Annotated in this window: 106 protein-coding genes and 6 tRNA genes (2 of these 112 only partly in view); 74 read left to right on the top strand and 38 right to left on the bottom strand. The window is 63.3% G+C overall.

The genetic code is table 11. The annotated features are described in order from the left end of the window. From gspK to gspC, 9 genes are all read right to left on the bottom strand, one after another. Positions 1 to 291, bottom strand: partial view of a type II secretion system minor pseudopilin GspK gene (gene gspK, locus ACFOSU_RS11690; RefSeq protein ID WP_380689788.1) — the 5' portion only. 714 nt of this gene lie to the left of the window's left edge; the window shows 291 of its 1005 coding nt (coding positions 1-291); its start codon is at positions 289 to 291; the stop codon falls past the left edge of the window. Then, the gene (gene gspJ / locus ACFOSU_RS11685) at positions 288 to 947 is read right to left on the bottom strand and encodes a type II secretion system minor pseudopilin GspJ (RefSeq protein ID WP_380689786.1); all 660 of its coding nucleotides are present in this window, start codon (positions 945 to 947) and stop codon (positions 288 to 290) included. The genes gspK and gspJ overlap by 4 nt, the downstream gene beginning before the upstream one ends. Next, positions 944 to 1402: a type II secretion system minor pseudopilin GspI gene (gspI, locus tag ACFOSU_RS11680; RefSeq protein WP_380689784.1), complete on the bottom strand. Its 459-nt coding sequence runs from the start codon at positions 1400 to 1402 to the stop codon at positions 944 to 946. The genes gspJ and gspI overlap by 4 nt, the downstream gene beginning before the upstream one ends. Beyond that, entirely contained in the window at positions 1399 to 1941 is a 543-nt protein-coding gene (gspH, locus tag ACFOSU_RS11675; protein ID WP_380689782.1) for a type II secretion system minor pseudopilin GspH, read from the bottom strand. The genes gspI and gspH overlap by 4 nt, the downstream gene beginning before the upstream one ends. A 23-nt stretch (positions 1942 to 1964) precedes the next feature. Then, entirely contained in the window at positions 1965 to 2426 is a 462-nt protein-coding gene (gspG, locus tag ACFOSU_RS11670; protein WP_380689780.1) for a type II secretion system major pseudopilin GspG, read from the bottom strand. Positions 2427 to 2482: 56 nt separating this feature from the next. Beyond that, the gene (gene gspF / locus ACFOSU_RS11665) at positions 2483 to 3697 is read right to left on the bottom strand and encodes a type II secretion system inner membrane protein GspF (RefSeq protein WP_380689778.1); all 1215 of its coding nucleotides are present in this window, start codon (positions 3695 to 3697) and stop codon (positions 2483 to 2485) included. Positions 3698 to 3706: 9 nt separating this feature from the next. After that, positions 3707 to 5257, bottom strand: a complete 1551-nt coding sequence (gspE, locus tag ACFOSU_RS11660; protein WP_380689776.1) for a type II secretion system ATPase GspE — start codon at positions 5255 to 5257, stop codon at positions 3707 to 3709. Positions 5258 to 5490: 233 nt separating this feature from the next. Continuing rightward, positions 5491 to 7569, bottom strand: coding sequence for a type II secretion system secretin GspD (gene gspD, locus ACFOSU_RS11655; protein WP_380689774.1), 2079 nt, complete (start codon positions 7567 to 7569; stop codon positions 5491 to 5493). Then, positions 7569 to 8423, bottom strand: a complete 855-nt coding sequence (gene gspC / locus ACFOSU_RS11650; protein ID WP_380689772.1) for a type II secretion system protein GspC — start codon at positions 8421 to 8423, stop codon at positions 7569 to 7571. The genes gspD and gspC overlap by 1 nt, the downstream gene beginning before the upstream one ends. 123 nt (positions 8424 to 8546) lie before the next feature. Between gspC and ACFOSU_RS11645 the strand changes: the two genes are divergently transcribed. From ACFOSU_RS11645 to ACFOSU_RS11635, 3 genes are all read left to right on the top strand, one after another. Further along, positions 8547 to 10271 carry an ExeA family protein gene (locus ACFOSU_RS11645; RefSeq protein WP_380689770.1) on the top strand — a complete coding sequence of 575 codons (1725 nt, stop codon included), beginning with the start codon at positions 8547 to 8549 and terminating at the stop codon, positions 10269 to 10271. Further along, a complete protein-coding gene (locus tag ACFOSU_RS11640; protein WP_380689768.1) occupies positions 10272 to 10976 on the top strand; it encodes a general secretion pathway protein GspB in 705 nt (234 codons plus the stop codon). Between the two features lie 71 nt (positions 10977 to 11047). Next, positions 11048 to 11629 (top strand): DUF2845 domain-containing protein, encoded by a 582-nt coding sequence (locus ACFOSU_RS11635; protein WP_380689766.1) that lies wholly within the window; start codon positions 11048 to 11050, stop codon positions 11627 to 11629. Positions 11630 to 11797: 168 nt separating this feature from the next. On the opposite strand, the gene thpD is transcribed toward ACFOSU_RS11635, so the two are convergent. Next, complete coding sequence (thpD, locus tag ACFOSU_RS11630; RefSeq protein ID WP_380689764.1) at positions 11798 to 12745, bottom strand: ectoine hydroxylase; 948 nt, start codon at positions 12743 to 12745, stop codon at positions 11798 to 11800. 157 nt (positions 12746 to 12902) lie between these two features. Continuing rightward, on the bottom strand, positions 12903 to 13118 hold the full coding sequence (locus ACFOSU_RS11625) for a hypothetical protein (protein WP_380689762.1): 216 nt from the start codon (positions 13116 to 13118) through the stop codon (positions 12903 to 12905). Between the two features lie 473 nt (positions 13119 to 13591). Between ACFOSU_RS11625 and ACFOSU_RS11620 the strand changes: the two genes are divergently transcribed. After that, entirely contained in the window at positions 13592 to 15043 is a 1452-nt protein-coding gene (locus ACFOSU_RS11620) for an NAD-dependent succinate-semialdehyde dehydrogenase (protein WP_380689760.1), read from the top strand. Positions 15044 to 15085: 42 nt separating this feature from the next. Here ACFOSU_RS11620 and ACFOSU_RS11615 read toward each other — a convergent pair whose 3' ends face one another. Both ACFOSU_RS11615 and ACFOSU_RS11610 read right to left on the bottom strand, forming a co-directional pair. After that, positions 15086 to 15472, bottom strand: a complete 387-nt coding sequence (locus ACFOSU_RS11615) for a DUF2267 domain-containing protein (protein ID WP_380689758.1) — start codon at positions 15470 to 15472, stop codon at positions 15086 to 15088. A gap of 115 nt (positions 15473 to 15587) precedes the next feature. Further along, positions 15588 to 16001: a response regulator gene (locus tag ACFOSU_RS11610; protein ID WP_380689756.1), complete on the bottom strand. Its 414-nt coding sequence runs from the start codon at positions 15999 to 16001 to the stop codon at positions 15588 to 15590. 189 nt (positions 16002 to 16190) lie between these two features. Between ACFOSU_RS11610 and ACFOSU_RS11605 the strand changes: the two genes are divergently transcribed. After that, positions 16191 to 16844 (top strand): response regulator transcription factor, encoded by a 654-nt coding sequence (locus ACFOSU_RS11605; protein ID WP_380689754.1) that lies wholly within the window; start codon positions 16191 to 16193, stop codon positions 16842 to 16844. A gap of 140 nt (positions 16845 to 16984) precedes the next feature. On the opposite strand, the gene ACFOSU_RS11600 is transcribed toward ACFOSU_RS11605, so the two are convergent. The 3 genes from ACFOSU_RS11600 to ACFOSU_RS11590 form a co-directional block, all read right to left on the bottom strand. Beyond that, a complete protein-coding gene (locus tag ACFOSU_RS11600; protein WP_380689752.1) occupies positions 16985 to 21049 on the bottom strand; it encodes a CheR family methyltransferase in 4065 nt (1354 codons plus the stop codon). A 189-nt stretch (positions 21050 to 21238) separates the two neighbouring features. Continuing rightward, positions 21239 to 21979: a hypothetical protein gene (locus tag ACFOSU_RS11595; protein WP_380689750.1), complete on the bottom strand. Its 741-nt coding sequence runs from the start codon at positions 21977 to 21979 to the stop codon at positions 21239 to 21241. Positions 21980 to 22478: 499 nt separating this feature from the next. Continuing rightward, a tRNA-Asn gene (locus ACFOSU_RS11590) sits at positions 22479 to 22554 on the bottom strand. 216 nt (positions 22555 to 22770) lie between these two features. Between ACFOSU_RS11590 and uvrB the strand changes: the two genes are divergently transcribed. The 12 genes from uvrB (at position 22771) to gluQRS (ending at position 34684) form a co-directional block, all read left to right on the top strand. Continuing rightward, positions 22771 to 24789: an excinuclease ABC subunit UvrB gene (gene uvrB, locus ACFOSU_RS11585; RefSeq protein ID WP_380689748.1), complete on the top strand. Its 2019-nt coding sequence runs from the start codon at positions 22771 to 22773 to the stop codon at positions 24787 to 24789. Between the two features lie 384 nt (positions 24790 to 25173). Next, positions 25174 to 25250, top strand: a tRNA-Val gene (locus ACFOSU_RS11580). 291 nt (positions 25251 to 25541) lie between these two features. Beyond that, the gene (gene thrS, locus ACFOSU_RS11575) at positions 25542 to 27449 is read left to right on the top strand and encodes a threonine--tRNA ligase (protein ID WP_380689746.1); all 1908 of its coding nucleotides are present in this window, start codon (positions 25542 to 25544) and stop codon (positions 27447 to 27449) included. A 109-nt stretch (positions 27450 to 27558) separates the two neighbouring features. Beyond that, entirely contained in the window at positions 27559 to 28098 is a 540-nt protein-coding gene (gene infC / locus ACFOSU_RS11570) for a translation initiation factor IF-3 (protein WP_380690021.1), read from the top strand. Between the two features lie 40 nt (positions 28099 to 28138). After that, the gene (gene rpmI / locus ACFOSU_RS11565; RefSeq protein ID WP_380689744.1) at positions 28139 to 28336 is read left to right on the top strand and encodes a 50S ribosomal protein L35; all 198 of its coding nucleotides are present in this window, start codon (positions 28139 to 28141) and stop codon (positions 28334 to 28336) included. 80 nt (positions 28337 to 28416) lie between these two features. After that, a complete protein-coding gene (rplT, locus tag ACFOSU_RS11560; RefSeq protein WP_380689742.1) occupies positions 28417 to 28773 on the top strand; it encodes a 50S ribosomal protein L20 in 357 nt (118 codons plus the stop codon). Positions 28774 to 28888: 115 nt separating this feature from the next. Beyond that, complete coding sequence (gene pheS / locus ACFOSU_RS11555) at positions 28889 to 29890, top strand: phenylalanine--tRNA ligase subunit alpha (protein WP_380689740.1); 1002 nt, start codon at positions 28889 to 28891, stop codon at positions 29888 to 29890. A gap of 19 nt (positions 29891 to 29909) precedes the next feature. Beyond that, positions 29910 to 32297, top strand: coding sequence for a phenylalanine--tRNA ligase subunit beta (gene pheT, locus ACFOSU_RS11550; protein WP_380689738.1), 2388 nt, complete (start codon positions 29910 to 29912; stop codon positions 32295 to 32297). A gap of 2 nt (positions 32298 to 32299) precedes the next feature. Then, positions 32300 to 32599 carry an integration host factor subunit alpha gene (locus ACFOSU_RS11545; RefSeq protein ID WP_380689736.1) on the top strand — a complete coding sequence of 100 codons (300 nt, stop codon included), beginning with the start codon at positions 32300 to 32302 and terminating at the stop codon, positions 32597 to 32599. Beyond that, a complete protein-coding gene (locus ACFOSU_RS11540) occupies positions 32562 to 32939 on the top strand; it encodes a MerR family transcriptional regulator (RefSeq protein ID WP_380689734.1) in 378 nt (125 codons plus the stop codon). The genes ACFOSU_RS11545 and ACFOSU_RS11540 overlap by 38 nt, the downstream gene beginning before the upstream one ends. 54 nt (positions 32940 to 32993) lie before the next feature. Further along, positions 32994 to 33070, top strand: a tRNA-Pro gene (locus ACFOSU_RS11535). A gap of 618 nt (positions 33071 to 33688) precedes the next feature. Then, positions 33689 to 34684 carry a tRNA glutamyl-Q(34) synthetase GluQRS gene (gluQRS, locus tag ACFOSU_RS11530; protein ID WP_380689732.1) on the top strand — a complete coding sequence of 332 codons (996 nt, stop codon included), beginning with the start codon at positions 33689 to 33691 and terminating at the stop codon, positions 34682 to 34684. Here the strand turns inward: gluQRS and ACFOSU_RS11525 are convergent. After that, positions 34642 to 35142, bottom strand: coding sequence for a DUF6231 family protein (locus ACFOSU_RS11525; protein ID WP_380689730.1), 501 nt, complete (start codon positions 35140 to 35142; stop codon positions 34642 to 34644). The two genes, gluQRS and ACFOSU_RS11525, sit on opposite strands and share 43 nt — an antisense overlap. A 142-nt stretch (positions 35143 to 35284) precedes the next feature. Next, positions 35285 to 36427: an OmpA family protein gene (locus ACFOSU_RS11520; protein WP_380689728.1), complete on the bottom strand. Its 1143-nt coding sequence runs from the start codon at positions 36425 to 36427 to the stop codon at positions 35285 to 35287. 205 nt (positions 36428 to 36632) lie between these two features. On the opposite strand from ACFOSU_RS11520, the gene prfB reads away from it, so the two are divergent. Further along, positions 36633 to 37731, top strand: a protein-coding gene (prfB, locus tag ACFOSU_RS11515; RefSeq protein WP_380689726.1) for a peptide chain release factor 2 whose coding sequence is annotated in 2 segments (ribosomal slippage) — positions 36633 to 36704 and positions 36706 to 37731 — 1098 coding nt in all. Because the reading frame shifts where the segments join, the coding sequence is not laid out codon by codon here. A 16-nt stretch (positions 37732 to 37747) separates the two neighbouring features. Beyond that, positions 37748 to 39262: a lysine--tRNA ligase gene (lysS, locus tag ACFOSU_RS11510; protein WP_380689724.1), complete on the top strand. Its 1515-nt coding sequence runs from the start codon at positions 37748 to 37750 to the stop codon at positions 39260 to 39262. Between the two features lie 26 nt (positions 39263 to 39288). Here the strand turns inward: lysS and ygfZ are convergent, their stop codons facing one another. After that, entirely contained in the window at positions 39289 to 40158 is an 870-nt protein-coding gene (gene ygfZ / locus ACFOSU_RS11505; protein WP_380689722.1) for a CAF17-like 4Fe-4S cluster assembly/insertion protein YgfZ, read from the bottom strand. A 129-nt stretch (positions 40159 to 40287) separates the two neighbouring features. Here ygfZ and ACFOSU_RS11500 point away from each other — a divergent pair, with 129 nt between their 5' ends. The 8 genes from ACFOSU_RS11500 to ACFOSU_RS11465 all read left to right on the top strand — a co-directional run bounded on the left by ACFOSU_RS11500 (position 40288) and on the right by ACFOSU_RS11465 (position 46226). Continuing rightward, entirely contained in the window at positions 40288 to 40500 is a 213-nt protein-coding gene (locus tag ACFOSU_RS11500; protein ID WP_380689720.1) for a DUF1674 domain-containing protein, read from the top strand. 44 nt (positions 40501 to 40544) lie between these two features. Further along, a complete protein-coding gene (sdhC, locus tag ACFOSU_RS11495; protein WP_380689718.1) occupies positions 40545 to 40934 on the top strand; it encodes a succinate dehydrogenase, cytochrome b556 subunit in 390 nt (129 codons plus the stop codon). Between the two features lie 33 nt (positions 40935 to 40967). Then, positions 40968 to 41354 (top strand): succinate dehydrogenase, hydrophobic membrane anchor protein, encoded by a 387-nt coding sequence (gene sdhD, locus ACFOSU_RS11490; RefSeq protein WP_380689716.1) that lies wholly within the window; start codon positions 40968 to 40970, stop codon positions 41352 to 41354. Further along, positions 41354 to 43147, top strand: a complete 1794-nt coding sequence (sdhA, locus tag ACFOSU_RS11485; protein WP_380689714.1) for a succinate dehydrogenase flavoprotein subunit — start codon at positions 41354 to 41356, stop codon at positions 43145 to 43147. Before sdhD ends, sdhA begins: the two co-directional genes overlap by 1 nt. A 64-nt stretch (positions 43148 to 43211) precedes the next feature. After that, positions 43212 to 43991 carry a succinate dehydrogenase iron-sulfur subunit gene (locus ACFOSU_RS11480; RefSeq protein ID WP_380689712.1) on the top strand — a complete coding sequence of 260 codons (780 nt, stop codon included), beginning with the start codon at positions 43212 to 43214 and terminating at the stop codon, positions 43989 to 43991. Between the two features lie 59 nt (positions 43992 to 44050). Continuing rightward, positions 44051 to 44305 carry an FAD assembly factor SdhE gene (locus ACFOSU_RS11475; protein WP_380689710.1) on the top strand — a complete coding sequence of 85 codons (255 nt, stop codon included), beginning with the start codon at positions 44051 to 44053 and terminating at the stop codon, positions 44303 to 44305. Between the two features lie 3 nt (positions 44306 to 44308). Beyond that, the gene (locus tag ACFOSU_RS11470; protein ID WP_380689708.1) at positions 44309 to 44770 is read left to right on the top strand and encodes a protein YgfX; all 462 of its coding nucleotides are present in this window, start codon (positions 44309 to 44311) and stop codon (positions 44768 to 44770) included. After that, positions 44763 to 46226: an alpha/beta hydrolase gene (locus ACFOSU_RS11465; protein ID WP_380689706.1), complete on the top strand. Its 1464-nt coding sequence runs from the start codon at positions 44763 to 44765 to the stop codon at positions 46224 to 46226. The genes ACFOSU_RS11470 and ACFOSU_RS11465 overlap by 8 nt, the downstream gene beginning before the upstream one ends. Here ACFOSU_RS11465 and nadB read toward each other — a convergent pair. After that, positions 46211 to 47869: an L-aspartate oxidase gene (nadB, locus tag ACFOSU_RS11460; protein WP_380689704.1), complete on the bottom strand. Its 1659-nt coding sequence runs from the start codon at positions 47867 to 47869 to the stop codon at positions 46211 to 46213. The two genes, ACFOSU_RS11465 and nadB, sit on opposite strands and share 16 nt — an antisense overlap. 222 nt (positions 47870 to 48091) lie before the next feature. On the opposite strand from nadB, the gene rpoE reads away from it, so the two are divergent. The 20 genes from rpoE (at position 48092) to ACFOSU_RS11360 (ending at position 66130) form a co-directional block, all read left to right on the top strand. Beyond that, complete coding sequence (gene rpoE / locus ACFOSU_RS11455; RefSeq protein WP_380689702.1) at positions 48092 to 48667, top strand: RNA polymerase sigma factor RpoE; 576 nt, start codon at positions 48092 to 48094, stop codon at positions 48665 to 48667. A 7-nt stretch (positions 48668 to 48674) separates the two neighbouring features. Beyond that, positions 48675 to 49400, top strand: coding sequence for a sigma-E factor negative regulatory protein (locus tag ACFOSU_RS11450; RefSeq protein WP_380689700.1), 726 nt, complete (start codon positions 48675 to 48677; stop codon positions 49398 to 49400). After that, the gene (locus ACFOSU_RS11445; protein ID WP_380689698.1) at positions 49397 to 50416 is read left to right on the top strand and encodes a MucB/RseB C-terminal domain-containing protein; all 1020 of its coding nucleotides are present in this window, start codon (positions 49397 to 49399) and stop codon (positions 50414 to 50416) included. Before ACFOSU_RS11450 ends, ACFOSU_RS11445 begins: the two co-directional genes overlap by 4 nt. A 162-nt stretch (positions 50417 to 50578) precedes the next feature. Then, positions 50579 to 52072, top strand: coding sequence for a DegQ family serine endoprotease (locus ACFOSU_RS11440; RefSeq protein WP_380689696.1), 1494 nt, complete (start codon positions 50579 to 50581; stop codon positions 52070 to 52072). 132 nt (positions 52073 to 52204) lie between these two features. Beyond that, positions 52205 to 54004 (top strand): translation elongation factor 4, encoded by a 1800-nt coding sequence (gene lepA / locus ACFOSU_RS11435; protein ID WP_380689694.1) that lies wholly within the window; start codon positions 52205 to 52207, stop codon positions 54002 to 54004. A 37-nt stretch (positions 54005 to 54041) separates the two neighbouring features. Beyond that, positions 54042 to 54821 carry a signal peptidase I gene (lepB, locus tag ACFOSU_RS11430; RefSeq protein ID WP_380689692.1) on the top strand — a complete coding sequence of 260 codons (780 nt, stop codon included), beginning with the start codon at positions 54042 to 54044 and terminating at the stop codon, positions 54819 to 54821. A 7-nt stretch (positions 54822 to 54828) separates the two neighbouring features. Beyond that, complete coding sequence (locus tag ACFOSU_RS11425) at positions 54829 to 55257, top strand: DUF4845 domain-containing protein (protein WP_380689690.1); 429 nt, start codon at positions 54829 to 54831, stop codon at positions 55255 to 55257. Beyond that, positions 55247 to 55960, top strand: coding sequence for a ribonuclease III (rnc, locus tag ACFOSU_RS11420; protein ID WP_380689688.1), 714 nt, complete (start codon positions 55247 to 55249; stop codon positions 55958 to 55960). The genes ACFOSU_RS11425 and rnc overlap by 11 nt, the downstream gene beginning before the upstream one ends. Further along, positions 55957 to 56850 carry a GTPase Era gene (gene era / locus ACFOSU_RS11415; protein WP_380689686.1) on the top strand — a complete coding sequence of 298 codons (894 nt, stop codon included), beginning with the start codon at positions 55957 to 55959 and terminating at the stop codon, positions 56848 to 56850. The genes rnc and era overlap by 4 nt, the downstream gene beginning before the upstream one ends. A gap of 186 nt (positions 56851 to 57036) precedes the next feature. Continuing rightward, positions 57037 to 57801: a DNA repair protein RecO gene (gene recO, locus ACFOSU_RS11410; protein ID WP_380689684.1), complete on the top strand. Its 765-nt coding sequence runs from the start codon at positions 57037 to 57039 to the stop codon at positions 57799 to 57801. Then, complete coding sequence (locus ACFOSU_RS11405; protein ID WP_380689682.1) at positions 57798 to 58550, top strand: pyridoxine 5'-phosphate synthase; 753 nt, start codon at positions 57798 to 57800, stop codon at positions 58548 to 58550. The genes recO and ACFOSU_RS11405 overlap by 4 nt, the downstream gene beginning before the upstream one ends. Before the next feature lie 73 nt (positions 58551 to 58623). Next, positions 58624 to 59532, top strand: a complete 909-nt coding sequence (gene cysM / locus ACFOSU_RS11400) for a cysteine synthase CysM (RefSeq protein ID WP_380689680.1) — start codon at positions 58624 to 58626, stop codon at positions 59530 to 59532. Beyond that, positions 59529 to 60170, top strand: a complete 642-nt coding sequence (locus ACFOSU_RS11395; protein WP_380689679.1) for a hypothetical protein — start codon at positions 59529 to 59531, stop codon at positions 60168 to 60170. Before cysM ends, ACFOSU_RS11395 begins: the two co-directional genes overlap by 4 nt. After that, entirely contained in the window at positions 60167 to 61501 is a 1335-nt protein-coding gene (rlmD, locus tag ACFOSU_RS11390; protein ID WP_380689677.1) for a 23S rRNA (uracil(1939)-C(5))-methyltransferase RlmD, read from the top strand. The genes ACFOSU_RS11395 and rlmD overlap by 4 nt, the downstream gene beginning before the upstream one ends. A gap of 5 nt (positions 61502 to 61506) precedes the next feature. Then, entirely contained in the window at positions 61507 to 61980 is a 474-nt protein-coding gene (locus ACFOSU_RS11385; protein ID WP_380689675.1) for a CYTH domain-containing protein, read from the top strand. Further along, on the top strand, positions 61977 to 62471 hold the full coding sequence (locus ACFOSU_RS11380; protein WP_380689673.1) for a L,D-transpeptidase family protein: 495 nt from the start codon (positions 61977 to 61979) through the stop codon (positions 62469 to 62471). Before ACFOSU_RS11385 ends, ACFOSU_RS11380 begins: the two co-directional genes overlap by 4 nt. Further along, on the top strand, positions 62464 to 63522 hold the full coding sequence (nagZ, locus tag ACFOSU_RS11375; RefSeq protein ID WP_380689671.1) for a beta-N-acetylhexosaminidase: 1059 nt from the start codon (positions 62464 to 62466) through the stop codon (positions 63520 to 63522). Before ACFOSU_RS11380 ends, nagZ begins: the two co-directional genes overlap by 8 nt. Next, complete coding sequence (locus tag ACFOSU_RS11370; protein ID WP_380689669.1) at positions 63523 to 64779, top strand: mechanosensitive ion channel family protein; 1257 nt, start codon at positions 63523 to 63525, stop codon at positions 64777 to 64779. It begins immediately after the preceding gene. Continuing rightward, positions 64776 to 65360 (top strand): hypoxanthine-guanine phosphoribosyltransferase, encoded by a 585-nt coding sequence (locus tag ACFOSU_RS11365; protein ID WP_380689667.1) that lies wholly within the window; start codon positions 64776 to 64778, stop codon positions 65358 to 65360. Before ACFOSU_RS11370 ends, ACFOSU_RS11365 begins: the two co-directional genes overlap by 4 nt. An 8-nt stretch (positions 65361 to 65368) precedes the next feature. Further along, positions 65369 to 66130, top strand: coding sequence for an S-methyl-5'-thioinosine phosphorylase (locus tag ACFOSU_RS11360; protein WP_380689665.1), 762 nt, complete (start codon positions 65369 to 65371; stop codon positions 66128 to 66130). A 52-nt stretch (positions 66131 to 66182) separates the two neighbouring features. On the opposite strand, the gene mfd is transcribed toward ACFOSU_RS11360, so the two are convergent. Genes mfd through ACFOSU_RS11340 form a run of 4 tightly spaced genes read right to left on the bottom strand, consistent with a single transcriptional unit; the run spans position 66183 to position 72066 of the window. Next, positions 66183 to 69674, bottom strand: coding sequence for a transcription-repair coupling factor (gene mfd, locus ACFOSU_RS11355; protein WP_380689663.1), 3492 nt, complete (start codon positions 69672 to 69674; stop codon positions 66183 to 66185). Between the two features lie 60 nt (positions 69675 to 69734). Further along, positions 69735 to 70619 (bottom strand): carbon-nitrogen hydrolase, encoded by an 885-nt coding sequence (locus ACFOSU_RS11350; RefSeq protein WP_380689661.1) that lies wholly within the window; start codon positions 70617 to 70619, stop codon positions 69735 to 69737. Continuing rightward, positions 70616 to 71659, bottom strand: a complete 1044-nt coding sequence (locus tag ACFOSU_RS11345; protein ID WP_380689659.1) for an agmatine deiminase family protein — start codon at positions 71657 to 71659, stop codon at positions 70616 to 70618. The genes ACFOSU_RS11350 and ACFOSU_RS11345 overlap by 4 nt, the downstream gene beginning before the upstream one ends. Beyond that, complete coding sequence (locus ACFOSU_RS11340; RefSeq protein ID WP_380689657.1) at positions 71656 to 72066, bottom strand: hypothetical protein; 411 nt, start codon at positions 72064 to 72066, stop codon at positions 71656 to 71658. Before ACFOSU_RS11340 ends, ACFOSU_RS11345 begins: the two co-directional genes overlap by 4 nt. 79 nt (positions 72067 to 72145) lie before the next feature. On the opposite strand from ACFOSU_RS11340, the gene ACFOSU_RS11335 reads away from it, so the two are divergent. The 9 genes from ACFOSU_RS11335 to ACFOSU_RS11295 all read left to right on the top strand — a co-directional run bounded on the left by ACFOSU_RS11335 (position 72146) and on the right by ACFOSU_RS11295 (position 81728). After that, positions 72146 to 73396, top strand: a complete 1251-nt coding sequence (locus ACFOSU_RS11335; RefSeq protein WP_380689655.1) for a lipoprotein-releasing ABC transporter permease subunit — start codon at positions 72146 to 72148, stop codon at positions 73394 to 73396. After that, complete coding sequence (gene lolD, locus ACFOSU_RS11330) at positions 73389 to 74111, top strand: lipoprotein-releasing ABC transporter ATP-binding protein LolD (RefSeq protein WP_380689653.1); 723 nt, start codon at positions 73389 to 73391, stop codon at positions 74109 to 74111. Before ACFOSU_RS11335 ends, lolD begins: the two co-directional genes overlap by 8 nt. 166 nt (positions 74112 to 74277) lie before the next feature. Then, complete coding sequence (locus ACFOSU_RS11325; protein WP_380689651.1) at positions 74278 to 76581, top strand: DNA internalization-related competence protein ComEC/Rec2; 2304 nt, start codon at positions 74278 to 74280, stop codon at positions 76579 to 76581. 93 nt (positions 76582 to 76674) lie between these two features. Beyond that, positions 76675 to 77286, top strand: coding sequence for a MotA/TolQ/ExbB proton channel family protein (locus tag ACFOSU_RS11320; RefSeq protein WP_380689649.1), 612 nt, complete (start codon positions 76675 to 76677; stop codon positions 77284 to 77286). Beyond that, positions 77283 to 77684, top strand: coding sequence for an ExbD/TolR family protein (locus ACFOSU_RS11315; protein ID WP_380689647.1), 402 nt, complete (start codon positions 77283 to 77285; stop codon positions 77682 to 77684). The genes ACFOSU_RS11320 and ACFOSU_RS11315 overlap by 4 nt, the downstream gene beginning before the upstream one ends. 41 nt (positions 77685 to 77725) lie before the next feature. Continuing rightward, positions 77726 to 79462, top strand: a complete 1737-nt coding sequence (msbA, locus tag ACFOSU_RS11310) for a lipid A export permease/ATP-binding protein MsbA (protein ID WP_380689645.1) — start codon at positions 77726 to 77728, stop codon at positions 79460 to 79462. Positions 79463 to 79469: 7 nt separating this feature from the next. Next, on the top strand, positions 79470 to 80468 hold the full coding sequence (gene lpxK / locus ACFOSU_RS11305; protein WP_380689643.1) for a tetraacyldisaccharide 4'-kinase: 999 nt from the start codon (positions 79470 to 79472) through the stop codon (positions 80466 to 80468). Then, entirely contained in the window at positions 80465 to 81220 is a 756-nt protein-coding gene (gene kdsB, locus ACFOSU_RS11300; RefSeq protein WP_380689641.1) for a 3-deoxy-manno-octulosonate cytidylyltransferase, read from the top strand. Before lpxK ends, kdsB begins: the two co-directional genes overlap by 4 nt. Further along, the gene (locus ACFOSU_RS11295; RefSeq protein WP_380689639.1) at positions 81213 to 81728 is read left to right on the top strand and encodes a low molecular weight protein-tyrosine-phosphatase; all 516 of its coding nucleotides are present in this window, start codon (positions 81213 to 81215) and stop codon (positions 81726 to 81728) included. Before kdsB ends, ACFOSU_RS11295 begins: the two co-directional genes overlap by 8 nt. A 134-nt stretch (positions 81729 to 81862) precedes the next feature. On the opposite strand, the gene ACFOSU_RS11290 is transcribed toward ACFOSU_RS11295, so the two are convergent. Beyond that, the gene (locus ACFOSU_RS11290) at positions 81863 to 85213 is read right to left on the bottom strand and encodes an Rne/Rng family ribonuclease (protein WP_380689637.1); all 3351 of its coding nucleotides are present in this window, start codon (positions 85211 to 85213) and stop codon (positions 81863 to 81865) included. Positions 85214 to 85587: 374 nt separating this feature from the next. Between ACFOSU_RS11290 and ACFOSU_RS11285 the strand changes: the two genes are divergently transcribed. Further along, on the top strand, positions 85588 to 86475 hold the full coding sequence (locus ACFOSU_RS11285) for an RluA family pseudouridine synthase (RefSeq protein WP_380689635.1): 888 nt from the start codon (positions 85588 to 85590) through the stop codon (positions 86473 to 86475). After that, positions 86472 to 87122 (top strand): HAD family hydrolase, encoded by a 651-nt coding sequence (locus ACFOSU_RS11280; protein ID WP_380689633.1) that lies wholly within the window; start codon positions 86472 to 86474, stop codon positions 87120 to 87122. The genes ACFOSU_RS11285 and ACFOSU_RS11280 overlap by 4 nt, the downstream gene beginning before the upstream one ends. A gap of 12 nt (positions 87123 to 87134) precedes the next feature. Here the strand turns inward: ACFOSU_RS11280 and ACFOSU_RS11275 are convergent, their stop codons facing one another. After that, positions 87135 to 87728 carry a Maf family protein gene (locus ACFOSU_RS11275; protein ID WP_380689631.1) on the bottom strand — a complete coding sequence of 198 codons (594 nt, stop codon included), beginning with the start codon at positions 87726 to 87728 and terminating at the stop codon, positions 87135 to 87137. 144 nt (positions 87729 to 87872) lie between these two features. On the opposite strand from ACFOSU_RS11275, the gene ACFOSU_RS11270 reads away from it, so the two are divergent. The 5 genes from ACFOSU_RS11270 (at position 87873) to clpA (ending at position 92674) form a co-directional block, all read left to right on the top strand. After that, entirely contained in the window at positions 87873 to 88409 is a 537-nt protein-coding gene (locus tag ACFOSU_RS11270) for a YceD family protein (RefSeq protein ID WP_380689629.1), read from the top strand. Between the two features lie 37 nt (positions 88410 to 88446). After that, entirely contained in the window at positions 88447 to 88629 is a 183-nt protein-coding gene (gene rpmF, locus ACFOSU_RS11265) for a 50S ribosomal protein L32 (RefSeq protein ID WP_380689627.1), read from the top strand. A gap of 56 nt (positions 88630 to 88685) precedes the next feature. Then, entirely contained in the window at positions 88686 to 89696 is a 1011-nt protein-coding gene (plsX, locus tag ACFOSU_RS11260; RefSeq protein ID WP_380689625.1) for a phosphate acyltransferase PlsX, read from the top strand. 326 nt (positions 89697 to 90022) lie between these two features. Continuing rightward, the gene (gene clpS / locus ACFOSU_RS11255; protein WP_380689623.1) at positions 90023 to 90355 is read left to right on the top strand and encodes an ATP-dependent Clp protease adapter ClpS; all 333 of its coding nucleotides are present in this window, start codon (positions 90023 to 90025) and stop codon (positions 90353 to 90355) included. Between the two features lie 60 nt (positions 90356 to 90415). Next, the gene (clpA, locus tag ACFOSU_RS11250; protein WP_380689621.1) at positions 90416 to 92674 is read left to right on the top strand and encodes an ATP-dependent Clp protease ATP-binding subunit ClpA; all 2259 of its coding nucleotides are present in this window, start codon (positions 90416 to 90418) and stop codon (positions 92672 to 92674) included. 82 nt (positions 92675 to 92756) lie between these two features. Here the strand turns inward: clpA and pilB are convergent, their stop codons facing one another. Then, positions 92757 to 94484, bottom strand: a complete 1728-nt coding sequence (pilB, locus tag ACFOSU_RS11245; protein WP_380689619.1) for a type IV-A pilus assembly ATPase PilB — start codon at positions 94482 to 94484, stop codon at positions 92757 to 92759. A 200-nt stretch (positions 94485 to 94684) separates the two neighbouring features. On the opposite strand from pilB, the gene ACFOSU_RS11240 reads away from it, so the two are divergent. Further along, on the top strand, positions 94685 to 95128 hold the full coding sequence (locus ACFOSU_RS11240) for a hemerythrin domain-containing protein (protein ID WP_380689617.1): 444 nt from the start codon (positions 94685 to 94687) through the stop codon (positions 95126 to 95128). 462 nt (positions 95129 to 95590) lie between these two features. Next, positions 95591 to 95878, top strand: a complete 288-nt coding sequence (locus ACFOSU_RS11235) for a hypothetical protein (RefSeq protein ID WP_380689615.1) — start codon at positions 95591 to 95593, stop codon at positions 95876 to 95878. Between the two features lie 308 nt (positions 95879 to 96186). Here the strand turns inward: ACFOSU_RS11235 and ACFOSU_RS11230 are convergent. Together ACFOSU_RS11230 and ACFOSU_RS11225 are read right to left on the bottom strand one after the other, a co-directional pair. Next, positions 96187 to 96263: transfer RNA gene (locus ACFOSU_RS11230), tRNA-Pro, on the bottom strand. Positions 96264 to 96265: 2 nt separating this feature from the next. Beyond that, a complete protein-coding gene (locus tag ACFOSU_RS11225; protein WP_380689613.1) occupies positions 96266 to 97234 on the bottom strand; it encodes a polyprenyl synthetase family protein in 969 nt (322 codons plus the stop codon). A gap of 164 nt (positions 97235 to 97398) precedes the next feature. Between ACFOSU_RS11225 and rplU the strand changes: the two genes are divergently transcribed. The 4 genes from rplU (at position 97399) to proB (ending at position 100328) form a co-directional block, all read left to right on the top strand. Further along, positions 97399 to 97713, top strand: coding sequence for a 50S ribosomal protein L21 (rplU, locus tag ACFOSU_RS11220; protein WP_380689611.1), 315 nt, complete (start codon positions 97399 to 97401; stop codon positions 97711 to 97713). Positions 97714 to 97758: 45 nt separating this feature from the next. Further along, positions 97759 to 98019 carry a 50S ribosomal protein L27 gene (gene rpmA, locus ACFOSU_RS11215; protein ID WP_380689609.1) on the top strand — a complete coding sequence of 87 codons (261 nt, stop codon included), beginning with the start codon at positions 97759 to 97761 and terminating at the stop codon, positions 98017 to 98019. A gap of 115 nt (positions 98020 to 98134) precedes the next feature. After that, the gene (gene cgtA / locus ACFOSU_RS11210) at positions 98135 to 99205 is read left to right on the top strand and encodes an Obg family GTPase CgtA (RefSeq protein ID WP_380689607.1); all 1071 of its coding nucleotides are present in this window, start codon (positions 98135 to 98137) and stop codon (positions 99203 to 99205) included. Beyond that, positions 99189 to 100328, top strand: coding sequence for a glutamate 5-kinase (gene proB / locus ACFOSU_RS11205; protein ID WP_380689605.1), 1140 nt, complete (start codon positions 99189 to 99191; stop codon positions 100326 to 100328). Before cgtA ends, proB begins: the two co-directional genes overlap by 17 nt. Positions 100329 to 100448: 120 nt before the next feature. Here proB and rpsT read toward each other — a convergent pair whose 3' ends face one another. Next, positions 100449 to 100721: a 30S ribosomal protein S20 gene (gene rpsT / locus ACFOSU_RS11200; RefSeq protein ID WP_380689603.1), complete on the bottom strand. Its 273-nt coding sequence runs from the start codon at positions 100719 to 100721 to the stop codon at positions 100449 to 100451. Positions 100722 to 100932: 211 nt separating this feature from the next. On the opposite strand from rpsT, the gene murJ reads away from it, so the two are divergent. The 3 genes from murJ to lspA are packed head-to-tail and all read left to right on the top strand — an operon-like array spanning position 100933 to position 103954. Further along, positions 100933 to 102495, top strand: a complete 1563-nt coding sequence (gene murJ / locus ACFOSU_RS11195) for a murein biosynthesis integral membrane protein MurJ (protein ID WP_380689601.1) — start codon at positions 100933 to 100935, stop codon at positions 102493 to 102495. After that, positions 102495 to 103433, top strand: coding sequence for a bifunctional riboflavin kinase/FAD synthetase (locus ACFOSU_RS11190; RefSeq protein WP_380689599.1), 939 nt, complete (start codon positions 102495 to 102497; stop codon positions 103431 to 103433). Before murJ ends, ACFOSU_RS11190 begins: the two co-directional genes overlap by 1 nt. After that, a complete protein-coding gene (gene lspA / locus ACFOSU_RS11185) occupies positions 103430 to 103954 on the top strand; it encodes a signal peptidase II (protein ID WP_380689597.1) in 525 nt (174 codons plus the stop codon). The genes ACFOSU_RS11190 and lspA overlap by 4 nt, the downstream gene beginning before the upstream one ends. A gap of 45 nt (positions 103955 to 103999) precedes the next feature. Here the strand turns inward: lspA and ACFOSU_RS11180 are convergent, their stop codons facing one another. The 8 genes from ACFOSU_RS11180 to ACFOSU_RS11145 form a co-directional block, all read right to left on the bottom strand. After that, complete coding sequence (locus tag ACFOSU_RS11180; protein ID WP_380689595.1) at positions 104000 to 104422, bottom strand: type IV pilin protein; 423 nt, start codon at positions 104420 to 104422, stop codon at positions 104000 to 104002. 2 nt (positions 104423 to 104424) lie between these two features. Next, the gene (locus ACFOSU_RS11175; RefSeq protein WP_380689593.1) at positions 104425 to 108414 is read right to left on the bottom strand and encodes a pilus assembly protein; all 3990 of its coding nucleotides are present in this window, start codon (positions 108412 to 108414) and stop codon (positions 104425 to 104427) included. 22 nt (positions 108415 to 108436) lie between these two features. Continuing rightward, positions 108437 to 109036 carry a pilus assembly PilX family protein gene (locus ACFOSU_RS11170; protein WP_380689591.1) on the bottom strand — a complete coding sequence of 200 codons (600 nt, stop codon included), beginning with the start codon at positions 109034 to 109036 and terminating at the stop codon, positions 108437 to 108439. Next, positions 109033 to 109824, bottom strand: coding sequence for a PilW family protein (locus tag ACFOSU_RS11165; RefSeq protein ID WP_380689589.1), 792 nt, complete (start codon positions 109822 to 109824; stop codon positions 109033 to 109035). The genes ACFOSU_RS11170 and ACFOSU_RS11165 overlap by 4 nt, the downstream gene beginning before the upstream one ends. Continuing rightward, a complete protein-coding gene (gene pilV / locus ACFOSU_RS11160) occupies positions 109797 to 110393 on the bottom strand; it encodes a type IV pilus modification protein PilV (protein WP_380689587.1) in 597 nt (198 codons plus the stop codon). Before pilV ends, ACFOSU_RS11165 begins: the two co-directional genes overlap by 28 nt. Beyond that, complete coding sequence (locus ACFOSU_RS11155) at positions 110390 to 110935, bottom strand: GspH/FimT family pseudopilin (protein ID WP_380689585.1); 546 nt, start codon at positions 110933 to 110935, stop codon at positions 110390 to 110392. Before ACFOSU_RS11155 ends, pilV begins: the two co-directional genes overlap by 4 nt. A 125-nt stretch (positions 110936 to 111060) precedes the next feature. Continuing rightward, a tRNA-Thr gene (locus ACFOSU_RS11150) sits at positions 111061 to 111136 on the bottom strand. A 166-nt stretch (positions 111137 to 111302) separates the two neighbouring features. Next, positions 111303 to 113066, bottom strand: coding sequence for an amidase (locus tag ACFOSU_RS11145; protein WP_380689583.1), 1764 nt, complete (start codon positions 113064 to 113066; stop codon positions 111303 to 111305). A 257-nt stretch (positions 113067 to 113323) separates the two neighbouring features. Between ACFOSU_RS11145 and ACFOSU_RS11140 the strand changes: the two genes are divergently transcribed. Both ACFOSU_RS11140 and ACFOSU_RS11135 read left to right on the top strand, forming a co-directional pair. Continuing rightward, positions 113324 to 113413, top strand: a tRNA-Ser gene (locus ACFOSU_RS11140). A gap of 84 nt (positions 113414 to 113497) precedes the next feature. After that, positions 113498 to 113975, top strand: partial view of a class I fructose-bisphosphate aldolase gene (locus tag ACFOSU_RS11135; protein ID WP_380689581.1) — the 5' portion only. The gene runs 542 nt beyond the window's last position; 478 of the gene's 1020 nt are visible here — the first part of the coding sequence; the start codon lies at positions 113498 to 113500; its stop codon lies off the right edge, out of view.

Genomic DNA, 113975 nt, shown 5'->3' with positions numbered 1-113975 from the left:
CAGGCGGCCCTTGAGCGCGCCGCCGTCGAGCGGCAGGTAATCCACCGGTTCGGCCCACGGCTCCTCGAGGCTGTCGATATCGGTCAACTGGGCATCCTGGCGCAGCAGCTTGCCGAGCCAGTTCTCGATGCCCACGGCATACCACCAGGCCTGTTCCGACTGCCAGATATTGCCGCTGCGGTGCAGGGCAAGATTCATCTGCGAGAGCATGCCGGAGCCGATGATCGCCACCAGCGCCACGATCAGCATGGCGGTGAGCAGGGCGACGCCGCGTTGCGCGCGCGCTCTCACTTGTCGGCTCCCGGGACCATGTAGAGCAGACGGACATCGCCCCAGGCCGGCGCGGTGAAGCGCAGTTCGATCGCCAGCGGCGGGTCGTACTGTGCGCTGGCGACGTCACTGGGCAGGCCGCTTGTGGCCGCGCCGGCGGCGCCGAGCCCACCGTTGGGCGGCCAGCGATCCTGCCACTGCCGGTCACTGTCCAGGAACCGCCATTCGACGTTGGAGACTTCTTCGACCAGCGTCGATTCCACCGGTACGCTGTCCTGGGCCTGATCGAGCACGCGCCAGTAGTCGCGCACCAGATTGTCGTCTTCGTCGACCCGGTAGGCGACCCGCTGCAGGCTGCTGCGGATCTCGCCGAGCGGATTGCGCCAGCCGTTGCGGGTGAATTGAATGCCGACATCGGGGCTGCCGGCGAGGGCCGGCTGGCTGTCGCCGAAGCTGTCGCGAATCGGCCGGTTGACGATCTGTTCGAGATCGTTGCCGATGCGCCAGACCGCCATTTGCATGGTCTTGCTGCGATCGAGCGCGGCGGTCACCGTTTCCCGGCTGCTGATCACCGCCGACAGGCCGCCATAGGCCATCGCCGCCATCACCACGAAGATGGCGATCGCGATCAGTAGCTCCACCAGCGTGAACCCCTGTTGCCGGTTGCGTGGGTTCACGAGCGGTCGCCTGCGGAGCGCGGATCGGCGTCCGGATCGGCATTGTTGCCGGTGGCCGGGTTGTTGACCGCATCCACGTGCTGGGTCACGAAGCCGCTGACCAGGGTGACCGACTCGTCCTGCGGTTTGCCGGTGTCCTCGTCGATACGGAATACGCGCATGTCGATACGACGCACGTCCGGGTCCGGCGATTCCTGGACATCGGCGACCCAGTGCCAGCCGATATCGGCCATGTCGACGTCGCCGTCCTGGGTGCCGGTGTCGGGCCATTGTTCGGCGATCTGGAACTCGACCAGCTGGTTGCGCGCCACCCATTGGGCGATATTGCGATCGTGGATATAACGCGCGTAGTCGGCGTAGTGCGCGCTGCTGGTGATGAAGGCGCCGAGCGCGAGGGCAAGAATCGCGGTGGCGATCAGGACCTCGATGAGGGTGAAACCGCGCTGCCGGCTCACCGGTCGACCTCGAGCCGGTCGAGGGTCAGCGTGCCGCCGGCTTCACCGGACAGATGATAGAGATGATCGACGCCATTCGCCGACAGTTCAAGCACGAACGGCACTGTCTCGCCGCTGGAGAGGAACAGCGCCTCGGGCCGGATCGCATCCTCGTCGTCGCCACCGCTGGCCAGGCGCGGGGTGTCGTCGTCCTGCTCGATCAGCGCGATCACCACCCCTTCGCTCAGCTTGCGCGCACGCAGCGGCGAGTCCGGCACGTTGATCGGCTTCCAGCCGTCATCGCCCAGGCGCAGGAAACGATAGCCGTCGCGGGTGATATCGAGCCCGATCTCGCGTCCGTAGAGGATGGCGTCGTCGGCGGCGGCACAGGTCAATGCATCAAGTCGTTTGGCTTCCGTGTCCAGTTGATCCGCCGGGCCGGTCGGGTTGAGCGACAGCGACACGAACGACATCACCACGCCGATGATGAGCACCACCACCAGCATCTCGATGAGGGTGAACCCCGCATCGCGATACCGGCGCGGATGGCGAATGCTCATTCCATGACCGGCGAGCGCCCAGATCAATTCTGGTCGAGCGTCCAGTTGCCGATATCGGCATCGGTATCTTCACCGCCCGGGCGGCCGTCGCGGCCCAGCGTATACACGTCGATCTCGCCGTGTTCGCCGGGGCTGCGGTAATGATAGACATCGCCCCAGGGATCCTTGGGGATGCGATCGAGATAACCGCCGGATTTCCAGTTGCGTGGTTCCGGCTGAGTCGTGGGTTTGTTCACGAGCGCGGCCAGGCCCTGTTCGGTGGTCGGATAACGGAAGTTGTCCAGGCGATAGAGCTTGAGGGCGCTTTCGACGGCACGGATATCCTGGCGTGCCTTGGCCACGCGGGCGGCATCCGGTCGATCGATGATATTGGGTACGACGATGGCCGCAAGGATGCCCAGGATGACCACGACGACCATGATCTCAATCAGGGTGAAGCCCCGCTGCCCGGCGCGGCGCGGGAGCGAAAGTCGCTGTAATGGCATTGGTTGTATCTCCTGGTCTGAAAGTAGTGGCGCCATCCGGATGATATCCCGGCGCATCATTTTACAAGCTGATTGAGATTGAATACCGGCAGCAGGATCGCCAGCACGATGACGAGTACGAGCCCGCCCATGATCAGGATCACCATCGGGCCGAGAATGCCCATCACGCCCTGACGCAGGGTCTCGACCTCGCGCTCCTGATGTTCGGCGGCGCGGCCCAGCATCATGTCCAGTTCGCCCGAAATCTCGCCGTTGGCGATCATGTGCAGGGTGATGGGGGGGAACAGCCGCTCACGCCCCAGCGCCCGATGAATCGCGTCGCCTTCGCGCACTCTCGTTGCAGCGCGTTTGATGGCATCGCGCATCGGCAGATTGGACACCACCTGGGCGCCGATGGTCATGGCATCGAGCGCGGGTACGCCGCTGCGTGTGAGAATCGACAGGGTCCGCGTGAAGCGGGCCGTATTGACGCCGCGCACGAAGCGTCCGATCACCGGCATCGCGAGTATGCGCCCCTGTACCGCGCGCTTGAACCCGGGGCGGCGCATGCCGTAGATGAAGGCGGTGATGCCGGCGACGAGGACGATGGCCAGCAGCCAGCCCCAGGCGATCAGGAAGTCGCTCACCGCGATCAGCCCGGTGGTCAGCGCCGGCAGATCGGCGTCCACGCTGTTGAACACCTGAACCAGGTTGGGCACGACGGTCGCCAGCAGGGCGATGACGATACCGATCGCCACCACCGACAGAAACGCCGGATAGATCATGGCCGCAAGCACCTTCTGGCGCATCGACTGCTGGTCCTCGACGTAATCGGCCAGGCCGTTGAGGACCTCGTCGATACGCCCGGACTGTTCGCCCGCGGCGGTGGTTGCACGGTAGAGCTCGTCGAAGCTGTTGGGGAAGGTGCCCAGCGCGTCGGCCAGGGTATGGCCTTCGACCACCTGTGAACGCACGCCGACGATGATCTTCTGTACCCGGTCGGAGTCGGTCTGTTCGGCGACGGCCTTGAGGGCTTCCTCCATTGGCAGGCCGGCGTGACAGAGCGTGGCCAGCTGTCGGGTGAACAGGGCGAGCTCGGTGACGCTGATGCCGCGTCCGAAGCTGAAGCCGCGTTTCTGGCCGTTGCGGCGGTCGGCAACTTCGCTGACCTCGATCGGGGTGAGGCCGCGATCGCGCAGCTGGGCGCGTATCGCGCGCGGCGCGTCGCCCTCGAGCACGCCTTTCTTTTCCCGGCCGCGTGCGTCGAGCGCGGTGTATTCGAATGCAGCCATGGAGTCGGTCTAGCCCTCTCGGGTTACGCGAAGCACTTCTTCGAGGGTGGTGTTGCCGGCCAGCACGTTTTCGCGGCCATCGGCGCGGATGCTGGGCGTGGTCTTGCGCGCATGTTTCTCCAGTGCCTGTTCCGAGACCTGCTCGTGGATGAGATTGCGCATCTCGTCGTCGACGACGACCAGTTCGTAGATGCCGGTACGGCCACGAAAACCGGACTGGTTGCAGTCTTCGCAACCGCCGGGCTTGTGCAGAGTGGGTGGATCGGCCGGGTCCATCTGCAGCAGTTCGCATTCGCGCCGATCGGCCGTATAGGGCGTTCGACAGCTCTTGCACAACGTGCGCACCAGCCGCTGGGCCATGATGCCGATGAGGCTCGAGGCAAGCAGGAACGGCTCCACGCCCATGTCGCGCAGGCGCGCGATCGCGCCCACCGCGGTGTTGGTATGCAGGGTCGAGAGCACAAGATGGCCGGTCAGCGAAGCCTGAACCGCGATCTCGGCGGTTTCGAGATCGCGAATCTCGCCGATCATGACCACATCGGGATCCTGGCGCAGAATGGCGCGCAGGCCGCGCGCGAAGGTCATGTCGACCTTGGCGTTGACCTGGGTCTGGCCGATGCCGTCGAGGTAGTACTCGATCGGATCCTCGACGGTCATGATATTACGGGTACGGTCGTTGATCCGGGTCAGGCCCGCATACAGGGTCGTGGTCTTGCCGGAGCCGGTCGGGCCGGTTACCAGCAGAATACCGTGCGGCTTGTGGATGATCTCGTCGATGCCGACCAGCGTGTCCTTGGGCATGCCCAGCTGCGGCAGATCCAGGCGGCCGGCCTGCTTGTCGAGCAGTCGCAGCACCACGCGCTCGCCGTTACCCGAGGGGATGGTCGAGACACGCACGTCCACCGGGCGCCCGGCCACGCGCACGGAGATACGGCCATCCTGTGGAATGCGCTTCTCGGCGATATCGAGCTTGGCCATGACTTTCACGCGCGAAATCAGGCGCGATGCCAGCTGACGGGGCGGGTTGAGCACTTCCCGGAGCACGCCGTCGACGCGAAAGCGTACCGTGAGGCGCGACTCGAACGGCTCGATATGAATATCGGAGGCGTTCTCCTTGATCGATTCGGTCAGCAGGGCGTTGATCAGCCGGATGATCGGGGCGTCGTCCGATGACTCGAGCAGATCCGCCGGCTCGGACAGGGCGCGGGCCGCATCGGACAGGTCCATGTCGTCGTCCATGCCCTCGACGATCTGCATGGATTCCGCGGCCTTGCCCTCGTAGTCGTTCTGCAGCAACGAATCGAACTGGATTGCCTCGACGCGCGTGACGCTCAGGGGCCGGTTGCAGTGGCGTCGAACTTCGGACAACGCGGTCTGGCTGATCGGTGTACGGCAGGTGACTTCGATCACCCCGTCACGCTCGCCGACGAGCATGATGCCGTGGCGCTTGGCGAAGGCAAAAGGCAGGCGCTCGATGCCGTTGGCGTTGAGCGGGCTGACCGTCGGCGGCGGGCTGTCCGCGACCGGTTCGAGGCTGAGTTCTTCCAGGGTTTCACTCATCATGCTCTCCTGCGGCTTTGGGCCGCCGCCCGCGATCCGATCGGCAGAAACGGTCACGACACAAGGCTATCGACTGCAGCCGCCCGATATTCAGGGCTGCCGAGGAATCATGTCCGTGACGTGCTCAGTGTCCGGCAACCCGAAGCGCTGTTCAATGGGCGCGCAGGGCCTGTTCCGGCATGTTCGCCGACCCCGATGGCGTGGGCATGACGCATCGGAGTCCTCGCTGGACGCTAGAACTGATCCCCGCGCCGCTTGCCGCTATCGCCCTGCGGCTGGTCGGCGTTATTCGGCAGGCTCTTGCCGCCGACACTGGAATCCTTGGAAAACGAATCGCTGTCCTTGTAGCGCTCGATCGGCGGCAGCTGCGGGCGCTGTTCCTCGCCCATGAGCGGGATGCCGGTCTCCGCCTGATGCTGTTGCAGGGACCGAATATAGTTGTATTTCTTGCGCGTGTAGTAGTCGGCTTCGCCGCCGCCGCGCAGAATCGTCGGTCGGATGAAGTTCAACAGGTTGCGCTTGTTCTTCTGCACCGAACGATTGGTGAACAGGGCGCCGAGGATCGGTATATCGCCCAGCAGCGGCACCTTGCTCTGGCTCTCGGTGACCTGGTCATCGATGAGGCCGCCCAGCACCAGAATCTGGCCGTCCTCGACCTCGACCGATGTGGTCAGGGTGCGGTTGTTGGTGATCAGGTCCACCGCACCGCTGGTGCTCGAGTTCTGGGCGATGCTGGATATTTCCTGGTCGATGGTCAGCTGAATCGTGTTGCCGGCGCTGATCTGCGGGGTGAAGCCGAGGGTCAGACCGACATCCTTGCGCTCGACCGTGTTGAACGGGTTGACCACGCCGTTCACGCCGCCGCCGGAGTTATTGTTGGTATAGCTGCCGGTGACGAACGGGACTTCCTGGCCGACCTTGATCTCGGCTTCCTCGTTGTCGCGCGTGATCAGCGAGGGCGTGGACAGCACATTGGTGTTGGTGTTGCTCGACAGCGCATTCACCAGGATCGCGAAACTGGTGCCGCCGTCGCTGATCTTGCCGAGCGCCACGTTCAGGCCGTTCTGGATCAGGCTGAGCGGGGTGCCGTCCAGGGCGAGCGAGGGAATCGCGTTGAGCGTCTGGTCATCGAGGATGCTCGCTGCCGCCGGGCCGTTGTCGTCGAAGGCGGCGACGTTGACGCCCAGTGCGCGCGAACGGGTCAGGCTGATCTCGGCGATGATCGCTTCCACCAGTACCTGACCACGCCGGATATCGAGTTGATCGATGACCTTGCGGATCTGCTGCATGACGTCGGCCGGCGCGGTGACCACCAGCGCATTGGCCGCGGGCTCGGCGATCACGCTCACACCGTCGCTGCGGCCGCCGGCGCGCGCGGCCGCGGTGCCGCCGCTTGCTGCCGCGCCTGAACCGCCGGTACTGGAACTGCTGGATGACGCGCCCCGGCCGTCGGCGTAGTTCTGCAGCACGGGTGCCAGCGATTCGGCGTCGGCGTAATCCAGATAAATCACCTGGGTGCCGCCGGTCTGCTCGGTTTCGGTATCCAGATCGGCGATGATCGCGCGCAGGCGCAGTCGTTCCTGCTTGCCGCCGCTGATGATCACGCTGTTGGTGCGCTCATCTGGAATGACGGTGAAATTGCCGGCCGCGGCATTACCGCTGGCGCCTGCCTTGAGCTGATCGACGACCCGCGCCACTTCCTGGGCGTTGGCGTACTGCAGACGGATACTTTCCACGTTCTGCACGCCGTTGCGGTCTATCTTGGCCACGATCTCGGCCAGACGCTGGGCGTTGGCCTCACGATCCGAGACGATCAACGTATTCGAGGCCGAGTAGGCAGCCAGGTGGCCGTACTGAGGCACCAGCGGCCGCAGTATCGGCACCAGCTGGTCGGCCGGCACATTATTGACCGCGATCACGCGGGTGACGATATCTTCGCGCGTGCTCGCGCCACGACGCCCGAAGCCGCCGTCCTGCTTGGCATTGATCTGCGGGATGATCTTGGTGACCTCGCCCGACGGCACCGCGGCAAAGCCGTGCACTTCGAGTACCGAGAGGAAGGTTTCATAAAGCTGATTGGGCGTCATCGGCTCGTTGGAGAGCACGGTCACGTCGCCCTTGACGCGCGGATCGACCACGAAATTTCGGCCGGTGACTTCGCTGACCGTGGCGATCAGGGTGGTGATGTCGGCGTCCTTGAGATTCAGCGTGAACGAGTCGCCGTCATTGGTCGGCGCCTGGGCCATCGCAGTGGTAGCAAACACAAGTGCCCAGACAAGGCAGCAGAACCGGCGCAGGGCGATAGCTGTCATTAGAAGTTCACGGTTACGGTACGTTGTTGGCCGTCGCGCTCGAGCGTGACCGAGGCGCTGCTGGCCTGTGCCAGATTACCCAGGAGCTTGAGCGACGCGGCCGGATTGTTCAGCGGCTGGCCGTTGACGGCCGTCACCAGTTCACCCGGTTTGAGGCCGGCCTTCTCGAAAAGCCCCCGGTCGGCCCCAGGATAGATCCGGTAGCCCACGAGGTTGCCGTTTTGTCGTTCGGGCTGCAAGCGGATATATCGGGACGCGGTGGCCGGATTGGCGAGAATCTTCTGGCGGACATCGCCCAGATCCTCGGCGATCTCGCTCGATACTGCCTGGGTACGCTTGACGCCGCTCAGCGCCTTGGCCTGTTTGACGCTCTCGAGCGTGAGCGTCTCGAAACGCCCGCTGCGGTCGAGAATGACCCGATTGGCGTAGATGGCATGCAGTTTCACGCCATTGGTGACGTCGTCGTCGACGGAGAAACTGTCCTGTTTCTTGCGGCCGGTTTCTATCAAGGCTCGCGAGCGGCGTCCGTTGGACTCCGACACGATGCCGGTGAGGGTCAGATTCAACCGTGTTTCCGGGGCATTGATGATTTCGCGCTGCTGGGCGTCCGCATCGGTGACCGTCTGTTCACCGAACAGATGCGCGCTGGCTATGGTGTCGACATTGATGCTCTGATCGGCGGTATCGCTGCTGGCGCCGGTCGTCGCGGGTACCAGTTCGGTATCGCTGACCGGCCAGACCAGCCAGAAAAGCCGGGCGGCGGACAACGCAATGAGAACCACCAACACGAGGTTGGCGATTTCGGGCAGGCGGGCGAGCCAGCGCTGCGCATCGCGTGAGAGTTCAACGGCCATGGGGCGGAGTCTACCCCAGACAAGCCGGCTTGCGGTCAACGGTTGGCGACGCGAAGGCAGCGTGGTTTGCCGCATGCCGGGTGCGAGTTAGACTTGCAGGGTTATTGCCCCCTTCGTGTCTGCATGTACCTGCGCTACTACGGTTTCAAAGATTACCCGTTTTCGGTCACTCCGGATCCGGCATTCCTGTATCTGAGCGCCAGCCACCGCGAGGCCCTCGGGCACCTGCTCTACGGTACCGGCGAGCACGGCGGCTTCGTGGCTTTGATCGGCGAGGTCGGCACCGGCAAGACCACGTTGATAAGGGCGCTTGTCGACAACGACACGCCGGATCTCGATATCGCCCTGTGCTGGAATCCGCATCTGGAGGTCAAGGAGTTCGTGGCCACGATCTGCGATGAACTGGGGGCAAGCTATGATCCGCAGGCCGGGAACTCGCTGAAGAATCTGGTCGATTGTCTCAACCGTCATCTGCTGGCGACCCATGCCGACAACCGGCGTACCGTACTGATCATCGACGAGGCCCAGAACCTGAGCAGCGGCGTGCTCGAACAGCTGCGGCTGCTGACCAATCTGGAAACGCACAAACACAAGCTGATGCGCATCATCCTGGTGGGGCAGCCGGAACTCGACGACCTGCTTTCACGGCATGATCTGCGCCAGCTGGCCCAGCGGATCACCGCCCGTTTCTGGCTCAAGCCGCTGGATACGCCGGAAACACGGGCCTACGTACAGCATCGCCTGAAACTTGCCGGTGGCTCCCAGCATCTGTTCACGCCACTGTCGCTGCTGTGGTTGCGTTTATGCACGAAAGGTATTCCGCGACTGATCAACATGGTCTGCGAACGCGCGCTGATGGGCGGCTATGCGCATGCGAAGTCGCGTATCGGCCTCGGCATGCTGCTGCGCGCGTCCAGTGAAACATTGCCGCGCCGCCGCAAGCGCCGTTGGGTACGGGTTGCGGTGCCGGCGCTGGCGCTCGTGCTGGTGGCGGCGGTCGGCGTGCTCGTCTGGTATCCGGGCATACAGCTGAGCCGTGCCGCGGAGTGGATCCATCGCGACAACGACACGCCGGTGGATACAGATGTAGCCGCCTCGCCGGACGCTGAAAACCAGTCGCCGAGCGGAGAGGGCACGCCGGCCGAGGTCGATATCGCGGACGCCGACGGTGCCATCGATTCGGCGAGCCCGGATACCGACGTGGTCAGCGACGGCGCCGGCACTGCGACAGCGGACGCGACCGCGCCCGCCGGCGGTATTCCCCCGGGCGATGCGGATATCAGCCAGTTGTTGCGCCTGTGGGGGGTGTTCGGGTCGCAGGTGCAGACCAATTGTGGCGCCTTGAGGGTGGGCGATCTGCGCTGCCTGTCCGACCGGGGCAGCTTCGCCATGGTCGAGCGCTACAATCGGCCGGCTTTGTTCACCATCCAGCGCGACGGCAAGCGTCAGAAAGTCCTGTTGAGTTCGCTCGACAAGGACAGTGCCACGCTGGTGGGCGGAGACGGCACCCGGCGTGTGCCACGCGCGGAGTTGGCGCGCCTGTGGACCGGCCAGTTCGAGGTCGTCTGGCGCTCGGATTCCGGGGTCAGCCTGATCCAGCCGGGCGCCGTGGGTGACGCCGTGGTCTGGCTTCGTCGGCGCCTGGCCCGGGCGGACGGCAAGAATCCGAATACCGACCTGGGCCCGCCTTCACCCGTGTATGACGACCGGCTGGAAGCCGAGCTCAAGCATTTTCAGCTCGTTCACGGACTCGAGCCCGATGGCATGGCGGGCCCGCGCACGCAGATGATGCTCAACGGAGCAGTCGCGACACCGGGGTCGCCCGCGCTCAAAACAGTGGAAGAGTAGATGTCCTATCTCGTCGACGCGCTGAAGAAAGCCGAACGCGAGCGCCACGAACAGCGTGGCGCCGATATGCGGACCCTGTCGGCGGGCGATCCGGAGGGCGGGGCGGGCACGGCGGGAAGCCTGCTTCGCTGGGTGGTGATTGCGCTGGTGGCATGCAATCTGGGTCTGCTGCTTTATTTCACCCTGCCCGGCGAGGGCAGGTCGGTAGATGAAACGCGCGCCGACGTGACGACTGCTGCCGCCGACGATATGGCCCCGGTCGCAGCCAGCACGGCGCGCAACCCGGCGCCCGCGCCCGCTGCGGCGCCGGCTCAGACTGCGGTGCAGCCGCGGCCGAGCACACCGCCGCCGGTGGCAGATCGCAATGATCGTGGGTTCGGCAGCCTGCGACTGTCGGACGATCCCCTGCCATCGCGTGGCCGCGTCACCTATTCGCAGTCGCCGCTTGACGACAGCTCCACCTTCTCGGCCTCCAATCAGGAAAATGCGCCGGCAATGGAGGACATGGGCGGCGCCGTGCCGCAGGTGACGATCAACGGTCATCTCTACAGCAGCGTGCCCGGCCGCAGTTTCATCCTGGTCAACGGGCGGCGTTATCACGAAGGTGAACGGCTGGCCGCCGGGCCTGCCGTCGAAAGCATCGACGCCAAGGGCGCGACACTCAACTATCGCGGCCAGCGTTACCAGGTGAGAGGGCCGGGCTGATGCACGGAGTGCGCCGTCGACTCTCCGCACTCGCAACCCGGACAGCGTATTTTCCTCGGCGCCGGTGGCTATTGATTGCGGTATGGCTGATCGGTGCATCGTTCGGTGCACCGCAGGCTTCGGCAGACAGCGTACGCTGCGGCGGCAAGCTCGTTCAGAACGGCGACCCGGCGATCGTTGTGCGCAATGCCTGTGGCGCGCCGAATTTCGTCGATCCCTGGATCGGGGGCGCGGGTGCGGGCTACGGCGCGGCCTTTTCGATGGAAGAGTGGACCTACAACCGGGGTCCGGGCCGCCTGTTGCAGATCATGATCTTTCGCAACGGCGAACTCTACCGTATCCGCGACGGCGGTTATGGCTTCGCGGAAGGCGGGCCCACGTCCTGTCGGCCCAGCGATATTGCCCGCGGTATCAGCAAATACCGGCTGCTCGCCGCCTGCGGCGAGCCGGCACAGCGCACCGTCGTTGGTTTCATCTACAGCAACCGAGGACGCACCGCCAACGGCGATTACTATCTGCGTCGTGGCGTGGTGCCGGTCTATCGGGAACGCTGGATCTACAACTTCGGCGGCAACAGGTTGCTGCGCGAGGTGACGCTGGAAAACGCGGTCGTGGTGGAGACCGATACGCTGGACCGGGGTTTCGACGAATAGCCAGTGGGCGCCACGCCTGTGTCCGGCGTTGGAGGCGCACGATCCTGCAGCTTGCCTGCGAGTGATTCGCGAATCCCGAAAACGGCACCTCGCGTTTAACAAAGCCCCCGACGCCGTAACGCTGGGGCTTTGACCGTCTTCCGCCGAAATCGGCCGAGTGCTACGTGGCTAGCGCGCGTTCTCCAGCGGCTGGAACGCGGCGTCGTTCATGTCCAGCGGCTCGACGCCTTCGCGCGTGGCGAGAAATTCCGGCCGCGGCTTATGGCCGCAATAGGGCTCGTTGAGCGTGTTGTCTATGCTGTTGTAGACAAAGAACAGGTTGGAACGCGGCCAGGGCGACATGTTCTTGTTCGAGGCATGCAGGGTGTTGCATTCGAACAGCAGCAACGAGCCGGGCCGGCCCTTGGGCGCGACGATGCCGCCACGCTCGGCCAGCCACGCGAGGTCATCCTGCTCGGGTACGCCCACGCGCTGGGCCTTGAGCGAATCCTTCCAGTTGGCGTCGGGCGTGGGCTCGATCGCCGGCACGAAATAATGATGCGAGCCGGGGATGAGCATCAGCGGGCCGTTGAACTCGTTATTGTCGGTGAGCATGAGCGAGGCGCTGATCGCGCGCATACGCGGCATGCCGTCCTCGGCGTGCCAGGTTTCGAAATCCGAGTGCCAGTTGAAGCCGCTGCCCTGGAAACCGAACTTGTCATTGATCCGCGACTGATGGATGTACACATCGCCGCCGAGCAGCTGGCGCACCATGCCGAGTATGCGCGGATCGCGCGTCAGTTCCGAAAAGCGTTTCGAAATCTTGTGCATCGCGAACACCGAACGCAGTTCGTCGGCTTCGGGGTCCTTGATTACCTGCTTCGAGTTCATCAGCGACGTGTCCTGGGCCATGTCGCGCAGTTCATCGAAGAACGGCTGGACCCGTTCCTGGGAGAAGAAGCCGTCGAACCACAGAAAGCCGTCCCGCTCATAACGCGAGAGCGCTTCTTCGCCGAGCGGCCCGTCCCAGCGGTTCTGATTGCGGTTATGCACGACCGGATCCAGCCGCGGGAACATGGTCTTCTTCTCGCCGCTGCGGGTCGGATAGGAATCGCTCGATTGTCTTGCTTTCGTCATCACAAAAGTTCCTTCACAGTTCTGATGTAAAGATGTCGGCGACCGCGGCAGTCATACGGCGCGGTCAATTCGCAGCGAAGCTAACATTGCGCTCCATCCTCGTGACCCCGAAAAACTACGGATCACAGGGTTGGCGATTGCGCAGGCGGGCGCGCGCTCAGGCCATGACCCCCGCCTGCGCACAATGGCCGCAGCAGTAGTAGCGGTTCTTGTCCTCGGTTCCGTGCCCCAGGATGCGACAACCGCAAGTGGCACAGGTAGGGGCGAGCGTGTGGGCGGCACATTCGAAGGAATCGAACGTATAGCGTTGGCCGCCCATTTCGACGATGAAAGCCTTGTCGTAGTCGTTTCCGCAGCAATCACATTGAGCCATCTGTTCCTCCATCCGTGGTCATGACAGGTCGGTTTGCCGCCGTGACCTGTCTGTCGCAGCGATTCGCTGGGCAGTCGTTGTATTCCATCGCGCGTCATCAACGCCTGCCGGCAATGGTTTCGCCGGGCCCGAAGGTGGCGGGCGATGAAAGAAGAGGCGTTCAACCCCCAGTTTCATGTCTATTCGTGAGGTGTGATTCACCAGCTCCTTCGCCGCATTGGTTCAACCTCTTGTCCAGCCTAATGGTTGATTCCAGGCGGATAAACAGGGCGCTACGCCAGTCGGTTCAGGATATTCCCTAGCCGTTGCGTGTTCGCCGGATCGCCCGCGGGCCCCGGCCACACCGGCTTTGCAATCACGGCCGCCGAGCGCAGCGGGCCGCCATCGCGGGATCTACGTGCTCTCACTTATTTCATGGCCCGGTCGTGGCTCTTAGCATCGGCCGCGATGTTTTTCGAGGAGCGGCTGTGGTGATGAACGACGAAAACGCATTGATCCGCGAGCAGGCTTTCATCGGTGGTCGCTGGATCGGCGGTCAGGCGTGGCGCGACGTCGTCGATCCGGCGACCGCAGACCGCATCGGTCGGGTGCCGGATCTGGATGACGCCACAATCGACGCGTCGGTGGACACCGCGTTCGCGGCCTTCGGCCGTTGGCGCGACACATCCGCGATCGAGCGCGCCAATCGGCTGATGGCCTGGTACGAGGGCATGTGCCGTCGCCGTGAAGCGCTGGCCCGGTTGATGACCTACGAGCAGGGCAAACCGTTGGCCGAGGCCCGCGGCGAGGTGGATTATGCGGCCAGTTTCCTGCGCTGGTTCGCTGAAGAGGCGCGGCGAGCGAGCGGCACCACGATACCGTCGGAAGATCCGCACGTGGCGCTGGGAACCGTACGAGAGCCGGTCGGTGTGGCCGCGATCATCACACCCTGGAATTTCCCGATGGCGATGATCACCCGCAAGGTGGCCGCGGCACTGGCGGCCGGCTGCACAACCGTGGTCAAGCCCGCCAACGAGACGCCGTTCTGCGCGCTGGCATTGGCCGCACTGGCCGAAGAGGTCGACCTGAACAACGGCGAGTTCAACGTGGTCACCACCACCGGCAAGCGTTTTTCGGAACGTGTCTGTGCCGACACGCGCGTGCGGGCACTCTCGTTCACCGGGTCGACCCCAGTAGGGCGGCAGCTGTTGCGCGACAGTGCCGATACGGTAAAACGCGTGGCCATGGAACTGGGCGGGAACGCGCCCCTGATCGTATGCGAAGACGCCGATCTGGGCACCGTCGTCGAGGCGGCCGTCGCGGCCAAGTTCCAGACCAGCGGCCAGGACTGCGTCGCCGCCAACCGGCTGTTCGTCCACCGCTCGATCTACGAGCCGTTCGTCGAACGCTTCAGTGAGCGCATGAACGCGATGGCCGTGGGCAGCGGTTTTGACGAAGCCAATGAAATCGGGCCCTTGATCCATGCGGACGCGGTGCAAAAAGCGCAGTCGCTGATCGAGGACGCCCGCGACAAGGGCGCGCGTATCATCGGCAGGGATCAGACGGACGCGCCGGGCGCGCATTTCTTCATGCCCACCGTCGTAGCCGATTTCACGGATACGATGCGGGTATCGACAGAAGAGTCCTTTGCGCCGGTCGCGCCGATCCGTGCGTTCGATGACGACGACGAGGTCATTGCCGCGGCGAATGCGACCGAACACGGCCTGGCCAGCTATTTATTCACCCACGCCGATGCGCGTATTCGCAAGTTCATGCGATCGCTGGAATACGGCATGGTGGGCGTCAACACCATGGATATCACCGGCCCGCATGTGCCGTTCGGCGGCATCAAGCAATCCGGCCTGGGTCGCGAAGGCGCCCATGTCGGCATGGACGAATATCTGGAGACCAAGTACTACTGCATCGGCGGTGTACCGCCCCGGTGATCGCTGTCGCAGTCGCAACAGCGGGTGCGCGATCGCTCCGCGCTAGGCGGTGAACAGGGTGCTCAGGTCGTCCGGCAGTTCGAACGTGACGTTCTCGATCTCATTCTCGCGTACGGCCTGTTGCAGTGTCTGGGCAACCGCCCTTGCCAACTGCCGGGCCGTGTCGTGATCTATTTCGGTGCGGGCCACCAGTTGTTCGAGGAAATCGTCGAGCGCAATCGTCTTGCCGCGCATATGATTTTCCGTGCCGCCGGCGGCGGCCGCGTCGCCGAGCGCGTCCGGCAGTTGAGCGGAGAGACGCTCGGTTTCCGCCTGCGAAAGATGCTCGCACAGCGCACGCACGGTGATCAGGCACACATCGTGCGCGGCCACGGGATCAAGCTCGGGGCATCGCGCGCTCACGCGTGCGACGAAGGTGTCAGTTTGCATAAGCCGAATGGTCTCGAGGATTGTGGCCCCGCTCGTTTAACTTCGAGATATTGCCCCGGCGCTCAGGTTGGCGTCGATAAGTGAAAGTCCTGAGCCACGGCAAGAGTGCGGCCTGCTATTCGTCGCGAACGGGGCTGCCCGCGACCCCGCGTGCCACGTAGTCGAGCAGAAGATCCGGGCACACCGGTTTGCGCAGCATGGCTAGCACGCCCTCGGCCTTCGCCATTCGGGTCTCTTCCGCCGAGGCGTCGCCGCTTAGCATGACGATGGCCGTGTGCCGGATACGTCGGCAGAGGATTTTTTGCAGTTCAAGGCCGCTGCACCCGGGCAGGTGGATATCCACCAGGAAACAAAGAGGCTCGGGCGGAAGCGGCGCGTCGAGCATGGCCTCGGCGCTGGCATAGCATAGCGGGCTGTAGCCGGCGCTTCTCATCAGCAACTCGGCGGCGTACCGCTGCTCGCCGTCGTCCTCGACGATGACGACGCTGGGCGTCGCACGATGTTCGCTATCCGTCGAGTAACCGCGCATAAGTCCGGTACCTGTCGTGGAGAAATTGGCGCTGCGAACCCCTTTTTTCTTGCTACGACGAATACTTACAATTGTCACGCGCGCAGACTGAAACCGGGATACGTATTATTACGGAGTAGCCCGCCTGAAACGCGCTGTTACCGTTACTAAGCCTAGAACTATTACTAGATCGGCGGACAGGGGTCTGACATGAGAGCACTGATTCACGTAATCGACGACGATCCGGATATTCGAGATTCGATTGGTTGCTTGCTGTCGTCAATCGATCTCGACTTTGTTTGCTACGCCAACGCCAACGCATTTCTCGACGCGCCCAACACCGGCCAGCCCGGCTGTATTCTCATGGACCTGCGCATGCCGGACATGAGCGGCCTGGAATTACAGCGCCTGTGCGCGACGCGGCCACAGCACAAGCCGGTAATCTTTCTGACCGGCCATGCCGATGTGGATGCGTCGGTGTGTGCAATGCAGCAGGGGGCCATAGAGTTCTTGACCAAACCGGTGAACGACGAGTTGTTGCTGCAGAAGGTTCGCGAGGCGGTTGCGCTCAACCGTGAACAACAGGTCGAGGCCAATCGGCACGCCTCGATCATCGCTCGTATCGTGCTGCTCAGCCCGCGCGAGCGCGATGTGCTCAACGGAATATTCGACGGCTGCTCGAACAAGCGCATCGCACAACGGCTGGGGATCAGTCCCAAGACCGTCGAACTGCACCGCGCCAATGTGATGCGCAAGATGCACGCCGACTCGCTCGCGTCGCTGGTGCGCATGTGCATGGAAGTCCGCGATGCGTTCGACTTCGACGCAGGCGATCGACTCGATGAGCAGGCGAAGGCGTCCTAGCTTGCGAGGAAAGGGTTGCGACGACTGCGCGATCGATGGGCTAGCCGAGACGCCCCGCATTGTCTGTCGAGTGGCGCCGACGAAGATGATCGCCCTGTGCTCGGCTGCGTAGACGATTACCGATTGGATCGTCGATTCGTTTACCTGGGCGCACTTTGATCGCTCCCGGTGTGCTCGTCATCGACGTGCTCGCCGTCGATTGTCGGCAGTTCCAGGAAAAAAGTGGCGCCGTTGCCGTCGCTCGACTCGGCCCACAGCGAGCCACCGTGGTTTTCGGCGATGCTGCGGCCGAGGGCAAGGCCCAGCCCCATGCCTTCGAGCTTGGACGTATAGAAGGTGTCGAAGATGCGGCCGATCTTGTCGGCCGGTATCCCGTCGCCTGAATCGGTCACCGATATCCGCACACGGCCATCATCCCCCGAGATAGCGGTACCGATGGTCATGATCCGCGCATCGCGAGGCACGGCATCCATCGCTTCATAGCCGTTGATCAACAGGTTCACGATGACTTGCTCGAGCTGTACCGAGTGGCAATGCGTGCGCGGCAGTGGCGTATGCAGGTTCAAACGGCGATCGATATTACGTTCGCGCGCCATGCCTTCGGTGAGGGATAGCGCACTATGCACCAGCGTGTTGAGATCGGTATCCGCCGCGCCTTCATCGCTGCGGCCGACGAAAGTCCGGGTGACATCGACGATATTATTAGCACGCGATACCTGATCGGCGATCTTGCGCAGCACCGGCACGATCTGGTCGGTGGGCTTGTCCGCGTGCAGCATTCGCATGAGCGCACCCGCAAAGTTATTGATGGCCGACAGCGGCTGTCGCATGTCGTGGGCCAGCGTGCTCGACATCTCGCCTATGGTGGCCATGCGTTGCAACATGACCAGGCCGGATTGACGCGCCATGCGGTCCGTATCACGGCGCGCAGCATGGGTAACGTCTACCATCAATGCGTAGTAGCCGAGCACGTTACCATCGACTGCATGTGGCACGTAACTGATATCGATGGTGCGTGTGTCGCCGGCAGGGTGGTCGAGGACCAGGTTGCCGCTCACCAGATTGCCCGATAGCGCCGAGCGGGTGGCGTGCTCCTGACTGGCGGCGGCCTGTGGGCCTATGAAGTCACTCAGGTTGCGGCCGACGACGTTTTCGGCGTCCAGTTTGAACCAGTCGTTGAACATGCGGTTGCTGAAGCGGATCTCGTGCTCGCTATCGACATAGACCAGCATCTGCGGCAGCGCGTCGGCCAACAACTGCAGTTGGGCGCGCGCGCGCCGACTGCGCAGCTCGATTTGCTTGGCTTCGGTGATGTCGTAGTCGATACCGATCCAGCGCACCGGCCGGCCCTCGCCGTCGCTGATCACCCGGCTCTGGCTGGAAAACCAGCGGATGCCGCCGTTCCGGTGGCGCGCGCGATATTCGATAACGGGCTGTTCTCCGATTTTCAGTGTCCGCACCTGTTGAAACAGGACGCGGTCCTCGGCAGCGATACGTTCGTGCCAGCTCGCCAGTGAATTGGGCAGCTGCTTGTCGTCGAAGCCGAGCAGTCCTTTCAGGCGCGCGGAGATATAGACGTGATCGGTCGCGGTGGCGGAGTGCGGATCGACGGTCATGTCCCAGATTCCGCCGTTGATGGTGCCCAGCGCCAGGTCCAGCCGTTGTTCGCTGTCCTGGGTGGCCTGCGCGGCCTGTTTGAGCGCATTGATATCGGTAAACGTGATCACCACGCCTTCTATGCTGTTCACGCGTGTGCGGTAGGGCAGCACACGGCGCAGATACCAGCTGCCATCGGTGGCCTCGATCTCGCGTTCGCGGATCGACAGCTCCTCGAGTACCCGGTCGGCGTCATCGAGCAGCTCGGCATCGTCGAACTTGAAGGTGATATCACTCAACGGCCGCCCGACATCGGAGTCGATCACGCTCAACAGTGCCTTGACGGTCGGTGTGAAGCGTTTGATACAAAGGGAGCGATCCAGAAACAGGGTGGCCATCTGGGTGCCGGAAAACAGGTTGTGCAGGTCGTTGTGGGCGGTTTCCAGTTCCTCGAGCTTGTTCTCCAGTTCGCCGTTGACGGTGGTGAGTTCCTCGTTGACCGACTGCAGTTCTTCCTTGGAGGTTTCCAACTCCTCGTTGGAGGACTGCAGTTCCTCGTTCATCGACAGTATTTCTTCGTTGGAGCTTTTCAGGTCTTCATTGGAGGCTTCCAGAGCCTGAATCGTACTGTTGAGATCGTGTCGAGTGGCGTCGAGCTCGTCCGAAAGCTGGCGCTCGAGGGTGTTTTCGCCAGTCGAGCGGTCGAGCGCCGGAACGTGTGCGACCACGGGTTCGAATATGACCAGCATCAGGCCGTGGGCGCAATCGGGCCGGTGCAGGGGGCGCGCGGTGATCGTGAGTGATCCCGCGTCGTCGGTCTTGAGCGCCGCATTCACCTTGACCATCCGGTCGTCGCGAAAGGCGCGGTGGGTCGCGGCCCGGACCGCGCTGCGATACGCGCTGTGCACCATCTCCATGAGCGCTAGCGAGGACTGGCCGAAGGGCAGCGACAGGTAATCGCCGGTCGGGCCGTAGCCGCACAGTATCTCGAGCTTTCGGTTGATCAGCACGGCTGCCGGCACATGGTCCTGCAGCAACACATCGCGCGCAATACCCTCGACATCGTCGTCCGGCGGCGGGTGCTGGGCCGGGCGTGGCTCCAACGACCCGCGGCGGGGCGACCGGGTCGGGAACGCCGAATCCAGACGGTTGCGCTGCTTGGGCCCGATACGTCGGAACAGCCTTTGTTCCTTGACCACGGTTTCGAACAGGTCGACCTGCCCGCCGACGGTTTCCGCATTGCCCAGCAACAGAAAGCCGTCGTTCTTCAGCGCGAAATGGAAACTGCCGAGCACGCGCCGCTGCATGCTGGGTTGCATGTACATCAGAAGATTGCGGCAGCTGACCAGATCGAGCGATGAATAGGGCGGATCTTCAGTGACGTTCTGGATCGCGAATACGACACGCTCACGCAGACTTGGCTTGATCTGGTAGTGATGATCCATTCTGTCGAAAAATGTACGCAGCCGCTGTTCGGAGACCACAGTGGCAATCGCTTCCGGATAGACGCCGGCCCGGGCGAATTCGAGCGCGCGCCGGTCGATATCGCTGGCGAATACCGTGAACTGATGGTTGGTGCCGATAGCGGCGATTGCCTCCGCTACGCAGATGGCCACGGAATAGGCTTCCTCGCCGGTGGCGCAGCCCGGTATCCAGATGCGCAGCGGGTCGTTCGTCTTGTGCTCGTCCAGCAGCGGTTCGATCACCGTCTTTTTCAGCGTTTCGTAGGTGGCCGGGTCGCGGAAGAACTCGGTGACGCTGATCAAAAAATCCTGGCCCAGGCGCTCGCATTCAGCGGAATCGGCGTTCAGCAGTTCCAGGTATTGTGGGAGGCGGCGAATCCCGTTCATGCCCATGCGCCGGCGGATACGGCGCTTGAGCATGGCCGGCTTGTAGTGCGCAAAATTATGGTTGCGCTCGCGCGACTGTAGTACTGCCAGTACCTGATCGAGGGCATCGTCGGCCACGGCGCCGGCATCGTCGTCGGCACTGTCGGCGCCGAAATTCAGCCGCAGGTGATTCTCGAGCGGGGCCACGAGTTCGACGGTGTCGAGCACGTAATCCGGCAATGCGGCTTCGATGGCCGTACGCGGCATGCCGTCGTGCAATGCATTGATCGGTTCCTGGACCATGGTCAGGCCGCCCATGGCTTTGATCGCCTTGAGGCCGAGGGCGCCATCGCTGCCGCTGCCCGAGAGGATGATGCCGACCGCCGACGTCCCTTTTTCGCGCGCCACGTTCTGCAGGAATTCGTCGATCAACCCGGTCATCGCGCTGTGGCGTTCGTCCGAATAAAGCCGCAGGGTGTCACCGTCGAGCGTGAGCCGTTGGCCGGACGGTATGACGTGCACGCGGTCGGCCTCGAGCGTCATGCCGTCCTCGATCGCGACGACATCCAGTTTTGTCGCGTTGCCCAGGATCTCGTCCAGGTGGGAGCGCTGCTTGGGCGCCAGATGCAGCAGGACCACGAACGCCGCACCGGTATCCGGCGAGAGCGCGCGAAACAGCGTCTGCAACTGCTTGAGACCGCCAGCCGACGCGCCGACGATCACGACGGGTAGCGATGCGCCGGGCGGCTCGTGGGCGGAAGGTAATTCGATTCGGCTCATGAGTGTGCAGCAGGTGGGAAAATCGCGGGTCGACGTGGACCAGCCGACACTCAAGCATAGACCAAAAAAACTCCGCCGGAGCGGGGGCCGAATCATCTCTTCGAGATGGGAAGAAACAAGGAGCAGGCACAAGCGGCTGTCGGGTTGGGCTGGAGGGCATCGGCGGCCGATAGCCAAGCGGTTTATCCGTTACCTGCCCCTGATTAAGATCTGTGCGCCTGATCGAGAGGTGAACCAAGCTGTCGAGAAACGCTGCACGAAAGGTCTGAGTTGATGCATGGCGAATTTGCCCGGCGCGTCCTCGAGCGCTGTCACCGTCCGGCATGCGTAGGCAACGGGAAGATAGCTACGCAGGCATGGTTTCGCGAGAGGCCTGCGGTGTGACGGGCTGTCGTCGGGGTGGCTGCTTGCGTCACGGTCGCCCGCGATCAGCACAAGCGGCTGGGAGGGTGCCCGGCAGGGTGTCGCTCGAAACCGTTCCACGACCGCGGCGGCCGGCGCGGCCGACACCGGAGACATATACATATGCGCGCCGCCATCGGCGTTTGCGGCGAACCACAGGGTCATGCCGGGCGGCCGCGCGGCGTGCATGTAAGCGCTTTCGAACATCAGCCGGATGCGCTTGTCATCGTGACGAGCCAGCGCGTCGGCGCTCAACGCCAGCTCGAACCAGGGCGTCTGTTCATGTCGGTGCACGCTGATGTCGGCAAGTTCCCGCGCGCCGCGACCGAACATGTCCGTGTCCGTCCAGAAATATACGCCGTTGCGTTGGGCGAAACCGAGCGCGCCGGGTGGGGCGGCGATGTCGGACGTTCGCAGTCTTAGCCCCTGCGAGTTTTCCGGTATCTCCGGGTCCAGTTCCAACGACCCCAGGTTTCCCCATTCCTCGCAGCGCAATCGCAACGGGCTTCGCTGCGCGGCGCCAGCCATGTTTCGCCGCCCAGCATGTATTTCACGCCTTTCGGTGGCTGCGGCTCAATCCTTGCCAAGACTTTCATTGTGGACCTCCGCGATATGAAGCAACGCGGCAATCGGCGCCCTGCGGCGGGCGACGCCATCCAGCGACATGGGCCATTCCCGCCGGCCGTCGCCGTGCTCCTGTAACGGCTGACCTGTATTGAACCATCGCCACGCGGGCGCGCCCATCCGTCGAGTCACGAGTTGAAATAGGGAAAAATGCTAGCGAACCGTTTCCGCGGATACCGGCTAGTCGGCTTAGACAGCGTTCGACAAGAGGGGCGATGCACCCAGAGGCGGGCCCTGCATCGCTATGGCGGGTGGCTTGCCCGCCTTTCGCGCGCGGCGAACGTAGCCATATGCCGAGCGCGCGAAAACGCCGCACGGACAATAATCCGTAGGGATGTGGGAGAAGAAGTGCTGGAGAGCCGAGGACAGTGCGGGAGGTGTCGTTCACGTGTCCATGAACGAGTGGCTCCCCGGGACGGGCTCGAACCGCCGACCTAGTGATTAACAGTCACCCGCTCTACCAACTGAGCTACCGGGGAACTGTCTCTCGGCTGAGGTTCGCCGCCTAAGCAGCGAGGCCGCGTATGCTATTGGAACAAGTGGAACTTGGCAAGCCATCCGGCCGTATTTTGCGTGCCTGATCAGCGACCCGGGCGGATGCGGGTCGGCTGGAGTCGTCACGGTGCATCTTCAGGGCCCGTAGTGGGCGTAGAGTGCGGCTTGCAATTCGTGGAATCGCGCCAAACATTATCGCCATGACAGAAGCGTTCAAATTGAAGGCCGATTGGGAACCCGCCGGCGATCAGCCAGCGGCGATCAAGGGGCTGCTGGAAGGTCTCGACGACGGTCTGGCGCATCAGATTCTGCTGGGCGTCACCGGTTCCGGCAAGACCTTCACCATGGCCAATGTTGCCATGCAGGCCGGGCGGCCGATGCTGATCATGGCGCCGAACAAGACGCTGGCGGCGCAGCTCTACGGCGAAATGAAGGAGTTCTTTCCGGACAACGCTGTCGAGTATTTCGTCTCCTATTACGATTATTACCAGCCCGAGGCCTATGTGCCGTCGTCGGATACCTTCATCGAGAAGGATTCGTCGATAAACGACCATATCGAGCAGATGCGGCTGTCGGCGACCAAGGCGCTGATGGAGCGCCGCGACACGATCATCGTGGCCTCGGTGTCGGCGATCTACGGTCTGGGCGATCCGAAAGCCTATTTTTCCATGGTCCTGCATCTGGACGAGGGCGATCGCATTGGCCAGCGCGATATCGTCACTCGACTGACCGAGTTGCAGTACAAACGCAATGACGTCGCGCTCGAGCGTGGTACCTACCGGGTTCGCGGCGAGACCATCGATGTGTTTCCCGCCGAGGCCGAGGAAGAGGCGGTGCGTATCGAACTGTTCGACGACGAGGTCGAGCGGCTATCGTACTTCGACCCCTTGACCGGCACCGTGAGCCGCAAGGTGCCGCGCCTGACGATCTACCCGAAGACGCACTACGTGACGCCGCGCGAACGCATGCTCGGTGCCATGAGCCTGATCAAGGCGGAGATGAAGGAGCGGGTGCAGTACTTCCAGTCGGTCGGCAAGCTGCTGGAGGCCCAGCGCATTGAACAGCGCACGTTGTTCGATCTGGAGATGATTAACGAGATCGGCTTCTGCTCGGGCATCGAGAACTACTCGCGTTATCTGTCCGGACGCGAACCGGGCGAGCCGCCGCCGTGCCTGCTCGATTATCTGCCGGACGACGCCATCATGGTGCTCGACGAGTCGCATGTGACCGTGCCCCAGATCGGCGGCATGTACAAGGGCGACCGGGCGCGCAAGGAAACACTGGTGGAGTACGGCTTCAGGCTGCCGTCCGCCATGGATAACCGGCCGCTGCGCTTCGATGAATTCGAACGCATGGCGCCGCAGCTCATTCATGTGTCCGCCACCCCTGGCAAGTACGAAACGGAGTTCGCCGACAACACGGTCGAGCAGGTGGTGCGGCCGACCGGCCTGGTCGATCCACAGATCGAGATTCGCCCAGCCACCAACCAGGTCGACGATCTCCTCTCGGAGATTCGAGTGGTCGTGCCGCGCGGGCATCGCGTGCTGGTGACCACGCTCACCAAGCGCATGGCCGAGGATCTCACCGATTATCTGCATGAGTCCGGCGTGCGCGTGCGCTATCTGCATTCGGATATCGATACGGTGGAGCGCAGCGAGATCATCCGCGACCTGCGCCTGGGCGAATTCGATGTGCTGATCGGCATCAACCTGCTACGCGAGGGCCTGGATATTCCGGAGGTCGCGTTGGTGGCGATTCTCGACGCCGACAAGGAGGGCTTCCTGCGCGCCGATCGCTCGCTGATACAGACCGTAGGCCGCGCCGCGCGCAACGTGGACGGTCGCGCCGTGTTCTATGCTGACAAGATGACCGGCTCCATGCAGCGCGCCATCGACGAGACCGAACGTCGACGCGAAAAACAGATCGCCTTCAACGAAGCGCACGGCATTACTCCGAAGACGATCGAGAAAGCGGTGGGCGACGTCATGCGCCACGGCTACGAGGACTACAGCGAGGTCAAGGAACGCAAGAAAGTCGCCGAGATCGGCGTCGACTATGCGCGCATGAAACCGGGGCAGCTGGCCAAGGAAATCGACAAGCTCGAAAAACAGATGTTCAAGCACGCCGAGAATCTCGAATTCGAGCAGGCCGGACGGCTGCGTGACCAGATTGCCAGGATCCGCGAGAACGCATTCGAGCTGCCGGCCAAGACCGGATGAACCTCGCAAGGGAATCCCTGATTGAATCGTCACGGTCGCGCCGGAGTGCTTTGCGCGTGGCTGGCAAGGAATGGTGAGCGTAGCGTGCTCATTGCACGGTAGCGAGCCATGACGCCGTCCAGGCGCGCGCAAAGCCCCGGCCCTGAAGGGGTTTGGCCCCCTTGAAAATCAACGAAGCGCGCCGCTACGGGGTTGCCGGGCTGGGTCCGGGCCTTGTAGATAATGGGGCCCGGACGCGGCGCCCGGCGCCTTGTATCGACGCCTTTTGGGACTCAAACGCGATCCGCGAGGATTCGATCAGAGGTTCCCAAGGCACAACACAGGCGCATCCTGCAATTTCCGGTTGCCCCGCGTTGCGTTTATCGGTATCTTTGCGCCCTCGACAGGCGCGTAGCTCAGTTGGTTAGAGCGCTACCTTGACATGGTAGAGGTCGGTGGTTCGAATCCACTCGCGCCTACCACTATATTGTTAGTGGCGGTAAGTGCTGTGAATCGACATCACGGTGACTTGCGGGTTTCTCACCACCGGCCCTTCGGGTCGGGGTTGTCGGCTTCTCGCGAAGCCGATCCTTCGGACTCCCGTTGGTCGCGTCACCTCGCTGTCGCAAGGTGGTCGAATCCACTCGCGCCTACCCAATCTGTTGACACGAGCCGCATGGATGTTTGTCCGGCGGCTTCGTTGTTTTCGGCCCCTTATCGGGCCGACCACGCATGCGGCCCCTGGTATGGGCCGCCACTGACAGGGGATGACCATGCCTGCCATTACGCTGCCCGACGGCACCGTCAAAATCTTCGATCATGCCGTAACCGGCATGCAGGTCGCCGAATCGATCGGCGCCGGGCTGGCCAAGGCCACGCTGGCGGCGCGCGTCGACGGCGAACTGATCGATGCCAGCGTCGAGATCGATCACGATGCGCAGGTCGCGCTGATCACGGCGAAAGACGACGCCGGTCTCGATATCATTCGGCATTCCTGCGCCCATCTGATGGGGCAGGCGCTCAAGACGCTGTATCCTGATGTGCAGATGGCGATCGGCCCGGTCATCGAGGACGGTTTCTACTACGACATCGCGCTCGACAAGACCCTGACGCCGGAAGATCTGGCCGTCATCGAAAAGCGCATGCACGAATTGGCCGAGCGCGATCACGAAGTCATCCGCGAAGTAGTGAGTCGCGACAAGGCGCTCGCGACCTTCGAAGAACGCCACGAACCCTACAAGCAGGCGATCGTGCGTGATATTCCCGAGGGCGAGACCATCGCGCTCTATCATCACGAAGACTACGTGGACATGTGCAAGGGTCCGCATGTGCCCAATTCACGGCATCTGCGCGCCTTTCAGCTGATCAGTCTGGCCGGCGCCTACTGGCGCGGCGACTCGAACAACGAGATGCTCACCCGCATCTACGGTACGGCCTGGGCCGACAAGAAAGCGCTCAAGGCCTATATCGCCCGCATGGAAGAGGCGAAGAAGCGCGATCATCGCCTGATCGCGCGCAAGCAGGATCTTTTCCATATCCAGGAAGAAGCGCCGGGCATGATCTTCTGGCACGACCGCGGCTGGCAGATCTATCTGCAGATCACCGACTATATCCGTGGCCGCCTGGACCGGGAGGGCTACCGCGAAGTCCATACGCCGTCGCTGATCGATCTCTCTCTATGGGAGAAATCCGGACACGCCGAGAAATTCGCCGACGACATGTTCATCACCGGCTCCGAAGACCGCAAGTTTGCGGTCAAGCCGATGAACTGTCCGGCGCATGTGCAGATCTACAATCGCGGCCTCAAGAGTTACCGCGATCTGCCGCTGCGACTGGCCGAATTCGGCTCCTGTCATCGCAACGAAGCCTCGGGCACCTTGCACGGCTTGATGCGCGTACGAGGGTTCGTCCAGGACGACGCGCATATCTTCTGTACCGAGGCGCAGATCGGCCCGGAAGTCAGTCAGTTCATCGACCTGCTGTATTCGGTGTACGCCGACTTCGGCTTTCATGAAGTGATCATCAAGCTCTCCACGCGCCCGGAAAAACGTGTCGGCTCGGACGAGATCTGGGACAAATCCGAAGCCGCGCTGCAGAAGTGCCTGGACGACAAGGGTCTGGATTTCGAGCTGCAGCCGGGCGAGGGCGCGTTCTACGGTCCCAAGATCGAGTTCTCGCTGCGCGACTGTCTCAATCGCGTCTGGCAACTGGGCACGATGCAGCTCGATTTTTCGATGCCGGAGCGCCTCGGCGCCGAGTACGTCGACGAGAACGGCGACCGACAGGTTCCGGTCATGCTTCATCGCGCTATTCTGGGCTCGCTGGAGCGATTCATCGGTATACTGATCGAGCACCATGCCGGGTCCATGCCGTTGTGGCTGTCGCCGTCGCAGGCAGTGGTATTGAACATCACCGACGCCCAGTCCGACTATGCGGCCGCACTGGTCTCACAGCTTCGTGACGCCGGGCTGCGCGCCGACGTGGATCTGCGCAACGAGAAGGTGGGCTACAAGATTCGCGAGCATACGATGCAGCGCGTGCCCTATCTGCTGGTCGTGGGCGACCGCGAGGTCGAGTCAGATGCGGTCGCGGTCCGTACCCGCGAGGGCGAGGATCTGGGCAGCATGCCGGTGGCCGAGTTCATCGAACTTGCCCAGGTCCGGGTAAAAGAAAGAAAATAGCCACAACAGGCTGGAATACAGTGCGGCATCTGCTATACTCGCGCGCTTCGCGCCGCTGGTGACCGCATGAAACGGCGCGAAACGCCGACAAAGCAAGGAGGACGCTGAAATCGCTTCTGGACAAAAGGATCGCCGTAACGATGCGATAACCGCACGCGAAGTTCGCGTGATCGCCCCGGACGGGGAACAGGTCGGCATATTGTCGATCGAAGACGCGCTGGCCCGTGCGGCCGAATATGAACTTGATCTGGTAGAAGTGTCGCCCAATGCGACGCCGCCTGTATGCAAGATCATGGATTACGGAAAGCATGTTTTCGAGAAGAAGAAAACGCAGCAGGCGGGCAAGTCCAAGCAGAAGCAGACGCAGCTCAAGGAAGTAAAGTTTCGCCCGGGGACCGATACCGGCGATTACAACATCAAGCTGCGTAAGCTCAAGGAATTTCTTGAAGAAGGCGACAAGATCAAGATTACGCTGCGCTTTCGTGGCCGCGAGATGGCCCATCAAGAGCTCGGAATGGAGCTGATGGATCGGGTTCGTGATGATCTGGACGAGTTGGCCGGCGTTGAGCAGCACCCGGAAATGCAGGGGCGCTTGATGACGATGGTGATGTCGCCCCTCAAGGGCGTGCCCAAGCAGAGCAAGAACTAACGAACCCCGAGTTTGGAACCAGTTGATTTAGAGAGACGTTATGCCCAAGATCAAGACGAATCGCGGCGCGGCCAAGCGCTTCAAGCGCACCGGCACCGGAAAGCTCCGTCGTCGTCGCGCGTTCGATAACCATATCCTGACCAAGAAGTCGCCCAAGCGTAAGCGTCGTCTTGCTTCGGGTGCGCTGGTGTCGGATGCGGACCAGCCGGGCATGGACCGGTTGATCCCCTACATCTAGGTCGGGCACGACTGCAATTAACATAGGGCAGTACGAGTTCCGTGCTGTCTTGAATTCGATTACCAACAGGAAGCGCGAAAATGGCACGAGTCAGTCGCGGCGTGACGGCGAAAGCCCGTCACAAGAAAGTACTCAAGAAAGCGAAAGGTTATTACGGCGCACGTAGTCGTACCTATCGCGTTGCGCGTCAGGCGGTCTTCAAGGCCGGCCAGTACGCCTATCGCGATCGCCGCAACCGCAAGCGCGAATTCCGCGCCCTGTGGATCACGCGTATCAGCGCGGGCGCCAAGGAGCTCGGCGTGTCCTACAGCGTGTTCATGAACGGTCTCAAGAAGGCCGGCATTGAACTCGATCGCAAGATCCTGGCGGATCTCGCGGTGCGCGACAAGGCGACGTTCGCCGCGATTGTCGAGCAGGCCAAGGCTGCTCAGGCCTGATTCGCGCGGGCTCCGCGCCCGCGCCGTGTGAATCTGAGCAGATGACATGAAGGGAAAGGCCTGTGCCTTTCCCTTTTTGTTTATCTGCCATTTGTGCTGTTGAAGGTGTCGAAGAATGACGACCGAACTGGATAGCCTGCGCAACGCTGCCCTGGCCGATATCGCGGCCGCCGAGACCCTCGATGCGCTGGATGCCCAGCGGGTCGCACTGCTTGGCAAGAAGGGCCGGGTGACCGCGCTGCTCAAGCAGCTCGGCGCGCTGGAACCCGAGCGTCGTCGCCAGGAAGGCGCGCGCATCAACGAGCTCAAGACGGAACTCGCTACCGCGATCGGCGCGCGCAAGCAGGTCCTGGAAGTGGCCGCCCTCGAAGCACAGCTGGCGCGGCAGAGCGTGGACGTGACGCTGCCCGGGCGCGGCCGGCGCTCGGGCGCCATGCACCCGATCACGCAGACCCGCCGCCGTATCGAGTCGCTGTTCACGCGCAACGGTTTCGAGGTCGTGCACGGGCCGGAAATCGAAGACGATTACCATAACTTCGAAGCACTCAATGTGCCGCCCGATCATCCCGCGCGGGCAATGCAGGATACGTTCTATGTCGATGGCGCACGGCTGCTGCTGCGTACGCATACCTCGCCAGTGCAGATTCGCACCATGGAGCAGCGCCAGCCGCCGATTCGCATCATCGCCCCGGGACGCGTCTATCGCTGTGACTCCGATCGCACCCATAGCCCCATGTTCCATCAGATCGAGGCTCTGTACGTGGCCGAGCGGGTCAGCTTCGCCGAACTGCGCGCCGAACTGCAGGCGTTCCTCGAGGCATTCTTCGAGACCTCGTTGAAGCTGCGGTTCCGGCCGTCGTACTTTCCCTTCACCGAACCCTCGGCCGAGGTCGATATCGACGGCCGCAGCCTGGGCACCGGCTCCGGCTGGATGGAAGTGCTCGGCTGCGGCATGGTCCACCCGCGGGTTCTGGAAGCAGCCGGCATCGACGGTCAGCGCTATACCGGCTACGCCATCGGCATGGGCGTCGAACGCCTGGCGATGCTGCGTTACGGGGTAACCGACCTGCGCCAGTTCTATGAAAACGATCTGCGCTTTCTGGCGCAGTTCGCTTGATGTTTCGGGAAACGCCTGTATGAAGATTAGCGAACAATGGCTGCGCAGCTGGGTCGCAACGACAGCGAGCCTGGACACACTGGCCGAGGCCCTGACGATGGCGGGCCTGGAGGTCGATGCGATCGAGGCAGCCGCGCCGTCGCTCGACGGTGTAGTCGTCGGGCGTATTGTCGACTGTATGCCGCACCCGGAAGCCGATCGGTTGCAGCTTTGCCGCGTGGACGTCGGCGCCGATGAGTCGCTGGCGATCGTCTGCGGCGCGCCCAACGCAGCCACTGGCGCCGTCGTACCGGTTGCCACCGTGGGCACGGTGTTGCCGGGCGGAATGAAGATCAAACCGGCGCGCATCCGGGGTCAGGCTTCCAGTGGGATGCTCTGCAGCGCCAGCGAACTCGGCTTCGCCGCCGAATCCGACGGCCTCTGGTTGCTGGATGACGACGCGACCGTGGGCGCTACGCTGGCCGAGCATCTGGGGCTGCCCGACGCAGTGCTGGAGATCGACCTGACCCCCAACCGTGGCGATTGTCTGAGCCTGCGCGGCATCGCCCGCGAAGTCGCAGTGGCCGAGGGGATATCGTTCTCCGAACCGCCGGTGGCCGGTCCCGAAATACAGAATGATCGTGTCCGAGCGGTGCGTATCGAGGCGCCTGAATGTTGTCCCGGTTATGCAGCGCAAGCCGTGGTCGGCACCCGGGCGGCAGCGAAAACACCCCTGTGGATGCGCGAACGCCTGCGCCGAGCCGGTGTCCGCCAGATCAGCCTGCCGGTCGACATCGGCAATTACGTCATGCTCGAACTCGGTCAGCCGATGCACGCCTTCGACGGCGACAAGCTGGTCGGCACGATCCGCGTGCGCATGGCCGAGGCCGGCGAGCAGATCGTCACGCTTGACGGCGAACAGGTCACACTGGCGACCAACACGCTGGTGATCGCCGACGACGACGGGCCGGTAGCGATCGCGGGCATGATCGGCGGCCAGCGCACGGCGGTCGATGAGACCACGACGCACGTTGTGTTCGAATCGGCCTGTTTTGCCCCGTCTGCTGTCGCCGGTCGCGGGCGACAGTACAAGATCCATACGGATTCTCTGCACCGATTCGAGCGTGGCGTGGATCCGCAGCTGCATCCCGTTGCTCTGGCGCGCGCGTCGCGCCTGCTGGTCGAGCTCGGCGGCGGTCAGGCCGGTCCGGAAACACGCCAAGCCGGCGACCCGATCTGGTGCGAGACGCGTCGAATCGAGTTGCGGGCCCGTAATGTCGAGCGTTTGCTGGGTCAGGCGATCGACGACGCCTGGATCGTCCATGCACTTGAAGCGCTGGGCGTGAGCGTGGACGTGGAGGGCGAGGGCACCTGGGTCGCGCAGCCGCCAAGCTGGCGTTTCGATCTCAATATCGAAGCCGACCTGATCGAGGAGATCGCCCGCGTATATGGCTACGACCGGCTGGAAACGCATGTCTCCGGCGTGACCTTGCCGCCGGTGCGGCCGGACATGATCGCGGCGGACGTCGAGCAAGTGGATGCGGTACTGCGCGAGCGCGGCTATAGCGAGGCGATTACCTACAGTTTCGTCGAGCCGGGTCTGCATGCGCTGCTGACCGCGGACGCGCCGGCGATAAAACTGGATAACCCCATTTCGGACCAGTATGCCGAGATGCGTCGTACGCTCTGGGCAAGCCTGCTGCCCAGCTGGCACCACAATGTGCGTCGTCAGCACGCCACGGTCAGGCTCTATGAGCGCGGGCTGCGTTTTCTGCCTGATGCCGGGGCCGATGACGGCATTCGGCAGGTCGACACCGTCGCTGGGCTCATCAGCGGCCAAGCGGATGATACCCATTGGGATCGAGCGGCCAGCGAAGTCGATTTCTTCGATATCAAGGGCGACGTCGAAGCCTTGCTGCATGGACACAACGGCGCCGTGCGTTTCGAAGCGGAGTCGCATCCCGCGTTGCATCCCGGTCGCTGTGCCCGTGTATATGTGGACGGCAACCCGGCGGGCTGGCTGGGTCAGTTAGCGCCTGCATTTAGTAAAAGATACAAAAACATAGAGTTGCCGTATCTTTTTGAGCTTGATTATAAGTTTTTGACGCAGGGCGCCGTGACGCGTTTCGAAGCACTGTCCGAGCAGCCGCTGGTTCGTCGCGACCTGGCGATCGTGGTTGCCGAGAAAATGCCGGTAGCTCAACTGATTGACGCGATCGAATCATTGCAATCACCGGATCTACGACATGTCGAGGTGTTCGACGTCTTTCGTGGTCAGGGCCTTGATACTGGATTCAAGAGCGTCGCTTTAGGCTTGATTTTCCAAGATAAAGCGAGCACGCTTACCGACGACAGGGTGGACACAATAATAATCCGTGTCGTTTCGGTACTCAGCGAGCGATGCGACGCGCGGATCAGGGGTGAATAGCAGTGGCATTGACCAAAGCGGATCTGACGGAAAACCTGTTCGAACAACTCGGTTTCAACAAGCGCGAATCGAAAGAATTCGTGGATTGTTTTTTCGAGGAAGTTCGCTCAACCCTCGAAAACGGTGAATACGTGAAACTCTCCGGCTTCGGAAACTTCGAGTTGCGCGACAAGAATCAGCGACCTGGCCGAAACCCGAAAACCGGCGAAGAGATTCCGATCTCGGCGCGTCGAGTCGTGAGTTTCAAGCCGGGACAGAAAATGCGTGCCCGCGTCGAGTCGAGCATTGACGCAAATAGCTGAAGCGCTACCAAAAATCCCGGACAAACGCTATTTCACCATTGGTGAAGTCAGCGAACTGTGCCGGGTAAAGCCCCATGTGCTCAGATACTGGGAGCAGGAATTCACGCAGTTGAAGCCGGTGAAGCGCCGTGGCAATCGGCGCTATTACCAGCAGCACGACGTACTCATTGCGCGCGACATCCGCATGTTGCTCTACGAACAGGGCTTCACAATCCAGGGCGCACGCCTTCAGTTGCGCGACAAGGGACGCGCTCTGGCCGCACTGCCGACCGCGAGCGCCTCGGATTCGCTGGCCGCGATTCGCCATGACCTCGAGTCGATCATAAAAAGCCTGGAATAAGTGCCGGGAATGCTCGACGCAGGGCTCTGTTCTGGTACCATACGCGGCTTGAGTCGGGGTATGGCGCAGCTTGGTAGCGCGTCTGCATGGGGTGCAGAAGGTCGTAGGTTCGAATCCTGCTACCCCGACCAATAATCCTTCCCAATATCAGCGGCTTATGGCGTTCGCCAGTTGGTCAGTTTCTGACCGTACCGCTTCGATAACGAAACCATACCGAAATATCAACTCATGCCGGTCCGGGTTTGCTTGTTGCACCGCGCGGATCAAGGCTTTGTACGGTCTGAGTTTACGCTGCAGGGCGTCCGTGTCGTTCGTTACTAGGTCATATGCCGACCGTAAAACGTCAGTGGAATCGCTATCCCGTTTGTTCTTGCCCGATGCAAAGCCTACGGCGTTGATCCGCGGGGCGCGAAATCTCAGCTAGCGCTTTGGGCCGATGGTGACCGGCAACGTGCGATAGCCGCCGTTTGTCCTTGCTAGAATAATCAGCTGGACCAGACCGATGTGACCCATGAGCCCGCGCGATGACCTGGAGGGGATCGTAGCCCCCGATCTGCTGCACCGCTGCAATCCTGCTCGTGTCTCGCTGTTTCTTCGTGACGCACTGACGCCAAGGCTGAAGGCCGCGACGGCTTCGGTACGAAGGGTAGCGAATACAAGGCGTATTCAGTGCTGCTGATGGCGGATGCATTGCGCGGCCATGACGTGTGCATGTCACTACTCATGACTCGACGACGCACCGGTGCGCCATGGGACCGGGTCGTTGGCTCTTGCCGGTTCGCCTTGCGGCCAGGCTCGGCCCGCTTTTCCGTTTCGCGATGAGCGCTGGCCGGTATGCGCCTTCGCCGAGCGGCGCTTTGCATATGGGCTCGTTGCTCGCCGCGCTCGGTAGCTATTTACAGGCTCGCGGCCAGGGCGCCCGCTGGCTGCTCCGTATCGATGATCTGGATACGCCACGCGTCGTGGCAGGGGCTGATCGCCGTATTCTGGACGCGCTGACGGTTTTCGGGTTCCGCTGGGACGGGGATGTGTTGTATCAAAGCGCACGGCGCGCTGCATACGCCTGTGCGCTGGATGCGCTGTTAGCAACAGGCCGGGCATTCGAGTGCGGATGCACGCGCCGGGAAGCGCAGGCTGGCGTCAAGGGTATCGAAGGGCCGATATATCCCGGCACCTGCCGCGACGGTTTGCCGCCTGGGCGCCTGTCGCGCTCGCTGCGCCTGCGTGTCGACGAGTCGCCATTGTGCTTTGTCGACGCGATCCAGGGTCGTCATTGCCAGATATTGTCACGGGATATCGGCGACTTCGTGATCCGCCGTGCGGATGGCATCGCCGCCTATCAGCTGGCGACCGTGCTCGACGATGCCCATCAAGGAGTGAGCGAGGTAGTGCGCGGGGCCGATCTGTTGTCGTCGACGCCGCGACAGATGGCGTTACAGCGCAACTTGGGTTTGCCTGTGCTGAGCTACGGACATCTGCCGGTGCTTGTCGACGCCGACGGGCAGAAACTTGGCAAGAGCCGCGGCGCGCTGGGTCTGAGCGCGGACGCGATCGCCGACCAGCTATGGTGCTGTCTGGATCTATTGGGCCAGAACCCGCCCGATACGATCCGGGATGCTGCTGTACCGCGCGTGATGCGCTGGGCTATCGACAACTGGAATATCGAACTGGTGCCGCGTGTGCAAACGCTGGATGCGCAGGTCTACCAGCGGTCGTCATCCCAGCGCTCGGGGTTCGCCCAGTAGCGCGAATTTAGCCACCCCGGCGTGGTCTTGTAATCATGAATGTCGTAGCGATAAATGGCCCACCCGGGGGCGATATAGCGGCTGTTCGCGCTGCGGCGAAAGCCGAGCGCAATGAAATCCGAACTGTTCCAGACGGTCTGATCGGGAGTGGTTGGCCCCGTGACCACGAGCACGCCTGCCGCGCGCGTATCGCGTAGTTGCCCGAGAAGGCGATTTCCCGCGGGACGCGGCAATCGCGCGAGCCCATTGATCACGACGGCGAGGTCGAAGCGCTCGCCGTTGCGCATGGCGGTCGGCTCTAGGCTCTGGTCTGCCGAGAGTATGACTGTGGACGCGCGGCTATTGCGTTGGAGTCGCGTCGTGTCAGGTGCGTCGCCGATGAACAGCAGCCGCTCGGGCGCGCGTTGCTGAACGAACGTCTGAAGATATTCATGGATGACATCGGGCAGGGTGGCCATGACGCAAGCCTATGAGAATGTCAGTCTATTGGGAACACGGGCTGATTGATGGCGCTTGTGTGGACGCAGTTGTATTGACGACGCCCACAAAAAAGCCCGGCCTCAGTAGAGGCCGGGCCCGACTATCTAGAACAGCCGTGTCTTACTGACTGGTAACGTTCAGTTCGACGCGACGGTTCTGAGCGCGGCCAGCGGCCGTCTCGTTGGTCGCAACCGGGTTGGACTCGCCATGACCCTGCGTACCGGTGATGCGGCTGCTCGTGATGCCATGCTGCATCAGGTAGGAGCGAACCGAATCAACACGGCGCTGGGACAGACCCTGGTTGTACTGCTCGGTGCCGATGCTGTCGGTGTAACCGTCAACACGGAACGTGATGTCGTCGCTGGCCTGCAGCGCATCAACCACGTTGTCCAGGCGGTTCTCAGCCTGCGACGTGAGCTTGGCGGAATCGAATTCAAAGGTCACACCCTTGAGGACGATCGGAGCCATCTTCTCGATCGGGCAGCCACGTGCGTCGACTTCGGTGCCACGCGGAGTGCCGGGGCACTGGTCGTTGGCGTCGATGACGCCGTCGCCATCGCTATCCATCGGCTGGGCCGGGGCCGGAGCCGGGGCCGGAGCAGCTGCCTGCGGGGGCGCACCCAGCGGGATCTGCAGACCGAGGGACAGGATATGGTCGTCGTAACGTGCGTCTTCGAAACCGGCGCCGAACACGTCGGCACTGTCGACCGTGGTGTAGCGGTAGCGGTATTCAGCACGAACGGCCAGGCCGTAATCGTTGATCTGATACATGTAACCCAGACCCGCGTCCAGGAAATCGGTATCAGCATCGTCGCCGAGGCGAACGCCACTGTCCGTGCGGTTCACGCCCGGATCGGTCTTGCCCCATGCGGCACCCAGGATGCCGTAGACCGGCAGCGTGTCACGGGCCGGGAAGAACAATGCATCAAGACCAAAGCCGTATAGATCGGCGTCCTGCGCATCGTTACCGTTGTATTCCTGATCCGGGTTGAAGTAGAAGCCGAACAGCTCCAGGTTCAACCAGCTGGTGATGGGCTTACCGATAGCCAGCGTGCCGCCAATGCTGTCGTCATTGTCGATGCTGGTGCGCGGAAGGTTGGCGTTGCCGCCGACCGAATCGCTATCGAAAAAGCCGTAGCTGACCATCGGTGCTACGTAAAAGCGCTTGTCCTGCGGCGTGTTGTCTTGAGCGATGGCGCCGGCCGAGAAGGCGAGCCCCAGCGCGCCTGCAACACAGGCGGTGAGCGGTTGCTTGAAATGCATAGTTCAAAACTCCCTTGAACGGGTTTAGGTTTGTTGTGCGGTCCCATTCACCGAACTGTCGAACAAGTGTTCTCAAACCGGTGACGTGCCAACAGATTATGCGGTGTTTTGCAGAAATTAGCAATCGGCGGTGTCGCTTGTACTCGGAAAAATTACCTGCAATCATCCGCGGCCGCTTTGCTGATTATAAAGGGCTTCGGTGCCAATGGATACCAATCACATCAAGACTCGGATGGAGACGCTTCGCGAGCGTCTGAGCGACCTCCGGGGGTATCTTTGACTACGCGGAAAAAAGCGAACGACTGACAGAGCTTGACGCCGAACTTGCCCACGGCGAGATCTGGGCTGAGTCGCCCGACAAGGCACAGGCGTTCGGGCAGGAGAAGGCGCGCCTGGAAGAGGTCGTCATGCCGATGGATCAGGCGCTGGCCACCCTCGATGACAGCGCCGAGCTGGTCGAGATGGCCGCGGCCGAAGATGATGCATCGGTAATCGCGGATATCGACGGCGAACTGGATGAAGTCGAACGCCATGTGAAGGCGCTCGAGTTCCAGCGTATGTTCTCGGGCGAGGCGGATGCCAGCAATGCGTTTGTAGATATCCAGGCCGGCTCCGGCGGCACCGAAGCGCAGGACTGGGCCGAGATGCTGCTGCGCATGTATCTGCGCTGGTGCGAGCGGCGTGGCTTTGCCACCGAGGTCATCGAGTTGTCGGCCGGCGATGTCGCGGGCATCAAGAGCGCGACGTTCTCGGTAACCGGCAGCTACGCCTATGGCTGGATGCGCACCGAAACTGGCGTGCACCGACTGGTGCGCAAGTCGCCGTTCGATTCCGGCGCCCGTCGGCACACGTCGTTTGCCGCTGTCTTCGTGGCGCCAGAGATCGATGACGCGATCGAGATCGAGATCGATCCGTCGGATCTGCGCGTGGATGTGTATCGCGCGAGCGGGGCGGGTGGCCAGCACGTCAACCGAACGGAATCGGCAGTGCGCATCACTCATGAGCCGAGCGGCATTGTGGTGCAGTGTCAGAACGATCGTTCGCAGCACAAGAATCGCGCGACCGCGATGAAGCAGCTCAAGTCCAAGTTGTACGAGCGCGAGCTCGCCGAGCGACGGGCCGCGGCCGAGATCACCGAGGCCGGCAAGTCGGACATCGGCTGGGGCAGCCAGATTCGTTCCTATGTCCTGGATCAGTCGCGGATCAAGGATCTGCGTACCGGCGTGGAAGTCGGCAATACCCAGGGTGTGCTCGACGGCGATCTCGACGAGTTCGTCGAGGAAAGCCTGAAACAGGGCCTATAAAGAGAGTGGTAATAGAATGACTGAATCGAGCTCCGGCGCCGGCGAAACCCATCGTCTGGTCGCGCAGCGCAAGGAAAAGCTCGCGGCGTGGCGTGAACAGAGGGCCGCGTTCCCGAATGACTTTCGCCCGGATGCGCTGGCAGGCGAACTCCAGCAGCGTCATGCCGACGACGCTGCGGAAGTCCTCGACGAGGCGGGGCATGAAGTCGCCGTCGCCGGGCGACTGCTGGCCAAACGTGTCATGGGCAAGCTCAGTTTCGCCACGCTGCAGGATCGCAGCGGGCGTATTCAGTTGTTCATGCAGCGCGACCTGCTCGGCGAGGACGAATACAAGGCGTTCAAGCAGCTCGATATCGGCGACATCGTCGGCGTGCGCGGCAAGCTCTCGCGCACCAACAAGGGCGAGCTATCGGTGCGGGCCGCGGACTGGCGGCTGCTGACCAAATCGCTGCGCCCGCTGCCGGAGAAATGGCACGGCCTGTCGGATACCGAGGCGCGATATCGTCAGCGCTACGTCGATCTGATCATGAATCAGGATTCGCGCGCAGTGTTCATGGCCCGCAGCGCGATCGTGCGCGGTGTGCGTGATTTCTTCGAGGCGCGTGATTTCCTCGAAGTGGAGACGCCGATGCTCCAGGCGATACCCGGCGGTGCCGCGGCGCGGCCGTTCGTCACCCACTACAACGCGCTCGATCATGATTTCTATCTGCGCGTCGCGCCGGAGCTGTATCTCAAACGGCTGGTCGTGGGCGGGCTCGAGCGCGTGTTCGAGCTCAATCGCAATTTCCGTAATGAAGGCGTGTCCACGCGACACAACCCCGAATTCACCATGCTCGAGTTCTATCAGGCCTATGCCGATCATCACGATCTGATGGACTCGATCGAAGCGCTACTGCGCACGCTCTCGGACCACGTCGCCGCACACCACGGACAGGCCTGCAACGAGGACGCGGTGCGTTTCGAGCAGCCGTTCGAGCGCCTTACAATGCGCGAAGCGGTACTCAGGTATAACGAGAATATCGATCAGCAACTAATTGATGACAAGGAACAATTGTCGAGATTTGCAGAAAGTGCCGGCGTCCGCGGCGAAGCGAGCTGGGGGCAGGGTAAATGGCTGACCGAGTTATTCGAGGAAACGGTCGAGCACAAGCTCGTAACGCCCACTTTTGTAACAGATTATCCTGCTGAAGTGTCACCGCTCGCGCGCCGGCGAGACGACAATCCGGAGGTGACCGAGCGCTTCGAGTTGTTCATTGCCGGGCGCGAGATCGCCAACGGGTTCTCCGAGCTCAACGACGCCGAGGATCAGGCCGCGCGGTTCCAGGCCCAGGCCGACGCCAAGGCTGCGGGTGACGACGAAGCCATGTACTACGACGCAGACTTCATCAACGCGCTGGAGTACGGCCTGCCGCCGACCGCCGGTGCCGGCATCGGCATCGATCGCGTGGTCATGCTGCTGACCGGGCGCAGTGCGATTCGTGACGTGCTGCTGTTCCCGCAGCTACGGCCGCAGGCGGCCACACCCGGCTGAGTGCGCGGGCCGCCTAGTCGGGCCGCTCAGTCCGGCGTGGCGTAGGGCAGGTCGAGGCGCTCCAGCGGCGTCTGTCCGCAGACCAGAGGCTGTGTCGCGGCGCTCGTCTTGAGTACGGCGAGCAGCCGGCCGGAGTCGCCGGTGCCGGCGCTCTGGAGCACTGTGCCCTGGCGCTCGCCCGCGCCGTCGAGCACGTCCGCGCCAGCGACCGGCATCTGACCGCTCCAGGCCATGCGATAAAGACGCCGGGTCAACGTGCCGCGATAATGCAATCGTGCGATGACTTCCTGGCCCGGATAGCAGCCCTTGTCGAAGTCGATCGCCAGCAGCCAGTGCAGATTGAGCATCTGCGGTACGAACAGTCCCTGCGTGGCCGCGTGTAGCTCCGGAAGGCCTGCATCGATGTCCATGAGTGCCCAGGCGTGATCATCCACCGCAAGCGCGCCGGCGGGACGTTTCTTGCCCGCAGGCGCTAGTACCAGCGCGCGCGGGCGGTCGTCGCTGGGCGTCGGCAGACCCAGCAAGAGATGATCGTCGCGGGCCTCGGTTCGATTCGCGGTCGGCGCGTCGTCGGTGACCATGCCATAGATATCGAAACGCGGCGTGGCGTCTTCGAGCGTCACCCGCGCGCGCAATACGAACATGCGCAGACGCTTGAGTACCGAGTCGACCAGATCCACTGGCAGCAGCAGTAGATAACCGTCGTTGTCCACGAGCACGCGCGTAACCATCAGCGCACGCCCCTTCGCGTCGCACCAGGCCGACAGGAAATTCCGGTCCGGTCCGAGCCGGGCGACATCGTTGGTCAGTTGCGCGCGCAGGAATGTGCCCGCGTCGTCGCCGCGGACTTCGATAACGCCGAGTGGACTCGGGGGCAGGGTGTTAGAGCCGGTCATGAGTGCATCCAAATCGATTTTCGGGCGTAGTCTACTCTCTACGTAAAGCCTTTAACGGCGGTGTTTGGCCGGCCCGATTCAGCCGGGATTCATCTTGCCAGCAGCCGCCCACACGTTTAGAGTACCGCCATGTCAGATGAACGTTTGTCGCCCCTCGAAGACGGCGAAGCCACCCAGCCCGCTTCGTCGGAAGAGCAGCGCGACGCCAACGGTCGTACCCAACCGTCTCCCTCCCCAGCGACCCGGTCGCTCGATTTGCCCCGCGAATACGGTGGACGCAAGGGCCTGGAGCCCGTGCGTTATGGCGATTGGGAGAAGAACGGTCGTTGCATCGACTTCTGACCCAGAATTTCCGCTGAATTTTCCACCGTCATTTGGGGACAGTCATGAGTCAACAGCAGGCCAATCGTCCGCTTTCGCCGCATCTGCAGATCTATCGCTGGCAGATATCCATGCTCACCTCGATCGCGCACCGTGCCTCGGGCATCGTGCTGTCGATCGGTAGCGTATTTCTCGCGTTCTGGCTGATCGGCGCTGCGAGCGGGCCCGATGCCTTCGCCGGCATCAACGGGTTTGCCGCATCCTGGTTCGGCCAGCTGCTGATGTTCTGCTGGTCCTTCGCGCTGTTCTATCACCTGTGCAACGGCGTACGGCATCTGGTCTGGGATGTCGGCGTGGGTCTGGACATCGAAACCGCGCGCCTGACCGGCTATGTCGCGATCGGTGTGGCCGCCGCACTCACGATTTTCGTCTGGATATGGGCCTTCATCGCCTGATCCCACCTTTTTCGTTTTCCCGGAGACTTTGACATGAGCAGTATTCGTTCAGCGCTTGGACAAGCGCGCGGGCTGGGCAGTGCGAAGACGGGTGTCGGCCATTGGTGGGCGCAGCGCGTGAGCGCCGTGGCGCTGGTGCCGTTGACCCTGTGGTTCGTCGCCTGCCTGGCGTCGCAACTCGGTGCCGATTATTCGAGCGTCACCAACTGGCTCTCATCGCCGTTGCAGGCGTCGCTCCTGGCCATTTATCTGGCCGCGATCTTCTATCACTCCCAGCTCGGGCTGCAGGTCGTGATCGAGGACTATGTACACATCGAATCGGTCAAGATGGCCGCACTGATCGCGTTGCAGCTGGCCAACATCCTGCTGGCCGTGGCCGCCATCTTTTCCGTCATCATGATTCTGGTAGGAGCCGCCTGATGAGCGAAAGCTACGACATAATCGACCATCAGCACGACGTCGTCGTGGTCGGCGCCGGTGGTGCTGGACTGCGTGCGACCCGCGGGTTGGCCGATGCAGGCCTGTCCACGGCGTGTATCACCAAGGTCTTTCCCACCCGCAGCCATACCGTGGCCGCACAGGGCGGCATCGCCTCGTCGCTCGGCAACATGAGCGACGATGACTGGCGCTGGCATGCCTACGACACCATCAAGGGTGGCGACTGGCTTGGCGACCAGGACGCCATCGAGTACATGACCAAGGAAGCGGTTCCGGCGATCATCGAACTCGAGCACGACGGTGTGCCGTTCTCGCGCACCGAAGACGGGCGTATCTATCAGCGTCCGTTCGGCGGCATGACCACAAAGTTTGGCGAAGGCCCGGCTGCACAGCGCACCTGCGCGGCTGCCGACCGTACCGGCCACGCATTGCTGCACACGCTCTATCAGCAGTCGCTCAAGGCCAGAGCCGAATTCTTCATCGAATACTTCGCCATCGACCTGCTGATGACCGAAGACGGCGAATGCAAGGGCGTGATGGCTTGGGATCTGCAGGGCGGTACGCTGCATCGCTTCCGTGCACATCAGGTGATCCTGGCCACGGGCGGCTACGGCCGTGCCTACTTCTCCTGTACGTCGGCACACACTTGCACCGGCGACGGCATGGGCATGGCGCTGCGTGCCGGCCTGCCGATTCAGGATCCGGAGTTCGTTCAGTTCCATCCGACCGGCATCTACGGCGCGGGCTGTCTGATCACCGAAGGCGCCCGCGGGGAAGGCGGTTATCTGACCAACTCCGAGGGCGAGCGATTCATGGAGCGCTATGCGCCCAACGCCAAGGACCTGGCGTCCCGTGACGTGGTCAGCCGCGCCGAGACCGTCGAGATCAACGAAGGCCGTGGCGTGGGCGAGAACAAGGATCACACGCTGCTGCATCTCGAGCATCTCGGGCCTGAGGTTCTACATGAACGCCTGCCCGGAATTACCGAAACCGCAAGGATTTTTTCCGGCGTCGATGCAACCAAGGAGCCGATCCCGGTACTGCCGACCGTGCACTACAACATGGGTGGCATTCCGACCAACGCCTTCGGCGAAGTGGTCACCCTCAAGGATGGCGACCCGGATTCGATCGTGCCGGGCCTGATGGCGGTCGGTGAAGCCGGCTGCGTGTCCGTGCATGGCGCCAATCGTCTGGGGTCCAACTCGCTTCTGGATCTGGTCGTGTTCGGTCGTGCGGCGGCGCATCGCTGCACCGAAATCGTCACCAAGGGCGCGACTCATCGCGCCGACATCAAGCCCTCCGAGGAAAAGGCGTTGTCGCGCTTCGATCGCCTGCGTCATGCCAAGGGCGATATGCCCACCGCACAGCTGCGCGACAGTCTGCAACGTTCGATGCAGAAGCACGCCGCGGTGTTCCGCAACGAGGAGAACCTCGATAAAGGTGTGGTGCAGATCAATAAAGAGGTCGAGGCGTTCGCTAACGTCGGTGTGACCGACCGCTCCATGACCTGGAACAGCGATCTGGTCGAGACCATGGAACTCGAGAACCTGCTCGGCTGCGCGATCACGACCATGCACGCCGCCGCCAACCGCAAGGAAAGCCGAGGCGCGCACGCGCACGAGGAATATTCCGAGCGCGACGACGAAAACTGGATGAAGCATTCGCTCGTCTGGCATTACGGCGGCGCCGAGACGAAGATCGATTATCGTCCCGTGCACATGCAGCCGATGAGCTCGGACATGGATCACGTGCCGCCCAAGAAGCGGGTGTACTAAGAAATCCGAAAGCCGCCGGCAACGGGCGTTGCCGGCGGCACGTTTTTAGTAACGGAGGCCTGTCATGGCTCAATTTCGACTTCCCAAGAATTCCCGTATCACCAAGGGCAAGCGTTTCGACGCGCCCAAGGACGCGAAAAACACGAAGACGTTTCGTGTCTATCGCTGGGAGCCCGAATCCGGTGAAAACCCGCGCGTGGACAGCTATACGCTGGATCTGGACAAGTGCGGACCGATGGTCCTGGATGCGTTGATCAAGATCAAGAACGAGGTCGACGCGACGCTGACTTTCCGACGCTCCTGCCGCGAAGGCATCTGCGGCTCCTGCGCGTTCAATATCGACGGCAAGAACACGCTCGCCTGCACGACCCGAATCGCGGATACCGAAGGCGATATCCGCATCTATCCGCTGCCGCATATGCCGGTAGTCAAGGATCTGGTGCCGGATCTGACCCACTTCTATGCCCAGCTCGAGTCGATCGAGCCGTGGGTCAAGACCGATACGCCGGCGCCGACCCGCGAGCGGCTGCAGACGCCGGAAGACCGGGCCAAGCTGGATGGACTCTACGAGTGCATTCTGTGTGCCTGCTGTTCGACGTCGTGCCCGAGCTACTGGTGGAACCCGGAGCGCTATCTGGGGCCGGCCGTGCTGTTGCAGGCCTATCGCTGGATCGTGGATTCGCGCGACGAAGCCACCGGCGACCGTCTCGACGCACTCGAGGATCCGTTCAAGCTCTATCGTTGTCATACGATCATGAACTGCACCAACACGTGCCCGAAGGGGCTCAACCCCGCCAAGGCGATTGCCGAAACCAAGAAGCTGCTGCTCGAACGCCGCGGCTGAACGCCACTGCAAACGCGGCTCCACCGCGGGCCGCGTTTTTTTATGGCGGGAGTGAACCCATGAGTGAAAAAGCGCGCATACGCTGGCTTTGCCGGCGCGGCATGAAAGAACTGGACGTTCTGCTGGAGCGATTCATCGGCGCCGAGTACGACAAGCTCGACGCGCGCGAGCACGCCGAGTTCCTGGCGCTGGTGGAGAAAGAGGACCCGGATCTCTACTACCTGATCATGGAACGCACGGCGCCGGAAAACGATATCCAGGCGGATCTGCTCGCCCGTATCCGTCTATTCACCCGCCCAGCCGCCGCCGGCTGAGGCATGAGTGACGCGTTCGCCGGCACGCTGCATCTGGTCGTGCGGGTGTCGCCGACGCATCGATGGCTCGTGGTCTGCGAGCACCTCGTTGGTGCGGTGGTCTTGGCGCTGTTGGCCTGGCATCGACCGCTGCTGCTGGGCCTGCTTCCGCTGCTTGCTGGCTCGGCCCGTCTGGGCCTGCGCCGCGCCGCGTTGAACACACCCACAAGCCTGCTGCGGCTGCGATGGCCGAGCGAGGGCGAGATGCGCTGGCAGACGGCCGACGGCACATGGCATGACGGGCGACTGGCGCATGCATTCGTCGCCGGCACCTGGCTGGTGATTCTCACCCTGCGTGACGACGCCCAGCGATGGCGACGAACGCGTTGTCTGCTTTTCGGCGACGCGCTGACACGCCAATCGCATCGGCAGCTGCGTGCGCGCCTGACCGTGATGCCGCCGCAACAGGCGCCGATGGATGCTTGAGGCCCGTTATTGGCTGGTGGTGGCGTTCGTATCCCTCGCGTGCGGCTGCGGGCAGGCCGTCGCCGGCGGCGCGGCCCAGATCGAGTGGGATAGTTGTCCGACGCAGGCGCAGGCGTTCAGTGCCGCGCGCATGCAATGTGGATGGCTGAATACCGGCGACACACTGGCCGAACGGCCGGTCCGGCTGCGCGTGGTGGTGCTGCGCAACGATCCCCGCGCGGACGATGCGCACCCGTTGATTTATGTGCCGGGCGGGCCGGGCAGCAACGCTGGTCTCGACGCTGCCTCCCTCAAGGGCTGGCGATCCTGGCAGCAACGTGTGGGCTGGCACCACGATATCGTGCTCTTCGACCCGCGCGGCACCGGCGAAAGCCGCCCGCGGCCGACCTGCGACAAAAGAGATGGCCAGCAGGCGCCGGTGCCGCCGTTGCGCGCGGCGACCGGATTCAATAGCGAGGCCGATGCGGCGCTGCACTGCTACCGCGCGCTTGGCCCGGCGACCGCCGCGCAGCTGGGGCCGACGGCTCAGTTGCGTGATCTGGCTCATCTGATAAAAGCGCTGGACGCGACCGGCGCTCAGCTATGGGGCGTGTCCTACGGCACCCGCATTGCCAGGCTGTTCGCCGCGCGTCATCCGGAGCGTGTCCAGACGCTGATCCTGGACTCGATGTTTCCCTTCGAGCAGGACGACTTGCTCGCGCTGCCGGCGCAGATCGGCGGTGCACTCGAACAACTCGACACCCGCTGTAAGCACCAGGGCGCGGCCTGTGAGTCGATGCCGAGTGCGCAGGTCGAGCAGCTGCTGGCGCAATACGAGCGGACCCCGCCAACGCTGATGGTTACAGCCGGGGAAGGGCGCGCGCAGCCGTTTACGGTCACGCCGTACCGGCTATTGCTGATGATCCTGTTCTCGACCTACGATCGTGGCAATGCAGCGGATACGCGCGTCCGTCTGGTGCGCGCGCTTGACGGTGATCCCCAGGCGCTGGCGCCGCTGGCGGATCGACTGCGACGTCAGGCTCAGGACGAGGCCCGCAACGAAGCCGTTTTCTGGAGCACGCGCTGTGCGTTCGGCGGCGGTGTGCCTCAGGAGAGAGCCTGGCGGCAGGCGTTGTCGGCGTATCCCGCACTGGCCCGGTATCTCGCGCCGGCGCGCGGCGCGCCGGTATGCGATCAGTGGCAGGTGCCGCGCCTGGACGCACCAGGGCCGGACGCGGCCGTGAACGTGCCGACGCTGGTCGTGGCCGGTCGCGCGGATACGGTCACGCCGAGCGCCTGGGCGACACGGTTCGTGCGAACCCACCCGCAGGTTCGATTGGTGCGGGTAAAAGAGGCCGCGCACGCAGTGACGTTCTCGAATGCCTGCGCCCAGCTGGCCGTGTCCCGTTTTCTGGATGACTCGGCAGACGCCCGGATGCCGGACTGCGACGCGCCGAGGGATCAGAGCGGCCGATAGACCACGGCTGGATCGGAACGCTCCGGTGCCGGCGACAGCACCGTGTCCATGGCCCGCGGCAGCACATGCGGGAAATCGCGTGTGTAGTGCAGGCCGCGGCTTTCGCGGCGGGCGAGCGCGCTGCGAATGATCAGTTCCGCGACCTGGGCCAGGTTGCGTAGTTCCAACAGACCCGGCGTGACCCGGAAGCTGCCGTAATAGTCGTGGATTTCACGGCGCAGCAGCTCGATGCGGTGCAAGGCGCGCTCGAGGCGCTTGGTGGTGCGAACGATGCCGACGTAATCCCACATGAAGCGGCGTATTTCCTGCCAGTTGTGAGCGACCACGACCTCTTCGTCGGAATCGGTCACCCGGGACTCGTCCCAGGGCGGCAGATCGTCGTAGCCGCCGGCGGGCGGCTGGGCGTCGATATCGCTGGCCGCCGCGGTGGCATAGACGATGCATTCGAGCAACGAGTTGCTGGCCATGCGATTGGCTCCGTGCAGGCCGGTGAAAGCGCATTCGCCGATCGCATAGACGCCGGCGATATCGGTACGTCCGGCCAGGTCGGTGACCACGCCGCCGCAGGTGTAGTGCGCCGCTGGGACCACGGGCAGCGCCTCACGGCTCATGTCCAGCCCCAGTTCCAGGCAGCGCTGGTTGATCACCGGGAAGTGTTTTTCGATGAAGGCCTTGTCACGGTGGCTGATATCCAGCCAGACATGCGGCTGGCCGGTGCGTTTCATCTCAGCGTCGATGGCGCGGGCGACGATATCGCGCGGTGCCAGCTCGGCCCGCGGGTCGTGATCGGGCATGAAGCGACTGCCGTCAGCCAGTTTCAGCAGGGCGCCTTCGCCGCGCAGCGCTTCGCTGATCAGAAACGAGCGTGCCTGTGGATGGTAGAGACAGGTCGGATGGAATTGCATGAATTCCATGTTGGCCACGCGCGCGCCGGCGCGCCATGCCATGGCGATGCCGTCACCGCTGGCCGAGTGCGGGTTGCTGCTGTACAGATACGCCAGATTGGCGCCGCCCGTGGCCAGCACGACATGACCCGCGACGAGCGTGCGTACCGTATCGGCGTTGATGTCGAGCACATAGACACCGCGACAGCGCCCACGCGGCTCGTCCGCGTCGCGGGTCATGATCAGTTCCACCGCCATGTGATGCTCGAGTACGGTGATCTGCGGCGCCTGACGGGTGAGTCCTTCCAGCGTGGTCTCCACCGCGCGCCCGGTCGCATCGTCGGCGTGGATGATACGGCGGTGGCTGTGACCGCCTTCGCGGTTGAGGTGATAGGCATAGCCCGCGGCGCTGTCGTCGCCGGCATCGGCACGCGTGAACGGCACGCCGCGATCGATCAGCCATTCGATCGCCTCGCGCGACTTCGAGACAGTGAAACGCACGGCGGGTTCGTCGCACAGGCCGGCCCCGGCGTCGAGCGTGTCCGCCACGTGGGCGTCGATGCTGTCCTGAGCATCGAGCACGGCCGAGATGCCGCCCTGCGCGTACCATGTGCTGCCCTCGGCGAGCGCACCTTTGGAAATAACCGCGATCCGACGCTCGCCCTGGGCCAGGCGCAAAGCGAGCGTAAGGCCCGCTGCGCCGCTGCCGACGACGACCACATCAAAGCGTTCTGGCAACGTTTTATTCGATTCCGGCATGACGAAACGGGCTCGCACCGATAGACTGAGCGCCTCGGCGCGACGCGCTCTATTGGAATGTATGACAGACAGATGACCGTTGGCAGCATAGCGCAAAACAATTGCGAACTATTTGTAGAATCCGTGGTCTACATGGATATCGACGGCTGGGCGTCTTCTATTGACGAGGTAAATTCGCGCATCCATTGCTTTTGTTCTGCAGCCGGGCGGCGCCACGTTTAGATGAATGAAGACGCGAGCGACGACCAGCTGGTAGCCCGGGCCCAGTCTGGCGACAACCGTGCTTTTGACTTGCTCATTCGCAAGTATCAGCACAAGGTCATCAAACTGGTGGCTCGGTACGTGAGTCCGGCCGATGCGCCGGATGTGGCGCAGGAAGCCTTCATCAAGGCCTATCGTGCGCTGGGCGGTTTCAAAGGCAACAGTGCGTTCTACACATGGTTATATCGAATATCGATCAACACCGCGAAGAACTTTCTGGTGGCCCGCTCACGCAGGCCGGCCAGCCAGGACATCGACGTTGCGGACGCCGAGGCGTTCGGGCATATGGATCGTTTCTCCGAGCAGGACACGCCGGAGGCGTTGCTGGAAAGCGAGGAGATTCGGGATACGGTCATCAACGCGATACAGGATTTGCCCGAAGACTTGCGCACCGCGATCATGTTGCGCGAGCTGGATGGCATGAGTTACGAGGAAATCGCCCAGTCAATGGATTGTCCGGTCGGCACCGTGCGTTCACGGATATTCCGTGCCCGTGCAGCGATCGAAGAGAAACTGGTGTCCCTGGCGGACAAGTGAGGTCAGCATGAACGAGCAGTTTTCAGCTTTTCTGGACAACGAAGCCACCCGGGACGAGTCCGACTCGGTCCTCAATGCGCTCTTGCGCGACGAGCAGCTCCGCGAGAGCTGGAGCCGACAGCAGTGGCTGCGCACGACGTTGCGCGCCCACCGCGGTGAAGTCGCCACCGAACTGGATATCGGTTTCTCCACCCGGGTGATGCAGGCCATTGCTGCAGAAGACCAGGGCGAGACGCCGATGGTCGCGGATTCGCGCGTGGTGCCGCTGCGCCGTTCCTCGGCAGGGCGCCGCCGCTGGCGCAGCATGACCGGGCTTGCACTGGCGGCGTCGGCGGCCGGGGCCGTGTTTCTGGTGAGCAGCGGATCGTTGCAGAGCGACGGCGTCGGCGGCGACGCAATGCCCGGCGCGACTGTCGCCACTGCGGATGCCGCTTCCGGCACGCCGACCCGGGTGGCCAGCACCCGCGATGTGGCCAACACACCGAGCGATACCGCCGGCATGGTCGCGTCCAACGAACTGGAAGAGGCCAGCGTTCAGCAGGCCAGCGACGAATCCACGCGTCCGGTTCGCCAGGGCCCGGCCGATCACTGGTCGGTATCCGATCCGGCGCTGCAGGACGAGCTCAACAGTTATCTCGTCGAGCATAACGGCCTGGCCCGTGGCTACGGACTGGCCGGTACAACGCCCGCGTTCGTGCGCGTGGCCACCTATGGGCAGGAACCGACGCAGTGACGCGAGCGCTTTCTGCGTTCCTCCTGCTATTCGGATTGGTTGGGCTTGCCGGCGCGGCGCCGGCAAGCAATCAGAACACCGGCGACGAGGCGTCCAGGGCATCGGTCGATGAACTGCTGTCCAGCGCTTCGTCGGCGGTTCGAACCGAGAACTACGAAGGCGTACTGGTCTATCTGCGCGAAAAACAGCTCGACACGCTGCGCGTCATTCACCGTTTCAAGGATAACGTAGAGCAGGAACGGCTTGTTTCTCTGACCGGCCAGCCGCGCGAGGTCATTCGTCGCGGCGGAGCCGTCACCTCGATTCTCCCCGACAGCAAGGTGGTGCTGATATCGCGCCATCAGCGCAAGGGTCTGCTCGGCAGCGTCGCGCAGTTCTCGCCCAAGCGCATGCGCGCAAGCTATCTGGTCAGCGACATGGGCCAGCGGCGGCTGTCCGATCGCATCGGCCGTCTGATCCAGATCACCCCGCGTGACGAGTTTCGTTACGGCTATCGCATGCTCATCGACGAAAAAACGCGGGTCCCGCTCAAGCTTGATCTATTGCGCGGCAACGATGTGCTCGAACAGCTGATGTTCACCCAGATCACTTTTCCGGAAGCGGTGGCCGACAAGGCGTTTCAGCCGGGCTACAACATCGAGGGCTTTCGTGTGATCGAGCATGAAGCCGTGCAGGTCGAGGACAAGCCGGTGCCCGAAGACGCATGGAAGCCGACCGATCTGCCGCCCGGTTTCGAACTGGCGGAAGACGGCGTCCGGCGCGTCACCGAAAACGGCTATGTTCGGCAGATGCTGTTCACCGACGGCGTGGCCACGGTGTCGGCGTTCATCGCGCCCGCCGGGCTGCGCAAGCCGCTGGAAGGCGCGACCACGATGGGCGCGGTCAACGCGTTCGGGCATGTCTCCGGCGACACCCAGATTACGGTCGTCGGCGAAGTGCCTGCGATTACCGTCCGTCAGATTGCCAGCAATCTCGTCCACGAAAGCCGGGCCTCGGCTGCCGAGGACAAGAAATAGCGTCATCGCTATCGGGGCGTAGCGGTGCCCGGCGGTGCTGGCCAGGTTTCACCGCTCGCGCTATCGTCGAGCCTAGCCGTTCGGGCTTTCGAATCTGCAGCTCGATGTCCGGGAGATGAATATTCCGGACGCAACGCCACCGAATGCAAAGAGTCCGTCGCCATGATGCATCGCCACCTGTCTTTTGCCACGCTCATTCCGGTTCTGCTGCTGTGCGCGCTCGTACTCAGCGCCTGCGGTAGCGATGACCCGCCGCCGGCGCCTAACGTCGGCCTCCCGGATTTCACCGGGCTGGTCAAGCACGTATCCCCGGCCGTTGTGAATATCAGTGCGTTGCCGGCGCAGGACAACGACAGCGCGGGTCAGGGCAGCGGTGCCCCCGGTGACGATGGCAAGAATCCGCTGGAGGGATGGCTGCGCCGGTTTTTCGAGGATCACCCGAACGGTAGCGAGGACGGCCCGGGCGCGGTGCCGAGCCCGATGCCGCCGGGCCCGGGTGCGATCCCGCATCCGTCGCTCGGCTCCGGATTCATCATTTCGAAAGACGGCTATATCCTGACCAATCGCCACGTCGTCGCCGATGCCGGCCAGATCGTGGTCAAGCTCAACGATCGCCGCCAGCTGGTGGCCAAGGTGGTCGGCGAGGACAGTTACAGCGATCTGGCGGTGCTCAAGGTCGATGCCAAAGATCTGCCGATCGTCAAGATCGGCGATCCCGAGAAACTGGAGGTCGGCTCCTGGGTGGTGGCCATCGGCTCGCCGTTCGGCTTCGAGACCTCGGTGACCGCCGGCATCGTATCGGCCAAGCAGCGCAATCTGGCCAGCGACCAGTACGTGCCGTTCCTGCAGACCGATGTGGCCATAAACCCCGGTAATTCCGGTGGCCCGCTGTTCAACCTCAAGGGCGAGGTCGTGGGTATCAATTCGCAGATCTACAGCCAGACCGGCGGTTATCAGGGGGTATCGTTCGCCATCCCCATCGATATCGCCATGGACGTGTCGAAGCAGCTGCGTGACAGCGGCAGCGTGACTCGCGGTTGGCTCGGCGTGCAGATTCAGGACGTGGATCGCGAGCTGGCGCAATCGTTCAAGCTCAAACGCCCGGAAGGCGCGCTGGTGGCACGTGTCATGCCCGACAGTCCGGCGGCAAAAGCCGGTATCCAGGCCGGCGACGTGATTCTGTCGTTCGACGATCAGGAAGTCGATTCCGCCGCGGCACTGCCGCCGCTGGTCGGCACGGTCGCTCCCGGCGAGAGCGCCACGGTGACGGTGCTCCGTGACGGCGATCGCCAGGATATCGACGTGGATATCGAAAAATTGCCCAAGGATCTGCTGGCCGGTGGCGATACGCCTGAAAAGCAGCCCGAGGAGACAAAGAAGAACGCCTACGGCTTGGCGCTGGAGTCTCTGGATACTAAGGCGCGGCGCGATCTCGGGCTCGACCAGGGCGGCGTGCGCGTTACCAGGGTCGAGCAGGGCGCCGGCATGGACGCCGGACTGCAGCCCGATGACGTGATCCTGGCGGTCGGTTCGGACAACGTCGAGGACGCCGGATCGCTGCGCGAGGCGCTGGATGACGCGAATGGGCCGGTGGCCCTGCTGGTGCTGCGCGGTGGCAATCGTCTCTATCTGGCCATGCGACCGAAAGACAAATGATAGAAAACCGTCACGGTGTCGCGCGTGAACGCTGAAACAGCGCCGCGCTAACGCGTATACTTGCGATCCATTCCGTCACCATCGCCCCGGTTCCTGCCGGGGCGATTGTTTTATGCCGCGCACGAATATTTAATGCAGTCACGCATACGTAACTTTTCCATCATCGCCCATATCGACCACGGCAAATCCACCCTGGCGGATTGCTTCATCAAGACCTGTCACGGTCTGACCGAGCGCGAAATGGCCGAGCAGGTGCTCGACTCGATGGATATCGAGCGTGAGCGCGGCATCACGATCAAGGCGCAGGCGGTCACGCTCGACTACGTCGCTGCCGATGGCGAGACCTACAAGCTGAACTTCATCGACACCCCCGGGCACGTGGATTTCTCCTACGAAGTCTCGCGTTCGCTGGCAGCCTGCGAGGGCGCGCTGCTGGTCGTCGACGCGTCGCAAGGCGTCGAGGCCCAGAGCGTGGCCAACTGCTACACCGCGATCGAGCAGGACCTCGAAGTGGTGCCGGTGATCAACAAGATCGACCTGCCCGCGTCCGACCCGGACCGTGTCTCACAGCAGATCGAGGACGTGATCGGCATCGACGCCACCGACCGGCTGCTGGTGTCGGCGAAGTCCGGCATTGGCATCACCGACGTGCTCGAAGCCATCATCCGTCGTATTCCGGCCCCGGATGGCGACGCCGACGCGCCGCTGCAGGCACTGATCGTCGATTCCTGGTTCGACAATTATCTCGGCGTCGTGTCGCTGGTACGAATCGTCAACGGTCGGCTGGCCAAGGGTGATCGGATCCGGGTCATGGCGACGGGGCGCGAACACGAGATCGACGACGTTGGCATCTTCACGCCCAAGAAGCAGAAACGAAAAGCGCTCGAAGTCGGTGAAGTCGGTTATGTGATCGCCGGCATCAAGGAGATCGACGGCGCGCCGGTGGGCGATACGCTCACCCACGCTCATGCGCCCTGCGAGAAACGTCTGCCGGGCTTTCGCCAGGTCCAGCCGCGGGTATTTGCCGGTGTCTATACGGTGTCGACCGACGACTACGAGGATTTTCGCGACGCGCTCGCCAAGCTGCGCCTGAACGACTCTTCGCTCAACTACGAGCCGGAAACCTCGGCAGCGCTGGGGTTCGGTTTCCGTATCGGCTTTCTGGGCATGCTGCACATGGAGATCGTGCAGGAGCGCCTGGAGCGCGAGTACAACCTGGATCTGATTACCACCGCACCCACCGTGGTCTACGAAGTGCTGACCAACGACGGCGAACTCCACGCCATCAGCAACCCCACGGCGCTGCCCGACGTCGGCCAGATCGACGAGATCCGCGAGCCGATCATTCGCGCCACCATTCTCATGCCGCAGGAATTCGTGGGGCCGGTGCTGCAGCTGTGCATGGAAAAGCGCGGCGTGCAGAAGGACATGCAGTACATGGGCAACTCGGTGTCGATGAACTTCGAGCTGCCGCTGTCGGAAGTAGTGCTGGATTTCTTCGACAAGCTGAAATCGGTGTCGCGCGGCTTTGCCTCGTTCGAATACGATTTCGCCCATTTCCAGGCCGCCGATCTTGTCCGTCTGGACGTGCTGATCAACGGCGAGGCGGTCGACGCGCTGGCCCATATCGTGCACAAGGAGCGTGCGCACGACCGCGGCAAGGTGCTGGTGGAAAAACTCAAGAAGCTGGTGCCGCGGCAGATGTTCGACGTCGCCATCCAGGCCACCATCGGCACCCGCATCATTGCCCGCTCGACGGTCAAGGCGATGCGCAAGAACGTCACCGCCAAATGCTACGGCGGCGACGTGTCGCGCAAGCGCAAGCTGCTGGAAAAACAGAAGAAGGGCAAACGCCGCATGAAGCAGCTCGGCAGCGTCGAGATTCCGCAGGAAGCCTTCCTTGCGGTGTTGTCGACCGACGAGTCGGATTGACGACCGTCCATCGGTCATAAGCAGGAGCGAGCAAGGCATGAGCAACGTGCATATGGATTTCGAGGCGTGGCTGGCGCTGGCCACCATCATCACCGGCATCGTCTGGCTTCTGGACAAGCTGGTCTTTGCGCCGCGCCGCTATGATGGTGACGCGCCCAACTGGGCGATCGAGTTCTCGCGTTCGTTCTTCCCGGTGCTGCTCGCGGTGCTCGTGCTACGCGCGTTCGTGTTCGAGCCGTTTCGTATTCCCTCGAAATCGATGGTGCCGACGCTGCTGGTCGGCGATTTCGTGCTCGTCAACAAGTTCGCCTATGGCCTGCGCGCGCCGGTCTTTCATACCAAGTTTGTCGACCTGGGTGAGCCCGAGCGTGGCGATGTCGTGGTGTTTCGCTATCCGCCCGATCCGACCAAGGACTACATCAAACGCATCATCGGCCTGCCGGGCGATCAGATCACCTACAGCGACGAGCATCTGTCGATCAACGGCAAGCGCGTGGAACTCGCGGACCAGGGGGTCTACGACGACCCCGACGCGGATGTGCGCGACAGCATGCGCAAGCTGATCGAGGACCTGCCGGATGCACAGCCGCACCCGGTGCTACAGGTCGTGGGCCGACGCGGTCCCGAAGTGAGCGTTACCGTGCCGGACGGGCATTATTTCGTCATGGGCGACAACCGCGACAACAGTGCCGATTCGCGTATCTGGGGTTTCGTGCCGGAGAAGAACTTCGTCGGCAAGGCGTTCATGATCTGGATGAGTATCGATTTCGATGATTTCGGTGTGCGCTGGGCGCGCATCGGCCATATGCTGCACTAGTCAGCGAATGAACAATCAAGCCATGATCTTTTCCGCATTGCCTCGCCAGTCATCACCGCTCCACCGCCGCCAGCGCGGCATGACGTTCTGGGGCCTGCTCTATGTGCTTATCACCCTGGGTGTGATCGGCCTGGTGGCCGCCAAAAGCCTGCCGGTCTATCTGGGCGCCTACGACGTGCGCGAAACCATCGACTGGGCGGCGGCGCAGCCGAATCTGCTCAAAGCGAGCGCGCCGGAAATCCAGAGCGCGATCCAGCGGCGTTTCGACGCCGGCTACGTCGACAACATCCACGGTCGCGACGTCGCCGTGAGCAAGGTCGACGGCGGCCGTGAAATATCCGTGGCCTATGAAGTGCGCAGGCCCATGCTGTTCAATCTGTCACTGGTCTATTCGTTCGAGGAAAGCGCGCGCTTGACCGGCAGCGATGAGCAATAGCGGTATCAACGACGACCGAGCCATTGAGGCGCTGCAGACGCGCGTCGGCCATGTGTTTTCGGATCAGGCGCTGCTCCAGCAGGCGCTGACCCACCGCAGCGCCGGCCCGGTGCATAACGAACGGCTCGAATTTCTCGGCGACGGCGTGCTCAATTTCATCATCGCGGCGGCGCTGTTCGACCACAACCCGCAGGCGCCGGAAGGCGACTTGTCCCGTCTGCGGGCCTCGCTCGTGCGCGAGCGTACGCTGGCGAAAGTCGCCGCCGAGATCGATCTCGCCGACAGCCTGGTGCTGGGCCCCGGGGAGATGCGCGATGGCAGTCGCCGCCGCGCGTCGATACTGGCCGACGGCGTCGAAGCCCTGCTGGGCGCGATTTTCTGTGATGCCGGTTTCGATGCCGCGCGCGCCGTCGTCGAGCGTCTGTACGCCGACCGGCTCGACAATTTGCCGAGCGTCGCCAGTCTCAAGGATTCCAAGACCCGTCTGCAGGAATGGCTGCAGGCGCGTGCCCGCAACCGACCCGAATACGAACTCCTGCGCGTCACCGGCGCCGACCACTGTCAGCATTTCGTCTGTCGCTGCCTGCTCGCCGACAGCGGTGACGCGGTCGAAGGCGAGGGCGGCGGCCGACGCAAGGCCGAGCAGGACGCGGCCCGGCGCATGCTCGCCCATCTAGACGCCAACCAAGAAGTGAACAAATGACGCAAACCGCCCCCACACGTGCCGGCATGGTGGCGCTGGTCGGCCGACCGAACGTCGGCAAATCCACGCTCGTGAACGCGCTGGTCGGCGAAAAGGTGAGCATTGTCACCCCCAAACCCCAGACCACGCGCCATCGCATCATCGGCGTGCTCACCGAGCCGGGTCTGCAGATCGCCCTGGTGGACACGCCGGGGCTACATACCGGCCAGCGCAGCGCGCTCAATCGCGTGCTCAACGAGACCGCCATGGCGAGTCTGTCCGGCATCGACGTGGTGCTGTTCATGATCGAGGCCGGATTCTGGCGCGACGAGGACGTGGCGGCGCTGGCACGCCTGGAGAAACTGCAGATGCCGGTGGGCCTGGTGGTCAACAAGATCGACCGGATGCCGGACAAGGACGAATTGCTGCCGTTCATCCAGTCGGTCTGCGAGCGCCGCGAATTCGCGTTCGTCGCGCCGATCTCGGCGCGCAAGTCGCGCAATCTCAAGGCCGTGATCGACGAATGCGCGTCGCGCATGCCGGAAGGCCCGTTCCTCTTTCCCGAGGACGAGTACACCGACCGGACCCTGCGCTTCATCGCCGCCGAGACGGTGCGCGAAAAGCTCACCATGTTCCTGCAACAGGAGCTGCCGTATTCGGCCGCGGTGGAGATCGAGAGCTTCGAGAACGGCGAGGAGCAGATCGAGATTCATGCCTGTATCTGGGTATCGCGCGAGAATCACAAGGCCATCGTGATCGGCAAGGGCGGGCTCATGCTCAAGAAGATCGGGCGCGCGGCGCGTCTCGATCTGGTCGAGCGCATGGACCAGCGCGTGGATCTGCGGCTGTGGGTGAAGGTGCGCGAGAACTGGATCGATAGCGAAGCCAGCGTGCGCGATCTGGGCCACTGAGCGGCGCCTGTGTCCTGTCCCGTAAGTTTCTTGCCATATTCTGCGCGAAGCGTTGGTGTGTCCAGCAAGGCGCGAGGCCGAGTCGTAGCATCGTCTACGGCGAGGCCTTGCAACGCCGCTGGGCGCGTCAACGGACGTGCAGGAGGCAAGGTTGTTTGCGGGACAGGATACTAGCCGCGCCTTGTCATGCGTGTCGATCTCACGCCCTGTGTGATTCTGCACCGGCGCGCATGGCGCGACACGAGTCTGATCGTGGAAGCGTTTTCACGCGAGCATGGGCGTGTCGCCCTCATCGCCAAGGGCGCCCGCCGACCGAAGGCGCGCTGGCGCGGTCTGCTCGAGCCACTGGCCGGCCTGCAACTGGCCTGGAGCGGCCGCGGCGAAATGTATTCGCTGACCGATGCCGAGCCGGTGCAGCGCCACGTGCTGGACGGCAATGCGCTGATGGCGGCCTTCTACGCCAGTGAGCTGGTGATGCGCCTGACCGCGCGCGACGACCCGCACCCGCCGCTCTACGACAGCCTCGAGGCGCTGCTCGATGCGCTGGGTCAGGGCGCGCCCTCGATTCTTGCCCTGCGTTTTTTCGAGCGCGATCTGCTCGACGAGGTCGGCTATGGCATCGCGCTGGATACGACCACCGACACCGGCGAAGCGGTCGAAGCCGAGCGTGCATATCTCTATCATCCTGACGCCGGTCTGCGGCGTGCCTCGGGCCCGGCGCGCGCCGACGAAGTCCGCATCGAAGGCAGCGCGCTGATCGGACTGGTCAACGGGCGTTTCGGCCACCGCGAGGATATCCGCGCGGCCCGCGACCTGATGCGTGCCGCGATCGCGCCGCATCTGGGCAATCGGCCGCTCAAGTCGGTACAGACACTGCAGGCCATGCAACAATTTCGTGCTGCGGGGTCGTCGGAACCCGCGCTCAATACGTCTTCCGGAGAATCACCTTGAATCAGAACGCCACAGCTCGTGAACGACTGCGCCTCGGCGTCAATGTGGATCATGTGGCCACGCTGCGTCAGGCGCGCGGCACCCGCTACCCGGACGTGGTGGCGGCCGCGCATGCCGCCATCGCTGCCGGAGCCGACAGCATCACCGTCCATCTGCGCGAGGATCGTCGGCATATCCAGGATGCGGACGTCGACGCGCTGACCGAGATCGACGCGATCGCGGTCAATCTGGAAATGGCATTGACCGAGGAGATGCTGGCGATTGCCGTGGCCCGACGCCCGCGCGATGCCTGCCTGGTCCCCGAGCGGCGCGAAGAGCTGACCACCGAGGGTGGGCTGGACGTGGCCAGCCAGCGCGAGGCGGTCGGCGCCGGGATCGCGCGTCTGCACGCCGTGGACATACGTGCGGCCCTGTTCATCGATCCGGACGATGCGCAGATTCACGCCGCCGCGGCCGCCGGCGCCAGCCATATCGAGCTGCATACGGGCGCCTACGCCGATGCGCAGACCGAAGAAGAGGGCGATGAACAACTCGCGCGCATCGCCTCGGCGGCACGCTATGCGGCGTCGCTGGGCATGGAAGTGCATGCCGGGCACGGCCTCAATGTCGACAACGTGGGCGCGATCGCGGCCATCGACGAGATCGTGGAGCTCAATATCGGCCACGCGTTGATCGCGGATGCGCTGTTCGTGGGCATCGAACAGGCGGTACGCGACATGCGCGCGGCCATGGACGCCGGACGCGGCTGAGGTGCCGACTCAGGGGCCTTTGAATCCGCGTTCGCCATTAACGCCATACCCTTCGCGCTGCTAGAATCCGCGGATGAAAAAATATCCTACGCTCGATCATTTCGTCGGTAACAGCGCACTCACGCGTCTGCAGCGACTGCCCGGCCAGAGTTCCTGTCATGCGTCCAATACGCTGCTGGCGAAACTCGAAGGTGATAACCCGGCCGGCTCGGTCAAGGATCGGCCGGCCTACAGCATGATCCAGCGGGCCGCCGAGCGCGGCGATATCAGGCCGGGCGACACCCTGATCGAGGCGACCAGCGGCAATACCGGCATCGCGCTGGCGATGGTCGCGGCGATGCAGGGCTACCGCATGATTCTGCTCATGCCCGAGAACATGAGCGAGGAGCGACGCGCCTCCATGCGCGCCTATGGCGCCGAGATCATTTCCGTGTCCGAACAGGACGGCATGGAAGGCGCGCGCGATCAGGCCGCGCAGATGGGGCGTGACGGCAAGGGCCTGGTGCTCGACCAGTTTGCCAACCCAGACAATCCGCGCGCTCACTACGAAACCACCGGGCCGGAGCTGTGGAACGCCACCGACGGTCAGATCACGCATTTCGTGGCCACCATGGGTACCACGGGCACGATCATGGGCTGTTCGCGTTATCTCAAGGAACAGAATCCGGATATCCAGATCATCGGCGTACAGCCGGCCGGCGAATCCAAGATTCCCGGCATCCGCCGCTGGCCGGCGGAGTATCTGCCCCGCATATTCGAGCCGGAGCGCGTCGATCGCGTTATCGACGTCGACCAGAAGGACGCCGAAACCACAATGAAGAAGCTGGCGCGCGAGGAAGGCATCTTCGCCGGCCCGTCATCCGGCGGCAGCGTATTCGCGGCCCTGACCGTGGCCCGGGAAGTCGAGAACGCGACCATCGCGATGATCATCTGCGACCGCGGTGATCGTTACCTGTCTACCGGCGTCTACGACAAACCATGAGCGCGGCTGATGTCGTGCTGGCGCTGGATACGGCGCTGGATATCGCGGCTGTGCGGCGCCTGCACGACTACGCGGATCTCGACGATGCGGGCGTGACCCGTGCCTTCGAGCAGATGCGCATGCAGCGGCTCGGACATCTGCGTCTGCCGGCCTATCTGCTGGCGATCCGTCAGGTGGTCGCCATCGTCGACGACGGCGGCGATATCCGGGTCGTGGATATCGACGGCAGCGGCGATGAAGCCGCGATGCTGGATAGGCTCGAGCAACAGCTGTCGACGGCGGCCGGGACGCTCGTCCTGTGGGATACGCAAGACATGGAACTGCTGGGCATGCGCGCGTTCATGCACGATCGCCCGCTGCGGCTGTCGACTCGTCACAGCCGTGTCTTCGAACTGGCCGAAAGCCTCGCGGTCGACGCTGAACATCCGTCGACCGACACGGAGCGGGATATCATCACGCTTACCGGGCTGCCGGCTGTGGATAGCGCGGCCTCTCCGGGCGCACGACTGCGGGCAATCGCCTGCAATCGCTATCGGCTGTGGCTGCGTTGGCAGACTTGCCGGGGCGAGCTCACCGCCGGTGAGCGGGCCGCGCGTGAACGCGCGCTGGCGCGCCCGCACACGCCCGAGCCCGCATGAGTCGCCGGCAGCGGCGGCGCCAACCCGCTGAACGCGGCATTGTCGATATCGAGGATCTGGCCAGCAACGCCCGCGGCGTGGGCCACGTCGACGGCAAGGCGGTATTCGTGGCCGATACATTGCCGGGCGAGCGGGCGCTCTACCGGCCCACCCGTCGCAAGCGCGGCTTCGACGAAGCCTCGCTGGAGACATTGTTCTCCACCTCGCCTCGCCGGGTCACGCCCAAGTGCGCGCATTTCGGCGTATGCGGGGGCTGCGCGCTCCAGCACGCCGACGCCGATGCCCAGCTCGAGTTCAAGCAGAACCAGCTGCTGTCGGCGCTGACCCGCGTCGGCAAGGTCGAGGCGGAGCAGATCCTCGCGCCGCTGATCGACGCTCGCTGGGGTTATCGCAGACGCGCGCGTCTCGGGGTCAAGTACGTCGAGAAAAAAGGCGGCACCCTGGTCGGCTTTCGCGAGCGCGGGGCGCCGTTCATCGCGCTGCTACGGCGATGCGAGGTGCTGGTCGATTCGGTGGGCAGCCGGCTGGTCGCGCTCGCGCAGATGATCGACGGCCTGTCGATCCGGGAACGGCTGCCGCAGATCGAGGTCGCCGCCGCCGACAATGTCGTCGCGCTGGTGTTCCGGGTGCTCGACCCGCCCAACGCCGCCGACCGCGACCTGCTCGCCGCCTTCGCCCGCGAGCACGATTTCTCGATCTATCTGCAGCCCGGCAACGAGCAGACCATCGTGCCGCTGGGCGCCGACGCGCCGGCGCTTTACTACGATCTGCCCGCCTACGACGCGCGGCTTTATTTTCAGCCCAACGATTTCGTGCAGATTCATGCCGGCATCAATGCCCGGATGATCGACCAGGCGCTGGCGCTGCTGGATGTGCAGTCCAGCGAGACGGTGCTCGAGCTGTTCTCGGGCCTGGGTAATTTCTCGATTCCGCTGTCACGCTCGGCGCGTCGGGTGATCACCGTGGAAGGCGAGGCATCGCTGGTCGAACGAGCAAAAGCCAACGCGCGCAGTAACGGCGCCGACAACATCGAAGCCCATGTGGCCAATCTGTTCGAGCCCGAAGCCCAGCCTGCGTGGCTCGACCAGCCGATCGACAAGATACTCATCGATCCGCCGCGCTCGGGGGCCGCTGAGATCCTGCCGCAGATCGCCGCCAGCGGTGCGTCACGCATCGTCTACTGCTCATGTCATCCGGCGACCCTGGCCCGCGACGCACAAATGCTGGTGCATCAGTACGGCTACCGATTGACCCACGCCGGGGTCATGGACATGTTCCCGCATACGGCGCATATCGAGTCGATGGCGGTCTTCGAGCGGGGTGAGAGATAACACGGATGGCAACCGAGATAGAACGCAAGTTTCTGGTGACCAGCGACGCCTGGCGCGATCATGCCCATGCCAGCGAAGATTTCGAGCAGGGCTATCTGTGTGGCGACGGCCCGGCCTCGGTGCGGATACGAATCGAGGGCGAGGCGGCGAATATCAACATCAAGGCCGCGGTGGTCGGCACGACACGCGCCGAATACGAGTATCCGATCGCCTTGGCCGATGCACGCGAAATGCTTGCTGATCTGTGCGTGGCCGCGCCGGTTCGCAAGACGCGCCACTGGGTGCGTCACGCCGGCCATACCTGGGAGATCGACGTGTTCACGGGCGCCAATGCGCCGCTGGTCGTAGCCGAAATCGAATTGTCTTCCGAAGACGAGGCGTTCGAACAGCCGCCGTGGCTCGGCGAAGAGGTATCCGACGACTCACGCTATTACAATCACGCCCTCGCGTTCGCGCCCTACGGACAATGGAAGCAATGAACGAAGACGCAGTTCATATCGATATCGACCTGCATGCGCAGCGTCTGGTACTGCTCGACGGGCAGGACCACGAAATCAAGGCCTACGACGTGTCGACCGCGGCGAAGGGGGCCGGCGAATTCGAAGGCAGCCACCAGACGCCGCGCGGCGCGCACCGTATCCGCGCCAAGATCGGTGCCGACGCGCCCGTGGGCACCGTGTTCAAGGGGCGGCGCCCCACCGGCGAGATCTATTCCCCGGAGCTGGCCAAGGCCGCGCCGCGGACTGACTGGATCCTGTCACGTATCCTCTGGCTCTGCGGCGAGGAGGTCGGGCGCAATCGTCTTGGTGGCATGGATACCATGCGCCGCTTCATCTATATTCATGGGGCTGCAGACACGGCAGTCATGGGCAAGCCCGGCTCCATTGGCTGTATCCGGATGACCAACAGCGATGTCATCGATCTTTTCGAACGTGTCGAAGCCGGCACAAAGGTTCTGATTCATGAATGACGGCGTGTATCGCCCGGGGCCCTTGCTGGTGGATGTGGCGGGTACCCGCCTGACCGATGCCGATGCGCAGGTGCTGAGTCATCGAGCTGTCGGCGGCGTGATTCTGTTCACGCGCAATTTCGATAATCGTGAGCAGCTCGCCGAGTTGACGGCCGCGATGCGGGACGTGCGCCCGAATCTTCTGATCACGGCCGATCAGGAAGGCGGGCGGGTTCAGCGTTTTCGCGAGGGCTTCACGCCGGTCGTGCCGATGCGCGCGATAGGCGATCTGGCACGGCGCAATCTGGCGGCGGCGATCACCGCAGCGCGTGAGATCGGCTGGCTGCTGGCGGTGGAACTCGCGCGGGTCGGCGTCGACATGCCGCTGGCCCCGGTCGTCGATCTGGATTACGGCTTCTCCGAGGTGATCGGCGACCGCGCCTTCGCCGGTGATGCCGACACCGTGATCGCGCTGTCCCGCGCGCTGGCCCAGGGTCTGCGCGGGGCGGGCAGCGTCGCCACCGCCAAGCATTTTCCCGGTCACGGCTATGTGCCCGCCGACTCGCACGCGGAATTGCCCAGCGACGAGCGTGATCGGGCCCGGATGGCCGACGATGTCGCGCCGTACGCCGCGCTGGTCGCGGACGGTCTGGAGTCGGTGATGATGGCGCATGTGCGTTATCCGGCCGTCGACTCGCTGCCGGCCAGCCTGTCGCGGTTCTGGATAGCGCAGGTGCTGCGGGCGGAGATCGGTTTCGACGGCTGCATATTCTGCGATGACCTGAGCATGGGCGGCGCCGCCGCCATCGGCGACTACCGCGAGCGCGCCCGCCTGGCCCAGACCGCTGGCTGTGATTACGTGCCGGTCTGCAACAACCGCGATGCGGTGCTGGCGCTGCTGGATGCGGTCCTGTGCGACGACGAAGCCGCCTGTCTGCGGCGCGAGCATCTGCATGCGGCCTGTCGGCAAGGGGTGGACGATTCCGATGCAGCCCTGGAGGACAGCGCCCGTTGGCAGGCCGCGACCGAATTGAATGCGCGGCTCGCGCAGGAAGCCGGCGGCGGGGCCTGAATGGGCGCGCTGGGGGAACTCTTACAGCGCGTCATCGACGAATATCTGAGCCTGCGCGCCGACTGGGGCGTGGCGCTGGATATCTTCTGTGTGGTGTTCATTACCGGGCTGCTGGATCTGATCACCCGCGGACTGTTTTCCTGGCTCGGGCGACGCGTGCGCAGCAGCACCAACATCTGGGACGACGCGCTCTACTACAGCTTCAACGGCCCATTGCAGGGGTTGATCTGGGTGGTCGGGCTTTCGATCGCCGTGCGCCTGGGGCGCCCCGATGAAGGCTTGGCCTGGCTGGCCTATTCAGTGGAATTGCGGGGGCTGATCCTGGTCGGACTGTTCGTGTGGTTCCTGTTTCGGCTGATCAGCTCGATCGGCTCCAATGCGCTCTCGCGTGCGGCCACCCGCGAGAATGCCATCGACGCGACCACGGCGGACGCCATCGGCAAGCTGCTGCGCATCGCCGTGCTGATTACGGCGGCCCTGCTGATCATGCAGGTGCTGGGCGTGTCGCCGTCGGCGCTGCTGGCGTTTTCGGGCGCCGGTGGCATCGCCATCGGTTTTGCCGCGCGTGACGTGCTGGCCAACATATTCGGCGGGCTCACGGTCTATCTCAACCGGCCGTTCTCGGTCGGCGACTGGATTCGCTCGCCCGAGCAGGATATCGAGGGTGTGGTCGAAGCCATCGGCTGGCGGGCAACGACGGTACGGCGCTTCGACATGCGCCCGCTGTACGTGCCCAACGCGGTCTTTTCCAAGGTGGCGCTGGAGAATCCGTCGCGCATGACCCACCGCCGGATCATGGAGACGGTGGCGGTACGCTATGACGACGCCGCCGCCATTCCGGATATCGTCGAATCCGTGCGCGGCATGCTCGACAAGGACGAGGCGATCGACAGCAATCAGGTAATCCTGACGTACATCGACAGCTTCGGCGACAGCGCGATCAAGCTCCTGGTCTACTGCTACACCCACACCACCGACTGGGCGGAGTTCCTGGCGATCAAGCAGAGCGTGTTGCAGCGAGTACAGGACACCGTGCGCGAGCATGGCGCGGCGATTGCGTATCCGACCACGACGCTGCAGGTGCCCGGCGAGCTGCGAATCGCCCGGGCCGAGCATGGCGACGACGACCGCCAGGAAGAAATAGACCCCAACAAGGTACAATCCGAGCGCAAACGGGCGGTGTCCCGTGAGAACAAGCGCGCAGAACACACCCAGGGCCCCGATAGCCCCAGCGAAGAAGGTGAAGGCGAAGCATGAGCGGTTTTGACCAGGAACGATATGAAGACGCATGTGCCATGCGGGTGCAGGCCGATTGTCTGATCGACGAGCCGACACTCGTTGAATGCTACGACCGGATGGCCGACGAGATCCGCGAGCGGCTGGCGGACAAGAACCCGCTGGTCATGTGCGTGATGATCGGTGGCCTGCAGCCGACCGCGGAAATTACCAAGCGGCTGGATTTCGCCTTCGAATTCGACTATCTCCACGCTACCCGCTATCGCGGCGAAACCGACGGTGGTGAACTGGTCTGGAAGGTATGTCCGTCGCTGCGCCTGGCCGATCGGCACGTGCTCATCATCGACGATATTCTCGACGAGGGGCATACGCTGGAGGCGATTCTCAACACGCTGCACTCCCAGGGCCCGGCATCGGTCACCACCGCAATGCTGCTCAAGAAGGATCACGATCGCTGTGCGTCCGGTGTATCGGCGGATATCGTCGGCTCCTATATCGAGGACCGCTACGTATTCGGCGCCGGGATGGACTACAAGGGCTATTTCCGCCAGCTGCCGGCGGTCTACGCGGTCGCGAACAACGCCGATCCCAAGCGCGGCTGAGCGCTGTCATGGCGGTACAGGACAATGCGCCGATCGGCATCATCGGCGGCACCGCGCTCGCGGCACTTGCCGGTCTGGATGACGCTCAGCAGCCGAGCACTGCAGACACGCCGTTCGGCCCACCCTCTGGGCCGTTGCTGCGGGGGCGGCTGGCGACTCGAGATGTGTGTTTCGTCATGCGCCACGGGCCCGGCCACAAGCTTGCGCCGCACCGCATCAACTACCGCGCCAATATCCGCGCGCTGGCCGATGCCGGCTGCCGGCAGGTGATCGCCATCGCCGCGGTCGGCGGCATCACCGAGCCCATGCGCTCGGGACGTATCGTGATTCCCGATCAGATCATCGACTACAGCTGGGGGCGCGCCCACAGCTTCTACGACGATCCCGACGGCGGCGTTCTCGACCATATCGATTTCACCACGCCGTACGCCACGCCCCTGTGCGAGGCGCTGATCCGCGGCGCCGAAGCGGCCGGGCTCGATCCCGCCGGCTCCGGCGTGCACGGCGTCACCCAGGGGCCGCGCCTGGAAACCGCGGCCGAGATCGACCGCATGGAGCGTGACGGCTGCGATATCGTCGGCATGACGGGCATGCCCGAAGCCGCGCTGGCACGTGAGGCCGGGCTGGACTACGCCTGCTGCGCGGTGGTGGTCAACAAGGCGGCCGGGCGTAGCGGCGGTACCGCGATCCACGCCGAGATCGAGGCGACCCTGGCGCAGGGCATGGTCGATATCGAGCGTTTGCTCGAACAGACCCTGCCGCAGCTGTAGAACACTGTCGGTGTTATGCCGGGCGGCGTCCGAAGGCCTGCACGCCTGATTGCTAGCGGCTGAGTGCCGCCTCGGTCTCGTTCTCGGTGGGTGCGCCGAGCTTGCCCAGCAGGGTCTGTACCCGATCGATACGGGTTTCCACGTCTTCCATGTCGGCAAAGAACACCAGCCGGGCGTCGCCTTCCAGACGATAGGCGCGGGCATCGGCCTGCACCAGGGCGATCAGCTTGCGCGGATCGATGCGACTGTTGCGCGAGAAGTTCAACCGCCCGACGTCCGGGCCGGCCTCGATCTTGGCGATACCCAGCGGGCTGCCCATCAGCTTGATCGCGGTCGCGGCAAACAGCGTTTCCGTAGCTTCGGGCAGCAGCCCGAAACGGTCGATCAACTCGACCTTGAGCGCACGAAGGGCGCCGTGATCCCTGGCCGCACTGATGCGCTTGTAGAGCACCAGACGCATATGCACGTCGGGGATATAGTCCTCGGGCAGCAGAGCGGTGGCGCCCAGTTCCACCTCGGTGGCGGACATCAGCTCTTCGGCGTCGGCTTCCGGCACTTCGCCGCGCTTGAACGCACCGACGGCGCGGTCCAGCATCTGCCGGTAGAGATCGAAGCCGATTTCCTGGATCTGGCCGGACTGACCTTCGCCCAGGAGCTCACCCGCGCCGCGGATTTCCAGATCGTGGGTGGCCAGCGCAAACCCCGCGCCGAGATCGCCGAGTGACGCCAGGGCGTCGAGGCGCTTCTGCGCGTCGGGGGTCATCAGCGACTGTTCCGGCGTGAGCAGATAGGCATAGGCACGGTGATGAGAACGCCCGACGCGCCCGCGCAGCTGATGCAGCTGGGCCAGACCGAAGGTATCGGCCCGGTCGATGATGATGGTGTTCGCGCTCGGCACATCGATGCCGGATTCCACGATCGTGGTGCACAGCAGGATATCGAAACGGCGATGATAGAAATCGAGCATCGCCGCTTCCAGTTCGCGCTCGTGCATCTGGCCGTGGGCGATGCGAATACGGGCTTCCGGCACGATCTCGGCCAGATCACGCGCCTTGCGCTCGATGTCCTTGACCTTGTTGTGCAGGTAGTAGATCTGGCCGCCGCGACGCATCTCTCGGCGTACCGCTTCCTGGATCAGGGCGTTGTCCTGGCGCGAGACGAAGGTCTGGATAGCCAGCCGTGATTCGGGCGCCGTGGCGATGATCGACAGGTCGCGCAGACCCGACAGGCTCATGTTGAGCGTGCGCGGGATCGGCGTGGCCGTGAGAGTGAGCAGATCGACCTGCGCGCGCAGACTCTTGATGCGTTCCTTGTGGCGCACCCCGAAGCGATGTTCCTCATCGACGATGAGCACACCCAGCTTCTTGAAGCGAATATCCTTCTGTAGCAGGCGATGGGTGCCGATGACGATATCCAGCTTGCCCTCGGCCATCTCCTGCAGCAGTTCGTCGCGCTGTTTGCCGGTGCGCAGCCTGGAGAGCGCGGCGACCTTGATCGGCCAGTCGGCGAAGCGATCGGCGAAGTTCTGATAATGCTGCTGGGCGAGCAGGGTTGTCGGGACCAGCACGCAGACCTGGTAGCCGGCGGAGATCGCCGCGAAGGCCGAGCGCAGCGCGACTTCGGTCTTGCCGAAACCGACGTCGCCGCAGACCACGCGATCCATGGGCGTGGCCTTGCCCAGATCGGCGAGTACCTCGTCGATGGCGCGCTGCTGATCGGGGGTTTCGGTGAACGGGAAGCCGGCGGTGAAACGGGCGTAATCGGCCGGATCCGCGACCATCGACACGCCTTCGCGCGCCGCGCGTCGGGCCTGGATTTCCAGCAGTTCCGCGGCCACGTCGGTGGCGCGCTTGGCGGCTTTCTTGCGCGCCTTGGCCCAGCGATCGGCGCCCAGGCGGTGCAGTGGCGCGGTCTCTGCGTCCGCACCGGTAAAGCGATGCACCAGATGCAGCGAGCCGACCGGCACATAGAGCAGATCTCCGCCGGCGTATTCGATGGTGACGAACTCGTTCTCGACCGTGCCGACGGTCAGCTTCTGCAGGCCCCGATAGCGGCCCACGCCATTGTCCTGATGCACGACCGGTGCGCCCGGCGCGAGATCGGTAAGTTCGCGGATCGCGGTTTCCGGGTCGCGGGTGACGCGCCGGCGTTTCTTGGCTGGCGGCCGGCTGCCGGTGAGCTGACTCTCGGCGATGATGGCGACGCCGTCGCCGGCGAGCACACAGCCGGCTTCCAGCGGCGCGCTGGTCACCGCGATATGCTTGTTGTGGGCGAGAAATTCGGGCCAGTTCTCGACCCGTGCCGGGGCCATGCCCAGCGAGGTGAGCCAGTCGCGCAGGGCTTCTCTTCGGCCAGCCGAATCGCCGGTGATCAGCAGGCGGCCCTCGAACTTCTCGAAGAAATCACGCAGCGCACGGCCGGTGGCGGCGATATCCGTCGATGTCAGCGTGGGCACCGGGGCGGCGTCGAACACCGCGCCTTCGGCGAGATCGTCGGCGTCGAGGCGCACGGCCGTGCGTGCGTCCAGCCCCGAGCGCAGGGCCTTGCGGGTCACGAACGCTTCTTCGGGGCGCAACAGCGGCCGTTCCGGATTGACGCTGCGCTGTTCGTAACGGGATTCGATCGTCGACCAGGCCGTGGAGAGCGCGGTATCGACGTCGCCGAGTTCGACGATGCCGCAGGCTTCGGGCAGATAATCGAACAACGACGCGGTGGTGTCGAAGAACAACGGCAGATAGGATTCGATGCCGCCGGGCGGAATGCCCCGCGAGACATCGCGATAGATCACGCTGCGGCCGGGATCGCCCTCGAAACGCTGGCGATAGCGCTGGCGAAACGCCTTGATGGCGCCCTCGTCGAGCGGGAACTCGCGGGCCGGCAGCAGGCGGATCGATTCGATCTTGTCGGTGGAACGCTGCGAATCCGGATCAAACGCGTGGATGGTGTCGATCTCGTCGTCGAACAGATCCAGCCGATAGGGCGTGTCCGCGCCCATCGGGAACAGATCCATCACCGCGCCGCGGATCGCGTATTCACCGTGCACGCGCACCTCCGAGACCGCGGCATAGCCGGCGGCTTCCAGGCGCGCGCGCAGGGCATGGAAGTCGAGTCGGTCGCCGACCCCGAATACCATCGCGCGGGCGTCTACGAATTCGGTGGGCGGCAGCGGCTGCAGCAGGGTATCGGCGGCCACGATGAGCACGCCACGTTCCATGCCGGGCAGCGCGTGCAGCAGCGCCAGCCGTTCCGAGACAATGTCCGCATGCGGCGAGAACACGTCGTAGGGCAGGGTTTCCCAGTCCGGGAAATGGCGCACCGCCAGGTCTGCGTCGGCGAAGAAGCGCAGTTCTTCCTCGAGGCGGTAAGCACGGTGCTCGTCGGCCACGACGGCGACGGTCAGATGCGCGTTGGCCTGGGCCGCGGCGGCGAGCGCGATCGCGCTGGCACAGCCGGCCAGACCCTGCCAGCGATCCTGTGCACCGGGAACGAGCGCAGGCGGAGTGAGCGCGCTCTGACGGGTCGAGTTATGCGTTTTTTCAGCCACGAGGGCGCGGATTATTGCACAGTCGCGGTGGCGGCGCAGGGCGTTGCGGGCGTTATTCGGCTAATCGCGAAACCGGCGCACGAGATCGCCGAACGCATCGATACGCCGGTCGCGCATGAACGGCCAGATACGACGCAGGGCTTCCGTGCGCGATCGGGCGATATCGGCGACCAGCAACGCGCTGTCCTCGCCGGCCTCGGCCAGCGTCTCGCCCTGCGGGCCGAACACGAAGCTGTGGCCCCAGAAACGGATCTCGGTGCCGGCGTCGCCTTCGACGCCGACCCGGTTGGAGGTGACCACGGCCAGGCTATTGGCGATGGCGTGGCCGCGCTGCACGCCCTGCCAGGCGTCGAGCTGGCGGTGTTGTTCGTCGGCGTCGTCGGTGGCGTCGTCCCATCCGATCGCGGACGGGTAGACAAGCAGTTCGGCGCCGGCCAGGGCCATGAGCCGCGCGGCTTCCGGATACCACTGGTCCCAGCACACGAGCACGCCCAGGCGCCCGATCGACGTGTCGATGGGGGTAAAGCCCAGATCGCCGGGGGTGAAATAATATTTTTCGTAGTATTCCGGGTCGTCCGGAATATGCATCTTCCGATAGCGTCCGGCGATGGAGCCATCGGTATCGAGCACCACGGCCGTGTTGTGATACAGCCCGGCAGCGCGGCGTTCGAACAGCGACGCCACCACGACCACGCCGGCTGCGCGTGCCGCGTCGGCCAGGCGCTCGGTCGACGGACCGGGAATCGGCTCGGCCAGATCGAACAGCGCGGGGTCCTCGCGCTGACAGAAATACGGCGTGTTGTGCAGTTCCGGCAGCAGCACGAGCTGGGCGCCGGCTTCACCGGCACGCTGGATATGATCGAGCGCGGTCTCGAGATTGACCGCGGGATCGGGCGTGCAGGCATATTGCGCCACAGCGACGCGTACGGTGTCGGGGATAGTCATGAGGCTGACGGTATTGCGGGAATCTGCATGGCCGCACAGTGCAGGCCACCGTGCTGGCGAATCAAGGCCCGGCTGTCGATCGGGATGATCTCGCGATTCGGGAACAAGCCGGCAAGAATCGCATGGGCGGGCTCGTCCGCCGGGTCGTTGAACGCTGGCGCGAGCACGCAGCCGTTGGCGATGAGGAAATTGGCATAGCCGGCCGGCAGCCGGTGGCCGTCGTCGGGGTCGTGAATCGGCGCGGGCAGTGGCAGCTCGACCAGCCGATAGGGCGTGTCGTGACGATCGCGCAGCGCGGCGAGTTCGGCCGCCATCGCGGTCAGCGGGGCGTGATGGGCATCGGCCGGGTCGTCACAGCCCTGATAGACGATGGTATCTGTGGCGGCGAAGCGGGCCAGGGTATCGATATGGCCGTCGGTGTCGTCGCCGATGAGATCGCCGTGGGCGAGCCAGTGGACGGTATCCACCCCGAACGCGTTCGCCAGGAGGGACTGGGCCGCATCGCGATCGATATTTGCATTGCGACGCCCGGCGATCAGGCAGCGTTCGGTGGTCAGCAGGGCGCCGTCACCGTTGACCTCGATACTGCCGCCTTCGAGGGTGTGTTCACGGCGTTCGAGTGTGCCTGCGCCGTATGCGCCGGCCGCATGGAGCGCAGCGGTCAGACGGTCGTCGTGACCGGCGTCGAACTGGCCGCCCCAGCCGTCGAAACGAAAATCCAGAAACAGCCGTGCGCCATTTTCGATGACGGTGAGCGGGCCGGTATCCCGGGCCCAGATATCGTCATTGGCGACCTGGACCACCTTCAGGCGGGCGTGGCCGAGTTCGGCCAGTAGCGGATGCGCTGCAATGCTGTAGGCGCACTCGTCGTCGGCGCAGACAAGAATGACCTGCTGGCGCTTGCACAGGGCCGCGGCCATGGCCGCGCTTACATCGCGCGCCGCGGCGAGACCATTGCCCCAGTCGCCGCCGTCGCGGGGCCATACCAGCAACATCGCCTGTTGATGCGCCCATTCGGGCGGCAGCCGGCGTGCGCTCAAGGGTCGCTTCCGGTCAGTTCGTCGGCATGGGCGATCGCTTCCGGATCGTCGGGTATCACGGCATGCAGAACATGATCGAACTCGAAATACAGGCGATAGCCGGGATAGTCCCAGCGCGTGATCGGCGGATCACCGACCGGCGTGTGACGGGTGACCGGCGGGCCGTAGCCGGCCAGCACGTGGTTCATGGTCATGCCACGCGGCGGTGTGCGGGGTGCGGCGTCCGGCGCGGTTTCGGGCGCTGGCGCGGCCGCCTGTGCCGGCGCGTGCGCGGCGGGCATTTCAAGCACGGTGCCGTGCGTGACCTCGTCGGACGCGCCGTAATCGTCGCTCTGTGCGTAGCCGCAGCTGATGAAAATCAGCCCGGCGAGCTGAACTAAAGCCAGCGGATAGGTTCTCATGCGCATGTCATTGTTCCCCTCGGTGCAATCCCGGCGCTGCCCAGTCCCTGCGCCGTAGTGCACCATTATGCTTTAATGCGCGCCCATGTTTAGACCTCTCGAACTCTACGTCGGCCTGAAGTACACCCGGGCGAAGCGACGCAACCATTTCATCTCCTTCATTTCGTCCATATCCATGGGCGGAATTGCGCTGGCGGTGATGTTGCTGATCACGGTGCTGTCCGTCATGAACGGATTCGAGGCGGAGTTGCGCGACCGGATCCTGGGCATGGCATCGCACGTCGAGATATCCAGCGGTCGCGGCTCCCTCGAGGACTGGCAGGGTCTCAAGAAAGAGGTCGACACGCGGGTGTCCGATGTCAACGGCGCGGCGCCCTACATCAGTGGCGAAGGCATGTTGCGCAGTGGCCGCAGCCTGTCCGGCACCCTTATTCGCGGCGTGCTGCCGAACGAAGAGAAGGACGTTTCGGATGTGTCCAGCCACATGGTGGCGGGAAGTTTCGATTCCCTGAAGGACGGCAAGTACCGCATCGTGATCGGCGCTGAACTGGCAGCACTGCTGGGGGTGGATGTCGGTGACAAGGTGGATCTGATGATCCCGACCGCGAACATTACGCCGGCGGGCATCGTGCCGCGTTTCCGACGCTTCACGGTCGGCGGCATCTTCAAAGTCGGCATGTACGAATACGACCGCGGCATGGTCATGATTCACATGGGCGATGCCGCTACGCTCTATCACATGGGCCAGGGCGTCACCGGGCTGCGGCTGCACCTGAAGGACATGTTCGACGCGCCGAATGTGAGCCGCCAGCTGGAAGTGATGTTGCCGCCGGGCAAGCGAGTGTCCGACTGGACCCGCCAGCACGCGAATTTCTTTCACGCCATCGCAACCGAGAAGACGGTGATGTTCATCATCCTGTCGCTGATCATCGCGGTGGCGGCCTTCAATATCGTATCCATGCTGGTAATGGTAGTCACCGACAAGCAGGGCGATATCGCGATCCTGCGCACCCTCGGCCTGACCCCGCGCTCGGTGATGGCGATCTTCATGGTGCAGGGCTCGCTGATCGGCGTGATCGGCACCGGCATCGGGGTGGCGCTGGGCGTGCTGCTGTCCGTGAACATCGAGCATATCGTGCCGTTTCTGGAGAAGGTGCTGAACACCGATCTGCTGTCGGCGGACGTCTACTACATCAGCCAGCTCAAGGCCGAACTGCACGAAGTCGACGTGGTACGCATCATGGGTCTGTCGCTGGTGCTGTCCTTTCTGTCCACGCTTTACCCGGCCTGGCGTGCGGCGCGGGTCCAGCCGGCCGAGGCTCTGCGCTATGAATGATGCGCCGATAAAGACCGAAGATTACAGCGTGCTCGCCTGCTCGAATCTGTCCAAGACGTTCACCGAGGTCCGCGAGCCGGTCACGGTGCTGCGGGATATCGATATGGAAGTCGCGCCCGGCGCCCGGATCGCCGTGATCGGCGCCTCCGGCTCGGGCAAATCGACGTTGCTGCATCTGCTCGGTGGCCTGGACACGCCCACGACCGGCCATATCCGGATCGGCGGACAGGACATGACGCGTCTGTCCAATGCTGCGCGTGGCAAGCTTCGCAACGAAAAACTCGGTTTCATCTACCAGTTCCATCACCTGCTGCCCGAGTTCACCACGGTGGAGAACGTGGCGATGCCGCTGTTGATTCGTCGCGGCAAGAGCAAACCGGCACTGGACGCGGCCCGCGAGCTGCTGGAGAAAGTCGGCCTGGGCGATCGTCTGGATCACAAGCCGACCGAACTGTCCGGTGGCGAGCGCCAGCGGGCGGCCGTCGCACGCGCGCTGGTGACGCGACCGGCCTGTATTCTGGCCGACGAGCCGACTGGCAATCTCGACCACCGCACGGCGGCCAGCGTGTTCGACATGATGCTCGAACTCAACGAGTCGCTGAACACCAGCCTGGTAATGGTCACCCACGACCGTACCCTGGCCCAGCGCATGGACCAGGTCTGGACGCTGTCCGAAGGGCGGCTGGCGCCGGCCCAGGCCGCCGATCTGGCCTGACGTCGTCCGGCCGAGCCGAGTCCGGCCACCGCGCGCTCGACGGCTGTCCCGCCAGTTGACGCCCCTATAGCGTGATGCCCTGTGGATTCGATAGGGTGCGTAGGGCAATAACAAGAACAATATAAAGGCGCGCGTATGCGGCCCTTTTGCGCGGGGACATCGCACGATGACTGACGTGCGCGCTTCGGTGCGCGTATTGTCGCGTGCGCGTCGCCAGATGGCGGCATCGGACGGTGATCCCCGCCTGATGGCGCTGGCCGTCGTGGGCGGCGCGGGTGTGGTCTATTGCCAGCCCGCACCGCCGCATCTTTGGCCGATCGCGCTTGGTCTTGCGTTTTGTCTGTGGCGGTTCCCCGGCCGCATGCTCGTCGCGGTATGCCTGATCACGATCGCCTGGTCCAGTTTTCTCGCCCAGCAGCAGTTGCAGGATCGATGGCCGGCTACCCGCAGCGGCGAGGTCGTGTGGGTGAGCGGCCACGTCGTCGGCCTGCCGGAACACAACGCTTTTCGTACGCGTTTCGTGCTGGAGCGCGATCGCGCGCCGCATCGGTTGCGGCTGTCCTGGTACGACGACGCGCCGGCGCTTGTGCCCGGCCAGTGTCTGCGGGTGAAAGCCAAGCTGGAAACCCCGCACGGCTCCGCCAATCCGGGCACCTTCGACTACGAAGCCTGGTTATGGCGTCGCGGCATCGATGCCACCGGTTATGTGAAGGAGCGCGGCCATTGCGATTTGGCGTGGGCGGGCGGCTGGACCGACCGGTTGCGCGCAGACGCGGTAGCGCGACTCGATGCGATCCTCGGCGATTCGCCCATGCGCGGCATCATCGAAGCCCTGACTCTGGGCGTGCGTCAGGGCATCAGCGATAGTCAATGGACGGTACTGCGCACCACCGGCACCACGCACCTGGTGGCGATATCCGGCCTGCATATCGGTCTGATCGCGACCCTGTTGTATCTTCTTGCGCGCTGGCTGCTGCTGCGCCTCTGGCCCGCGGTGGCGGCCGGGCCGTTGGCCGCGCTGTTCGCATTCGCAGGTGGCGCGGGCTACGCGCTGCTGGCCGGCTTTGCCTTGCCCACACAGCGCGCGCTGGTGATGGTGGCCGTCGGCTTGTACGCGGTGGCCGCAATGCGGGTGGTAGCGCCGAGTCGAATGCTGGCGCTCGCCGCGATCACGGTGGTCGCCTGGGATCCGGCGACGGTCATCGCCCCGGGGTTCTGGCTGTCCTTCGGCGCGGTGGCCTGGTTGCTTTATCTCGGCCAGGGTGCACGCGCTTCGCGCGCCCGTGTGTTCCTGCGACTCCAGTTCGGGCTGGTCGCGGGTCTGATGCCGTTGACCCTGTGGTTCTTTGGCCAGGCATCGCTGATTTCACCGCTGATCAACGCGCTGCTCATTCCGTTGGCGGCCGTGGCCGTGCCGGTACTGCTGGCAGTCACGCTGATGGCCTGTCTCGTGCCGGCGATCGGCGGGCCGCTGCTGCTGGCCATGGCGCGCTTGCTGGAGTTCGGTTGGGGCGGGCTGGTGGCCGCGGCGAACTGGCCGTTGGCTGCGGTTCATCTGGCGCTGCCCGGGCCGCTAGCGCTGCTACTCGCGTTGGCCGGCCTGGTGCTGCTGGCAATGCCGCGTGGCCTGCCTGGGCGATGGCTGGCGTTGATCCTGCTCGTGCCGGCGGTGGCCGGCTGGCGGCCCGCAAACACGGCAATCGGGCCGGGTGCCTACCGCTTGACCGTGCTCGACGTCGGACAGGGGCTGGCGACGGTGGTGCGTACACGCACACATACCCTGGTGTTCGATGCCGGGCCGGCGTATCGAACCGGTTTCAATGCCGGTGATGCATTCGTGGTGCCGTATCTGCGGCACGTCGGCCGCCCACGCGTGGATCGACTGGTCGTCAGTCATTCCGACACCGACCATATCGGCGGCGCGGCGGCAATCGAGAACGCATTGACCGTGCTGAAGCGGCAGGGCGCTCGCAGTCGCCGCCCCTGCGTGGCCGGCCAGCGCTGGCTTTGGGATGGCGTCGTATTCGAGTTTGTCTATCCGACGCCCGCGCAGGCACGCGCTGCTCCCACTACCAATCAGCGATCCTGCGTTCTACGTATCGAAGGCGCGGGCGGCGCAAGCCTGCTCACCGGCGATATCGAGGCGTCGGCAGAGCGGGCACTGGTCGCGCAAGCGCCGGCCAGGCTGGCGGCCCTTGCGCTGGTGGTCGCACACCATGGCAGCGCGAGTTCGTCCTCGCCGGTTTTCGTGGACGCGGTATCGCCGCGTTATGCACTCATTTCCGCGGGCTGGCATAACCAGTGGGGATTCCCGGCGCCTGCCGTCGTGACGCGACTGCGCTCGGTGGGCGCCGAACTGGCGAACACAGCCACCGGCGGCGCATTGCAACTGAACGTGCCGGCCGCCGGCGGGGCGGTCGTGCTCACCCGCTGGCGCGGTATCCATCGGCGTTTCTGGCAGGCACCCTGAGCCGTCTCGGAAAAAGCGCCGGGGCCGCCCGGCTGGCCCGCGCCGGCCGGCACGATTATGATGCCCGATTGCTTGACGGGCTGGAGAAGCTGCATGGGAGACATGCTGGCAGCGGGGGGCTGGCTGATGCTGCCGATCGCGTTGTGTTCGGTCATCGGACTGGCGATCGTCATCGAGCGCGCCTGGATGCTGCGCACGGAGCGGGTCGCGCCCTCGTCGTTAACCGCGCAGATGACGCAGCTCGCCCGCAGCGCGCCGTTGACTGCTGCCGACCGACAGGCACTCGAAGCACATTGTCCGCTCGGCAAGGTCTGGGCCGAAGTGGTGGCCTGTCGCGACGCGGCCATCGACGTGCGGCGGGAACGCATAGAGGAGGCCGGCCGTCGGGCCGCCCACGAGATGACCCGTTATCTGAACACACTCGGCACGATCGCCGCGGTCACGCCGCTGCTCGGGCTGCTGGGTACCGTGGCCGGCATGATTCATATCTTCTCTGCCATGACCGAGGCCGGTCTGGGTGATGCGCAGGCGCTGGCGGGCGGGATCGGTCAGGCGCTGGTCACCACCGCGGCCGGTCTGTGTGTGGCGATTCCAGCGCTCGTCGCCTATCGTTACTTCATCGGCCGCGTGGAGCAGCAGGGTCTGATGCTCGAACAGATGGCGTCTCGCCTGATCGAAGCCCAGCGGCGAACGCTCGCGCGATGAGGTTCGTCAGGCGCGGCGACAACGAGCCGTCGATCAATCTCACGCCGCTGATCGATGTCGTGTTCATTCTCCTGATCTTTTTCATGGTGTCGACGCGATTCGTGGACGAGCAGGAATTGACGCTGGAGTTGCCGGCGGCGAGCGCGGCCCAGCCGGAGGCCACGCCGACCGATCTGACCATCAATGTCAGTCGCGACGGTCGTTATCAAATCGAAGGCCACGTGGTCCCGGCCACGCAGTTGGTCGCGTCACTGCGGGCGCTGCGGGCACAATACCCGCAGCGGTCACTGCGCGTGCGTGCCGACGGCGATGCCCGGCATCAGGCCGTGGTGCGGGTCATGGATGCGGCGTCGACCGCCGGTTTCGCGCGTGTGGATATCGCCACACGCGCACATTGAACACAGGGAAAGCTTTGGCGCGCAAGAAGATCGAAACAGACATGCCGATCGGGGAGATCTATCCGCGATTGCTGCGCTATACCTGGACGCACAAGCGCTGGCTGGGGCTCGCCGCGGTCGGCATGGCCGGTTATGCGGCCACCGATACGGCGTTGATCTATATCCTCAAGCCGTTGCTCGACGGCAGTATCGTCGACCGCGATCCGTGGATGATCCGCTGGATCCCGGCGTTCATGCTCGCCCTGTTCCTGTTTCGCGGCGTGTTCGGCTTTGCCTCGAGTTACGGCATGTCCTGGGTGTCCAACCGGGTGATCTACGAGGTCCGCAGCGATATCTTCGCTCAGTTTCTGCGTCTGCCCTCCAGTTTCTTCGACGCCAACTCGACTGGCAAGACGACGGCAAAGCTGACCTACTACACTGGCCAGATCTCGGGCGCCGCAACCAGTGCAATCACGATCATGGTTCAGGATTCGCTACGGATCGTGGGCTTCACTTTTCTGATGTTCTGGATCAACTGGTCGCTGGCGTTGATCACGCTGCTGGTGGGGCCGATCATCGCCGTGATCGTCAGCTATGTATCCAAGCGTTTTCGGCGCTACAGCGTGAGCATTCAGCAGTCGATCAGCGATATCACCCATATCAGCGAAGAAGTGCTCACCGGCCAGCGGGTGGTCAAGGTGTTCGGCGGCGAGGAACACGAGCGCCGCGGATTCGACCGCATCAACGAGCGCAATCGGCGGATGTCGATGCGCAAGGCGACCACCAGCGCGGCGAGCGTGCCGATCATTCAGATGATTGCCGCGTTTGCGGTGGCGTTCGTTGTCGCGGTGGCCGTGCGCGATACCGGTGGCGGCATCATGTCGCCGGGCGATCTGGCCGCGTTCTTCGGCGCGATGATGGCAATGATGGGCCCGATCAAGCGCCTGACCAGCGTGAACGCGACCATTCAGTCCGGGATGGCGGCGGCGGGCGCGATCTTCGAACTGATCGACGAGCCGGTCGAACTGGACCGCGGCACCCGGACCATCGACAGAGCGCAGGGCCGGATTCGTGCACAGGGGCTGTATTTTCGATATGGCGACACCGACGAAGACGTGCTGCGGAATATCGATTTCGAGGTCGAGCCGGGGCAGACGGTGGCCTTCGTCGGCCGGTCGGGCAGCGGCAAGTCGACACTGTTGTCGCTGCTGCCGCGTTTCTACGATTACCAGCAGGGCAGTATTCATCTGGATGGCCACGAACTGCGCGAATACCGGCTGGCCGATCTACGCAGCCAGATCAGTCTCGTCGACCAGAACGTGGTCCTGTTCAACGACACGATTGCGGGCAATATCGCCTACGGCGTGCTCGGCGGCGCCGATCGCAAGACCATCGAGGACGCCGCCCAGCGTGCCTATGCCGCGGATTTCATCGAGGCGCTGCCCGACGGCTACGACACACGCGTCGGCCAGAACGGCATCATGCTCTCGGGCGGCCAGCGCCAGCGCATCGCGATCGCACGGGCGCTGCTCAAGGATGCGCCGATTTTGATCCTGGACGAAGCGACCTCGGCCCTGGATACCGAGTCCGAACGCGCCATCCAGCAAGGCCTGGACAATCTGATGCGCAATCGCACGACGCTGGTCATCGCCCATCGCCTGTCCACGATTCAGGACGCCGATCGCATCGTCGTGCTGCACGACGGCGAACTCGTGGAGCAGGGCACCCACGCGCAGCTCATGGCAAAGGACGGCCACTACCGCGGTCTGCACGATATCCAGTTCGCGCGGCCGGGTTAGTTTACCCATGGCCGGCGCACTCGAGCGCAGCTGGTATCGACGCGACGGCGCGTGGCCGCTGCTCAAGCCGCTGGCCTGGCTGTTCGGTCGGGTGGTGGCGCTGCGGCGGCTCGCCTACGCGCAGGGCTGGCTGAAGAGCCGGCGCGTCCCGGTGCCAGTGCTGGTCGTCGGCAACATCACCGTCGGCGGCAGCGGCAAGACACCGCTCACGCTGGCACTGGTGGCGCGGCTGGTGGCGCGCGGGCGCCGGGTCGGGGTGGTCTCACGCGGCTATGGCGGCAAGGCGGCGCGCTATCCGTTGCAGGTCGCGCCCGACACGCCGTCCGCGCAGTCCGGCGACGAACCGCTGTTGATTGCCTGTCGTAGTGCGGCGCGGGTGGTCGTCGACCCCGATCGGCCGCGCGCGGCGATAACGCTTGTAGAACAGTCGCAGGTGGATATGGTGATCGCCGACGACGGTCTCCAGCATTATGCGTTGGCGCGCGATGCCGAGATCGCGGTGACCGATTCGCGTCGCGGCCTGGGTAACGGCTGGCTGTTGCCCGCCGGGCCGCTGCGTGAGCCGCCTGAGCGCCTCGATGGGGTCGATCTATCCCTGATTCACGGCGCGGGCGAGGATTTCTGGCTGGCGCCGGTGGGCGCGGTCTCGCTGGTGGACGATCGGACGCGCCCGCTGGCCGATTTTCGAGACGCGACCGTGCATGCCGTGGCCGGTATCGGCGACCCGGGGCGGTTTTTCTCGATGCTCCGCGAACATGCGATCGAAGTGATCGAGCACGCCCAACCGGATCACCACGTCTATCGCGCCGCCGATATCGTCTTCGATGACGGGCTGCCGGTGCTGATGACCGAAAAGGACGCGGTAAAATGCCGTGACTTCGCCGACGCACGTCACTGGTCGGTGCCGGTCGAACTGGTATTTTCGCCGGCCTGCGAGGCTCGCGTCGACGCCTTGCTGGACCGCCTGTGTGCGCTGCCGCTGACAAAGAGGAAGCATCTGTCGTGAGTTTCATTGTCGTCATCCCGGCCCGTCTGGCCAGCACCCGCTTGCCCAACAAGGTATTGCGAGAGCTCGCCGGGGAGCCGATGCTGGCGCATGTCTGCCGGGCGGCGCTGGCCAGCCGCGCCGAGCGCGTGATCGTGGCCACCGACAGTACGGCGATTGCCGACGCCGGGCAGATCGCTGGCGCTGAAGTGGCCATGACCCGGAGCGATCACAGCTGCGGCAGCGATCGTATCGCCGAGGTGGTGACCACGCTGGCCCTGCGCGACGACCAGATCGTGGTCAACGTGCAGGCCGACGAGCCGTTGATGCCGGTGGTGCTCATCGATCAGGTCGGTCAGGCACTGATGGATGATCCCGGCGCGGGCATGGCCAGCGCGCGCACGCCGATCGTCGACGCGGCCGACTTCGTCAATCCCAATATCGTCAAGGTTGTCAGCAGTGCAAGCGGGCGAGCGCTTTATTTCAGCCGCGCGCCGATCCCGTTTCATCGCGCCAGCGGCAACCAGGAGGTGATGGGGCTGGGCTACCGGCATCTGGGCATCTATGCGTATCGCGTCGCCGCGCTCAAGCGTTTTTCGGCCGCGCCGGTCAGTGCCCTCGAGCAGCATGAATCCCTGGAGCAGCTGCGAGCGTTCGATCTCGAGCTCGGCATCGCGATGGTCACGGCCGCGCAGCTGCCCGGCCCCGGTGTCGACACCGAGGCGGATCTGATCGCGGTGGCGCGTCTGCTGGAGGGCCCGGGCAGTGCATGAACCATTGGACACATGCGCCGTACTGTTCGTCTGCCTGGGCAATATCTGTCGATCGCCGACCGCGCACGGCGTGTTTCGCGCCCACGTGGCCCAGGCGGGGTTGACGGGGCGCATCAGCATCGATTCGGCTGGCACCGGCGACTGGCATATCGGCAAGCCGCCGGATGCAAGGGCCACGGCGGTCGCCGCCCAACGCGGTACCGAAATCGGCGATCTGCGCGCCCGCCAGGTGACGCCGGCCGATCTGCAGCGCTTCGATTATGTGCTCGCCATGGATGACGCCAATCTCGGCGCGCTCGAGCAGATGGCCAGCCGCGCCGGCCAAGCGAACGCTCGTATAAGCCTGTTCGGGGACTTCAGCGCCCGATTTCACGGTGAGCCGGTGCCCGACCCGTATTTCGGCGGCGAGCGAGGCTTCGAACAGGTACTCGACATGATCGAGGACGCCGCGGCGGGACTGCTCGATGAAATTCGAGCACGACTCCAGACGCCCTCCGGCGGTCGCTAGCCAGTAGCTGATCGTCGCCGAGCTGCTCGTCGGCAAAGGTAAGCTGCCTACGCGCCGCGATGCAGACCGCGCCCATGAAAAAGGCCCCGCACGGCAGCGCCGGCGGGGCCTTGTCATGCCACGCTCAGTTGCCGCTAGGAATTGGGCGTCGCGCTGGTGCCTTCTTCTTCATCGGCGTCCTCGTCCGCGGAGCGTGTCTCCACTTGTTGTAGCGAGGAGTCCTCGGTCGACGATTTCTCGACCACGCTCTTTGCCCTGGCGCGCGGCCTGGCTTTCGGGGCTTCTGACGATTGCGGTGCGTTCTCGTCTTCGGCTTTCGTGTCGATGACCACGTCTTCGATCTCTTCCTGAGTCCGAGGCGCGTCGGCCTCGGTCTCGACCTGCTGTGTGGCCACGGCGGGCTCGGGCGAGACCTTCTCATCAGCATCGTTCGACCCGGCAGGCGCCCCCTGCGGCTCTGCCGCCGGCGCGGATGTCGTGGCGTCGTCGGCTGAGGCTTGTTCGTCTGCCGGCGCGGATTCGGGCTTCTTTCTCGGTTTGCGCGGGCGCCGTGGTGCTTTCGCTTTAGCAGGCTTTTCCGAGGCTCCGCTGGCGGTGGCATCCGTACTCGTTTCTGCAGTCTCGACCGGGGCATCGGCTGTTTCGGTCGGGGCGTCGGTCTGTGTGCTGGCGTGGGAATGAGCCTCTTCCGACGGCGGGGCGGCCTGGTTTTCAGACGCCACACGCGCGTTCTCGCTGGCCTTGATCGCCGACCACGGTTCCTCGTCGTCCGGTGCCTGGATTTTTGCCGGGGCACTGGCTTTCGACTGCGCCTGCTTCGGCTGCTCGGCGCTGTTTTCGCCGCTGTCGGCATTCAGCGGTGAATCGTCGCTTTGACGCGGCGTCTGCGCGGTCTGATCCACGTCGTCGCTCGGCTGCTCGTCGACGCGGGGCGCTGTGCTCTGCGTATCCCGGTCGTCGGCGGCCTCGCTGTTACGGTTGTGCTCGGAGGACGTGTCCGCGGAAGCGGCATCATCGGCGCTGGCCGAGTTGTTTTCGTTCGTGCTGCTGGCGTTGTTGTCCTCGGAGGACGCTGCCGAGCTGTTGCGGTTGCGGCCACCGCGACGCCCGCGGCCACCACGACGGCGGCGGCGACGGCCGTTGCCATTGTTCTGGCTGTCGTTGTTATCGTCGTTCTGTCGGTCCGACGCGTTCGGATTCGCGGTCGCTTGCTGCGTAGTGCCGGCGTCGTCGGTCTGAGCCGCAGAGTCCGCAGCACGGTTGTTGTCTTCGGGCGCCTTGTCGTTGCGGTTGTTATGCGTCGCGGACCGGCTCTTCTGCTTCTCGGCTGTGCCGTTCGCCGAGCCATCGGCCGATGCGCTGCTTTTGTCGTCTGCGGCCGACTTGTCGTGATCGGATTTCTTGCGCGCGTTGTCGTTGTTGTCGCCGGCATTGCCGCGCTCCGGCTTGCGGCCGTCGCCCTGGGCGCCGTCGTTCTTCTGGCCGCCGCGACGATTGCGACCGCCGCGACGTGAGCGGTTGTTGCTACTGCCGCCATCGTCGGCACCGCGCCGTGAGCGACTGGGCCGGCTCTTGCGCGGTGCGCCATCATCGCTGCTGGTGCCGCTATCCTGCTTGTCGGCACGTGCCTTGCTCGCCTTCTTCCGGTTGGCTTGGGCGGCCGCGGTCTCGACCGGCTTGTCGGTCTTGGCGGGCTTTTTGGGCGCCGGACTGCTACCAGAAAACATGCGACGCAGAGCGTCCAGGAGCTGCTGCCAGGGCGTCATGGTGGCAACGGCGGCCGCCGTTGTTGCCGATGCGGCAGCTTCCGCAGCCTGTGCCTGCTGGGGTGCTGGTGTGCGGTCGATGACCGGCGCGTCCGGCCGGCTCACGCGTTTGACCGCCGGTTCTTCACGGGTCGCGGTCGCGCGACCGGCATGATCGGGCTCGACGGGCTTCTCGATCTCGACATGGGTATCGATCCGATAGCTGGTGGCGTCGTTCTCGTCCTCGGCGAGCTGATCACCGCGTACGCGCCGGATTTCATAATGCGGGGTTTCAAGCGTGCCGTTGGGCACCAGCGTGACCTGGGTCTTCGAGCGTTTCTCCACGCCCGAAATATCGTCGCGTTTTTCATTGAGCAGGAAACTCGCGACCGCCACCGGCAGTTGCACGATGACGCGCCCGGTTGAGGGCTTCATTGCCTCTTCCTCGAGCAGGCGCAGGATCGACAGCGACAGCGATTCGACGCTGCGGATGCTGCCTCGGCCCAGGCAACGCGGGCAGGCCTGGCTCGAATATTCCGACAGCGATGGTTTGAGGCGCTGGCGAGACATTTCCAGCAGACCGAAACGCGAGATACGGCCGATCTGAACGCGTGCGCGATCGACCTTGGCGGCCTGCTTGAGGCGATTCTCGACTTCACGCTGGTTCTTGCTGCTCTCCATGTCGATGAAGTCGATCACCACCAGTCCGCCCAGATCGCGGATACGCAGCTGGCGCGCGACTTCCTCGGCGGCTTCGAGATTGGTGTTGAATGCGGTTTCCTCGATGCCGCCGCCCTTGGTGGCACGCGCCGAATTGATATCGACCGAGGTCATCGCCTCGGTATGATCGATGACGATGGAGCCGCCCGAGGGCAGGGTGACTTCGCGCTCGAAGGCGGACTCGATCTGCGATTCGACCTGGAAGCGCGAGAACAGCGGCGTTTCGTCGGTGTAGTACTTTAGCTTGTTGAGCGCATGCGGCATCACCTGCTGCATGAATTCGCGGCCGGTGGCGTAGATTTCGTCCTGGTCGATGACGACTTCGCCGATATCGTCGCGCAGGTAGTCACGCAGCGCCCGGATGATGACGTTGGATTCCTGATAGACGAGGAAGGGCGCCTTGCGATCCTCAGCGGCTTCGTTGATCGCCTTCCAGACCTGGGCCAGATAATCCAGATCCCACTGCAGTTCCTCGGCACACCGACCGACACCGGCGGTACGCACGATCACGCCCATCCCATTGGGGACTTCGACCTGGTTGAGCGCCTCGCGCAGTTCGTTGCGTTCCTCGCCCTCGATGCGGCGTGACACGCCGCCCGCACGCGGATTGTTCGGCATGAGCACGAGGTAGCGCCCGGCCAGGCTGACGAACGTGGTAAGCGCGGCACCCTTGTTGCCGCGTTCTTCCTTTTCGACCTGGACGATGATTTCCTGGCCTTCGGACAGCGCATATTTGATGCTGTCCTTGCCGTTGCCGGCATCGCCGTTCTTGCTCTTGTTCTTGTCGAAGTATTCCTTGGCGACTTCCTTGAGCGGCAGGAAACCGTGGCGATTGCCGCCGTAATCGATGAAGGCGGCTTCGAGACTGGGTTCGACGCGCGTCACGCGGCCCTTGTAGATATTGGCCTTGCGCTGTTCGCGACTGCCGACCTCTATGTCTAGATCATGAAGTTTCTGGCCATCGACGATGGCCACGCGCAGCTCTTCGGGCTGCGTGGCGTTGATAAGGATGCGTTTCATGCAATTGGATCTCTACGGGCGCTCGACTGTTGGCGATCGCCGCTTGCGGTAGACGCAAGCACGCGACGGCTGCCGCGTTGACGCGCTTATCCAGCCCATGGAGGGCGAGAAGGATTACGCGGTAGGCGACAACAAAAAGACAGGAGCGCATGAATGGATTAATAACTCTTGGCGGAGGACACGCTGGGCTGGAGGGCCATGCTAGGCTTTGGCCCAAGCGACGCAGCGTGTGGCATATAACTGTCGGTCGGCGAACTCAGCCCGCGCGGTAAGTGCTTCGGCAGGCTGCTTTATCGGCTCGACCTTGGGAGTGTAATCTGACTACGGCACCCGCTCAAGTACGCCATGTCCGTATCGATGCGAACGATGACGGCATGCGGCTCGATAATTTCCTGTTGCGCGTATTCAAGAACGTTCCGAAATCGCGGATCTACAAGATCATCCGCAGCGGCGAAGTGCGCGTGAACAGTGGCCGCGCGAAGCCCAGCACCCGGTTGGCCGAGCACGACCAGGTGCGGCTGCCGCCGGTGCGCCAGAAAGAGCGACCCGGCCCGGGCCGCCCGCCGGATGCGCTCGTGCAGCGGGTCGATCGAGCGCTCGCCGCGCAAACCGACGACTATCTGCTGTTCAACAAGCCGGCCGGCCTGGCGGTCCATGCGGGTAGCGGGCTGCGCTTCGGTCTGATCGAAGTGCTGCGGGTGGCGCGTGGCGGCGAATACGTGGAACTGGTGCATCGCCTGGATCGCCAGACCAGCGGCTGTCTGCTGGTCGCGCGTTCGCGGCGCGCGCTCGACGGTCTGCGCGCCGCGCTCAACGATGTCTCGACCCGCAAGCGCTATCTTGCGCTGGTCGACGGCCGGTGGCGACATGGCCACATCGAGGTGGATGCGCCGCTGTCACGCGACAACGAGCGTAGCGGCGAACGCATGGTGGAAGTGGATCGCGTGCGCGGGCGCGCGAGCATCTCCGTGTTCTCGCCAATGGCTTATTACCGGGATGCCACGCTCATGGCGGTGGAAATTCGCACCGGCCGCACCCATCAGATACGGGTGCACGCTGCGCATATGGGGCATCCGGTCGCGGCAGACGAGAAATACGGTATCAACGAGCGCCTGGCGGATTGGCGCGAACAGGGGCTCAAACGCATGTTCCTACATGCCGAAAATCTGCAGATGGACTACGCCGGCCAACGGCTTGATCTGAACGCGCCGTTGCCTAGCGATCTGGCGACCGTGCTCGAACGCCTGGAGCCCGGAGAATGAAGCGCTACGAGCTACTCGTATTCGACTGGGACGGCACGCTCATGGATTCCGCCGGCGAGATCGTGTCCGCGATGCAGCAGGCGATCCAGAGCACCGGCCTGCCCGAGCGCACGCCCGAGCAGATGCGCGAACTGATCGGGCTGGGCCTCAACGACGTGCTGGCGCGTCTTTTCCCCGATCTCGACCCGCAGGCGGTACGGGCGCGTATTGATCGTTATCGATCACGCTATGGCATGCAGCGCAGCAAGGCACGCTTGTTCGAACCGGTGATGGCGGCGCTCGAGGCGATGCGAGCCGAGGGCTATGTCATGGCCGTGGCGACCGGCAAGGGCCGGCGCGGTCTCGATGCCGCCATGGCGGCGACCGCGACCGCCGATTTCTTTCGTTTTACGCGCTGCGCCGACGAGTCGGTACCCAAGCCGGCACCCGACATGCTCGAGGATATTCTGCTGCGCGCGGCCACCGAACCGGCGCGCGCCCTGATGATCGGCGATACCGAATACGACATGGCGATGGCCGCTGCTGCGGGGGTCGACGGGGTCGGCGTGGCCTGTGGCGTGCATGACCGTGCTCGCTTGCGGCGGGCCGGGGCGCTGGATGTGCTCGACACCGTCGAGCAACTGCCGGCGTGGCTGCTCAGCCGCTGATCCGTATAGCGATCAAGGGACGGTAATGCCGGCCTCGGCCAGAAAACGACGCAGGGTGATCAACGGCAGGCCGACCAGGGCGGAGGGATCGCGCGATTCGATCGACTCGACGAGCGTGATCCCCAGACCTTCGGACTTGATACTGCCCGCGGTTGCGGTCACATCCTCGGCGGCGACATAGCGGTCGATTTCAGCGTCGCTGAGTTCGCGAAACCTTGTAGTCACGGTTTCGACCGTCACCAGCGGCCCGGCCAGGTTCGGCCCGCATACACATAGACCGGAATGAAAGGCGACAGACTGACCGGACTGCTTGCGCAGTTGTTCCTTCGCGTGCGCGATAGTGCCGGGTTTGCCCAGAATCTCGCCGGCGACGTCCGCCACCTGGTCGGCCCCGATCACCACCGCTTCAGGCCAGGCCTGGGCGATGCTCTGCGCCTTGGTCTGAGCCAGCCGACGCGCAAGGTCGATCGGTGCTTCGCCGGGGCGCGGCGTTTCATCGATCTCCGGTGACGTGGCTTCAAAACGGATCTGGAACTGACGCAGCAGCTGGCGCCGCCACGGCGAGCTGGAGGCCAGGATCAATAAAGGGGTGTGTTGTGCATTCATGCTCGACAAGCCGTTACCGAAACCGGAGGACGCGCAGGATAAACGATCGGCGGCGATATTTCGCATCGCACAGCGCAGCGACACAGTCGCTCGGCGCCACGAATACTTTGACTTGAGGGGCTTTCACCCCTAATATCGCGCGCCATGAACACGCCGGGCACGCTGGCTCACCACGTCGACTTCCGACGGCTGGCCACCCAGCAACGGGAAATCGACGGCGAGCTGTACTTATCCCAGTTGCCGCGCATGATCGCCGAGATGGCGGCCGGCGCGGACGCTAGTGGTGCGGTACGCGTGCACCTGCGGTTCAGTGAAGATGGCCAGCGGCGTGTAAACGTCGCCGGCTCGATCGAGACGACATTGACGCTAACCTGTCAGCGTTGCCTCGAGGCCTTCGACAAGCACATGTCCGTCGCGGTGGCGGGTGTGGTCGTGGGTGACGACGATGCCGCGGCCAACGTGCCGCGCGCAGATGAGCCGATTCTGGCGGAGGGCGATACACTCGATCTCCACACGATGGTAAGCGACGAGCTTCTGCTCGCGCTGCCGCCGGTGGCGCGATGTGGTCGACCCGACTGCGTGTCAAACTACGAGCATGTGGCCGGCACGCCGGAACCGGCAATAGACGACAAACACAACAATCCGTTCGCGGTCTTGGGTCAGCTCAAGCGCGGCGATTGACCGATTTTCTTAAAAACGCTGGAAGACGTAATACGCCATGGCCGTCCAGAAAAACCGCAAATCCCGCTCCAAGCGCGACAAACGCCGTACCCACGATCATATGGTGCATCCCACGCTGTCGATCGATCAGACCACCGGCGAAACCCATCGTCGCCATCACGTCACGCGTGACGGCTTCTATCGCGGCCGCCGGGTCGTGAATATCGGCGACGAAGCGTAGCTGCCGACTAGACCGCCGGCCGGCCACCTCGCGTGGGTGTCCGGCGGTCACTTCCCATGACACGTATAGCCGTCGACGCGATGAGCGGCGACCGCGGCGCGCGTGTGGCCGTCGATGCCGCACTGTCGTGCCTGGCGGCGCACGCGGATCTCGAGATCGTGCTGGTGGGCGACGAGGCCGCGCTCAAGACCGAGATCGCCCGTCATCGCAAGAAGGCCCATGCCGAGCGCGCGTCGGTACGCCACGCGGGCGAGGTCGTGGGCATGTGCGAATCGCCCGCGCGCTCTTTGCGCCAGAAGAAAGACTCGTCCATGCGCGTGGCGATCAACCTCGTGCATGGCGGCGAGGTGCAGGCCTGCGTGTCCGCGGGCAATACCGGCGCGCTGATGGCGACGGCGCGCTTCGTGCTCAAGACCCTGTCCGGTATCGACCGGCCCGCGATCATCTCCCCGATCCCGTCGCAGCGCGGCCACACGCTGATGCTCGACCTCGGCGCCAATGCGGAATGCACCCCCGAGCAGCTGTTTCAGTTCGGAGTGATGGGGGCCGTGCTGGCCACCGCGGTGCATGGTATCGAATCACCACGCGTGGGCCTGCTCAATATCGGTGCGGAGGAGATCAAGGGAAACCTGCAGATCCAGCAGGCCGGCAAGCTGCTGTCGGACAGCCAGCTCAACTATATCGGTTTCGTCGAAGGCGACGATATCTATATCGGCGATGTCGACGTGGTGGTCTGCGACGGCTTTGTCGGCAATGTGGCGCTCAAGACCAGCGAAGGGCTCGGCAAGTTGATCGCCCAGTTCCTGCGCGAGGAGTTCTCCCGCAACGCGCTGACCCGCACGGCGGCTTTCTTTGCCCTGCCGGTGCTCAAGGCGTTCCGGTTGCGCGTGGATCCGCGTCAGTACAACGGCGCGACATTCGTCGGCCTGCAGGGCACCGTGATCAAGTCGCACGGGGATGCCGACGCGGTGGCATTCGCCAGCGCGATCAATGTGGCGCGCATGGAAGTCGAGCAGCGCGTACCCGAACGCATCCGCGAGCTGCTGGCCGAGAATCTGGGCGAGTGACCGGGCCGTCGATCACGGCGCGCATCGTGATTTGTCAGGGGTGCGTATAGGCAGACTCCCTCGGCTCGACGACTTGGGCCGGGCATCGGGAATGCGTATTGCGCGCGGTCTTGCTGGGTCTGCTTCAGCTGGCGCGAAGCGGGCGTATTGGCCGGGCCTGGATTCTCCGGCCGGCCGGGGCGTGAGGCGGTCATCGATGCCGTGACGCGACGATTCGCGATTGATTTCACGCTCCCAAATCCCTATATCCTGCGTATTGTGAATTTGGGTGCGACCCGCGACGTGCGCTGGCAGGACGCCAGCCCCGCGCGAGCCGAGGGACAGTGATGAGTCAGACCGATAAACCCAAGCCAGCTGTCGAGGATGATGGCGAAACCGTTGTCCAGACCAGCAAGCCCAAGACCAAGCAGCCGCCGCTGTACAAGGTCATCATGCATAACGATGACTACACGCCGATGGAGTTCGTGGTCGAGGTGCTGCTGACCTATTTCAACCTTGACCGCGAGCAGGCGGTGCAGGTGATGCTGACGGTGCATACCCGCGGCAAGGCAGTGGCTGGCACGTTTACTGCTCAGATTGCGGAGACGAAGGTGGCGATGGTCAACGACCACGCGCGTGCCCATCAACACCCGCTCTTGTGTACTATGGAAAAAGCCTGATCGTCGCGATTCGCTAAGTCAGATCTGGCCTCAATCGAACGTCACGTTCGGGGACGCAAAATGCTCAGTCAGGAACTGCAAACCGCTCTCGATGCTGCCTTCATGGTGGCGCGGCGCCAGCATCACGAAATGCTGACGGTGGAGCATCTGCTGATGTCGCTGCTGGATAATCCGGCGGTCATCGAGGTGCTGGAATCCGTGAACGCGGATATCGCGCGTCTCGAGCGCGAACTCAAAAGCTATATCGACACGCATGTGCCGATGGTGCCCGCCGGTGAGGACCATGAAGTCCAGCCGACGCTGGGGTTCCAGCGCGTGCTCCAGCGTGCCGTCTATCACGTGCAGTCGTCGGGCAAGAAAGAGGTCACCGCCGTCAATGTGTTGATCGCGATCTTCTCCGAGCAGGAATCGCACGCCGTCTATCTGCTCAACGAGCAGGAAGTCACGCGGCTCGACGTGGTCAATTTCGTCTCCCACGGCATGTCCAAGGCCGACGGCGAGAACGCCGAGCAGAATGCGACCACCGAAAAAAGCGCGGAAGAGGGTGGCGACGGCAAGTCGGCGCTCGAGCTGTACGCGACCAATCTCAACCGCAAGGCGGCCGAGGGCGATATCGATCCGTTGATCGGGCGCGATCACGAGATCGAGCGCGTGATCCAGACGCTGTGCCGGCGTCGCAAGAACAACCCGCTGCTCGTGGGCGAGGCCGGTGTCGGCAAGACCGCGATCGCCGAAGGCCTCGCGCGTCTGATCGTGCAGGACGAGGTGCCCGAGATTCTCAGCGAAAGCGTGATCTATGCACTCGACCTGGGGGCGCTGATCGCCGGCACCAAGTATCGCGGCGATTTCGAGAAACGGCTCAAGGGCGTGCTCTCCGAACTCGGCAAGCAGCCCGGTGCGGTGCTCTTCATCGACGAAATCCACACCATCATCGGCGCCGGCGCGGCATCGGGTGGCGTGATGGACGCCTCGAACCTGCTCAAGCCCAAGCTCGCATCGGGCGAGTTGCGCTGCATGGGCGCGACCACCTACCAGGAGTTCCGCGGCATCTTCGAAAAGGATCGTGCCCTGGCACGCCGTTTTCAGAAGATCGACGTGCCCGAGCCCAGCGTGGCCGAGACAGTGCTGATCCTGCGCGGTCTCAAGGATCGCTTCGAGGAACATCATCAGGTGCGCTATACCCAGCCCGCGCTGGAAGCGGCCGCCGAGCTGTCGGCCCGGCATATCAACGACCGGCATCTGCCGGACAAGGCCATCGACGTCATCGACGAAGCCGGTGCGCGCCTGCGTCTGCGGCCGTCGGGCAAACGCCGCAAGACGGTTCAGGTGCGTGATATCGAGGACATGGTATCGCGTATCGCGCGTATCCCCTCCAAGGCGGTCTCGCGCGACGATCGTGACGTGCTCAAGACGCTCGAGCGCGATCTCAAGCTGGTGATCTTCGGCCAGGACGAGGCTGTGGGTTCGCTGGCCAGCGCGATCAAGATGTCGCGCTCCGGGCTCGACAATCGCGACAAGCCGATCGGTTCGTTCCTGTTCGCCGGCCCTACGGGTGTGGGCAAGACCGAGGTCACGCGTCAGCTGGCGCTGCATCTGGGTGTCGAGCTGATCCGTTTCGACATGTCGGAATACATGGAGCGGCATACGGTGTCGCGCCTGATCGGCGCGCCGCCCGGCTACGTCGGTTTCGACCAGGGCGGGCTGCTGACCGAGGCGGTCACCAAGCAGCCGCATTCCGTGGTTCTGCTCGACGAGATCGAGAAAGCGCATCCGGATATATTCAACCTGCTGCTACAGGTCATGGATCACGGCACGCTCACCGACAACAATGGCCGGCAGGCGGATTTCCGCAACGTGGTTCTGGTGATGACGACCAACGCCGGCGCCGAGCAGATGGCCAGCCGCGGCATTGGTTTCAATCCCAGCGACAACAGCACGGACGGCATGGAAGCCATTCGGCGTGGCTTCTCGCCGGAGTTCCGCAATCGCCTGGATTCGATCATTCAGTTCTCGCCGCTGGAAGGCGACGTCATCGAACGTGTCGTCGACAAGTTCCTGCTGCAGCTGGAAGCGCAGCTGGAGTCCCGCGGTGTGGAACTGATCGTCGAGCACGAAGCCCGGCACTGGCTGGGCGAGCGCGGCTACGATGCAAAGATGGGCGCACGCCCGATGGCCCGTGTGATCCAGGAGCACATCAAGAAGCCGCTGGCCGAGGAACTGCTCTTCGGCCGCCTCGAAGGCGGTGGACAGGTGGTGGTTCGTGTCGACGGCGACGAACTGCAGCTGGATGTATCGCCCAAGGAAACCGCCGAAGCCTGACATCGGCCGGACGACGACAAAGGCGGCTTGCCTAGCGGGCCGCCTTTTTTGATGATGTGCCTGTTTTCGCGTGAGCCGGCTGCTATTCGACCGTAACGCGATTGACTTCGGCCAGACTCAGCGCACCGGTGCGCACCTTGTTCAGGCCGGCGGCGCGCAGGTTGATGACGCCATCGCTCTCGGCCTGGCGCTCGATGTCGTTGGCATTGCCGCCTTCCATGATGATCTGACCGATCTCTTCGGTGACCGGCATGACCTGATAGATGCCGACGCGTCCCTTGTAGCCCCGGGTGCAGCTGTCACAGCCGTCTGGGTTGGCCTCAAAGATGCTCAGACTCTCGAGTTCGTCTTCATGAAAGCCTTCCGCGATCAGTTCCTCGCGCGGAATGCTGGCGCTGACCTTGCACTGGGTACACAGGCGACGGGCGAGCCGCTGGGCGATGATCAACGATACCGAAGCGGCGATGTTGTAGGCCGGCACACCCATGTTGACCAGGCGCGTAAGCGTCTGCGGGGCATCGTTGGTATGCAACGTGGATAGCACCATGTGGCCTGTTTGCGCGGCCTTGATGGCGATCTCGGCCGTTTCCAGATCACGAATCTCACCGACCATGATCACGTCCGGATCCTGGCGCAGGAAGGCGCGCAGGCAGGCGGCGAATGTCAGCCCCACTTTGGGATGCACGTTGACCTGGTTGATGCCGGGCAGGTTGATTTCGGCCGGGTCTTCCGCGGTGGAGATATTGCGGTCGTCGGTGTTGAGAATATTGAGCGCGGTATAGAGAGACACGGTCTTGCCACTGCCCGTCGGGCCGGTGACCAGCACCATGCCGTAGGGACGCTGGATCGTTTTCTCGAACAGTTCGCGTTGATCGGTTTCATAACCCAGCGCCTCGATACCCATCTGGGCACTGGTCGGGTCCAGAATACGCAGCACGATCTTCTCGCCATGCAGGGTCGGGCAGGTCGATACACGAAAGTCGATGGCGCGATTCTTGGATAGATTGAGCTTGATCCGCCCGTCCTGGGGCACGCGACGCTCGGCCAGGTCGAGTCGGGCCATGACTTTCAGCCGTGCGGAAAGCCGCATGCCGAGATTGGCCGGCGGTGACGCGACCTCGGTGAGCACGCCGTCCTGGCGCAGACGCACACGGAATTTCTTTTCGTAAGGCTCGAAATGAATATCGGATGCGCCGCGGTGGATGGCGTCCAGCATCACCTTGTTGACGAAGCGCACGACCGGCGCATCGTCCGTATCGGCACGGTTGACGTCCGAGCCATCGCCTTCACCCGCGGAGTCGACGGTGAGGTTGTCCAGCGAGACATCGTCGAGACCGGCCATTGCGCTGTCGATAGCGCTGAAGGCGTTGTCGATGGCGCGGGCGAGCTTGTCCTGTTCGACCAGCACCGGCTCGATATTGAGGCCGGTATTGAACTTGAATTCGTCCAGGGCCGCCAGATCGGTGGGATCGGCCACCGCCACGAACAGATTGCGTCCACGCTGAAAGATCGGCAGCACGCCGTGTTTGCGGATCAGCGACTCCGAGACCGCCTTGATCGGCGCCTGGGCGAGGTCCACGGCGCGCAGATCGAGCAGCGGCATGGAGAACTCCTCGCAGGCCGCCTTGGCGAGCACGGCGGCACTGAGCGCGCCGCGGGCCACCACCTGGGCCACGAAAGACTCGCCATCGCGCACGGCCTCGCGCTGGATGTCGAGTGCCTTGTCCGCATCGATCAGTCCGTCCTCGACCAACTGTCGAGCCAGGCCGCCAAGTACGGGGGTCCCGACGTTACCGCGTGTTGTTGCCATAAGCTGTTCCGTGAATTCTGCCGTCAATCAATCCGGTCTGAGCATGGGCGTATCCGGTTCGAGCGTGTGGTCGCGCAATCGCCTTGAACTGCAGATGAACCGGGCGTCTGGTTGTGCGCGATCTTACGGATTCTAAGGCTATTGTCGCCACGGTACCATTCCACGTCATATCGACGCCGTATCCACACGAGGGCAACTGCATGAAGAATATTTTCGAAGCCTTGCGCGAGAGTCACGACAAGCAACGCCGTTTACTGGCCGAATTGACCGATACCCACGGGGATACCGACAAACGCGAAGGCCTGTACGCCGCGGTCAAGGCAGAACTGGCGCACCATGCGGCTGCCGAAGAGAGACATTTCTACGTTCCGCTGATGGAGCACGATCAGACCCAGGAGAAAGCCCGTCACAGCGTGGCCGAGCATCACGAGATCGATGAACTGATCGAGACGCTGGACGCCACCGACTACAGCTCGCCGGGCTGGCTGGTATCGGCCAAACAACTCGAGCATCTGGTCACCCACCATCTGGATGAGGAAGAACAGGAAGTGTTCCAGCAGGCCGGCAAGGTGCTCGGCGCCGATGCCAAGACGGATCTGGCGGCCGCGTACGATCGGATGATGGAAGATCAGCGGGCCGATTGAAGCGACGGACGTGTCGCAGTTGGGTACAAGCCGGCCCGCGCTGCGCGGCCGGTTTTTTTGGTTTTAACCATGGCGGCTTGGGGGCGGGATTGATGTCCCTACCCGACATCGGGCATCTACCGAATCTCCGCGGCCTCTATTCCGACGCCGCCTGTTTATCACGGTCGCGTGATATCTCGTATTTCAGCTCTCGTTATGCTCCAGGTTGAACCGCCGCGTGCCCGGCCGGGGCCGATCGGCTGAATACTCCGGCACCGATGAGTCGCGCCGGGCATCGAGCAAGGCTCCCGTCGGATCCGGTGGTCGACGACTGCCGCAGCGTGGGCGCGAGGAGGGCACAACGTACTCAACAGCGGCGAAATCAACGGCAGCCTGTTCGACGGCGAGGGCAACGTCACCGATAGCCGCACAACCGGTCTGGCGCCGACCATCACCGGGTTCCGACTGTATGCGAGCGGGGCAATGACCGGTATTCCCGGCTCGGAGCAGACGCTCGGCGGCGAGGCGATATCCGCCTGTGCGCAGCTATCCGTCAACCCGGCGGGGCATACGCTGGCCGTTACTGAACGTTTTGCCCCGCCGGCCGCCCTGTCGCAACAGACGAGCGACAACGAGCGGCTCGACGACGAAGGCGTGATCGTAACCATTGCGATCAAACGTCCACCGGCCCGGATACGGATAGCGATTCCGTCGCCATGGGCGCCAGCGGTATCTCGTTCAGCCGCGACAGCGCCTATCGGTATCAGCTGAACTCGAACAACGGCACGATCAACGCGTTTGGAAACAACGGCGACGGCGCGCTTCGGGCCCGGCGGTGGCGAGGCAAGGCCAATCGGTCTCGCTGCCAGCTAAGGCGCATATCCCGCGGCTACGGCAGTTCCGGGTCATGGCGCAAGTGCGGTGACCGGATGTTTTTGGCATCCGGGAAACTCGGTTTAGCCTTATGAATGGCGGGTTCACGCAAAACGCGCCCGTCTCATGTCTGCTGGTCTGGGGGTCGGCTATTGCCGTGTCGCCATTGCGGCCATGGGGCAGGGCGACGACGAAATGATGCTAGATGGTCGGGGTAGCAGGATTTGAACCTACGACCTCCACGTCCCGAACGTGGCGCTCTACCAAGCTGAGCTATACCCCGATCTAGTGTCGGCGCTGGACCGAGAAACGGGCCAACGCGACGAGTGCTTCCTTGGCGGGTGACTCGTCGAAAACGTCGAGGGCGGCGATCGCGATCTGCGACTCCTCCTCGGCGCGGCGGCAAGTGTATGCCATCGCCTGAGTGGATTCAATCGCTTTCACGATAGAATCGAGTGCATCGAGGTCGCCCTCGCGGACCGCCTCGCGTATCGGGGCTGCCGTGGTGGCGTCGAGGCACGACAGGGCGCGGATCAGCGGCAGCGTCGCCTTGCCCTCGGCAAGGTCATCGCCGACGTTCTTGCCGTAGCCGCCGTCACCCTGGCCGTAGTCGAGCGCGTCGTCGATCACCTGGAAGGCGATGCCCAGATGGCGCCCGTAATCGGCCATGGCCTGTTCCTTCGCCGCGTCGCAGCCGGCCAACTGGGCCGCCAGGCGACAGCCGGCGGAGAACAGGCTCGCCGTCTTGCGGTCCACCACATCGAGATAATCGGCTTCGGCGAGATCCGGGTTGTGGCTGTACATGAGCTGCATGACTTCGCCTTCGGCGATGCGATTGGTCGCATCGGCCAATACCCGCATGATGTCGAAGGACTCGAGTTCGACCATCATCTGGAATGCGCGCGAATACAAGAAATCGCCGGTCAGCACGCTGGCATCGTTGCCCCACACCGTGTTGGCGGTTTCCCGGCCGCGCCGCAGCGTGGACTCGTCGACGACGTCGTCGTGCAGGAGCGTGGCGGTATGGATGAACTCGATGATGGCGGCGAGCAGATGGTGCTGTTCGCCGTCATAGCCGCTCGCGCGGGCGGCCAAAAGCACGAGCGCGGGGCGTAAGCGCTTGCCGCCGCTGGCTATTATGTATTCGCCGAGCGTATTGATCAGGACGACATCTGAATTCAACCGCTGACGTATGATCGCGTCTACCGCGCGCATATCGTCTTCGACCGGCTTGAATAGCGGCTGGATATTCATGTCGTGGGGATCGTGAAAACAGCGGCAAACTTAGGCGCGCGCTCTATTTCTGTCAAGGTGATCTCTCGCCGGACAGTGTCATTGACCGGATACGGTTTAGAACGTATCATTCGCGATCTTTAAACGGGCGTAAAGCCCATGTAATCACGCGACGTGGAGTCAGCATGCACGCGGTAATTCGCACTGGCGGAAAACAATACAGAGTGGCAGAGGGCGATATCCTGCGTGTCGAAAAGCTGGACGGCGATGCCGGCAGCAGTATCGATATCGCGGATGTGCTGTTGATCTCGGACGGCGACAACGTTCAGATCGGCGCCCCGTTGCTCGAAGGCAAGGCTATCTCGGCCGAGATCATCAAGCATGCCCGCGCCGACAAGATCGAAGTGATCAAGTTCAAGCGTCGCAAGAAGTATCGGCGTACGCAGGGTCATCGTCAGCACTACACCCAGCTCAAGATCACGTCGATTCCGGGCGCCTGAGCGGCGACCGACGACTCATTGCGGACAGGTTAGAGGACTTATTCCATGGCACATAAGAAAGCAGGCGGCAGTACTCGCAACGGTCGCGATTCCGAATCGAAGCGCCTCGGCGTCAAGAAGTTCGGCGGTCAGGTCGTACAGGCCGGCAACATCATCGTCCGTCAGCGTGGCAACAGCTTCCACGCCGGCACGGGTGTCGGCACCGGTCGTGACTACACGTTGTACGCGCACGCCGACGGCGTCGTGAACTTCGCTGTCAAGGGCCCGAACAATCGTCGCTTCGTGTCGATCGTCCCGGCCGAGTAACGAGCGCGCGTAATCGCGCAAGAAGCCTCGCCTAGGGCGGGGCTTTTTTGTGTCTGTATGATTTGAAGCATCGGCCAACCGGGATCGATGTACTTAGCGGGGCTGTGCAAGCGTCATGAAATTCGTCGATGAAGCCAATCTGCGTGTCGAAGCGGGCGACGGAGGGCACGGCTGCGTGAGTTTCCGGCGTGAGAAATATGTCCCCTTTGGCGGTCCGGACGGCGGCGACGGTGGCGATGGCGGCAGCGTTTATCTCGTGGCCGACCATAATCTGAACACGCTCTACGATTACCGGGTCAATCGAGTATACAAGGCTCAGCGCGGCGGCAACGGTGCCGGCAAGGACCGCACCGGTGCCAAGGGCGAAAGTCGTTACCTGCGCGTACCCATCGGCACGCTGTGCTTCTCCCGTGAAACCGACGAACTCATTGGCGATCTGACCGAGAACGAGCAGACCGTTCGCGTCGCGCAGGGCGGCTATCACGGCATGGGCAACGCCCGTTTCAAGTCCAGCACCAACCGCGCGCCCCGCAAGACCACGGACGGCACGCCGGGCGAGATCCGGGAACTGCGTCTCGAGCTCAAGCTGTTGGCAGACGTCGGCTTGGTGGGTCTGCCCAATGCGGGCAAGTCGACGCTGCTGGCTGCCGTATCCGGCGCGCGCCCGCGAATCGCGGACTATCCGTTTACCACGCTCACGCCCCAGGTCGGTGTGGTCGGCGTCGGGCCTCTGCGAAGCTTCACGCTCGTGGATCTGCCCGGGCTGATCGAGGGCGCGGCCGAAGGCATCGGCCTGGGCCATCGTTTCCTGCGTCATATCCAGCGTACTCGGTTGCTGTTTCATATCGTGGATTTACTGGACGCGGAAGGCCGCGACGTGATCGAGCAGATTCAGACCATCGAGGCCGAACTCGAGCAGTTCAGCCCGGAACTGGCATCGCGCCCGCGCTGGATCGTGCTGAACAAGACCGAACTGGTGGACGCCGAGGAAACCGCCGAGCTTTGCGAGCGCGTACGTACGACCCTCGACTGGCAGGGGGCCTTGTATGCGGTATCCGCTATTCGCCCGGACAGCCTGAATCGGCTGCTGGGTGACGCCATGGATTACCTGGAGTCCGAAGCGGCAGAGCGCCGGGCAGCCAGCGACGCTGAAGACATGGATTCCGACGATGATCACGAATCGTGATCAGCTAGCAGGGCGCCGGCGCTGGGTCGTCAAGATCGGCAGCGCTCTGCTGACTGCCGACGGGCGCGGCCTGGACCCCGAGCGACTGCAGAACTGGGCTGCACAGATTGCGGCACTGCATGCGCATGGCTGCCAGGTGGTGCTCGTGTCTTCGGGGGCGGTGGCGGAAGGCCTGGCCCGGCTCGGCTGGCCCAAACGGCCGGCGAGCCTGAGCGAGGTGCAGGCAGCGGCCTCGGTCGGCCAGGCCGGGCTCGTGGAGGCCTACAGCCGATGTTTCGAACGTCATGGCATCAGAACCGCGCAGGTTCTGCTCACCCATGAGGACGTGGCCCATCGTGGTCGTTATCTCAACGCGCGCAGTACGCTCCTGCGCCTGCTCGAACTCAAGGTCATTCCGATCGTCAACGAAAACGATGCGATTGCGACGGACGAGATCCGAGTCGGCGACAACGACACCATGGCGGCCCTCACCGTCAACCTGCTCGACGCCGACGGGCTCATCATTCTTACCGATCAGGCCGGCGTATTCGATTCCGATCCACGCCGGAACCCGCAGGCCCGGCTCATCGACCAGTGCGAAGCACACGATCCGGCGTTGCTGGACGGGGCCGGCGCGACCGGCGGTGCGCTCGGGCGCGGCGGCATGCGCACCAAGGTGCTGGCCGCGCGCCAGGCCGCCGATTCCGGCGCGGTAACGCTGATCGCGGATGGCCTGGAGCCGGATGTCCTCGCACGTCTTACCCGCGGACAGCCGGTGGGCACGCTGTTGTTGCCGGGCCAGCGCGCGAAGCGCGCAGCGCGCAAGAACTGGATCGCGGGCCAGCGCCGCGTACGGGGCTCGGTGCGTATCGATGCCGGCGCCGCGCGTGTTCTGCGTACCGCGGGCCGCAGTCTGCTGCCGATAGGGATCACCGCGGTCGAGGGCGAGTTTCGCCGCGGCGATCTGGTCGCCTGCGTCGACGCCGAGGGCGATGAGATCGCGCAGGGTCTGGCCAACTACGATGCCCGCGAGGCGCGCCTGCTGATCGGTCAATCCAGCGAGCGAATTCAAGGGCTGCTCGGCTACGGCGGCGAGGCGGAATTCATTCACCGCGACAATCTGGTGGTATCCCGCGAGCACTGACGTGGCAGCATCATCATCGCGGCAGCGTATTCATGTGCGCCGTAAACGACACCCACAAAAAAGCCCGCATTAGCGGGCTTTTTGCACAGCCAGCCCTATGCTGGCCGCGTCAGACGAGAACTAGGCCTGAGCGGCCATCGCCTTGATCTGAGCATTCAGGCGCGACTTGTGACGCGCGGCCTTGTTGCGATGAATCTGGCCCTTGCCGGCCATGCGGTCGATCACGGGAACAGCTTCCTTGAATACAACCTGCGCCTGCGTGGCATCGCCATCGGCAATCGCTTTCTGCACTTTCTTGATGTGCGTGCGCACCAGCGAACGCTGGGCGACGTTGCGCTCACGACGGGTAACGGCCTGAAGGGCACGTTTGCGGGCTTGGGCAGAATTCGCCACAGACAGCTCCTGAATAAAAAACGGATAGATGAATCTCTACAAGCGCGCGATTATTGTGATTTCGGCCCGCGTTGTCAACCTCTGATCTGCGCGAGGCGGTGACCGGCAATCGATCCAGCGTTCCGCCGGCCGCGGCCGGTGCGGCGTACTTTCGGCTACCCATGCAATACCGCTATAGTGCGCCGCGTTTCCTTTAAGTTGCGGCTTTCGAATGGCATCGCTTGCTAAATCCACGAGCACGGTCGGTGTGATGACGTTGTTGTCGCGCGTGCTCGGGTTTCTGCGCGACGTGATTCTCGCCGTATTGTTCGGCGCTGGCGCCGGTATGGACGCATTTCTGGTTGCGTTCAAGATCCCCAACTTCATGCGTCGGCTGTTCGCCGAAGGCGCGTTCGCGCAGTCTTTCGTGCCGGTGCTCTCGGCCACGCGAAGCCAGGATACCGGCGACGACGTTCAGAACCTTGTCGACGTGGTGGCGGGCACTCTCGGCGTGATTCTCATCGGGGTGACCGTGGTGGGCATCGTCGCGGCTCCGGTATTCATTTATATATTCGCGCCGGGTTTCGCCGGTCAGACCGCGCAATTTGATCTTGCCGTCGACCTGTTGCGGCTGACGTTTCCGTATCTGCTGTTCATATCGTTGACCGCGTTTGCAGGCGGCATCCTCAATACCTACGGGCAGTTCGCCGTACCCGCGTTCACGCCGGTATTGCTCAATATCTGCATGATCGGGGCCGCGGTATTGCTGTCGCCGGTATTCGAGCGACCTGAAATCGCGCTCGCGATCGGCGTGCTCATCGCGGGAATGGCGCAACTGGCGTTCCAGGTGCCGTTTCTGGTGCGCCTGCAACGCCTGCCACGACCACGCTGGGGATGGCGTGATGCCAAGGTCCGGCGGATCCTGCGGCTGATGCTGCCGATCCTGTTCGGCTCCTCGGTGGCGCAGGTGAATCTGATGCTGGATACGATCATCGCGTCGTTTCTAGCGGCGGGCAGCGTGAGCTGGCTGTATTACGCCGATCGTCTGATGGAGTTTCCGCTCGGTGTGTTCTCGATCGCGATTGCCACCGTGATCCTGCCGAGCCTCGCCGCGCGCCATGCCAGCAAATCGAGTACGGAATTTTCCGATACGCTGGACTGGGCTTTGCGTCTGCTGGTCATTGTTGGGCTGCCCGCCATGGTCGGGCTGTTCGTGCTCGCGGGCCCGCTGGTCACCACGTTGTTCAATTATCGCTCGTTCAACGGTCATGACGCGCTCATGAGTCAGTATGCGTTGATGGCGTACGCGCTCGGATTCATGGGTTTTTCGCTGGTCAAGGTGCTGGTCACCGGATTTTTCTCGCGCGAGGACTCGCGCACGCCGGTGCGCTGCGGGGTCATTTCCATGGTGAGCGCGATGATCCTCAATCTGATCTTCGTCGGCCTGTTTACATGGTGGGATCTGCCTGCACCGCATGCGGGTCTGGCGTTGGCCACATCGCTGGGCGCGTTCATCAATGCGGGCCTGCTGTATAGAAATCTGCGCCGCGACGGCGTATTCGTGCCCAGCGCGTCCTGGCGCCGGCTGTTGGTCCAGGTCGGCCTGGCCTGTGTGGCGATGGGGGTGGTGCTGGGTATCGGCGCCGCGGATCTGTCGGTGTGGATAGAGCGCGGGGCGCTCCAGCGTGTGGCGTGGCTGCTGGGATGGATTACCGGCGGCGTGGTCGTCTATTTCGCGGTGCTGGGGGCGCTGGGCGTGCGCCCGGTCGATTTCACCATGGTCGAGCCCAGCTGATGCGCGTCGTGCGCTCGATCCGTCATATGCGGCCACTGACCGGCGGCTGCGCGCTGACCATCGGCAATTTCGACGGTCTGCACTTGGGGCACCGCGCCATTATCGATCATCTACGCGAACAGGCGGCGGCCCATGCCGTGCCCAGCGCCTTGATGTGCTTCGAGCCCATGCCGCGCGAATTCTTCGATCCGGTCAACGCACCGCCGCGGCTATCGTCGCTGCGCGAGAAGATGCAGAGCGCGCGCACGCTGGGCATCGACATCTTCATATGTGCCCGTTTCGACGCGCAATTCGCGGCCCTGTCCCCGAGCGCCTTTCTCGAGGAATTGATCGGCGCGCGCCTCGACGCACGCTATGTGCTCGTCGGCGAAGACTTTCGTTTCGGCAAGGCCAGGGCAGGCGACGTAGGCACGCTCCGAGCGTTTGCCGACGCGCGAGGCATCGAAGTCGCTCCGCTACCGGAAGTGTGCCTGGATGACGCACGGGTCAGCTCCACGCGTGTACGCGAGGCACTGGCGGCCGGCGATACCCGCCAGGCATCGCGTCTGCTCGGGCATGCGTACTGGATCGGTGGGCGCGTGATCGCCGGCGAAAAGCTGGGGCGCACGCTGGGATTCCCAACCGCGAACATCCGGCTTGCCCGTAAACCGGCGCCGCGCTACGGCGTGTATGCCGTGTGGGTGTACTTTGCCGACGGGATGCGCCGGGCCGGCGCCGCGAGTTTCGGTGTGCGTCCCACGGTCAACGGCCGCGAGCCGCTGCTCGAGGTTTATGTGCTCGATTTCGACGGCGATTTATACGGCCAGCGCATTGACGTATCCTTTGAAGTATTCATTCGCGATGAAGAGCGTTTTGACTCGCTGGATGCGCTCACCGAACAGATGCACCGCGACGTCGATCAGGTGCGCAAGGTCCTGCAAGAGCAACGACAATCATGACCCCATCTCCAGACAAGGCCGTATCGCACGAACGCGGTTTCCAGTTGCAGAACGCGCACTGGCTGTGGCTTTCGGCCATCGTCATCGGGGCCGATCAGGTTACCAAGCAGTTGGTGGTGAACAATCTCGAGTTGTTCGACCGCATTCATCTGTTCGATTGGCTCAACCTCTCGCGGATGCACAATACCGGCGCGGCATTCAGTATTTTTGCGGGCGCCACGCCATGGTTCTTTGTCGCGCTCAGCGTCGTGGTCTCGATCGGTATTCTGGTCTGGATGCGCCGCCATCCGCACGGAGAGCGCCTGGTAGCCGCGTCGTTCGCGCTCATCCTCGGCGGCGCGCTCGGCAACGCGATTGATCGCGCCACGCGCGGGTTCGTGATCGATTTCGTCGATTTTCACATATCCGGCTGGCATTACCCGGCGTTCAACATTGCCGACAGCGCGATCGTGCTTGGCGCGATCCTGCTCGGGCTGGACATGCTTTGGCCTCGCCGGCGCAACACGGGTGAATCGGACTAACCGCCGCTCGGTGGCGGAGCGCGCCGGGGAGAGTCGTAGTCTCGCTTACCAGCAGTCCTGACTGGCCTGGCTCGTGGCCGCTGTCCCGTTGGCGGTCTTCTGGCCGGCCTGGTTGATGGACAGAGTGCGGCAGTCGTCGTTCACCTGGTCACCGCGGGCGGTCGCGGTAATCTCGAACTGCTGGTTGTTGGTACCGCTTACCGTAGCACTGAGATCGTAGGCTTCGTTCTCGGTGCGCGTGGGCATGCCCAGTCCGCCGTTGCCGAGTGTCGCCGTGTACTGATACTGCGATGTATAGAAGCGCTCCTCGCGATTGGCTGCCTGCAACAGAAGACTGTGTGCATCCGAGCGGCGCGCCTTGCGAACCTGATTGATATAAGTCGGATAGGCGATGGCCGCCAGGATGCCGACGATCGCCACGACAATCATCAACTCGATGAGGGTGAAACCACGTACGCGTGTACTCATGCCTAGCGCCTTATCTCGCGCCAACTCATTCTCTGGTCGGCGGGTTTCCGTGTATAGACCCGACGAAGGGTGCCATCGGATGCGGGAACAATGTAATAGGCCGTGTCATTGGCCGGATCCGTCTGATGTGAGGCCTCGCCGGGAATGCCCTTGGCGATCAGCAGCCCCGACGCGCCGATAAGTTTGTCGTTGCGCAGAAAATAGTCGTTGACATTCAGTTGCTTGTCGCCATTCAGGTCGAACGCAGCGTAGTCGGTGCGGCCGCCCGTTTCGCGATTGAGCAGCATGAAATAACCGCTGCCACTGGCCGAGCAGGTCTCGATGTTTGGAATCGCGGTGCTGAAGGCGATCGTGTCACGCTCGACGCGACTGTTGGTGATGACCATCTCGCCGGAATTGGACGACAGGTCGAGATACCAGCCTCTCTTGCCGTCGGGGTCGCTTTGATCATCGCTTGTCTGATAGTCCACCGGGTTGTCACTGACCAGACGATAGACATCTCCGTTCTTGGTAGGCGTTTCGAGAATTGTCTGCGCCTGGAGCCGCGATTTCGGGATATCGCTGACCAATGCGGTCTGATATGTCGGGTTACCAGTCGGCCCGTCGTTGAACGTGAATACGTCGACATCCTGGATGCCGTAGAAAGTGTTGATCGTATCGACTTTGGCTTCCCGATCGTTCTCTTCGAGATATTTTCCGGTTCCGAAATAGACCATCACGCCGTAGCTGCGCCCGTATGAATGCACGGCCACCTGCGGTTGCGTCGTGATCGGCTGCGGCGTGCCGTCGGAATCGGTCGCGGTGAACAAGGGGTCGCCGTCAAGACCGACTTTCCAATCATTCCTGGATTTGCTGGTCAGATCGAATTTCCAGACGTTGCCCTGCAGGTCACCTGCGTAGATATAGTCGGTAATGAAATCACCGTCCAGATCCACAGGAAATACCTCGCCCAATCCGTTTTTCTTGGCGTCATCATCACTCCCACAGGCGCCACGCGTCGCGCCTTGCGCAAGCTTTGCTTCCAACGCGGGGAGCGGGATGCTCACAGTGATTCCTAGCAGGCAAATATCAATTTTGTTGTTTCCATTTCCTTTTCCGTTGCCATTGCTGTTGCCGTTTTGTGATGAACTGCCTGTGGATCCGACGCCGGTATCGATCCGCTTTATCAGACTCCCGTCCTTGATATCGACGATGAACAACTGGGCTTTGCCACCGTCGCTGTTGTAACCGTTGCCAAAGACTGCGGCCCAGCGGCCATCGTGCAAGCGTACGATCGAGGGCTGGCCAAAGCTGTAGCCGAGTTCGTCGTCCTCGAATTCCCATTGGACGATCTGGTCGGCGTTGTTCTCCGAGAAATCATCGGGCTTGGTGATGTCCAGCGCATAGACACTGCGCCCGCCCGCGCCGAGCGCGCCGACGAGCACGGTATGCCACGCGTTGTCGATAATCACGTCCCCCGAAGCCGGGCTGTCGTCGACGTAGTAGCGATGCTTGTAATTGCTTTGTGTCAACGTGCTCAGACCCGAAAGTACAGCGCCGGGGATGAACGCGATCCTTTCGTCACCGGTTTTCGCATCGAATCCGTGCAGCATGCCGTCATTGGCCCCGACATAAATCGTTGGAGACCGGCTGGCCGCGGCGCCCTGGGCAAAATTGATATATGGCTCGGCTATATCTTCCGCGGTGCGCTCATTGCCATCGTACAGCAGGTCGTTCCAGTCGTTGGGATAACGTACGCGGTTGGGCGCGCCCACGTAGAGCGGATCCGAATGGACGATATCGCCGAGAATATTATTGTTGCGATTGCGTAATGTGCCGCCGGACGCTCTTTCGTCGGTTCGCACTCCGCGGACGAAATTCAGTTCGGTCTCGGTGAGTTCGGGGCAGCCATTCCTCAACCGATTGAAGCGCAACGGTACGGTGGTACGGGCCGCATTGCTGTTGCCGCAATTGCTGCGCGTACGAGTCAGTATCACGCGGTCGTCCGGGTTCTTGTGATTGGTCAAGCGATCCGCCGCATCCCAGCTCTGGTCGCCGAACTCGCCATCCGTTCCGGTCTGCGGTAACGCGTAAAGGTTGCCGGTCCACGCGCCGGCGACAAACTTGGCCTGGTAGGCCGCTGAGTCGGTCGTCAGGCTCGAACTATCGAGCGAAACACTGGTAGCGGAGCCCGTATCGCCGAGAATACGCTCCAGCGCGGTAGTGAACTTGTCGGCGATCTCTGCCGGCGTTTCAGCGTTGAGCAGTTGGCCGCGCGTATTGATCGTTGCATGCCAGAGATCGTCGATCTGCTTCTTGCTTCGTCCTCCCGAATTGACGTCCGGCCAGGCGGGTGGGTTGCTGTACGGGTTATTGTTCTGTGCCGCGTGGTTCTCGAAATCGTTGAAGATCGTACCGGTCTGATTCAGCGTGACGCCGAACGTACTCATATGCAGATCGGTTTCGCAGTCCAGACGCGGGTCCGGATTCGGCTTCTTGCATTCTTCGGATACCCGCAGGATGCCTTTCTCGGCGACATCCAGATCCGTGTAGTACTTCATCGCGATATCGGCCATCGTATTCGACCGGCTGTCGGCAAACGGCGAGCGATAGTTGCCGTCGACGTTGCCGACACCGCTGCCGGTGTCGGGGTTCGAATAACCGTCGGTAAACAGGATGGCGAAGTTGCGCTGACAAGGGGCAGTGATGATTGACGGCAGATCGCCGCGCCCTTTGCCCTCGAGTTGGCGTCCCAGGTGCTGTATCGCTTCGCGGTTGGGTGTGCCGCGATTTCCGGAATAGTCGATGTTGAATATATTGCTATAGAACTGGGCACGCTGATCCTGGTCATCCAGATCCTTCATCGTCAGATTGTTGCGATTGTTGATCGTGCAACTGCCGACACGGATATCGTTGATGCGATCGAATGCCGCAACGATGCCACCACGCGTAGCCAAGTTGCGTTTACGATAGAAAGTGAACCAGTTCGCGAAGCTCTGGATGGCTTTTGTATAGGCCGCGGGAGACGTGAAATTGTCGGGCTTGATCTCGTAGCCGACGAGCGTCTCCCCATTGGGACCTTTGCCCTCGACCGTCCTGTCCGCCTTGTAGCCGTAGTTGGCCGGCAGACTCGCGTCGCCTTCCTTTCGATCGTTGGCCGCCTTGAGATAGAAGGTGGCCGGAAAATAGCTGATATTTCGGTTGCCCGTATTCGTGACCGTTTCATCGGAACCAGTGGGTATGTCCCCCAAACGACTGAGTTGGTAGTCAGGGCCGTAACCGTACTCTGTACCAAAAAATCTGAAGTAGCAGTAATAGCCCCCGAAAATCGAACGTAGCGGAGTCTGCACATCTTTGGTGTTCGGGTTGTAGCAAACGTACCCATCGAGAGCGTTGACGCCGGGTGGCAACGTACCACCATTGCCATTACCTGGAATCACCATGCCCCGTTCGAAATAGAACGTACCGTTGTGGGGCTGGGTCAGATCAAGGGTCGGCTGCTTCAATGGATCGTATCGGGCGTTGTTCGCGGGCTCATCGGGCCGTTTATCGCGCGAGCCGTCGCTTTTCAGCCAGGGCGAATAGGTGTCGAAGGAGGACGGATTAAAATAGGCCTTGTTGTAGTCGGCGGCGCGGGCAAATGCGGTTTCGGGTATAGGTGGAATCGTACGATCGTCCCCGGCCTGGACATGCGTATATCCGTTGGCTGTCGGAAATATATAGCCGTACTTGTCGCCATTGTTGCGAAAGGCGCCGTCGTTGGTGGTCGTCGGATACTGACTGTCGTTGGAGTCCCAGTAGAGCCAGCCTTCATCGGTCGGGAACAGCGTCTCGAGATCCATGGAGCCGGAGTCGTCGACGGCGACCAGCACATTGGGCTTGGCGTTCGTGCCGGAAAACAGCGGCGAGGCCGCCAGGTCCAGGTCATCAGCGGCCCATGCCAACGATGAACCGGCAAGCATGACGGCCAGTGTGACTGTCGCACAATGTCGAAGCCCTGATCTTTTGCTCATGTGATATGCCCGAACTCGTGCGTCAATAGTGTTTTTCGTAAAGGCTTTGCGTCACAGCGATGGCGGCCGGGTTCTGGCCTTGTGCGCGTGCCGTGATTCGATAGACAAGCGAGCCGTCACAAACGGCGCGACTGTCGGGATTCAGATCCCGTGCCAGACACTGGTAGTCTTCGAGGTAGTACTGAACTGCGCTCATATCGGCGTCGAGCGTATAGGCCAGTGCCTCGTTCAAGGCCCACAATCTCGGACTCAGAAACGCCACCGGGTCTGTCTTCTCGGCGCTGGTCGCGAACATGTCGTTCTTGCGCCAGAGTTTGACATCGAGGTCGTGGCTACCCTGGTCGTCGTTGTTCCGGACCTTGACCGACACTGTGGTGTTCGGCGTCTGCACCTTGTCGAAGGCGGTATCGCCGAGAAGCGACTCGCCCTGACGCAACGCCGCGTCCGCCGCTTGTCGAGCACGTGATTTCTCGCGCTGGTTGGACGCCATGCGTTCCTGAATGGTGGTGGAATTGATCGCCGACACGGCGAGCAACGTGATCACCACGAGAAAAACCAGACTGGTCACGAGGATGAAACCGCGGGATGTCTGCGCTGTGAGGCGCTGGTATCGGTGGGTCATGGCAGGCTGTTCCGCAAGGCAATCGTCTGGTCCAGCAGCAGTCGGCCGCGTCGGTCGGTGAATGTCTGCGTCGAGCGGTCGCTGAAGCTGAATTGTTGCGCGCTCGCCGTGGGCAGAAGGTTTTCCTGTGGGGCACTACGCAGCAACAATTGCACGCGGACGCTGCGGATCTGCGTGGCATCGAAGCCGGTTAGATCGGACACATAGCGGTCGACGCCCGTGGTCGAGTTGTCGGTATCCAGGCCGTAACGGACTTCGAAACGGTCCACGTTTTCCACCAACGGCTGACGATCGCCGCCGATTACGTGACAGATAAGTGCATCGTCGTCGTTGACGTACAACTCGAAACTCGTTTCCTGCGGCTCGTCGGTCGTGCCGATGGCGGTGCCTCGGCAATTGTGCACGCCGCCTTCGCCCTGGAAACGCACCCGCAGGGTGTCGCTCTGACCGCGCGTGTTGGCTTGCCCGCTGACCACCGCGCCCTCGGCGAACTGGGTGCCGAACTCGGGGAAAAGGTGGGTTTCGCTGCTATCCAGTTCTGTTCGATACCCGGCATGGGCAACCGTGTTTTCGAGGATGAAACTGGCAAGGCGAGCGTTTTCCTGCAGGTGTGCCTTGCTGCGTTGCGCATCGAAGCTTTCGCGGTTGCCCAGCAGTATCTGCAGTACACCGGCCAGCAGCAGCAGGCCCACCACGAGAGCGACCATCAATTCGACGAGGCTGAAGCCGGCCGATGAACTGTTCAGGCGAGCAGGCCTGATCATGGCCGGATGGTGGTTATGAAACATTGATTGCCGATGTTCGTGTGAAGATCCGAATCGCATGCCGCAAGTCCGGCAGCAGGCGCGGAGGTCGGCTGACCGCCCGCAGACGGCGCCGCGCGCTCATCCCATCCGATCGTCACCGTGTAGGCGCGGCAGGGGTCGCCTGAGGCAACCGGCGGGGTAGTGCAGTCGACGTACCCCCGGCCGTTCGGCAAGTACCCCTTGATATCGTTCGAGTCGCCACCGATGGCACGATCCCATTCCCAGGCATCCAGTGCGGCCATCTGTTGCGCCGTACAAAGCGTCTTTGCACAGTCCGGGGAGGGCATGGCCGCGCCATCTTTTGCGGGGTGCGCGATGGCGTCGTATTCACCGTCCGCCGCACCATCGGGGTTTGCGCGAATCCGGTCTGCGATATCGTCTGCAGCGATGCTGGCAAGGCTTCGGGACTCCGAGGTCTGCGTGTTGACGACCGAAACCGTCTGAAGACCCAGCAATCCGAGCAAACCGATTGAAATGACCACAAGCGCCACCAGCGCTTCAAGCAGCGTGAATCCGCGAGCGGCTATCGTTGGTTGGGCCACGCGCTTCATGACGACGTGTCCCTTTCGACTTCCACACGGCCCGTCACGGCAATGCCGATGGTGGTCGACTGTGTGCCTTCGCTCGTTGTGGCCACGAACGTGCGATTGCCGCTTAACGTGAATCCACTTGAATTGAAGCTCAGCGGCGCTGTTTCGGTTGTCATGAGGCTGAACCCGGCATCGGCAGCGCCGTGAGCCCTGAGCAGCTGGCTCGTTGCAGGGGTCGGGTTCACTGTGGCCGGATCGTTGGCGACATACAGCACCCAACCCTGGCTCCAGTCACCGTCGGTCGAGCAGCTCGTCTGGTTGCGGCTGCTGCATATGAAGACGTCCTGACCGCGCGTGACGGCCTGTGCGCGTGCGTAGTTGAGATCGCCCACGAGATCGTTGACGTTGGCCGCGAGGGCATTGCGCTGGACCATGCTTCGATAGGATGGAATCGCTACGGCGAGCAGGATCGCGGCCACGGCTATCGTCACGATGAGCTCGAGCAGCGTGAACCCGCCGGCTCTGTCGACCCTGAACGCAGCTTTGGTGTGATTATCCGCCATGCCCGGATCTATCGGACCGTGCCGTGTTTTCCTTATGGCAGATCCGACCAGCGACCATTACGCGCCGATGAACGGCGATGGAAGCGGGGTCTGACATGCAGGATTGGGCGCAAGGGAGATGCGGATGGTGCCGGGGAGAGGAATCGAACCTCCGACCTACTAATTACGAATCAGTTGCTCTACCGACTGAGCTACCCCGGCCCGGGATCGGCAAGGCGCGGATTATAGAGAATCATCCTGCATTGAACAACGCACCATACGAACGATTCGCTGCGGGCTCGTATGTTGAAGGGGTTTCCCGAAAAAGGCAGCCCTTGTGGGGCCGCCTTTTAGGTTGGTGGACGAAGTTCTCGCGCCCGACTCGGGATCAGTCGACGGTGGCGTCAGCGAGCTCGGGCGTGAACGTCGGCGCCGTGCGGGGGCTCGCGACCTGTTCGTAGCCGTAGGCGATTCGAATCAATGTCGGTTCGTCGAATTCGCGTGCGAGCATTTCCATGCCCACGGGCAGGACGGGGTCCGTGTCCGCCATGCCGGCCGGCATGGTCAGGGCCGGAAAGCCGGAGAACGGACTCAGGCGATTGTTGCTGCCTGTGCTCGGCGAGCTGCCGAGTTCGGGCGCCAGGCTCAGTACCGACGGATACAGGAGCACGTCGTAGGGGGCGCCCAGCGCGTTGGCCGAGGCGTCGTCCGCGTCGCGGTTGTTCAGAATGCGCAGCAGACCACCGCGGACAATACCCGGGCGCTCCTCTAGATTCCGTTGGTAGGCGGCGCGATAGGCGACGGCTTCCTCGCTGTTGTCGTCGGTGTTTTCGATGGCGCGGCCGATGGCACCGTAGAAATCGAAGGTCCCCTGATTACGCTCTTCGTAGAGCATGCTGGCGGCGACTTCGTCAAAGCTGCGGTAGTGATAATCGCCGCTCGACGGCCAGGTCATGAGATAGGACGTCAGATCGTTGCGGAATTCGTAGCGCGAGTTGCTATCGAAATTGGTCAGATCGGAAAGCACGACGTTGCGCTGGGCCAGATCGTCGGCGGTGAGTATGTCCACGGTTGCACCGGCATCACGCATTCGCTCTATAGCGGCCATCAGGACGCTCTGTACCTGTGCGTTTTCGCCGCTGCCGTCGCCGAACAGGGGCATGAGCGCTGCGATACGCACGCCGTCGAGGCCATCCGCGGCGAGGAAGTCGGTATAGGTCGCCGGCCGGTTGGTGACCATTTCGTACTGCTCGGCGCTGTCGATGAGCGGCGAATCATAGGCGAACTGCTGGCGCTGGTTGCTGGTGGCGCCGGGGTCGAACCCGGTCATGGCGTCGAGCATGAGCGCGCAGTCCTCGACGGTGCGGCAGATGGGGCCGCCGGTGTCCTGAGACGCAGCCAGCGGCACGATGCCGTCCTGGCTCACCAAGCGAAGGCTCGGGCGGATACCTACCAAGCCCTCGAGGCTCGACGGTACGCGGATAGAGCCACCGGTGTCGGAGCCGGTGCCGGCCATGGCAAAACTCGCCGCAATCGCGGCACCGGTGCCGGACGAAGATCCGCCCGGACCCTTGGTCGGATCATAGGCGTTCTTGACCTGGCCGCGAATCGAACTGCTGCCGCGGAAACCGAAGGCGAATTCGTCGAGGTTGGCTTTGCCGAGTACCAGCCCGCCCGCGTTGACGATGCCGGCCACCGAGAACGCATCGTCCGGGGTCTGGTTGTAGGCCAGGGCGATGCCGCCGGCGGTGGTGGTGATGTCCTGGGTATCGAAGTTGTCTTTCAACAGTACCGGCACACAGTGCAGCGGGCCGGTGAAGCCATCGCGCTCGAACGCCAGATCCAGCTGATTGGCTCGGTCCATGGCCTGCGGGTTGATGCGAATCACACTGCGCAGTTCGGGGCCGGCGCTGTCGTAGGCATTGATCCTATCGATATAGCCCTGCACCAGGGTCTTGCAGGTCAGCGTGCCGTCGCTCATGGCGGCACGCGCCTGTGCGATCGTGCCCTCTACGAACGAGAAGTTGGCGGGATCGGTGGGCGTTGTCGGCGGCGTAGAATCGTTGTCTGCCGTGCTGTCGTTGTCAGAGTCGCCGCAACCGGCGAGCAGCGCCGACAGTATCAGCGTGAAAGCCCAAAGCTTCGTGTGCATCTGGTTCCCTCGAATATGTAATGGATGCGTTGTGCCGAATGGCCGCAAGGTAGAAGTGGTCCACGCGCATTAACGAAAATGCGCGCGCCCCCGGAATGCTGAAATGCAATTCCAATGCCAACGCGTCGGTTTGCAGCGGATGCTGTCTCGAAAACTTGCGTCCACACCGTCTTGTTCCGGACAATACGCCGCGTCGACGTGCCGCCGGCTCAACAAGCGCAACGCACGTTGTACGGCCTTGCTTTGGCCGGGTCCGCGGAGAGGTGGCAGAGCGGTTGAATGCACCGGTCTTGAAAACCGGCAGGGGTTCATACCCCTCGTGGGTTCGAATCCCACCCTCTCCGCCATTTCTGGTTTGGCCGGCGCGGGTTCTCGTTGATCCATTTTTTGCGGTAAAATCCCGCGAAATTGGCTCACTTACGGACTCGCGCATGCACGAAAAAGCACTTATCGATACCGCCAAGGCACTCGTCGCCGACGGCAAGGGCATTCTCGCCGCCGACGAATCGACCGGCACGATCAAGAAACGGCTCGACGGCATTGGCGTCGAATCCACCGAAGCCACGCGCCAGGCCTATCGCAATCTGCTGTTCACGACAGAGGGTTCCGAGGACTTCATCAGCGGCGTGATCCTGTTCGAGGAGACGCTGTTCCAGAAAGCCGACGACGGCACGTTGTTTTCCAAACTGCTCGCCGACAAGGGCGTGATTCCGGGCATCAAGGTCGACAAGGGCGCCAAGCCGCTGGCGGGCAGCCCCGAGGAAATGATCACCGAAGGCCTGGACGGCCTGCGTGATCGTCTCAAGGAATACGCGGATGCGGGTGCGCGCTTCGCCAAGTGGCGCGCCGTCATCGATATCACCGACGAGCGCCCCACGGATTACTGCATCGGCGTCAACGCCAACGCGC

The sequence above is a fragment of the Salinisphaera aquimarina genome (assembly GCF_042643355.1).
Classification (GTDB): domain Bacteria; phylum Pseudomonadota; class Gammaproteobacteria; order Nevskiales; family Salinisphaeraceae; genus Salinisphaera; species Salinisphaera aquimarina.
Note: the sequence above shows the minus strand (reverse complement) of the source record. Positions and strands in the feature narration are given on the sequence as shown.

Excerpts from the sequence above, each read along its gene's own strand:
- ACFOSU_RS11500 (WP_380689720.1), top strand. The coding sequence starts at position 40,288 with ATGTCAGATGAACGTTTGTCGCCCCTCGAAGACGGCGAAGCCACCCAG.
- rplT (WP_380689742.1), top strand. The coding sequence starts at position 28,417 with ATGGCACGAGTCAGTCGCGGCGTGACGGCGAAAGCCCGTCACAAGAAA.
- ACFOSU_RS11370 (WP_380689669.1), top strand. The coding sequence starts at position 63,523 with ATGGGCGCGCTGGGGGAACTCTTACAGCGCGTCATCGACGAATATCTG.
- murJ (WP_380689601.1), top strand. The coding sequence starts at position 100,933 with ATGGCATCGCTTGCTAAATCCACGAGCACGGTCGGTGTGATGACGTTG.
- ACFOSU_RS11465 (WP_380689706.1), top strand. The coding sequence starts at position 44,763 with ATGCTTGAGGCCCGTTATTGGCTGGTGGTGGCGTTCGTATCCCTCGCG.
- ACFOSU_RS11320 (WP_380689649.1), top strand. The coding sequence starts at position 76,675 with ATGGGAGACATGCTGGCAGCGGGGGGCTGGCTGATGCTGCCGATCGCG.
- ACFOSU_RS11225 (WP_380689613.1), bottom strand. The coding sequence starts at position 97,234 with ATGAATATCCAGCCGCTATTCAAGCCGGTCGAAGACGATATGCGCGCG.
- proB (WP_380689605.1), top strand. The coding sequence starts at position 99,189 with ATGATCACGAATCGTGATCAGCTAGCAGGGCGCCGGCGCTGGGTCGTC.
- ACFOSU_RS11640 (WP_380689768.1), top strand. The coding sequence starts at position 10,272 with ATGTCCTATCTCGTCGACGCGCTGAAGAAAGCCGAACGCGAGCGCCAC.
- ACFOSU_RS11235 (WP_380689615.1), top strand. The coding sequence starts at position 95,591 with ATGACCGGTATTCCCGGCTCGGAGCAGACGCTCGGCGGCGAGGCGATA.
- gspE (WP_380689776.1), bottom strand. The coding sequence starts at position 5,257 with ATGAGTGAAACCCTGGAAGAACTCAGCCTCGAACCGGTCGCGGACAGC.
- msbA (WP_380689645.1), top strand. The coding sequence starts at position 77,726 with ATGCCGATCGGGGAGATCTATCCGCGATTGCTGCGCTATACCTGGACG.
- ACFOSU_RS11525 (WP_380689730.1), bottom strand. The coding sequence starts at position 35,142 with ATGGCCACCCTGCCCGATGTCATCCATGAATATCTTCAGACGTTCGTT.
- gspC (WP_380689772.1), bottom strand. The coding sequence starts at position 8,423 with ATGGCCGTTGAACTCTCACGCGATGCGCAGCGCTGGCTCGCCCGCCTG.
- era (WP_380689686.1), top strand. The coding sequence starts at position 55,957 with ATGACGCAAACCGCCCCCACACGTGCCGGCATGGTGGCGCTGGTCGGC.
- rplU (WP_380689611.1), top strand. The coding sequence starts at position 97,399 with ATGCACGCGGTAATTCGCACTGGCGGAAAACAATACAGAGTGGCAGAG.
- ACFOSU_RS11470 (WP_380689708.1), top strand. The coding sequence starts at position 44,309 with ATGAGTGACGCGTTCGCCGGCACGCTGCATCTGGTCGTGCGGGTGTCG.
- ACFOSU_RS11395 (WP_380689679.1), top strand. The coding sequence starts at position 59,529 with ATGAGCGCGGCTGATGTCGTGCTGGCGCTGGATACGGCGCTGGATATC.
- clpA (WP_380689621.1), top strand. The coding sequence starts at position 90,416 with ATGCTCAGTCAGGAACTGCAAACCGCTCTCGATGCTGCCTTCATGGTG.
- pheT (WP_380689738.1), top strand. The coding sequence starts at position 29,910 with ATGAAGATTAGCGAACAATGGCTGCGCAGCTGGGTCGCAACGACAGCG.
- gspH (WP_380689782.1), bottom strand. The coding sequence starts at position 1,941 with ATGAGCATTCGCCATCCGCGCCGGTATCGCGATGCGGGGTTCACCCTC.
- ACFOSU_RS11610 (WP_380689756.1), bottom strand. The coding sequence starts at position 16,001 with ATGCGCGGTTACTCGACGGATAGCGAACATCGTGCGACGCCCAGCGTC.
- ACFOSU_RS11335 (WP_380689655.1), top strand. The coding sequence starts at position 72,146 with ATGTTTAGACCTCTCGAACTCTACGTCGGCCTGAAGTACACCCGGGCG.
- ACFOSU_RS11480 (WP_380689712.1), top strand. The coding sequence starts at position 43,212 with ATGGCTCAATTTCGACTTCCCAAGAATTCCCGTATCACCAAGGGCAAG.
- ACFOSU_RS11155 (WP_380689585.1), bottom strand. The coding sequence starts at position 110,935 with ATGGCGGATAATCACACCAAAGCTGCGTTCAGGGTCGACAGAGCCGGC.
- recO (WP_380689684.1), top strand. The coding sequence starts at position 57,037 with ATGCGTGTCGATCTCACGCCCTGTGTGATTCTGCACCGGCGCGCATGG.
- rpmF (WP_380689627.1), top strand. The coding sequence starts at position 88,447 with ATGGCCGTCCAGAAAAACCGCAAATCCCGCTCCAAGCGCGACAAACGC.
- plsX (WP_380689625.1), top strand. The coding sequence starts at position 88,686 with ATGACACGTATAGCCGTCGACGCGATGAGCGGCGACCGCGGCGCGCGT.
- ACFOSU_RS11520 (WP_380689728.1), bottom strand. The coding sequence starts at position 36,427 with ATGCATTTCAAGCAACCGCTCACCGCCTGTGTTGCAGGCGCGCTGGGG.
- ACFOSU_RS11440 (WP_380689696.1), top strand. The coding sequence starts at position 50,579 with ATGATGCATCGCCACCTGTCTTTTGCCACGCTCATTCCGGTTCTGCTG.
- ACFOSU_RS11385 (WP_380689675.1), top strand. The coding sequence starts at position 61,507 with ATGGCAACCGAGATAGAACGCAAGTTTCTGGTGACCAGCGACGCCTGG.
- ACFOSU_RS11180 (WP_380689595.1), bottom strand. The coding sequence starts at position 104,422 with ATGAGTACACGCGTACGTGGTTTCACCCTCATCGAGTTGATGATTGTC.
- ACFOSU_RS11275 (WP_380689631.1), bottom strand. The coding sequence starts at position 87,728 with ATGAATGCACAACACACCCCTTTATTGATCCTGGCCTCCAGCTCGCCG.
- clpS (WP_380689623.1), top strand. The coding sequence starts at position 90,023 with ATGAGTCAGACCGATAAACCCAAGCCAGCTGTCGAGGATGATGGCGAA.
- nagZ (WP_380689671.1), top strand. The coding sequence starts at position 62,464 with ATGAATGACGGCGTGTATCGCCCGGGGCCCTTGCTGGTGGATGTGGCG.
- ACFOSU_RS11380 (WP_380689673.1), top strand. The coding sequence starts at position 61,977 with ATGAACGAAGACGCAGTTCATATCGATATCGACCTGCATGCGCAGCGT.
- ACFOSU_RS11165 (WP_380689589.1), bottom strand. The coding sequence starts at position 109,824 with ATGTTTCATAACCACCATCCGGCCATGATCAGGCCTGCTCGCCTGAAC.
- ACFOSU_RS11450 (WP_380689700.1), top strand. The coding sequence starts at position 48,675 with ATGAACGAGCAGTTTTCAGCTTTTCTGGACAACGAAGCCACCCGGGAC.
- gspF (WP_380689778.1), bottom strand. The coding sequence starts at position 3,697 with ATGGCTGCATTCGAATACACCGCGCTCGACGCACGCGGCCGGGAAAAG.
- ACFOSU_RS11325 (WP_380689651.1), top strand. The coding sequence starts at position 74,278 with ATGACTGACGTGCGCGCTTCGGTGCGCGTATTGTCGCGTGCGCGTCGC.
- uvrB (WP_380689748.1), top strand. The coding sequence starts at position 22,771 with ATGACAGAAGCGTTCAAATTGAAGGCCGATTGGGAACCCGCCGGCGAT.
- ACFOSU_RS11145 (WP_380689583.1), bottom strand. The coding sequence starts at position 113,066 with ATGCACACGAAGCTTTGGGCTTTCACGCTGATACTGTCGGCGCTGCTC.
- ACFOSU_RS11190 (WP_380689599.1), top strand. The coding sequence starts at position 102,495 with ATGCGCGTCGTGCGCTCGATCCGTCATATGCGGCCACTGACCGGCGGC.
- thpD (WP_380689764.1), bottom strand. The coding sequence starts at position 12,745 with ATGACGAAAGCAAGACAATCGAGCGATTCCTATCCGACCCGCAGCGGC.
- ACFOSU_RS11315 (WP_380689647.1), top strand. The coding sequence starts at position 77,283 with ATGAGGTTCGTCAGGCGCGGCGACAACGAGCCGTCGATCAATCTCACG.
- ACFOSU_RS11425 (WP_380689690.1), top strand. The coding sequence starts at position 54,829 with ATGAACAATCAAGCCATGATCTTTTCCGCATTGCCTCGCCAGTCATCA.
- lepA (WP_380689694.1), top strand. The coding sequence starts at position 52,205 with ATGCAGTCACGCATACGTAACTTTTCCATCATCGCCCATATCGACCAC.
- ACFOSU_RS11600 (WP_380689752.1), bottom strand. The coding sequence starts at position 21,049 with ATGAGCCGAATCGAATTACCTTCCGCCCACGAGCCGCCCGGCGCATCG.
- lspA (WP_380689597.1), top strand. The coding sequence starts at position 103,430 with ATGACCCCATCTCCAGACAAGGCCGTATCGCACGAACGCGGTTTCCAG.
- rpmA (WP_380689609.1), top strand. The coding sequence starts at position 97,759 with ATGGCACATAAGAAAGCAGGCGGCAGTACTCGCAACGGTCGCGATTCC.
- ygfZ (WP_380689722.1), bottom strand. The coding sequence starts at position 40,158 with ATGACCGGCTCTAACACCCTGCCCCCGAGTCCACTCGGCGTTATCGAA.
- rpoE (WP_380689702.1), top strand. The coding sequence starts at position 48,092 with ATGAATGAAGACGCGAGCGACGACCAGCTGGTAGCCCGGGCCCAGTCT.
- cgtA (WP_380689607.1), top strand. The coding sequence starts at position 98,135 with ATGAAATTCGTCGATGAAGCCAATCTGCGTGTCGAAGCGGGCGACGGA.
- ACFOSU_RS11620 (WP_380689760.1), top strand. The coding sequence starts at position 13,592 with ATGAACGACGAAAACGCATTGATCCGCGAGCAGGCTTTCATCGGTGGT.
- rnc (WP_380689688.1), top strand. The coding sequence starts at position 55,247 with ATGAGCAATAGCGGTATCAACGACGACCGAGCCATTGAGGCGCTGCAG.
- nadB (WP_380689704.1), bottom strand. The coding sequence starts at position 47,869 with ATGCCGGAATCGAATAAAACGTTGCCAGAACGCTTTGATGTGGTCGTC.
- thrS (WP_380689746.1), top strand. The coding sequence starts at position 25,542 with ATGCCTGCCATTACGCTGCCCGACGGCACCGTCAAAATCTTCGATCAT.
- pheS (WP_380689740.1), top strand. The coding sequence starts at position 28,889 with ATGACGACCGAACTGGATAGCCTGCGCAACGCTGCCCTGGCCGATATC.
- ACFOSU_RS11340 (WP_380689657.1), bottom strand. The coding sequence starts at position 72,066 with ATGCGCATGAGAACCTATCCGCTGGCTTTAGTTCAGCTCGCCGGGCTG.
- lolD (WP_380689653.1), top strand. The coding sequence starts at position 73,389 with ATGAATGATGCGCCGATAAAGACCGAAGATTACAGCGTGCTCGCCTGC.
- pilB (WP_380689619.1), bottom strand. The coding sequence starts at position 94,484 with ATGGCAACAACACGCGGTAACGTCGGGACCCCCGTACTTGGCGGCCTG.
- ACFOSU_RS11615 (WP_380689758.1), bottom strand. The coding sequence starts at position 15,472 with ATGCAAACTGACACCTTCGTCGCACGCGTGAGCGCGCGATGCCCCGAG.
- ACFOSU_RS11475 (WP_380689710.1), top strand. The coding sequence starts at position 44,051 with ATGAGTGAAAAAGCGCGCATACGCTGGCTTTGCCGGCGCGGCATGAAA.
- ACFOSU_RS11270 (WP_380689629.1), top strand. The coding sequence starts at position 87,873 with ATGAACACGCCGGGCACGCTGGCTCACCACGTCGACTTCCGACGGCTG.
- lysS (WP_380689724.1), top strand. The coding sequence starts at position 37,748 with ATGACTGAATCGAGCTCCGGCGCCGGCGAAACCCATCGTCTGGTCGCG.
- gluQRS (WP_380689732.1), top strand. The coding sequence starts at position 33,689 with ATGGGACCGGGTCGTTGGCTCTTGCCGGTTCGCCTTGCGGCCAGGCTC.
- ACFOSU_RS11170 (WP_380689591.1), bottom strand. The coding sequence starts at position 109,036 with ATGACCCACCGATACCAGCGCCTCACAGCGCAGACATCCCGCGGTTTC.
- ACFOSU_RS11285 (WP_380689635.1), top strand. The coding sequence starts at position 85,588 with ATGCGGCTCGATAATTTCCTGTTGCGCGTATTCAAGAACGTTCCGAAA.
- cysM (WP_380689680.1), top strand. The coding sequence starts at position 58,624 with ATGAAAAAATATCCTACGCTCGATCATTTCGTCGGTAACAGCGCACTC.
- lpxK (WP_380689643.1), top strand. The coding sequence starts at position 79,470 with ATGGCCGGCGCACTCGAGCGCAGCTGGTATCGACGCGACGGCGCGTGG.
- ACFOSU_RS11605 (WP_380689754.1), top strand. The coding sequence starts at position 16,191 with ATGAGAGCACTGATTCACGTAATCGACGACGATCCGGATATTCGAGAT.
- ACFOSU_RS11175 (WP_380689593.1), bottom strand. The coding sequence starts at position 108,414 with ATGAGCAAAAGATCAGGGCTTCGACATTGTGCGACAGTCACACTGGCC.
- ACFOSU_RS11290 (WP_380689637.1), bottom strand. The coding sequence starts at position 85,213 with ATGAAACGCATCCTTATCAACGCCACGCAGCCCGAAGAGCTGCGCGTG.
- rpmI (WP_380689744.1), top strand. The coding sequence starts at position 28,139 with ATGCCCAAGATCAAGACGAATCGCGGCGCGGCCAAGCGCTTCAAGCGC.
- ACFOSU_RS11280 (WP_380689633.1), top strand. The coding sequence starts at position 86,472 with ATGAAGCGCTACGAGCTACTCGTATTCGACTGGGACGGCACGCTCATG.
- ACFOSU_RS11595 (WP_380689750.1), bottom strand. The coding sequence starts at position 21,979 with ATGGCTGGCGCCGCGCAGCGAAGCCCGTTGCGATTGCGCTGCGAGGAA.
- ACFOSU_RS11625 (WP_380689762.1), bottom strand. The coding sequence starts at position 13,118 with ATGGCTCAATGTGATTGCTGCGGAAACGACTACGACAAGGCTTTCATC.
- ACFOSU_RS11645 (WP_380689770.1), top strand. The coding sequence starts at position 8,547 with ATGTACCTGCGCTACTACGGTTTCAAAGATTACCCGTTTTCGGTCACT.
- ACFOSU_RS11365 (WP_380689667.1), top strand. The coding sequence starts at position 64,776 with ATGAGCGGTTTTGACCAGGAACGATATGAAGACGCATGTGCCATGCGG.
- pilV (WP_380689587.1), bottom strand. The coding sequence starts at position 110,393 with ATGAAGCGCGTGGCCCAACCAACGATAGCCGCTCGCGGATTCACGCTG.
- gspD (WP_380689774.1), bottom strand. The coding sequence starts at position 7,569 with ATGACAGCTATCGCCCTGCGCCGGTTCTGCTGCCTTGTCTGGGCACTT.
- gspG (WP_380689780.1), bottom strand. The coding sequence starts at position 2,426 with ATGCCATTACAGCGACTTTCGCTCCCGCGCCGCGCCGGGCAGCGGGGC.
- ACFOSU_RS11240 (WP_380689617.1), top strand. The coding sequence starts at position 94,685 with ATGAAGAATATTTTCGAAGCCTTGCGCGAGAGTCACGACAAGCAACGC.
- lepB (WP_380689692.1), top strand. The coding sequence starts at position 54,042 with ATGAGCAACGTGCATATGGATTTCGAGGCGTGGCTGGCGCTGGCCACC.
- ACFOSU_RS11360 (WP_380689665.1), top strand. The coding sequence starts at position 65,369 with ATGGCGGTACAGGACAATGCGCCGATCGGCATCATCGGCGGCACCGCG.
- sdhA (WP_380689714.1), top strand. The coding sequence starts at position 41,354 with ATGAGCGAAAGCTACGACATAATCGACCATCAGCACGACGTCGTCGTG.
- rlmD (WP_380689677.1), top strand. The coding sequence starts at position 60,167 with ATGAGTCGCCGGCAGCGGCGGCGCCAACCCGCTGAACGCGGCATTGTC.
- sdhD (WP_380689716.1), top strand. The coding sequence starts at position 40,968 with ATGAGCAGTATTCGTTCAGCGCTTGGACAAGCGCGCGGGCTGGGCAGT.
- sdhC (WP_380689718.1), top strand. The coding sequence starts at position 40,545 with ATGAGTCAACAGCAGGCCAATCGTCCGCTTTCGCCGCATCTGCAGATC.
- ACFOSU_RS11350 (WP_380689661.1), bottom strand. The coding sequence starts at position 70,619 with ATGACTATCCCCGACACCGTACGCGTCGCTGTGGCGCAATATGCCTGC.